The sequence below is a fragment of the Rhizobium sp. BK456 genome (genome assembly GCF_014194045.1).
GTDB lineage: Bacteria > Pseudomonadota > Alphaproteobacteria > Rhizobiales > Rhizobiaceae > Rhizobium > Rhizobium redzepovicii.
Window position 1 is genome coordinate 285,564 of sequence record NZ_JACIAO010000004.1, and the last position, 115,343, is coordinate 400,906.

At 61.5% G+C, this 115,343-nt stretch carries 94 protein-coding genes and 5 pseudogenes (2 of these 99 cut by a window edge); 49 read left to right on the plus strand and 50 right to left on the minus strand.

The genetic code is table 11. The annotated features are described in order from the left end of the window. The 4 genes in view from FHX03_RS14180 to FHX03_RS14195 are tightly spaced (at most 11 nt apart) and all read left to right on the plus strand, a layout consistent with a single transcriptional unit that may run on beyond the window. Nucleotides 1–34: the 3' end of a sugar ABC transporter ATP-binding protein gene (locus FHX03_RS14180; protein WP_183854175.1), read on the plus strand. It extends 1,481 nt beyond the left edge of the window; 34 of the gene's 1,515 nt are visible here — the last part of the coding sequence; its start codon lies off the left edge, out of view; it ends in the stop codon at nt 32–34. Then, a complete protein-coding gene (locus FHX03_RS14185) occupies nt 27–1,058 on the plus strand; it encodes an ABC transporter permease (RefSeq protein ID WP_097629435.1) in 1,032 nt (343 codons plus the stop codon). The genes FHX03_RS14180 and FHX03_RS14185 overlap by 8 nt, the downstream gene beginning before the upstream one ends. Continuing rightward, complete coding sequence (locus FHX03_RS14190; RefSeq protein WP_097629436.1) at nt 1,055–2,041, plus strand: ABC transporter permease; 987 nt, start codon at nt 1,055–1,057, stop codon at nt 2,039–2,041. The genes FHX03_RS14185 and FHX03_RS14190 overlap by 4 nt, the downstream gene beginning before the upstream one ends. An 11-nt stretch (nt 2,042–2,052) precedes the next feature. After that, on the plus strand, nt 2,053–2,901 hold the full coding sequence (locus tag FHX03_RS14195; protein WP_097629457.1) for a sugar phosphate isomerase/epimerase family protein: 849 nt from the start codon (nt 2,053–2,055) through the stop codon (nt 2,899–2,901). A gap of 113 nt (nt 2,902–3,014) precedes the next feature. Here FHX03_RS14195 and FHX03_RS14200 read toward each other — a convergent pair whose 3' ends face one another. Next, entirely contained in the window at nt 3,015–4,052 is a 1,038-nt protein-coding gene (locus tag FHX03_RS14200; protein WP_131710550.1) for a class I SAM-dependent methyltransferase, read from the minus strand. 231 nt (nt 4,053–4,283) lie between these two features. On the opposite strand from FHX03_RS14200, the gene FHX03_RS14205 reads away from it, so the two are divergent. The 3 genes from FHX03_RS14205 (at nt 4,284) to FHX03_RS14215 (ending at nt 7,516) form a co-directional block, all read left to right on the plus strand. After that, entirely contained in the window at nt 4,284–6,230 is a 1,947-nt protein-coding gene (locus tag FHX03_RS14205; protein ID WP_131710551.1) for a putative bifunctional diguanylate cyclase/phosphodiesterase, read from the plus strand. Nucleotides 6,231–6,575: 345 nt separating this feature from the next. Then, the gene (locus FHX03_RS14210; RefSeq protein WP_003591967.1) at nt 6,576–6,893 is read left to right on the plus strand and encodes a hypothetical protein; all 318 of its coding nucleotides are present in this window, start codon (nt 6,576–6,578) and stop codon (nt 6,891–6,893) included. Between the two features lie 29 nt (nt 6,894–6,922). Then, nucleotides 6,923–7,516: a general stress protein gene (locus FHX03_RS14215; RefSeq protein ID WP_131710553.1), complete on the plus strand. Its 594-nt coding sequence runs from the start codon at nt 6,923–6,925 to the stop codon at nt 7,514–7,516. 175 nt (nt 7,517–7,691) lie between these two features. Here the strand turns inward: FHX03_RS14215 and FHX03_RS14220 are convergent, their stop codons facing one another. From FHX03_RS14220 to FHX03_RS14235, 4 genes are read right to left on the minus strand one after another with little or no spacing between them, the layout of a single operon-like run. Beyond that, a complete protein-coding gene (locus FHX03_RS14220; protein ID WP_054185432.1) occupies nt 7,692–8,681 on the minus strand; it encodes a substrate-binding domain-containing protein in 990 nt (329 codons plus the stop codon). A 53-nt stretch (nt 8,682–8,734) separates the two neighbouring features. Beyond that, nucleotides 8,735–9,778, minus strand: a complete 1,044-nt coding sequence (locus tag FHX03_RS14225) for an ABC transporter permease (protein ID WP_054185452.1) — start codon at nt 9,776–9,778, stop codon at nt 8,735–8,737. Continuing rightward, nucleotides 9,778–11,295 (minus strand): sugar ABC transporter ATP-binding protein, encoded by a 1,518-nt coding sequence (locus tag FHX03_RS14230; RefSeq protein ID WP_183854177.1) that lies wholly within the window; start codon nt 11,293–11,295, stop codon nt 9,778–9,780. The genes FHX03_RS14225 and FHX03_RS14230 overlap by 1 nt, the downstream gene beginning before the upstream one ends. Beyond that, entirely contained in the window at nt 11,292–12,290 is a 999-nt protein-coding gene (locus FHX03_RS14235) for a LacI family DNA-binding transcriptional regulator (protein ID WP_097629442.1), read from the minus strand. The genes FHX03_RS14230 and FHX03_RS14235 overlap by 4 nt, the downstream gene beginning before the upstream one ends. Nucleotides 12,291–12,484: 194 nt before the next feature. On the opposite strand from FHX03_RS14235, the gene FHX03_RS14240 reads away from it, so the two are divergent. Further along, the gene (locus FHX03_RS14240; RefSeq protein WP_131710671.1) at nt 12,485–12,925 is read left to right on the plus strand and encodes an RbsD/FucU family protein; all 441 of its coding nucleotides are present in this window, start codon (nt 12,485–12,487) and stop codon (nt 12,923–12,925) included. 213 nt (nt 12,926–13,138) lie between these two features. Then, entirely contained in the window at nt 13,139–13,333 is a 195-nt protein-coding gene (locus tag FHX03_RS14245; RefSeq protein ID WP_183854179.1) for a molybdopterin-binding protein, read from the plus strand. A gap of 28 nt (nt 13,334–13,361) precedes the next feature. Here FHX03_RS14245 and FHX03_RS14250 read toward each other — a convergent pair whose 3' ends face one another. The 6 genes and pseudogenes from FHX03_RS14250 to FHX03_RS14270 form a co-directional block, all read right to left on the minus strand. Beyond that, nucleotides 13,362–13,853, minus strand: coding sequence for a GAF domain-containing protein (locus tag FHX03_RS14250; RefSeq protein WP_131710556.1), 492 nt, complete (start codon nt 13,851–13,853; stop codon nt 13,362–13,364). 37 nt (nt 13,854–13,890) lie between these two features. Continuing rightward, nucleotides 13,891–14,007 (minus strand): annotated as a pseudogene (locus FHX03_RS34440) (tRNA (N6-threonylcarbamoyladenosine(37)-N6)-methyltransferase TrmO); the annotation flags it as partial. Nucleotides 14,008–14,033: 26 nt separating this feature from the next. Further along, the gene (locus FHX03_RS14255) at nt 14,034–14,291 is read right to left on the minus strand and encodes a hypothetical protein (RefSeq protein ID WP_183854181.1); all 258 of its coding nucleotides are present in this window, start codon (nt 14,289–14,291) and stop codon (nt 14,034–14,036) included. A 206-nt stretch (nt 14,292–14,497) separates the two neighbouring features. Then, on the minus strand, nt 14,498–15,367 hold the full coding sequence (sigJ, locus tag FHX03_RS14260; protein WP_206099922.1) for an RNA polymerase sigma factor SigJ: 870 nt from the start codon (nt 15,365–15,367) through the stop codon (nt 14,498–14,500). Beyond that, the gene (locus FHX03_RS14265) at nt 15,364–15,885 is read right to left on the minus strand and encodes a hypothetical protein (RefSeq protein WP_131710557.1); all 522 of its coding nucleotides are present in this window, start codon (nt 15,883–15,885) and stop codon (nt 15,364–15,366) included. The genes sigJ and FHX03_RS14265 overlap by 4 nt, the downstream gene beginning before the upstream one ends. Continuing rightward, nucleotides 15,878–16,255 carry a hypothetical protein gene (locus FHX03_RS14270; protein ID WP_183854184.1) on the minus strand — a complete coding sequence of 126 codons (378 nt, stop codon included), beginning with the start codon at nt 16,253–16,255 and terminating at the stop codon, nt 15,878–15,880. Before FHX03_RS14270 ends, FHX03_RS14265 begins: the two co-directional genes overlap by 8 nt. 249 nt (nt 16,256–16,504) lie before the next feature. On the opposite strand from FHX03_RS14270, the gene FHX03_RS14275 reads away from it, so the two are divergent. The 3 genes from FHX03_RS14275 to FHX03_RS14285 are packed head-to-tail and all read left to right on the plus strand — an operon-like array spanning nt 16,505 to nt 30,459. Beyond that, entirely contained in the window at nt 16,505–22,147 is a 5,643-nt protein-coding gene (locus FHX03_RS14275; RefSeq protein ID WP_183854186.1) for a lysozyme inhibitor LprI family protein, read from the plus strand. Nucleotides 22,148–22,152: 5 nt separating this feature from the next. Next, the gene (locus tag FHX03_RS14280) at nt 22,153–28,119 is read left to right on the plus strand and encodes an alpha-2-macroglobulin (protein WP_183854188.1); all 5,967 of its coding nucleotides are present in this window, start codon (nt 22,153–22,155) and stop codon (nt 28,117–28,119) included. A 48-nt stretch (nt 28,120–28,167) separates the two neighbouring features. Continuing rightward, nucleotides 28,168–30,459, plus strand: coding sequence for a transglycosylase domain-containing protein (locus FHX03_RS14285; RefSeq protein WP_246699241.1), 2,292 nt, complete (start codon nt 28,168–28,170; stop codon nt 30,457–30,459). Nucleotides 30,460–30,493: 34 nt separating this feature from the next. On the opposite strand, the gene FHX03_RS14290 is transcribed toward FHX03_RS14285, so the two are convergent. Next, on the minus strand, nt 30,494–31,636 hold the full coding sequence (locus tag FHX03_RS14290; protein WP_097629451.1) for a helix-turn-helix transcriptional regulator: 1,143 nt from the start codon (nt 31,634–31,636) through the stop codon (nt 30,494–30,496). A 616-nt stretch (nt 31,637–32,252) separates the two neighbouring features. On the opposite strand from FHX03_RS14290, the gene FHX03_RS14295 reads away from it, so the two are divergent. The 3 genes from FHX03_RS14295 to FHX03_RS14305 all read left to right on the plus strand — a co-directional run bounded on the left by FHX03_RS14295 (nt 32,253) and on the right by FHX03_RS14305 (nt 35,970). Further along, nucleotides 32,253–32,453 carry a hypothetical protein gene (locus tag FHX03_RS14295; protein WP_003591985.1) on the plus strand — a complete coding sequence of 67 codons (201 nt, stop codon included), beginning with the start codon at nt 32,253–32,255 and terminating at the stop codon, nt 32,451–32,453. Nucleotides 32,454–32,761: 308 nt separating this feature from the next. Further along, the gene (locus FHX03_RS14300; protein ID WP_131710562.1) at nt 32,762–33,994 is read left to right on the plus strand and encodes an HlyD family secretion protein; all 1,233 of its coding nucleotides are present in this window, start codon (nt 32,762–32,764) and stop codon (nt 33,992–33,994) included. Further along, nucleotides 33,976–35,970: a glycosyltransferase gene (locus FHX03_RS14305; protein WP_183854190.1), complete on the plus strand. Its 1,995-nt coding sequence runs from the start codon at nt 33,976–33,978 to the stop codon at nt 35,968–35,970. Before FHX03_RS14300 ends, FHX03_RS14305 begins: the two co-directional genes overlap by 19 nt. A gap of 97 nt (nt 35,971–36,067) precedes the next feature. On the opposite strand, the gene FHX03_RS14310 is transcribed toward FHX03_RS14305, so the two are convergent. The 3 genes from FHX03_RS14310 to FHX03_RS14320 form a co-directional block, all read right to left on the minus strand. Continuing rightward, complete coding sequence (locus tag FHX03_RS14310) at nt 36,068–36,487, minus strand: type II toxin-antitoxin system VapC family toxin (protein WP_097629453.1); 420 nt, start codon at nt 36,485–36,487, stop codon at nt 36,068–36,070. Then, nucleotides 36,484–36,738 carry a FitA-like ribbon-helix-helix domain-containing protein gene (locus tag FHX03_RS14315; protein WP_003550301.1) on the minus strand — a complete coding sequence of 85 codons (255 nt, stop codon included), beginning with the start codon at nt 36,736–36,738 and terminating at the stop codon, nt 36,484–36,486. Before FHX03_RS14315 ends, FHX03_RS14310 begins: the two co-directional genes overlap by 4 nt. A 298-nt stretch (nt 36,739–37,036) precedes the next feature. Then, entirely contained in the window at nt 37,037–37,633 is a 597-nt protein-coding gene (locus FHX03_RS14320) for a TetR/AcrR family transcriptional regulator (RefSeq protein WP_131710565.1), read from the minus strand. A gap of 103 nt (nt 37,634–37,736) precedes the next feature. Between FHX03_RS14320 and FHX03_RS14325 the strand changes: the two genes are divergently transcribed. Then, nucleotides 37,737–38,810, plus strand: a complete 1,074-nt coding sequence (locus FHX03_RS14325; protein ID WP_183854192.1) for a saccharopine dehydrogenase family protein — start codon at nt 37,737–37,739, stop codon at nt 38,808–38,810. Nucleotides 38,811–38,905: 95 nt separating this feature from the next. On the opposite strand, the gene FHX03_RS14330 is transcribed toward FHX03_RS14325, so the two are convergent. From FHX03_RS14330 to FHX03_RS14365, 8 genes are all read right to left on the minus strand, one after another. Further along, on the minus strand, nt 38,906–39,949 hold the full coding sequence (locus FHX03_RS14330) for an ABC transporter ATP-binding protein (protein ID WP_183854194.1): 1,044 nt from the start codon (nt 39,947–39,949) through the stop codon (nt 38,906–38,908). Nucleotides 39,950–39,969: 20 nt separating this feature from the next. After that, nucleotides 39,970–41,688 carry a GH32 C-terminal domain-containing protein gene (locus tag FHX03_RS14335; protein WP_183854196.1) on the minus strand — a complete coding sequence of 573 codons (1,719 nt, stop codon included), beginning with the start codon at nt 41,686–41,688 and terminating at the stop codon, nt 39,970–39,972. A 4-nt stretch (nt 41,689–41,692) separates the two neighbouring features. Then, nucleotides 41,693–42,586: a carbohydrate ABC transporter permease gene (locus FHX03_RS14340; RefSeq protein WP_097624228.1), complete on the minus strand. Its 894-nt coding sequence runs from the start codon at nt 42,584–42,586 to the stop codon at nt 41,693–41,695. Further along, a complete protein-coding gene (locus FHX03_RS14345; protein WP_097624229.1) occupies nt 42,579–43,517 on the minus strand; it encodes a carbohydrate ABC transporter permease in 939 nt (312 codons plus the stop codon). Before FHX03_RS14345 ends, FHX03_RS14340 begins: the two co-directional genes overlap by 8 nt. 91 nt (nt 43,518–43,608) lie before the next feature. Further along, a complete protein-coding gene (locus FHX03_RS14350; protein ID WP_183854198.1) occupies nt 43,609–44,901 on the minus strand; it encodes an ABC transporter substrate-binding protein in 1,293 nt (430 codons plus the stop codon). Nucleotides 44,902–44,937: 36 nt separating this feature from the next. After that, nucleotides 44,938–45,942, minus strand: a complete 1,005-nt coding sequence (locus tag FHX03_RS14355) for a LacI family DNA-binding transcriptional regulator (RefSeq protein WP_131710571.1) — start codon at nt 45,940–45,942, stop codon at nt 44,938–44,940. Between the two features lie 144 nt (nt 45,943–46,086). Continuing rightward, nucleotides 46,087–46,407, minus strand: a complete 321-nt coding sequence (locus FHX03_RS14360) for a hypothetical protein (RefSeq protein WP_097624232.1) — start codon at nt 46,405–46,407, stop codon at nt 46,087–46,089. A 93-nt stretch (nt 46,408–46,500) separates the two neighbouring features. Next, on the minus strand, nt 46,501–47,205 hold the full coding sequence (locus FHX03_RS14365) for a transcriptional regulator NanR (RefSeq protein ID WP_097624233.1): 705 nt from the start codon (nt 47,203–47,205) through the stop codon (nt 46,501–46,503). 177 nt (nt 47,206–47,382) lie between these two features. Here FHX03_RS14365 and oiaX point away from each other — a divergent pair, with 177 nt between their 5' ends. The 19 genes and pseudogenes from oiaX (at nt 47,383) to FHX03_RS14460 (ending at nt 67,537) form a co-directional block, all read left to right on the plus strand. After that, complete coding sequence (gene oiaX / locus FHX03_RS14370; RefSeq protein ID WP_131710573.1) at nt 47,383–48,639, plus strand: 3-oxo-isoapionate-4-phosphate decarboxylase OiaX; 1,257 nt, start codon at nt 47,383–47,385, stop codon at nt 48,637–48,639. Between the two features lie 5 nt (nt 48,640–48,644). Beyond that, nucleotides 48,645–49,979, plus strand: coding sequence for a four-carbon acid sugar kinase family protein (locus FHX03_RS14375; RefSeq protein WP_183854407.1), 1,335 nt, complete (start codon nt 48,645–48,647; stop codon nt 49,977–49,979). Continuing rightward, the gene (locus tag FHX03_RS14380; protein WP_131710575.1) at nt 49,979–50,743 is read left to right on the plus strand and encodes a triose-phosphate isomerase; all 765 of its coding nucleotides are present in this window, start codon (nt 49,979–49,981) and stop codon (nt 50,741–50,743) included. The genes FHX03_RS14375 and FHX03_RS14380 overlap by 1 nt, the downstream gene beginning before the upstream one ends. Before the next feature lie 35 nt (nt 50,744–50,778). Further along, entirely contained in the window at nt 50,779–51,225 is a 447-nt protein-coding gene (locus FHX03_RS14385; RefSeq protein WP_003592019.1) for an RpiB/LacA/LacB family sugar-phosphate isomerase, read from the plus strand. A gap of 79 nt (nt 51,226–51,304) precedes the next feature. Then, entirely contained in the window at nt 51,305–52,132 is an 828-nt protein-coding gene (locus tag FHX03_RS14390) for a phosphogluconate dehydrogenase C-terminal domain-containing protein (RefSeq protein ID WP_131710576.1), read from the plus strand. A 95-nt stretch (nt 52,133–52,227) separates the two neighbouring features. Continuing rightward, on the plus strand, nt 52,228–53,169 hold the full coding sequence (locus FHX03_RS14395) for a D-ribose ABC transporter substrate-binding protein (RefSeq protein WP_097624237.1): 942 nt from the start codon (nt 52,228–52,230) through the stop codon (nt 53,167–53,169). Between the two features lie 73 nt (nt 53,170–53,242). Further along, nucleotides 53,243–53,887, plus strand: a complete 645-nt coding sequence (locus tag FHX03_RS14400) for a DUF2291 family protein (protein ID WP_183854200.1) — start codon at nt 53,243–53,245, stop codon at nt 53,885–53,887. Then, nucleotides 53,884–55,434 (plus strand): sugar ABC transporter ATP-binding protein, encoded by a 1,551-nt coding sequence (locus FHX03_RS14405; RefSeq protein WP_183854202.1) that lies wholly within the window; start codon nt 53,884–53,886, stop codon nt 55,432–55,434. Before FHX03_RS14400 ends, FHX03_RS14405 begins: the two co-directional genes overlap by 4 nt. Further along, complete coding sequence (locus FHX03_RS14410; protein ID WP_054185406.1) at nt 55,431–56,495, plus strand: ABC transporter permease; 1,065 nt, start codon at nt 55,431–55,433, stop codon at nt 56,493–56,495. Before FHX03_RS14405 ends, FHX03_RS14410 begins: the two co-directional genes overlap by 4 nt. Nucleotide 56,496: 1 nt before the next feature. After that, the gene (locus FHX03_RS14415; protein ID WP_097624240.1) at nt 56,497–57,531 is read left to right on the plus strand and encodes a Gfo/Idh/MocA family protein; all 1,035 of its coding nucleotides are present in this window, start codon (nt 56,497–56,499) and stop codon (nt 57,529–57,531) included. After that, nucleotides 57,528–59,372 carry a hypothetical protein gene (locus FHX03_RS14420; RefSeq protein ID WP_183854204.1) on the plus strand — a complete coding sequence of 615 codons (1,845 nt, stop codon included), beginning with the start codon at nt 57,528–57,530 and terminating at the stop codon, nt 59,370–59,372. The genes FHX03_RS14415 and FHX03_RS14420 overlap by 4 nt, the downstream gene beginning before the upstream one ends. A gap of 55 nt (nt 59,373–59,427) precedes the next feature. Further along, nucleotides 59,428–60,432 (plus strand): dihydroxyacetone kinase subunit DhaK, encoded by a 1,005-nt coding sequence (locus FHX03_RS14425; RefSeq protein WP_183854206.1) that lies wholly within the window; start codon nt 59,428–59,430, stop codon nt 60,430–60,432. Nucleotides 60,433–60,434: 2 nt separating this feature from the next. Beyond that, complete coding sequence (dhaL, locus tag FHX03_RS14430) at nt 60,435–61,082, plus strand: dihydroxyacetone kinase subunit DhaL (RefSeq protein ID WP_097624243.1); 648 nt, start codon at nt 60,435–60,437, stop codon at nt 61,080–61,082. A 70-nt stretch (nt 61,083–61,152) separates the two neighbouring features. Then, on the plus strand, nt 61,153–62,406 hold the full coding sequence (locus FHX03_RS14435; protein ID WP_183854208.1) for an ABC transporter substrate-binding protein: 1,254 nt from the start codon (nt 61,153–61,155) through the stop codon (nt 62,404–62,406). A gap of 90 nt (nt 62,407–62,496) precedes the next feature. Next, a complete protein-coding gene (locus tag FHX03_RS14440) occupies nt 62,497–63,396 on the plus strand; it encodes a carbohydrate ABC transporter permease (RefSeq protein WP_088686090.1) in 900 nt (299 codons plus the stop codon). A gap of 53 nt (nt 63,397–63,449) precedes the next feature. Further along, nucleotides 63,450–64,277 (plus strand): carbohydrate ABC transporter permease, encoded by an 828-nt coding sequence (locus FHX03_RS14445; RefSeq protein WP_210295932.1) that lies wholly within the window; start codon nt 63,450–63,452, stop codon nt 64,275–64,277. A gap of 30 nt (nt 64,278–64,307) precedes the next feature. Further along, nucleotides 64,308–65,828: a DUF5060 domain-containing protein gene (locus FHX03_RS14450; RefSeq protein WP_183854212.1), complete on the plus strand. Its 1,521-nt coding sequence runs from the start codon at nt 64,308–64,310 to the stop codon at nt 65,826–65,828. Nucleotides 65,829–65,842: 14 nt separating this feature from the next. Beyond that, nucleotides 65,843–66,913, plus strand: a complete 1,071-nt coding sequence (locus FHX03_RS14455; RefSeq protein WP_097624246.1) for an ABC transporter ATP-binding protein — start codon at nt 65,843–65,845, stop codon at nt 66,911–66,913. A gap of 137 nt (nt 66,914–67,050) precedes the next feature. Next, nucleotides 67,051–67,537 (plus strand): annotated as a pseudogene (locus FHX03_RS14460) (N-acetyltransferase family protein). 57 nt (nt 67,538–67,594) lie between these two features. Here the strand turns inward: FHX03_RS14460 and FHX03_RS35090 are convergent. Continuing rightward, nucleotides 67,595–67,921 (minus strand): RtcB family protein, encoded by a 327-nt coding sequence (locus FHX03_RS35090; RefSeq protein WP_409565142.1) that lies wholly within the window; start codon nt 67,919–67,921, stop codon nt 67,595–67,597. A 65-nt stretch (nt 67,922–67,986) separates the two neighbouring features. Continuing rightward, nucleotides 67,987–69,102: pseudogene (locus FHX03_RS14465) on the minus strand (RtcB family protein); the annotation flags it as partial. Nucleotides 69,103–69,395: 293 nt separating this feature from the next. On the opposite strand from FHX03_RS14465, the pseudogene FHX03_RS14470 reads away from it, so the two are divergent. Continuing rightward, a pseudogene (locus tag FHX03_RS14470) lies at nt 69,396–70,287 on the plus strand (protein-L-isoaspartate O-methyltransferase family protein). Between the two features lie 609 nt (nt 70,288–70,896). On the opposite strand, the gene FHX03_RS14475 reads toward FHX03_RS14470, so the two are convergent. Continuing rightward, a complete protein-coding gene (locus tag FHX03_RS14475) occupies nt 70,897–71,151 on the minus strand; it encodes a hypothetical protein (RefSeq protein WP_183781606.1) in 255 nt (84 codons plus the stop codon). A gap of 575 nt (nt 71,152–71,726) precedes the next feature. Here FHX03_RS14475 and FHX03_RS14480 point away from each other — a divergent pair. From FHX03_RS14480 to FHX03_RS14490, 3 genes are all read left to right on the plus strand, one after another. After that, entirely contained in the window at nt 71,727–72,092 is a 366-nt protein-coding gene (locus tag FHX03_RS14480) for a hypothetical protein (RefSeq protein ID WP_097624249.1), read from the plus strand. 791 nt (nt 72,093–72,883) lie between these two features. Then, the gene (locus FHX03_RS14485; protein ID WP_097624250.1) at nt 72,884–73,963 is read left to right on the plus strand and encodes a YihY/virulence factor BrkB family protein; all 1,080 of its coding nucleotides are present in this window, start codon (nt 72,884–72,886) and stop codon (nt 73,961–73,963) included. 86 nt (nt 73,964–74,049) lie between these two features. After that, nucleotides 74,050–75,333 (plus strand): cystathionine gamma-synthase family protein, encoded by a 1,284-nt coding sequence (locus FHX03_RS14490; RefSeq protein WP_097624251.1) that lies wholly within the window; start codon nt 74,050–74,052, stop codon nt 75,331–75,333. Between the two features lie 47 nt (nt 75,334–75,380). Here FHX03_RS14490 and FHX03_RS14495 read toward each other — a convergent pair whose 3' ends face one another. The 5 genes from FHX03_RS14495 to FHX03_RS14515 form a co-directional block, all read right to left on the minus strand. Continuing rightward, nucleotides 75,381–75,794, minus strand: a complete 414-nt coding sequence (locus tag FHX03_RS14495; protein WP_097624252.1) for a cupin domain-containing protein — start codon at nt 75,792–75,794, stop codon at nt 75,381–75,383. A gap of 63 nt (nt 75,795–75,857) precedes the next feature. Continuing rightward, nucleotides 75,858–76,622, minus strand: coding sequence for an SDR family oxidoreductase (locus tag FHX03_RS14500; protein WP_097624253.1), 765 nt, complete (start codon nt 76,620–76,622; stop codon nt 75,858–75,860). Nucleotides 76,623–77,120: 498 nt separating this feature from the next. Beyond that, nucleotides 77,121–78,314, minus strand: a complete 1,194-nt coding sequence (locus FHX03_RS14505; RefSeq protein ID WP_183854216.1) for a thiolase family protein — start codon at nt 78,312–78,314, stop codon at nt 77,121–77,123. Beyond that, entirely contained in the window at nt 78,292–79,815 is a 1,524-nt protein-coding gene (locus FHX03_RS14510; RefSeq protein WP_097624255.1) for a class I adenylate-forming enzyme family protein, read from the minus strand. Before FHX03_RS14510 ends, FHX03_RS14505 begins: the two co-directional genes overlap by 23 nt. Before the next feature lie 28 nt (nt 79,816–79,843). Next, nucleotides 79,844–80,254 (minus strand): acyl-CoA thioesterase, encoded by a 411-nt coding sequence (locus tag FHX03_RS14515; RefSeq protein ID WP_097624256.1) that lies wholly within the window; start codon nt 80,252–80,254, stop codon nt 79,844–79,846. 53 nt (nt 80,255–80,307) lie between these two features. Between FHX03_RS14515 and FHX03_RS14520 the strand changes: the two genes are divergently transcribed. Further along, on the plus strand, nt 80,308–81,276 hold the full coding sequence (locus FHX03_RS14520; RefSeq protein ID WP_183781597.1) for a zinc-dependent alcohol dehydrogenase family protein: 969 nt from the start codon (nt 80,308–80,310) through the stop codon (nt 81,274–81,276). A 212-nt stretch (nt 81,277–81,488) separates the two neighbouring features. Here the strand turns inward: FHX03_RS14520 and katG are convergent, their stop codons facing one another. Further along, on the minus strand, nt 81,489–83,675 hold the full coding sequence (gene katG / locus FHX03_RS14525; RefSeq protein ID WP_131710588.1) for a catalase/peroxidase HPI: 2,187 nt from the start codon (nt 83,673–83,675) through the stop codon (nt 81,489–81,491). A 139-nt stretch (nt 83,676–83,814) separates the two neighbouring features. Between katG and FHX03_RS14530 the strand changes: the two genes are divergently transcribed. Beyond that, complete coding sequence (locus FHX03_RS14530) at nt 83,815–84,729, plus strand: hydrogen peroxide-inducible genes activator (RefSeq protein ID WP_183781594.1); 915 nt, start codon at nt 83,815–83,817, stop codon at nt 84,727–84,729. A gap of 21 nt (nt 84,730–84,750) precedes the next feature. On the opposite strand, the gene panB is transcribed toward FHX03_RS14530, so the two are convergent. Together panB and panC are read right to left on the minus strand one after the other, a co-directional pair. Next, on the minus strand, nt 84,751–85,572 hold the full coding sequence (panB, locus tag FHX03_RS14535; RefSeq protein ID WP_097624260.1) for a 3-methyl-2-oxobutanoate hydroxymethyltransferase: 822 nt from the start codon (nt 85,570–85,572) through the stop codon (nt 84,751–84,753). After that, nucleotides 85,569–86,471, minus strand: a complete 903-nt coding sequence (panC, locus tag FHX03_RS14540) for a pantoate--beta-alanine ligase (protein ID WP_183854218.1) — start codon at nt 86,469–86,471, stop codon at nt 85,569–85,571. The genes panB and panC overlap by 4 nt, the downstream gene beginning before the upstream one ends. Nucleotides 86,472–86,704: 233 nt before the next feature. On the opposite strand from panC, the gene FHX03_RS14545 reads away from it, so the two are divergent. From FHX03_RS14545 to FHX03_RS14555, 3 genes are all read left to right on the plus strand, one after another. After that, nucleotides 86,705–87,184: a ProQ/FINO family protein gene (locus FHX03_RS14545; RefSeq protein ID WP_183781590.1), complete on the plus strand. Its 480-nt coding sequence runs from the start codon at nt 86,705–86,707 to the stop codon at nt 87,182–87,184. Between the two features lie 198 nt (nt 87,185–87,382). Next, on the plus strand, nt 87,383–88,369 hold the full coding sequence (locus FHX03_RS14550; protein ID WP_183854220.1) for a cytochrome-c peroxidase: 987 nt from the start codon (nt 87,383–87,385) through the stop codon (nt 88,367–88,369). A gap of 10 nt (nt 88,370–88,379) precedes the next feature. Beyond that, complete coding sequence (locus tag FHX03_RS14555; RefSeq protein ID WP_183854222.1) at nt 88,380–90,185, plus strand: methyl-accepting chemotaxis protein; 1,806 nt, start codon at nt 88,380–88,382, stop codon at nt 90,183–90,185. Here FHX03_RS14555 and repC read toward each other — a convergent pair. From repC to FHX03_RS14600, 9 genes are all read right to left on the minus strand, one after another. After that, a complete protein-coding gene (repC, locus tag FHX03_RS14560; protein ID WP_183781584.1) occupies nt 90,167–91,495 on the minus strand; it encodes a plasmid replication protein RepC in 1,329 nt (442 codons plus the stop codon). The genes FHX03_RS14555 and repC overlap by 19 nt on opposite strands. A 212-nt stretch (nt 91,496–91,707) precedes the next feature. Continuing rightward, entirely contained in the window at nt 91,708–92,682 is a 975-nt protein-coding gene (gene repB, locus FHX03_RS14565; protein ID WP_183854224.1) for a plasmid partitioning protein RepB, read from the minus strand. Nucleotides 92,683–92,751: 69 nt separating this feature from the next. Beyond that, complete coding sequence (repA, locus tag FHX03_RS14570; protein WP_183854225.1) at nt 92,752–93,960, minus strand: plasmid partitioning protein RepA; 1,209 nt, start codon at nt 93,958–93,960, stop codon at nt 92,752–92,754. Between the two features lie 241 nt (nt 93,961–94,201). After that, the gene (locus FHX03_RS14575; RefSeq protein ID WP_131710596.1) at nt 94,202–95,263 is read right to left on the minus strand and encodes an ABC transporter ATP-binding protein; all 1,062 of its coding nucleotides are present in this window, start codon (nt 95,261–95,263) and stop codon (nt 94,202–94,204) included. Nucleotides 95,264–95,285: 22 nt separating this feature from the next. Next, nucleotides 95,286–96,140 carry a sugar phosphate isomerase/epimerase family protein gene (locus tag FHX03_RS14580; RefSeq protein WP_097624269.1) on the minus strand — a complete coding sequence of 285 codons (855 nt, stop codon included), beginning with the start codon at nt 96,138–96,140 and terminating at the stop codon, nt 95,286–95,288. 47 nt (nt 96,141–96,187) lie between these two features. Further along, a complete protein-coding gene (locus FHX03_RS14585; RefSeq protein ID WP_183854228.1) occupies nt 96,188–97,426 on the minus strand; it encodes an ROK family transcriptional regulator in 1,239 nt (412 codons plus the stop codon). A 41-nt stretch (nt 97,427–97,467) separates the two neighbouring features. Further along, the gene (locus tag FHX03_RS14590; protein WP_054184376.1) at nt 97,468–98,310 is read right to left on the minus strand and encodes a carbohydrate ABC transporter permease; all 843 of its coding nucleotides are present in this window, start codon (nt 98,308–98,310) and stop codon (nt 97,468–97,470) included. Next, nucleotides 98,307–99,236 (minus strand): carbohydrate ABC transporter permease, encoded by a 930-nt coding sequence (locus tag FHX03_RS14595; RefSeq protein ID WP_012555709.1) that lies wholly within the window; start codon nt 99,234–99,236, stop codon nt 98,307–98,309. The genes FHX03_RS14590 and FHX03_RS14595 overlap by 4 nt, the downstream gene beginning before the upstream one ends. A 243-nt stretch (nt 99,237–99,479) precedes the next feature. After that, nucleotides 99,480–100,778: an ABC transporter substrate-binding protein gene (locus FHX03_RS14600; RefSeq protein ID WP_097624271.1), complete on the minus strand. Its 1,299-nt coding sequence runs from the start codon at nt 100,776–100,778 to the stop codon at nt 99,480–99,482. Between the two features lie 365 nt (nt 100,779–101,143). Here FHX03_RS14600 and FHX03_RS14605 point away from each other — a divergent pair, with 365 nt between their 5' ends. Then, nucleotides 101,144–102,190 (plus strand): Gfo/Idh/MocA family protein, encoded by a 1,047-nt coding sequence (locus FHX03_RS14605; protein ID WP_131710598.1) that lies wholly within the window; start codon nt 101,144–101,146, stop codon nt 102,188–102,190. A 3-nt stretch (nt 102,191–102,193) separates the two neighbouring features. Here FHX03_RS14605 and FHX03_RS14610 read toward each other — a convergent pair whose 3' ends face one another. Next, entirely contained in the window at nt 102,194–103,333 is a 1,140-nt protein-coding gene (locus tag FHX03_RS14610) for an ROK family transcriptional regulator (RefSeq protein ID WP_097624272.1), read from the minus strand. Between the two features lie 240 nt (nt 103,334–103,573). Here FHX03_RS14610 and FHX03_RS14615 point away from each other — a divergent pair, with 240 nt between their 5' ends. After that, nucleotides 103,574–104,113: an AAA family ATPase gene (locus FHX03_RS14615; protein WP_131710599.1), complete on the plus strand. Its 540-nt coding sequence runs from the start codon at nt 103,574–103,576 to the stop codon at nt 104,111–104,113. 80 nt (nt 104,114–104,193) lie between these two features. On the opposite strand, the gene FHX03_RS14620 is transcribed toward FHX03_RS14615, so the two are convergent. Next, on the minus strand, nt 104,194–104,379 hold the full coding sequence (locus FHX03_RS14620; protein ID WP_097624274.1) for a hypothetical protein: 186 nt from the start codon (nt 104,377–104,379) through the stop codon (nt 104,194–104,196). A 329-nt stretch (nt 104,380–104,708) separates the two neighbouring features. Here FHX03_RS14620 and FHX03_RS14625 point away from each other — a divergent pair, with 329 nt between their 5' ends. Beyond that, on the plus strand, nt 104,709–107,735 hold the full coding sequence (locus FHX03_RS14625; RefSeq protein WP_183854230.1) for an alpha-mannosidase: 3,027 nt from the start codon (nt 104,709–104,711) through the stop codon (nt 107,733–107,735). 90 nt (nt 107,736–107,825) lie between these two features. On the opposite strand, the gene FHX03_RS14630 is transcribed toward FHX03_RS14625, so the two are convergent. Then, entirely contained in the window at nt 107,826–108,767 is a 942-nt protein-coding gene (locus FHX03_RS14630; protein WP_183854409.1) for a LysR family transcriptional regulator, read from the minus strand. A 122-nt stretch (nt 108,768–108,889) separates the two neighbouring features. Between FHX03_RS14630 and FHX03_RS14635 the strand changes: the two are divergent. Beyond that, nucleotides 108,890–109,772, plus strand: a pseudogene (locus tag FHX03_RS14635) (alpha/beta hydrolase). On the opposite strand, the gene FHX03_RS14640 reads toward FHX03_RS14635, so the two are convergent. Then, a complete protein-coding gene (locus FHX03_RS14640) occupies nt 109,730–110,365 on the minus strand; it encodes a TetR/AcrR family transcriptional regulator (protein WP_183854231.1) in 636 nt (211 codons plus the stop codon). The pseudogene FHX03_RS14635 and the gene FHX03_RS14640 sit on opposite strands and share 43 nt — an antisense overlap. A gap of 147 nt (nt 110,366–110,512) precedes the next feature. On the opposite strand from FHX03_RS14640, the gene FHX03_RS14645 reads away from it, so the two are divergent. Beyond that, nucleotides 110,513–112,975 carry a beta-glucosidase gene (locus FHX03_RS14645; protein ID WP_183854233.1) on the plus strand — a complete coding sequence of 821 codons (2,463 nt, stop codon included), beginning with the start codon at nt 110,513–110,515 and terminating at the stop codon, nt 112,973–112,975. Nucleotides 112,976–113,007: 32 nt separating this feature from the next. Here the strand turns inward: FHX03_RS14645 and FHX03_RS14650 are convergent, their stop codons facing one another. The 3 genes from FHX03_RS14650 to FHX03_RS14660 form a co-directional block, all read right to left on the minus strand. Beyond that, nucleotides 113,008–113,544, minus strand: coding sequence for an OmpA family protein (locus FHX03_RS14650; protein WP_183854235.1), 537 nt, complete (start codon nt 113,542–113,544; stop codon nt 113,008–113,010). Nucleotides 113,545–113,557: 13 nt separating this feature from the next. Continuing rightward, nucleotides 113,558–114,232 (minus strand): L,D-transpeptidase, encoded by a 675-nt coding sequence (locus FHX03_RS14655; RefSeq protein ID WP_183854237.1) that lies wholly within the window; start codon nt 114,230–114,232, stop codon nt 113,558–113,560. A gap of 264 nt (nt 114,233–114,496) precedes the next feature. Next, nucleotides 114,497–115,343, minus strand: partial view of an ABC transporter ATP-binding protein gene (locus FHX03_RS14660; RefSeq protein ID WP_183854239.1) — the 3' portion only. It continues 158 nt past the right edge of the window; only the last 847 of its 1,005 coding nucleotides appear in the window; its start codon lies off the right edge, out of view; its stop codon occupies nt 114,497–114,499.

A 115,343-nucleotide genomic window follows, 5' to 3' on the forward strand; every position in this document is an offset into this window, starting at 1 on the left:
ACTGAAGGGCCTGGAGGCGGCCATCTATGCGTAAGCTGTTCCTGTCCTATACGACCGAATGCGTGCTCATCGCCGTCATCATCGCGATGAGCATCTTCCTGGCGTTTGCGACCGATCGTTTCTTCACACTCGGCAATGCCTTCGACCTGCTCAATATCAGCGCCGTCAACATCATCTTCGCCGTCGGCCTGCTCGTGGTGCTGATATCAGGCGGGATCGACATCTCCTTCGCCGTCGCCGCCTCGATCGTGCAATATCTCACCGTACTTGCGCTCGAGCGGATCGGCGGGGGTGGCTGGACCTGCGGCTTCCTGATCGCGGCAGGCATCGGCATCGTGCTCGGCCTGATCAACGCTTTCCTGATCCACCGTTTCCGCATCATCTCGATCGTCGCGACAATCGCGACCTTCAACGTCTATTTCGGCCTGCTGATGTTCTTCACCAAGGGTGTATCGCTCTACAATCTGCCCGATTGGCTGACCGCGCGCGTGGTCATTTACGAGCGGGAAATGGCCGACGGCAGCTGGGCGGAAATAACTCTGCCCGTTCTCGTCATGGCCGTCTGCACGCTCGCCACCTGGCTCTTCATTACCCGCACGACGACCGGCCGGCAGCTCTATGCCTTCGGCGACAATCCTGACGGCGCGCGCCGCTTCGGCATCAATATCGGCGCCATGCAGTTCATCGCCTTCGGCTGGCTTGGACTGATGGCGGGTATCGCCGGGCTCATGCAGGCGCATTACGCACAGGAGGTGGTGCCGAACGCACTTTATGGTCGCGAGCTCGATGTCCTGGCTGCCGTGGTGCTCGGCGGCGCGCGGCTGGGCGGCGGCAAGGGCTCCGTGCTCGGTTGCGTGCTGGGCGTGCTGCTCGTTTCGATCACCCAGAACGGCCTCAACCTGATGGGCGTCTCGCCCTTCGCCTTCAAGATGATCGTCGGGGCGATCATCCTCGTTGCGATCACGTTGTCGAGCGCCCGCATCGGCGCGCTGGCGCCAGTCTTTGGGGGCCGCATGTCGACCGACGGCCAACCTGCGGCAAGCGGAGAAAAGCGATGAACACCCTCGCAGCCCGCTTCAACGCCATCTTCGGGGCTGATATGGCCGGTCCGCTGGCCGCGCTGGCGATCGTGCTGATAGTCTTCGGTTTCGCCTCGCCACATTTCCTGACGGGCGCAACCTTCGGATCCGTCGCCTTTCAGCTTCCCGAGCTCGGCATCCTAACGCTTGCCATGCTGATGCCGATCCTCACCGGCGGCCTGAATCTGGCGATCACCTTCACTGCCAACATGGCGGGCCTGACGCTTGCCTGGACGCTGCAAGCCAATGGCGGGATCGATGCCGGCCCGATCGCCTTCCTGCTCGGCTCGCTGCTGGCACTTGTCGTCGGCGCGGCAAGCGGCTTGGTCATGGGCCTCGTCATCGCCTTTACCCGCGCCCATCCGATCCTCGTTTCGCTTTCGATGATGATCTTCCTGCGTGGCCTCGGCGAGTTCCTGACGCGCGGCGGCGATATTTCGGGTTTCCCAACCTTCATCGCTCCCATCGGCCACGGCAGCATTCTCGGCATTCCTATACCGTTGTTGATCCTGATCGCCTGCGTGATCGCCAGCCACATCCTGCTCGCGCGATCCAAGCTCGGTTTTTCCACCTATATGATCGGCTCCAATATCGAGTCCGCCCGCTATTCCGGCATCAATACCCGCAAGGTCCTGGTGATTGTCTACATGCTCTCCGGCGTGATGGCTGCCGTGGCCGGCATCATCATGCTTGCGCGCTTCAATTCGGTACGCGTCGGCCATGGAGAGTCCTATCTGCTGATCACCGTACTCGCCTGCTTCCTCGGCGGCATCAATCCGTTCGGCGGCTTCGGCCGCGTCCTGCCCGTCTTCGTGGCGCTCATCGTGCTGCAGCTTCTCTCTTCGGGGCTCAATTTGCTCGGCGCCAACCAGCATCTCACCACTGCCGTCTGGGGCATCCTGCTCATCGTCGTGATGGTGCTGCGATGGTTCTCGGCCAAGTTCATCGCAATCGCGAAATAGGAGATATGACCATGCAGGGTTTCGGCGTCCACACTAGCATGTGGACCATGAACTGGGATCGCGCAGGCGCCGAGAAGGCAATTGCCGGAGCGGTGCAGTATAAAATGGACTTCATCGAGATTGCGCTGCTCAATGCGCCGGCTGTCGATGCCAGACACACCCGGGAGCTGCTTGGGAAGAGCAAGCTGCGCGCGGTCTGCTCGCTCGGCCTGCCGGAGCATGCCTGGGCATCCGTCCGCCCCGATGCGGCGATTGAGCACCTGAAGATTGCGATCGAAAAGACCGCTGAGATGAGCGCCGAGGCGCTGTCCGGCGTCATCTTCGGCGGCATTGGCGAGCGGACCGGCATACCGCCGACGCAAGGCGAATACGACAATATTGCCAAGGTGCTCGACGCTGCCGCAAAGCACGCGAAGAAGTACGGCATCCAACTCGGCGTCGAGGCCGTGAATCGTTATGAGAACCACCTGATCAATTCGGCCCAGCAGGCCGTCGACATGGTGGAGCGTGTCGGCGCCGATAACATCTTCGTTCACCTCGACACCTACCACATGAACATCGAGGAGAAGGGCGCAGCAAACGGCATCCTGGTTGCCCGCGATCACCTGAAATATATCCATCTTTCCGAAAGCGACCGCGGCACGCCAGGCTATGGCAACATTCCCTGGGATGCGATCTACGCCGCGCTCGCCGCAATCGGCTTCAACGGCGGACTTGCCATGGAAAGCTTCATCAACATGCCGCCGGAAGTGGCCTATGGCCTGGCCGTCTGGCGCCCCGTTGCACGCGATATGGAAGAGGTCATGGGAAGGGGGCTGCCGTTCCTGCGCAACAAGGCGGAACAATACGGCCTGATCTGACCCGGTTAACGCTATTGCTCATTGTTGCGGCCGAGCCCAGCTTCTCGGCCACTCCTTTTCCGTGCGCCGGCGTTGTTTCCTGCAACGCCATTGCCTTTCGGCCAACCTACTGCTTACGGCTGTCTTTCAATTTCGCAGTAGACAACGCTCCGATTCGTGCCCGGCCAGACAGACACTTTCAGATCCGCCCCAGCCGCGCTTTCACTGGCGATCAAGCCCATTTCATGTTCCGAGCGCAACAGCAGCGCCCAGTTCATAAATGTCTCCATATAGCCGTCGACATCCGTGGCCGGGGAGAAGTTGGCGAACAGGAATGTGCCGCCAGGCTTAAGCATGCTGACACACTTCTTCGTCAGCTTTATAGCGACAGCGTCCGGGAGATAATCATAAAGACCGGCCGCATAAACAAAATCGAACATGCCCAGCGCATGCCTCCCAGCAAGCAGGGATTTGACCGACCCGTTGAGCGCCTCGACCGACGTGCCGGCGAAATCGCGGGCGACTGTTCCAACACTCATCGGGTCCTGATCCAAAGCGACCCAGCGTTTGATTGCGCCGGCGCCGAGCGCGTGCGACAAAGGCCCCTCACGAAGATGCCCCGACGCGATGGCCAGGACTTCGGTGGAACCGGGCCGCGCCGAAGCGATTTCGTCGACGCGCCGCGCCAGAATGTCTCGACGCTCTCTTACTGCGACGGATGACGAAGCATTTCGAGTGTAGGCGTAGATCGAACGTCCCAACGTGCTCGATGATGCGACATCGTCCTCGATCTCAGGCCTGCCGTAGATAAAGTCGAGAAGACGTGCGTCGCCGGAATAGCCGCGCGGCTTTTCAAACGACCAGCGGGTCAATGGATCCTGGTGCAGATAGTGAGCAACTGGATGAGATTGCGCGATCGGAACGATGACGTCCCACACCTCCGGATGAAAGCGGCGCCGTAATTGATGCAAGGCTTCGCTAAGCCGCTCGATGATCGCACGAGGCTCGACGCCGGATCTGAACTGACGGATCGACAGATCGAGGCTGACGGCAAGCTCGGCTTTCGCGACGATAACGTCGCTGGGATTTGTCGCAGCAAACCTCCTTGCTGCCCGCCGAATTTCACCCGGCGCAACAAGACTTTCACCGTCCAAGACAAGACTTCGTGCCATTTCGAGACTCCCTTGACATAGCGTTAAGCATAATCAACCTCGAAATGGGATGCGACTAGAATCTGCACGGGATAAGGGTAATTCTACTATTGCGGGTCGGAACCTGCGCCTCTACGAATGTTAAGTAATAAGACAAACCGGTTGCAGGTTGCCGAACGTAATTTTGGAGGGCGCCCGAAGCATGGCTTACTTTTTAACTTCTTTAGATTGTAGTCAGGCTGGTATCGTTGCATGAGCGCGGCTGACGCTCCTGTGCAGCGCGACGAATCAACCGACAGCTTTTCGTTCGCCGAGGCCCGCAAGTCTCTGGAAACTGAAAATGATGCTGTCCGGAGGCGAAGCTCACGGCACGGTCTTTGGATCGCAGTCGCCGTCTATGTGGCCTTCGCACTTCCCGACCGATGGCTTATCCCCGATGTTGCGCCTGCGACGATCGCCGCGCGATTCGTCGTCGCAACGATTGCGCTGCTGGCTTTCGAAGCCTTGCGACTGGCCAAAGCAAAAACCGTCTGGCTGGACATCACATGCGCCTCCGCACTGCTTGCCGGCTATTTGGGCTGGCTTTACCCGGCGATTGGCACCAGCGACGTCACCGCCATGTCGTACTACATGATATTTGGCGCCATCTTCATGATGGGCGCCAACCTGTTTTTCAGTTTCCCGTTTCGGCTTTCGGTGATCACTTCCAGCTTCGTGCTCGGCGCATTTTTCGTTACGATCGAGGCGTTTTTTCCTTCAAGCCAAACCTACAAGCTTGCCTTCGGGATGTTCTACATTTCGTGCTTCGTCTTCACGTCTTTCGTTAATTGGCGATTGAACGTGGAGCGTCGAAACGTGTTGCTGAATGCGGCGGAGGCCCGATATCAGCACTGGGAAGCGTCCGAGCGTGGACGATCACTGCTTGAGCTTTCAAACACCGACTACCTGACGGGCATAAGCAACCGGCGCGCCCTGGATCGGCGGCTCGACGAATGCTGGGCCGCCTGGAAAGACGAACGCCGCGACTTCGTCGTGTTGCTTATCGACGTCGATTTTTTCAAACGCTTCAATGATCGCTACGGGCATCAAGAAGGAGACCGATGCCTGACTGTCATCGCCAAAGTGCTGAAGGCCGTCGTAGAGTCGTCCGGTGGCATGATAGGCAGGTATGGTGGTGAAGAGTTTATCGTGGTCTTGCCGGTCGAAACTCCCAAGATCGCGATGAGCCTGGCCGAAAAGATCAGAATGGAAGTCGAGTTTCTTGCGATTGAGCACGACGGGCGACCGGATGACAGCCCAATCGTAACCGTCAGCATTGGCGTCGCCTTCACCCGCGACAAAGTTGGAGAGAAGGTCGAACGAATAGTGCGTGAGGCCGATCTTGCTCTCTACCATGCCAAAGCAAGCGGCCGAAACTGCATTCGCAGGTTTGATCCGCTGTTGCCTCGCCCGGACGATAATGCCGGTAAACTCGTCCCGCTGCTGACGGCCGCCATTGATCGCAAACTGGTCTCGCTCGTTTATCAACCGATCTTCGAGTTGACCAATGAGAAAGCAAGAGCTGTCGAGGCTTTGATGCGGCTTCGGATGCCGGACGGCACCGCGGTTTCGCCGAAAACATTCATTCCGGTTGCAGAGCGAACGGGTGCTATCCTCGAATTGGGCAAGTGGGCGATCGAGACGGCATGCCGTGACATTCTGATGACCGATCGCATGGCGACCGTCAGCGTCAACGTGTCGCCCATACAGCTGCGTTCCCCCGGCTTTGCTGCGAATGTCGCTGACATTCTTATTCGCTGCGGGGTCAGCGGATCGCGGCTGGCCTTGGAAGTCACCGAGGGCCTGGATATGGATATGCAGTCGGAGGTGCTTAAGTGCATTGCAGATCTGCGGACTCTCGGCGTCGAAATCTGGCTTGACGACTTCGGCTCCGGCTTCGCGGGCCTCTCCTGGCTGAGGGCGATCGAGTTTCAGACGGTGAAGGTCGATCGGACATTCCTGCACGACTGCTCCAACCCGCGCGGGTTGACGATGCTTCAGGACATGGTCGCTCTTATCCGCAATCGCGGGAATACGATCCTGGTGGAAGGCGTCGAAACGGCAGCACAATTGTCCCTGCTCAAGGATCTTCGCATCGACCGCGTCCAGGGCTATCATATGGGAATGCCGGTTAGCGCTGAACTTCTGAACGCGGCATAACCCGATCTCCAGGTTTCCAGAAGACCGTTCATCGCAGACGCGACGTTGTCCGCGATCTTTGGGTCCGAACCGGTCCAAGACGCTGAAGGACTTTCGTGCCCAACCCTGGGGACGTAAAGCCGGTGGGCAAAGGCGTGAGTGAACTCCGCGTCAACAATGGCCGCCGCTATCGGGTCCATTTTGTCTACGAAGCAGTAAGCGATCGCAGAAAAACTTTTGCGAGTTCAATAGCAAATCAGGCAAAGATTCGCATTCGTGCTTTAAGTTCTGGTACGTGGAACGATTAGGGTCGGATGGGGTTTCGTGATCACGGATCTGAGAGGTTCGCCACGAGAGGAAATTCCCATGAACAAGTTCATTCTAGCCGCAGCGCTTCTGGGCGCTTCGGCATTGTCAGCCATGGCCCAGACGGCACCCGCAACGACAAGTGACGGCAAGACTCCGGCCATTGCAACGCCTGGGTCGAACAATGCGACCGCCCCGGTCGAAGGTGCCAACAGCTTCACCGAAGGGCAGGCCAAGGACCGCATCGAAAAGGCCGGCTATACCGACGTCAAAGACCTCAAGAAGGATGACAAGGGCATCTGGATGGCATCGGGGATGAAGGACGGCAAGGCCGTCATGATCGCACTCGACTACCAGGGCAACATCGTCGCCAAGTGACCCCAACAAATCCTTCAGGAGAAATGACTATGAGAACCGTAACTGGACTTTTCGACGATTATACCGACGCAAGCTCCGCGGTCAGCGCGCTTGAATCCGCCGGTATCCCTTCCAGCGACATCAGCATCGTTTCCAACAATGCCGACAGTCGCCAAGGTGAACATTCGAATGCAGGTGAAGGCGCCGGTACAGGTGCCGGCATCGGTGCAGTCGTCGGCGGCGCCGGCGGCCTTCTCACAGGCCTCGGTCTGATGGCCATCCCGGGCGTCGGCCCTGTCGTCGCAGCCGGCTGGCTGGCCGCCACCGCCGCAGGCGCCGCCGCTGGGGCAGTCGCTGGCGGTGCGACAGGAGGCATTATCGGTGCGATGACGAGTTCCGGCGTCTCTGACGAGGACGCGAATGTATATGCCGAAGGCGTTCGCCGGGGTGGCTCGTTGGTCACAGCCAGGGTTCAAGACGCACTTGTCCCGGAGGCGGAAGCGATCCTCAAGCAATCCAACTGGGTCGACCCGGTCGAGCGCCGAGCCGCCTACACCAAAGAGGGATGGACCAGGTTCGATGACGCGCTCGACCCCTATAGTCCAGAACAGGTCGCAAAAGAACGCAGCCGTTATCGCCTCTAGTCGCTATGGATGCGCGCGCCAACCGATGGGCGCGCGTTTCATGCAATAGACCGGCGAAGTGCGACAGCGGCTTCCGATCTGGTTGCTGGCAAACGCCGCGGCGATGCAAGCGCGCAACGAAGCGATTTGGTCCCACCCGGCTGGGCAGACGCGCCCAGCCGGGGAGCCTGGGACTTTATTTGCCCATCATCTGCTTGGCGTTTTCGGGCGTGATGGCTGTAGTATCGACTGTTACTGTCGGCTCAACAGACGATGCGCAGTCCAGCAATATCGACTTTGCCATGTCGATCGCCTCCTTCGCGCCGGTAGGATAGGTAAAGGTCGCGGACCAATCGCCCTTTGCGACTGCTTCAATTCCCCCGGCAGGCCCAGGCAAGCCATCGGTGCCGATGATCTTCACGCTTTTGCCGGCACCTTTGGCGGCAAGCAGAGCACCCGCCGCCATCATGTCATTGCTGGCATAGACCATCTTGATATCCGGATGAGCCTGCAGCATGGCTGCGAACGCCGTTTGTGCTTTATCCGGCAGCCAGTCTGCCGCCTGTTCTGCGACGATCTGGATTTTCGAATTGGCCTTCACGCCGTCTTTGAAGCCGTTGAGCCGCTCGACTGCGGGCGTCGAACTCGGCAGGCCCTCCAGCACGGCGGCCTCGCCGCCATCTGGAAGAAGTGTCTTGCTGGTATATTCGCCGGCTGCCAGCGCAATCTTGTAATTATCGCCTCCGATGAAAGCTGTGTAATCCTTGCCTGCTTCACCGTTCGTCTTGCGATCGAGTTCGATGACCGGGATACCCGCGTCCATTGCCCGCTTGACGGCGGGCGTCAGCGGAGCCGCCTCGAAAGGCGAGATCAACAGAAGATCGACCTTTTGGGTAATGAAATTGTCGACCTGTGACGTCTGAGTGTTGACGTTGCCCGCCCCGTCGGCGATCTGCAGTGTGAACTGCGGGACCGCCTTGGCGGCGGCTTCCAGTTCATCGTTGACGTGCTGGCGGTAGGGCTCCGCGTTGTTTGCCTGCGAGAAGCCGACAACGAATTCGCCGTCTTTGGCGCAAGCCTTCACAAGCGGATCGGCAGCCTGGGCCACGCCGGCAATACAAAGGCACGAACCGGCGAGAAGTGCCATGCGCCCGGCATTCGAAAATCGAAGTGCATTCTGTGTCATTACTTTCTCCTCCACATTGGTTCCGGATCCACCTTCCGGGAGATGCCGCCACACTATCTGCCCAATCCTTCGCGGCGACGAACGAGGGATTGAAGGACTGCCGCCAGAACGATGATTGCCGCTGTGGCGAGCAACTGCATGGCTGGGGTGATATTGTTGAGCTGAAGAATATTGGCGAGGGCGCCAAGCATGATCGTGCCGGCGATCGTTCCGACCATGGAACCCGACCCGCCAAACAGGCTGGTTCCGCCAATGACGACAGCCGCGATGGCCGTCAATTCATAACCGGTGCCATCATTGGCGCTTCCGAAATTGAATTGCCCGGCATGGACGATGCCGGCCAGCGCGGATGCAAAACCGGTGATGGCGTAAACGGCGATCTTGATTGCCGAGACCGGAACACCGGAGATGCGAGCGGCGCGCTCGTTGCCGCCAACGGCATAGACGTAACGGCCGAACCTCGTCGTGTTCAGCACCAGCGTTGCGATACAGGCAAAGATCAGGAAGACGATCGTGGCCACAGGAACGACGTTGCCGAACAATCGACCGCCGAGAACCGCAAAGATGGGAGGCGCCAGCCCGGGGCCATCGCCATAGGAAATATTGATGTACTGATTGCCCGAAACTACGAGCGCCAGCCCGCGAGCTGCCTGTAAACCGGCAAGAGTGACGATAAATGCTTCAAGCCGAAACTTGCTTGAGATCGCTCCCTGGATCAAGCCGAAACAGGTGCCCATCAGCAGCACCGCCAGCACCGTTGTAATCAGCCCAAAGCCGCCCGAGACCATCAATGTTGCCGTGACGACGCTCGCAAGACCAAGGGTCGCCCCAACCGAGAGATCGATCCCGGCGGTTATGATCACGAAGGTCATCCCGATCGCGATGATGCCGGTCTCGGACACCGCACGGACGATGTTGGCAATATTGTCGGGTTGAATGAACAGGATGACCCCATGCCGACGCGGCGAGAAGATGATGCCGCCGGCAAAGACCAGCACAAGGCCGATCAGGCTTTGGAAGCGGACGATGACCGCAAGCGGATCGATGCGCTTTGCGGGTTGAATCGGAGAACTCGACGTAATTTGTTGTTCGGACATCATCCCTCCCTCCCGTTGGCGGCGGCCAGAACGTCGTGTTCGCTCACCCCGCCGGAAAATTCGGCAACGCTGCAGCCATTGCGCAGAACCACTATTCGATCGCATAGGCCGATCAGCTCGGGCATCTCGCTTGAAGCGACAAGGATGCCCAATCCATCCGAGGCAAATTTGCGCAAGCGAGCGTAAATCTCCCCCTTGGCTCCGACGTCCACACCGCGGGTCGGCTCGTCGAGAAGCAACAGGCTCGGATTGCCCAGCACTTCCTTAGCAAGCACGACCTTCTGCTGGTTGCCACCGGACAGGGCACCCACTGCGATCTCCGGATTCTTGGGACGGATGTCGAAATTCCCGAACGAGCTCTTGATCGCATCATCCTGTCGACGTGCAGACAACAAGCCGTTTGGGGAAATTCGGCGAATGATCGACATGACGAGATTCAGGCCAACGGACATGCGCAGCATCAGTCCGGCGCCGCGCCGGTCGTCGGTGACGAATGCGAGACCAGCCCTGCGGGCGGCGGCGATGGATCGAAGCCTTGCCGGTTTGCCGCCAATGGTAACCTCACCCTGCCACCTGCCCGGCACGCCTGTCCCGTAAAGAGCGCTCAGAAGCTCGGTTCGCCCTGCACCCATCACGCCGGCCAAGCCGACAATTTCACCGCGGTGAACATCGAGGTCGATCTTTGATGGCGCCTGCCACCCGGGTGACGCACGGTGCGGCCGGAAGGAGGCCTGACGCATCCTCAGCAACACGTCTCCGACGCGATCCGATCGAGGCGGGTAAAGTTCGTTCAACGGACGACCGACAAGAAGCTGCACCAGTTGGGCTTGCGGCGCGTTCGGCTCGGTAACGCCGGCGACCTTGCCGTCGCGCATCACTGTCACGCGATGGGCAATCTGCGGCACTTCCTCGAGGCGATGCGAAATATAGACGATACCGACGCCTGACGATGCGAGCCCGCGCATAATATCGAACAATCGATCGACTTCGCCGACCGTCAATGCCGCTGTCGGCTCATCCATGATCAGAGCGCGGGATGCATAGGACAGCGCCTTGACAATGGCGACGACCTGGCGCTGGCCGATAGACAGCTCGCCGACAAGCTGGGAGGGATCGATCGATCGGTCGATTGCCTCCAGTCTTTTGCGCGCTTCGCGCAGCATCGCCTTCCCGTCGAGCATGCCATGTGGATGGACAAGCTCACGCCCAAGAAAGAGATTGGCCGCGACGCTCAAACTCGAGACGAGATCCAATTCCTGGAAAATCGTTGCAATTCCTGCCGCTTGTGCATCCCGCGGGCTGTGAAATCGGGCGGGTTTGCCATCGATGAAGATCTCTCCCTGGTCCGGCGTGTGCACGCCGGACATCAGGTTCATCAACGTCGATTTGCCCGCACCATTCTCTCCAAGTAGGGCATGGATTTCACCCACTTTAAGATCGAAGTCCACGCCACGCAGCGCTTGAACGCCGCCGAAATGCTTGGTGATACCTTTCGCCGAAAGAACAACCTGGTTCATGCTGCTTCTCCACACGATTCACGCACCCGCAAAACCGGCGACAGTCGAACGGTCTCGCGCGGGCGGTGCTTGCTGCCGATCCGCGCAATCAGCAAGTCCGCCGCCTTCCTGCCGATCTCATCGCAAGGCTGGGCCATTAGCGTCAGGCGCGGTTCGAAGTAATCTGCCCATTCGAAATCATCGATTCCGAGCACTGAAATATCCGCCGGAACGCGTAGCCCCCGTTCCCGAATGGCTCTCATCGCGCCTATCATCGCAAGATTGTTTGAGGCAAGGATTGCTGTCGGTGGCTCCGTCAACTCCAGCAAGCGGTGTGTCGAAGCGGTGGCGTCAGCCGTGCTGCGGTTGCCATTGCTGATGAAGGCATGCGGGACCTCTATTCCCTTCTCCGCCATAGCCGCGCGGAAAGCCTCAGTGCGCTCGACGGTCGTTGAAAATCCCGGCTGGCCGAGGATGATCCCAACCCGTTGGTGATGGAGCGTGACGAGATGATCGACCAGCATGCGGATTGCCGCCGTGTTGTCGGTTCCGACCTGATCGAAACGATCATCGGAGAGCCTGTCGACGAGCACACAGGGAACATCGCATTCAAATAGATAGTCCAGCGACTTTTTAGGAGCGCCTGAAGCGGCAAGGATAATGCCGTCGACACGACGCTGATGCAGATGCCGGATGAGCTCCAGTTCCCGATCTGGATCGTCCTGTGTATCACATAGGAAGACGATCAAGCCTCGCTTGGAACACTCGGCTTCAATCGCGCAAATGATGTCGCTGAAGTAAGGGTTCGAAATGGCGGAAATGACCAGGCCGACCGTGCCCGTCGACGATAATTTGAGAGAGCGCGCAACCGCGTTCGGGATATATCCGATCTCGTCCACCGCCTCCATGACGAGCTTCGCCTTCTCGGGCGAAACGTAGCGCGTCTTGTTGAGAACATGGGAAACCGTGGAGACCGAAACTCCGGCCGCCTTTGCAACTTCGGAAATCGTCGTCATGAGCGCGCTCCGGCGTTTGCCGGCAGCACAACAACAAAGCGTCTCAAATTTTCCTCCCAGGCGGATTTCCAACCTTTAAACAGGCTCTCCAAGGATCCGCGAATTTGATCACGCTAACGCCATCGAAACGTTTGCGCAATCGTTTTTTTGCGGATACGATCCAACTGGTGATCATCTCTTGGGAGGGAAATGACATGCTGAAAGGCGTCCCGCAGTTCGTCACGGCCGACTTGTTGTGGGTTATGGCCTCCATGGGTCATGGCGACGAACTGGCCATCGTCGATCGAAACTTCTCAGGCTTTCGGGTGGCGACCCAAACCACAAGCGGAAAGCTTCTCATCTTGGAGGGGGTCGATGCACCGACTGCAGTTCGCGGGATCCTTAAAATGATGCCCTTGGACACATTCGGCGACACGCCGCTGATGCATATGGAGGCCGTCGACGCGCCAGGCGAGTTGCTCGAAGTGCACAGGGAGGTCATCGCCGTTTGCAGTGAGGCAGAAGTGCGTTCGATCGCCAGCCAACCTGTCGAGAGGTTCGCTTACTATCCGATCGCCATGCGATCGTTTGCGATCATTCAGACGGCTGAATCGCGCCCCTATGGAAACTTCATCTTGAGGAAGGGCGTGCTCTGAGGCCGGATGGTGAGGCATTCCTCGGGCGGCATGAAGGAACAGATCAGGCCTTAACGTAGACCCATGCTTTGGTTCGCGACGCCAACACCGTTTCGATACGCTTGTAGTCGGAGACTTCGTAGCATCGGTTGCCGCCAGTTCTTCGGCAGTGATCCGGAAAACCGTGCCTGCGATCGAATCCGCCGGATAGTTGGACGGCACGACGAGAACATTATGAAAATCAGCGCCCGCAATCGCCTGAAAGGCAAGATTATCGAGGTGACCAAAGGCGCGACGACCGCCCATGTCCGCATTGACATCGGCAATGGCGTCATCGTTAACGAAGCCGTGGACGAACTCGGTATCACCGTCGGTGGAAATGCCTATGCCGTCGTCAAGGCTTCCGACGTGATGGTCGCAGTCGACTGATCCGTTGGAGCGGTCATCTAAAATCGCTCTAGAGAACGCTCGCGGCGACATAGATTGCGGCGAGCGCCTCGAACCCGGCCTGATCCTCGGCATTGAAACGATGAGGCGTGGGGCTGTCGAGATCGAGCACGCCGACAATTCCGCCGTCCTTGACCAGCGGGATCACCAGCTCCGATCGGGAAGCGGCGTCACAGGCGATGTGTCCGGGAAATTCGTGGACATCCGGAACCAGCACGGAACGCGCTTCCGCAACCGCTGTACCGCAGACTCCCTTGCCGACGGCAATGCGCACACAAGCGACCCTGCCCTGGAACGGGCCGAGGACCAGCTCGTTTTCGGATCTCAGGAAATAGAAGCCCACCCAGTTCAGATCGGCAACGAGCTCGAAGACAAGCGCCGAGAGGTTTGCGGCATTGGCAACGGCGTCGCGTTCGCCTTTAAGCAGCCCCTGAAGTTGGCCTGCGAGTTCGCGATAGAAGGTGCGCTTGTCGCCCTGCCCTATGTTCCTCGTGGCGTACATCACAATTACCTCACTGGCTGTTCGGGAGCTTCGGCGGCTATCCCTTTTTGCAAACACGCGCCGTTTCGCTTCCAACCTGAAAGTCTCCGGGCTGCGGCGGCGCGATCGGCTTGAACATGGTGCGATCGGGCTTGATGTCGAGGAGCGGCGTTCCAATACAGACCAGATTGATCCGGCCCTCTAAAGTGCATTCCTGATCGGAAACATGTCTTCGCCATAATGGTGCAGCCTCGTGTGGTGGCGTCGGCATAACCACCGCACCCTTAAGGGCTCGTCGTATTGATCATGATGGGCATCGACCGCTTCGACCCCGCAGACCTGGCAGGTTTGCTTTTCCAACTCGCCTGCCTTGATTGCTCGCTGCACGGCGAGGTGAGCATCATATTTGCCTGGATTGGCACGGCGCCAATTCGCTTGGCGGGTATCGGTTTTCAGCATCGCTGCCTCCTTACCTGTATCACGACCACGCGTGCCTGGCTCCGGGGCGAAAATCCCGACACCTGCGAATCGACCTTGGCTGGCGCAAGATTATCACAATGATGATCTGTTCGGACTGTAGCCGGCTGGACGAGTTGAAGCATGGCCTACGATCAGCGCAGTTTCGCCAAAGGCATAAGCGCAGCCTTCACTGTGGCAACGCCGGCTCAGCTTCCCACCACATGGGCGAGCTTTTCCGGATTCCGCACGAGATAGACCGCCGCAACCCGCCCCTCGGTATCGAGGTCGATGGCCATCACCGTGTCAAGGCCGACCTCGGAACTGATCAGCATACCGGCGCCGCCATTCACCTGGGCGGGTCCGAAACGCCATCCGCCATCCGGCTGCTTGCGGGCGATGTGCATGAGGAAGTTTGCGACTTCCATGGGGCCATGAAGAACCCTGAGCGCCGCGATCACCTTGCCGCCGCCGTCCGAGATCAACTCGATATCCTCGGCCAGTGCGGCGGCAAGAGCGTCGACGGAATCGCTTTGCACAGCAGCGCTGATCGCCATCAACAGCCGCTCCACGTCGGCAGGTCGCGCCGCAAAGCGTGGCCGCCCCTCCTTCACTGCCTGCCGGGCCCGCGAGGCGAGCTTACGGACAGCGGCGGGCGAGCGGTCGAGCGTCTCGCCCACCGTGTCGAAATCCATGCCGAACAGGTCATGCAGGAAGAAGGCCGCGCGTTCGAGCGGCGACAATGTCTCGAGCGTGCGCATGACGGCGAAGGAAATGTCGAGCTCGCGATCGCTCGGGCTCTCCGTCTCGACCACCGGTTCCGGCAGCCAGGGCCCGATATAGGTCTCCCGCCGCGCCTTAAGCTGCCTCAGCCGATCAAGCGCGGCATTGGTGACGACGCGGGCAAGCCACGCCTCGCGGTCGCGGACACCTTCGCTGGCAAGGAGCTTGATGGAGGCTTCCTGTACGACGTCCTCAGCGTCGCTCACCGAACCGAGATAGCGATAGGCGAGCCGGACCAGCCGGCGGCGCAGCGCCTCCGGCATCGGCCCGACATCCCTCCCCATAGGCGCTCTCATGCGACCTCCCGAAACTCAGCCGGCAGCAAGTCGCAGCTCAGCGCCGCGCCGACGCCCCGCTTTAAGGTGGGGTAGAATTGGCCGGCGGCGACGGCTGAAGCAAGGCCCCAGAGGCCTTTTTCCCCGAAGCGGTACCGCGCCGTCTCAATCATGTCAGCAAGGTCGAACGAGTTCGCGAGAACGGCTGTCGCATAGTCGGCGGCAAGCCGCATGTCGGCATCCGCCGAACCCGGCCGGGCGATCGAGGCGAGCTGCTGTGCGCTGACGCCGGCTTCCTCCGCCATGCGAACCACCAGCATGGTGCAGGGCCCACATCCGGCCGTGCGCGCCGCGATGAATTTCGCAGCATAATAAGGTGCAGCCGGTACGCCGAAACGCTCCTGCGTGAAGGGTGTGAGCAAGGCGAGCTTGGCGAATCCGCCCGGGCTCAACTCGGCGAGATCTTCCATATAGCCGACATCATAATCATAGCGCGCGCCGAATTTGCGCGCGGCATTCCGAAAGAGCCGCCTAAACATGGGAGGTCCTCCGCTTGAACACGGCAAGCGGCATCAAGGCCGGCACGACGATCAGCGTGATATCCCGCATCGCATGGGCTGGACCGGTTCCATGCAGCCCCATTTCGGCGAGATGCAGCAGCGCATGGCCGAGCAGGAAGACGCTGGCAACAGCCACCAGAGGCCGTGCAATCGCCGCATACCAGCTCGCCATGCCCAGCGCGCAGCCGGCGCTCAGAAAGCCAAGGCCGATATCTCGAAGGAAATGGGAATTGAACGGGCCAGTCTCCGTGACACCGGGTATGACGCTATACCAGAGCGGTGGTGCAGCCAGCATCAGCACCCCGTTGAAAAGCTGGAGGACGGAAAGGGCAAGAAGCAGCGGTCGCATTGAAATCTCCTTTCGCTCACAAGGACGAAGGGAGTGGAAAAATGTGACATGTCCGACGCCGGAAATTAGCCCTGCGCTCCTGCCGCAAGAGCGAGTTTTTACGGGTCACTCCACATCCAAGTGCCGACTTATAAACCACGTCAAACATTGAGCGCGTTGCGGTTCTCGGCTTGCTGCAACCGGCTCTTGTCTTGATCGAGGATAGTTCATATTGACTAGTGTGCCGGCCACTCAAAAAACGAGTTATCCATGGCTTTCATCTCTCGCCTGCGTTTGCTTGTTGCCCTCAGTGGTTGTCTTTTCCCAGCGGCCTCCCATGCGCAATCCTTTGATTGCGGCAAAGCGCAGTCCGCCATTGAAAAGGCGATTTGTGCCTCCCCTGCCTTGATTGCCCAGGACACCGCCTTGGCAGCCTCCTATCGGCAGGCATTGGCGGATCTCAACGGCGACCCGACAAGGCTGAACGATCTACGCCAGCAGCAGCGCCGCTGGTTGGCGGACCGCAACAAATCCTGCGTAGACACCGATCCGGGCCGGCTGACGGCATGCCTGGCAACAAGCTATCAGACGCGCCTTGAGGCGCTTGTGGCAGCGGGCGCTTCTCCCAGCCGCAAGCCGCCAGAATCTGCCGTCGAGCTTGCACCATCAACAGCACCGACGACACAGCCGGCGGCGGCACAAGATACATCGGCGCCGGCGGCCGTCGCAGCGCCTCAACCCGCGCCCTTAAAAGCGCCGCCCCGGCTCGTGTCGCAGCCGCATTTGGCCCCGGATCAACTGCCTGCGGATCAGGATGGCAGCACCTTGCTGACCGTCGACACTTCAGGCCATATCACCATCCGCACGCAGAGCACTTCCGGTGTGGCGCTGCAGCTTGTCGACATGATCGCCGGCCCCGGCGACCGCATGGGCGCAGCCGGAGTCAGCGACGGCCGGATCGATGCCCTGCTCGACAAAGGCACCTACAAGGTCCGTGTGTTCGGTGCCAAGGGAGCCGCCGGCGACGTCAAGCTCACCGCGCAAGCCTATCAGGAGCTTGAACAGCCCGACGCCGCCTTGACCTCGCTCACCCCCATCCATGCCGATCTCAGCGATCTGCAGCAAAGATCCTATTGGATCGACATTCCCGATTCCGGGCGCGTCGATATCGAGGCGGTCGGACGCTCGCTGCAGGATCTGCGCTTGTGGCGGAACGGCACCGATATTGCCGATCTCTCGCCGAAAATGTCGATCTTCGAATTGAAGCCGGGCCTCCCCATGAGCCGGGCGACGCTGACGGGAACGGTCGAGGCCGGCCGCTATCTCGTGACGGCCTATGGCGGTCAGAAGCTTGTCTGGACTAGCGCGGACGCCGCAGAGCCATTCCATATTCGCACCGGCGCGCAGCTTTCGCTGGCCGGAGGGATAGCCGAAAATGTCATCGGACCCTTCGGCTCGATCCGTTTCGAGGCGCCGGCAGATCTCGATACCTTCCGTCTGGAGCTGCCGCAATCGGCGCCGGCGGTGCTCCGGGCCGGTCGGACTTCTCAAACGGCGACGGCTTTTCAGAGTGCCGTGATCGATAAGGCCAGCCGCGAACCGACAGCCACGCTTTCGCTTTCAACAGACGGCCAGCCGAGCATTGTCGAAGTCTCGGGCTATGAAGGCCAGCCTTTCCAGCTTCGGGGGCTTCGGTTCGGCACCGAGACCCAATTTAAAGGCTCAGTGGCCAATCTCATCAGTCTCGACATTGCCGGCGAAGGCGGCGATGAAATTCCGGCCACGGCCCTGCTGTTGCGCCAGGACCGTGGGGGCAAAGCCACGATCGTCGCGTCCGACCTGCCTCATCTCGGCCTGGGCCAGGCTTGGCGGCGGCGCTTCAATTTACGCGGGCCGACGTCGCTGCTGTTCGAGATGACGCAAGCTGGCCAGATCGCGGTCCGCACCTCAGGCGTTGCCCTGCATGCCGACATCAGCCCGGTTCTTGTCGGCAATGCTCCGCGCGTCGACGGCCGCAATCCTGATCGTTTCGATCTGGACGCCGGCTATTATCTGCTGCGCCTGCTGCCCGACAACAATGCTGTCGGCATCGTCGACCTCACCTTCGGCACGCCGGGCCTCGTCCCACCGGTCCAACCCGCAGCTCCCGCCCGCACCACCATTTCCTTTGGCATCCGGGAAGCCGAAAAGGCCACGCGCTACCAGATCATCACCAATGCCGCGCCCGGTCTGCTGACGGGACCTCGTGCCGTGGCCTTGCCCGCCGATCTGCAGTTGCGGCCACTGGCGCTCTGGCAGCCCGCCGATGCGGCGGCACAGCCGCAACCTCTGCCGGATCAGCCAATGTCCAATATGCCGGCGCCCGTGCCGCAGGCCAAAGGTGCTGCGAATGACGATGCGAACGCCCTGTCGCGGCCGGCATCACCCGCGGATCTGCAGATCGACGTCCACGTACCTCCAGGCGGGACCATCGCCGCCATCGACATGCACAATACATCGGTCGCATTTGCGACCAGCAACGAGCGCGTCGACACAAAAGGCCGGACCTTGACCCTGCGCTTCCCGGTTCCCTCCGCTGCCCGGTCGATCGTCGTCAGTTGGCAGCCTGATGCTGTCGCAGCGCGCCAGATTGCACCCCCGCCCCCCGCATCCCCATTGATTGCCGGCCAATCCCAGTTTCTCGATCTCGCCGAGAACGCGGAGAAATCCTACCGGCTCGAGGTGGCGGAAGGGGGGCTTTACCGCATCGAAACCCTTGGCCGTTTGCAGACATCGCTGCGCCTTGGCACGTCATTCCTGCCGGGGCTGGGGGAAGCGTCGGACAATGGCGATGGCCACAATGCGCTGCTGCAAACCTATCTGCGCGCCGGAACCTATCAGGTCGGCCTCTCCGTGCAGAATTCCTCCGGCCATCTTGGCGTCGCCGTTACGCCGGCCTCGCTTCCGACGGCGGCAACCCTGGTCGCCGATGGCACCAGCCGAGGCATTCTCTCCGGCGGGCGCGGCGCCGTCGTGCCGATCGAGATAACACGTGCGGGATCTTATCAGCTTGATCTCTACTCCCTCGGCGAAGACCTTACTGCTCGCCTCGAGGATGCCGAGGGATGGCCGCTCACAGTGCCGGGGCCACTTTCCAGTCTCAGTCAGGATTTCACGCCGGGGCATTACCGCCTCGTGATCCTGCCGCGCGACGTCGACACGCGGTTTGTCGCACGGCTAAGACCCGTCATCGACGCGCCGCAGCTGCAGGGCCACGGACCGCATCCGCTGGCCTTCAATCAGAGCCAGGCATTTCAGTGGCGCGAGCCTCAGGGCAAGGGCGACGCGCGTGTTGCCGACGGCTGGACGTTTGATCTCTTGGCCGATGCGGATATCAGCATCGATCTGACCGAAGGCATGATCGGCACGCTGTTTCGTGACGACAAGGAGCAGATCGCCCGATTTGTCGCCGCGCCCCAATTCACCGGCAAATTGAAGGCCGGGCACTATCGCATCGACCTCACGAGCCTCGCCCATGATGACCGGCTGGATTACCAGGTTACCCTGAACACCAGGGATCTGCAGCCGGGCGAGGCGCGCTTCGTCAACCTGCCGGCCGAGCTTTCCTTCAATGTCGAGACGGACCGTGTCGTCAGCCTCGGCACTTTCGGCCGCACCGAAATCAAGGGCGTGCTGAAGGACGAACATGGCGCCGTCCTCGAACGCCTGACGGGGCGCAGCGATGATTGGAACATCGCGCTGTCCACCCGCCTGCCGGCCGGATCCTATACACTGGCGCTTGATCAGGCGGCAGCATCCGGCACGGCCGGCAGCCAAGCGGATGATAATCCCGACGATCAAGAAGGCGACGGCGATGATCAGGGGGAAGGCGACGACCAGGCCGATCTCGGGGATATCGAGGTTCAGTTCGCCCTGCCGCAGGAGCAAGCGCAGCCGGCGCTTGCAGAGAGCGGCAGTGCTTCCGTCAACGGCGCCTCCGTCTTTATTTTCCCTCTGCCGGGTCCCTTGCCGGCCAATGTAAAGGATCGGCTCACGCTGGTCGCGGCGCAGTCCACCAGCGACCTGGTTCTCTCCGTCGAAAAACGAGATGCCGATGGCGGCTGGAAGCCGCAAACCCTTGCCCGTGGCCGCACACCCTTTATCGCTTGGCCCGCTTCCGAGGGGGATGCACAGTGGCGCGCATCGGTCTGGACCCTCGACGGTGGGGCAGCACCCATCAAGATCGCCGCGCGCAGCATCGTCGGCGATATGCGGGAGCCCGGCGATATCGCCTTGGAGCCCGTGGCCATCGATGGCCTCGATCTCTCTCTCAACGTTGCTCTCGCGCATGCACCGTCGGCCGGCCTCATGGACCTCGGCGCCAGCGCCGATCTGCTTGCGGGCGCAAGTGCCGATCGTCCGCTCACGGCCGCCGCATCGGGACTTTTTGCTCCGCAATCGGATCGTTTATGGCTGGTCTCCCGTGGCGCCGGCCATGTGCGGGTGAGCCCCGCGCAACCCGATGCAGAGATCGCGCTGACGCTTTCGCCGGGAGATCAGGCGGTTATTCCAGCCATCCCTGCCTTGCCGGGTAAGGTTCGATTGTGGCGTGCGGATTCGGCCTTCGGCCAGCCGGGCCTCACGGCCGCACGCGGCATGGGTGCCGGCCTCAACAGCGCGGTCGCCCTCTCCGATAACCAGGATCTGCACATCTGGAACGCCGCAAGCGATGAAAGCCTGCAGATGCGGCTGAGGCCGATCGATGCGGCCGAACTCGAGGCGGTGCAGCTGAACGGCCCCTTGACGACGACCGTTCCAGCCTTCAGCGCGCAGCCGGTAAAGCTGGCGACTGGGGTGAAACGGCTGACGCTCGACCTGGCGCCCGGGATCGCCGTCGTCTCCGCCACCTCAGCCTCTCAGCTGTTGAACGTCTGGTCGGCCGCAGCTCCCCTGTCGCGCAGCATCGTGACGTCGACTGAGGAGATCTGGCTCGTCAATCTGACGGGTGATGCCGGCTCGGCGCGCGTCAGCCTGTCACCGGGACAAGCAATTGCGCTCGGCAACGATCAGATCAAGCGCCGGTTTTTCGGGACGGTCGGATCGGAAGAAATCGCGGTTGATGCCATGAAGGGAGATGTCCTGAACGTTTCCGGCGGCGCGGCGACGTTTATCGGGGCCGACGGTCGGGTCTTGCGCGGGGACAGTATTTCCGTCTCCGGACCCGGTCAGCTGATCGTCGATCACGGCGCCGGCCTCGTGGCGCTGTGGCTGGAACGTGGCGGCCAGTCGCCCTGGCCGAAGCCCGAACCAAAATCGATGACGCTGCCGCAGAGCGTAAAGCTCGAGGGTGAAGCCATGGCTTTCCGTCTTAACCCGGCCCAGCCGATGGTGCTCGACGTCAGCACCGACGCACCTGTCATTGTCGGCCTGGAGCAGGATGGTCACCGCGACATGCAACTCTTTCCGACGGGAGCGGAGTTCCACCGCTATCTTGCAGCAGGTGAGGCGGTCCTGACACTCTATTCCACGCATGAAGGCCCCTTGTCGGGCAGCCTGGACATGACGGCGACACCGGTCGTGCCGGTCAATGACGGCATCGGAGCCCCGGTCGTGCTTGCACCGGGCGCGACCGCCCTGTTCGGCTTCGAGGTTAGGAATAGCGGCAATATCGGCGTCGGCCTGCGTTCCGATCCTGACCTTGCCATCGGCCGGCTACTGGATGCCAAGGGCCAGGCGCTCGGCGAAGGCGTCAATCAGCTCAAGCAACTTGCGGCAGGCTATTACCTCCTGGAAGCACGCGCACCGGCCAACGCGCCGACACTCATCGTCAGGCCTTCGGTGGTTGGATTGTCGCCACCGCCGGCGGGCCCGCCGCCCGAAATTATCAATGATTATCTGCAGCGTGCCGGTCTGAAGCCCATGGGATCGAAGTGAAACCAATGAAAAAGATCGCATTTCTCATTGCCCTCGCCCTTGCGTCTTCAACGCTGATCTCAAGCGGTCACGCGCAGCAAGGCGCTCCCTCGCCGGCACTGGATGTTCTGCAGCGCGCCGACGGCGTCAAAATCGTGCCGGAGAGGTTTTTGCGCGCCTATGATCCCGTGACGATTTTCTTTGCCACGGATACCGGCCCCGCAACCGGCGGCGCGGAAGATTCGCCCGAGCGTTTCGTGACGATGGAACCGGCTGTTTCAGGTGCCTGGCAGTGGCTCGGCCCGCGCGCTCTGCAATTCAGGCCCGCCGACAAGTGGCAGCCCCTTGCCCGCGTCAAGGTCAAGATGCTGGATCATGACAAGGGCGCCGGCGGTGAGACGGAACTGATACCGCTGCTGCCGGTGCCGGTATCGACGGCTCCGGCTGCAACCGATGATCCCGTCAGCGAGCTTGACCAGATCACCTTGACCTTTGCCGAACCCGTCGATGTCGCGGCGCTGAGCCGGCTGCTGTCGATCGAGCTGCGTCCGGCGCCCGGCATTGGCGACGAAGGCGGTCTGATGTTGGGGGCGCAAGATTTCGATATCCAGCCGCTTGAACGCAACAGCCGCGGCGATCAGCAATCCTACGTGGTGAAGTTGCATCAGAGCGTACCCGATGGCCGCGTCGCCATCCTGCGGCTAAAGCTTGCCGACACGCCGGATTTCAGCGATCAGACCTTTGAATTGCGCGTGCGCACCGCCGTGCCCTTCACCATGACCAGTTCCGATTGCGGGCGGGGCTTCGACGCCACCACGAGCGATGGCATCATGCGCTGCACCTCCAACGCGACCGTCAGCGATTACAGCGCCGCGGTCGATGATGACGGCAACGCCGCCGACAATGCCGATGCAGCGCCGGCCACTCGCCAGGGTCGCGGCATGATCTTCCGGTTTTCGAGCAATCCGGTGGTTGGGGAACAGTTCTCGGTCCGGGACGCCTTGCGCATTTCTCCGCCGGTGGACGATCTGACGGCGGAAGCAAGCGATGGGCGTCTCTATGTCAATGGCCGCTTTCTCACCGACAAGGTCTACACGCTCGATGTCGCTGCCGGCGCCTTGACGGATGACCGCGGCAGACCGCTGGCTGACGGCTTCGGCCAGAAATTCGCCTTCGCGCCGGAACAGTCTTCGCTCATCTGGGATGCGTCGCAGGGTGTGGTCGAGCGTTTTGGCCCACAACTCGTGCCGTTGCGCGGGCGCGGTTATGACAGGGCCGATGTGCGCATCCACGCGATCGATCCGCTGTCGCGCGATTTTTGGCCTTTCCCGCAATCCGGCCTCGATACGGATGATGACGAAGCACCGCCTCTGCCCGGCAAGGAGCCGCAGAAATGGGCCGACAACGACGAGATTTCAGCCGATGCGATCCAGGCGCGCGTCAAGGCCCTGGGTTCGCCCGCCATATCCCAGTTCGTCGACCTGCCGATTCACAAGGGCGGCGTCGACACCAAATTCGGCCTGGACCTGAAATCGCTTTTTGCCCGGATTGCCGGTGCCGACCAGCCCGGCAGCTATCTCGTCGGCCTGCGCGCGGTGGACAGCCAAACCCGGCATTGGCTTCGCGTACAGGTCACCGACCTGACCTTGAGCGCGGTGGAGGAGCCGGACCGGGTCCGCTTTGCCGTCACCTCGCTTGCCAGCGGCAAGCCGATGGATGGGGCGCAGATTCGCCTCGACGGTTTGCGCGACGGCAAATTCGTCACGCTTGCGGCAGGAACGACAGACGCGCAGGGCTTCATTTCCTGGGAGCTGCAGAAGCGCGCCGACGCGAAGATCCGGCGCGTCATCGTGACGAAGGGGCTGGATACTCTGGTCGTCGATCCCGATCATGCCCCGGCCCAATATGCTGAAGACAACTGGACCAAACCCTCCGCCGCCTGGCTGGATTGGACCACCAATCCCGCGGAAAGCCGCACCGAGCAGAGCCGCACCCTCTGCCACGTCTTCACCGAGCGGCCGATCTATCGCCCGGAGGAGCCGGTGCATATCAAGGGATATGTCCGAAGCTACCTCGGAGGCCACCTGACGCTGCCGGCGCAAGGCGGCCAGATCGTCATCACCGGCCCCGATCAGCAGGAGTGGCGCGTACCGGTGCGGCTGGACGCGTTCGGCGGCTTTTATCACAAATTCGACTCGGAGACGCCGGCGACCGGCGATTACGAAGTTCACTTCGAGCCGGGCGACACCGCGCAGGCTACGGACCAGACTCAACCGGCGCAGACCTCCGGTGAGGACGAGAACGCCGACGGTCCGAGCGACGGCAATACCGATGAGGCGCAGCCAGGCGACAGCCAGGCCGATACTGCCGAGACCGCCGAGAGCGACGGCAGTCAAAGCAGCGCGGCCGACAACAGGGTCCAATGCGGCAGCATCTCCTTCAAGAAGGAGGCTTATCGCCTGCCGACTTTCGAAGTGGTCCTCAACAATCCGCAGACCGTGCCTCTCGATTCCTCCTTCAACGTGGACCTGGTCGCGCGCTATTTCGCCGGCGGCCTGCTGGCGGATCGTCCCATTCGCTGGCGCGCCGTGCAGTATCCCTACAATTGGACGCCGCCTGGCAACGAAGGCTTCCTTTTTTCGACGGATTCCCGGTACTCCGGCGGCAACGAGTTCAAATCCTCGCCCGCGCTGGAACGAGACGGCAGCACCGACGCCGGCGGCGCCTCGCGCATCAGCTTCGACACGACGATCGAGCCGACGGCGCAACCCCGCCGCTACATGGTCGAGGCGACCGTTACCGGCGACGACGATCTGCAGGTGCGCAGCATTACTACCGTCTATGCCGTCCCGCCTTTCGTGCTTGGCCTGAAGGTGCCGCGCTACGTGCCGACGCCCGGCGCCATCGAGCCTGAGATCCTGGCTGTCGACGGCAATGGCGATCCCGTCGCCGGGCTGGAGATGACGGCGCGGCTGATCCATCGCAACTGGACGTCGACGCTGCAGGCGAGCGACTTCAGCCAGGGTTCGGCGAAGTACGTCACGCAGGTCATGGATGAGACCGTTCTGGAGCGCAAGATTACCAGCACCAGCGATATCCAGACCCTGGCGCTCGAGGCAAAGGATGCGGGCGTCTACGTCATTCAACTCGAGGCCAGCGACCGGATCGGCCGCCGACAGCAGGTGAGCGTCGACTTCTTCGTCGGCGGCACCACGCCGGTCACCTGGGCACAGCCGCCCGCCCGCACCGCGGTCGTGACCACGGACAAGGACAGCTACATCCCCGGAGAAACCGCCAATCTGCTGATCCAATCGCCCTTCCAGACAGCCCGTGCGCTGGCCGTCGTCGAAGAGCCCGAGGGAACGTTCCGTTATGATTGGGTCGATATCGCCGATGGATACGGCCATTATGCGGTGCCGGTCCGCAAGGAGTATACGCCTGAAATTCCCGTGCACTTCCTCATCATGCGCGGCCGGCTGGAGACCAGCATCCCCTCGCCGAACGCGCCCTTCGACCAGGGCAAGCCTGTCACGATCGCCGCGACGAAGACGGTGACGGTAAAACCGGTGAAGAACACCGTCGCCGTTGCCTTGGATTACCCGAAGAAGGCCCGCCCCGGCGATGAAGTGGAGGTCACGCTGCATCTCGCCGACGATACCGGTCAGCCGATCGCGGGCGAGGCCACCTTCTGGATGATCGACCAGGCCGTGCTGTCGCTCGCAACGGAACAGCCGCTGGATCCGCTGCCGAATTTTATCGTCAAGGGCCAATCCACCATGGCGCTGCGCGACACCCGCAACATGGCCTTCGGCAACATTCCTCTGGACGAGGTGCCGGGCGGCGACGAGCGGGAGGAATGGGGCACGGACAACAATATCTCCGTCCGCAAGAATTTCACGCCGGTGCCGATCTATCTTCCCGACGTGAAGGTCGGCCCGGATGGCATTGCCAAGATCAAGGTGAAGCTGCCGGACTCGCTGACCGTCTTCAAGCTGCGCGCCAAGGCCGTCAGCGGTCCCGACCGCTTCGGCTACGGCACCGGCGAAATGCTGATCCGGCAGGAAATCGTCGCTCAACCCGCCCTACCCCGCTTCCTGCGCTATGGAGATCAGTTCGAGGCCGGCATCATTGCCCGCGTCGTCGAGGGCGGTGGCGGCGCCGGCGTTGCATCCATTGCTTCCGACGGATTGATGTTGGGCGGCAGCAAGGATCTTTCCTTTGCCTGGGAAGAGAACAAGCCGGCTCATATCGGCATTCTCGCCGAGGTGCCCGAGCCAAAGCCCGGCAAGGACGACGTGCGGCTGCGTTTCGGGGTCGAGCGCCTGGCCGACCACGCCAGCGACGCCGTGGAAATCACGCTGCCGTTGAAACCAGACCGCATCCCGACCAAACATTACCAGATCGTCGAAATCCCGGCGGGCGGCTCGAAAACGCTGCCCGCAACTGAGGGAGATGTGCGCCCCGGATCGTTCCAGCGTGCGATGACGCTGACCTCCGATCCGACATTGGTGAAGCTCGTTGCCGGCCTTAACACTTTGGTGGAATCTCCCTACGGCTCCACCGAGCAGCGGATATCGCTGGCCTCCTCCGGCGTCGCGTTCAAGAGTTTCGCTCCCATCCTGGCAGCGGCGAAGTTTGAAAAGCGCATAGACGGCGATGTGCACAACACCGTGCTGGCAATCGGCCAGGCGGTCGATGCCGACGGCCTTGTCGGCTTCTGGCCGCATAGCAAGGGCAATGTCTCGCTGACGGCCTGGGCCTATTCTTTCCTGGTCGCGGCCGACAAAGCGGGCGAACCCACCGACAAGGCTTTGACGGATCGTCTTGCGAGCGTGCTGAAACTGTCGCTACGCTCGGATTATCCGCATCTGCTCAGTGGTGACGAGGTTCGCGAACGGGTCGAGGCTCTGACGGCGCTGGCTGAAGGCGGCGGGCTCGACCCCGCCTATATGGCCGAACTCGCCCGTTCGGCTGCCTTGATGCCGAATGTCAGCGTTGCCAGAATGACGGCGGCAGCAGCTGGTGCGCCCGATGCCGACCAACGTCTTGTCGGTGGTCTCGCCGACACGATGTGGTCGCGCGTGCGCATCCTCTCTCGCAATGGCCAGCTGGTTTATGACGGCCAGGCTGAGGATGGAGGCAGCCCGATCATCCTGCCTTCGGAAGCCCGCAGCCTTGCCGAAATGGTGCGCGCGGCGGCTCTGACCTCTGAAACGGATCCGCGTTATCCCGCCTTGACAAACGCCTTGCTGCAGCTCGGCGACAGCGATGGCTGGGGCTCGACCAATGCGACGTCGGCTGCGATCCGTGCGCTTGCGGCCGCCTGGCAGAAGCCGACGACGCCCTTGCCGCTGACGCTGACCCAGAGCGGCAATGTTCAAAATCTGGCGCTCGACGCCAATGACCCTGTTTTGCGACAGGTCACTCTGGATCCGAGCGCCGTTACCATCCAAAATACGGGAACGGCGCCCGCCCTCGCGCTAGTGGAGACCTCCTATCTCTCTGCTGAAGCCGGCTATAGCGCGCAAGCTGAGAGCCGGGGGTTTGCCCTGACCCGCACGCTCTACCGCGTCCCCGCCGGCAATGCGCCGCTGGAGAGGCTGATCCCCGATGCCAAAGGTGCGATCCAGCTCAAGGTGGGCGATGTGTCAGAGGAAAGGGTCGAACTAGTCGTGTCCGAAGATCGGACCCATGTGGCGCTTACCCTGCCGCTGGCCGCGGGGCTGGATCCTCTCAACCCCAACATCGCCACCGCCCCGGCCGAGGCTACACCGGCAATCGCGCCGAGCCTGCCGACCGATTGGGTGTCCTACGGGGACGATCAGGTGTTTTGCGCGTCCGAGAGGCTTCCGAAGGGCAACTACACCTTCGCCTACCGGACGCGCGCCTTGATCCCCGGTTCGTATACACAGCCGCAGGCCTTCGCCGAAACCATGTACCAGAAGGGCGTGCAGGGAACGAGCGCTGCCGTGCAAATCGTCGTGGCCAAGTAGTCCACGCAGCCAGGGAAGATATCAGGCGAGGAGCCAGCCAGCCGAGCAATGACACTCTTGGGACGCCGCCGATCGAAGCTCGTTCTTTTCTCCTCGCTGGTTCTTGCAGCGGGCGCCTTGGTCTATGCCTATCTCATCCATCAGCGTGCGCAGCTGATCGCGCCGGCACCGACGCCGATCCTCTATGATCGCAGCGGCGCTTTCCTCGCGCAGATCGGCCATGCCGACGGCGCCGGCGGGCGCATCGATTATGGCTATTGGCCGCTGGAGCAATTGCCGGATCGCGTTGTGAAGGCAACGCTTGCCCTCGAAGACAGGCGGTTCTACGACCATATCGGCGTCGATCCCTATGCCATCGGCCGCGCGGCCTGGCAAAATTTCGGTGCCGTCAAGCGCCGCTCGGGCGCCTCGACCATTGCGATGCAAGTGGCGCGGATGCAGCAGCCGGAATCGCGCACCTTCGTGCACAAGATGCTCGAGGCCGGCACCGGCGTCTTGCTGACCCTGCGTTACGGGCGCGACGCCACACTGGCGCAATATTTGCGGCTGGCGCCTTACGGCAATGGCAGCCACGGCATCGCCCATGCGGCGCGCCTCTATTTCGACAAGCCGGTGGCGGATTTGTCCTGGGCCGAGATCGCGCTGCTGTCAGCCATCCCGCAATCGCCGACCCGGATGAACCCGCTGCGGCCGGAGGGCTTGCGCCGGGCCGTTCAGCGCGGTCATCACATCCTCGACGCGCTGGCAAAACAGAAGATCATTCAAGCTGACGAGGCGGAGATCGCCCACCGCCAGCTCGATGACATGCGGATGCCCGCCCTGCCCCGCCGCCCGGACGCCCTGCACCTGATATTGCGCTATCACGATCTCATCGAGAACGGCGAGATAGCGCCTGCCTCCGCGGTTGCGCCGCTGATCCACACGACGATCGACCTTGGCCTGCAGGCCGACGTGACCGCTCTCGCGCGAGACTATCTCGATGGCTGGCGCTCTGCGGGCGCGCAGCAAGTCGGGGTCATGGTGGTGTCGCGGCAAACCGGCGAGGTTCTCGCCCAGGTCGGTTCGAGCAATTATTACGGCAGGCATGCCGGCGCCTTCGACTATACGCGGACGCAGCGTTCGCCGGGCTCGACACTCAAACCTTTCATTTATGCGCTGGGGTTCGAGCGCGGCGTGCTGGAGCCGACCGACATGCTGCTCGATCTGCCGGAAGGCGCCTCAGGCATCGGCGACGCGGACCGCGAATTCCTCGGGCCCATGTTGCCCCGCCAGGCGCTGGCGAATTCGCGCAATGTGCCCGCGACCAATCTGCTGCGTAGCATCGGTCTTGAGACGACGTTCCGCTTCTTGCGCGATCTCGGTCTGCACGACCTCGAAACCCCGGCCGACTATTTCGGTCTGTCGATGGCGATCGGCTCATTGCCTACACGCCTGGACAGGCTGATGCGGGCCTATGGGGCGCTCGCCAACGACGGCCAATTGCAGGATCTGCGCTGGGCGCGCGAACAGCCGCAGCCGCAGCCCGTGCGGGTCATTTCGCTCGATACGGCCCGGTTGATTACATCATTCCTGTCTGATCCGCAGGCGCGGCTGCCAAGCTTCCACCGCTACGGGACGCTGGAATATCCATTCCCGGTCGCCATCAAGACCGGCACCTCGCAAGGTTACCGGGATGCCTGGGCCGTGGCCTATTCGGAAAAGGTCATCGTCGGCGTCTGGATCGGGAGGGGCGATGACGGCACCATGAGCCGGATGACCGGCGCCGGCACTGCCGCCCGCCTTGTGCACGCCGTTATCGACCGGGTCCACGGCAACAAGCCTGGAGACATCGCCGATGCGCGTTTTCCGACGCCGCCGGACCGCAAACCGATGGAGGTATGCGTCGTCAACGGGCAGACGAATGACAATAGCTGCAGCCAGACGCTGGTGGAATGGCTGAAGCCCGATGAGATGCCGAAGGCGGCTGCGCTATCGCTTCGTTCGGACGCCAGCCTCAACCCTTTGCCGATCAGTGCAACAGCGGGGCGGAGCCAGAGCTATTCGCTCGCCAGTACCGAAGCGTCCGATCCCAAGATCCATCTTGCCATCTCGACGCCGGCGCGCAATAGCCAGATCTGGCGCAATCCGGAACAGCCGGCTTCATTAGACCGGCTGCCTCTGAAGGCCGATGTCCACCCGCATGTGCCGCAAATCGTCTGGTATGTCGACGGCCAGCCCTTCGCCGTCACCGACCCCGACCGACCCGTCTTTTGGCCGATCCAGAGCGGTGAGCACCGCTTCCAAATCCGCCTGCCCTACCGCGACGAAACCTCCGCGATGGTACCGGTCTATGTGCAATGACAGCTTTCGACAGCGGAAAGCCTAGCCCACCGCATCAACGTGCGAGCGTTAGCCAATCGCCGATCGTTGTCCCAGAACGCCGCATGAAACGTGTCGCCGGGATGGCCGGGCGCTCCGTTGCTATGGTCTTTCTGACTTCACGCGGGCTGAGCCCGAATTCATGGCTGAACGCGCGCGTAAAATTAGCTGCAACGTCGAAGCCGGCGGCCTCGGCAATCTCCGAGATCGGCCTGTTGTCGGACGGGTTGGTTAGATCCGCATAGGCCTGTAGCAATCGACGTTTGCGAATGTAGTTGAAGACGCCCCCGCTCGTTTCGAACAATTGGTAGAGCCGCGTCCGCGAGATGCCCAACGCTCGGCACATGACGTCAGGCGTCAAGCTGTCTGAATGAAGATTGAGGTGAATATAACGATGCGCCCGCTCCATCAGCCCCGTATTGGTCTGTTCCTGACCGCGGTCCAAACTTGCGGACGATGCAGCGCATGCAACGACCATATCGCCGATCGTCCTGATGATCCGCGGCGCCTCCTCCACCGTCAAATTGCTGAGGTTCGCTTCCAGGCCGTCGATATAGCTGACGAGCAATTCGGCGAGGCTACCGGAGAGGGCGATGTTGTGGGCGTTCTGCAGAAGAGGCGCATCACGGGTCAGTAGTTCATAGGGCAGGAAGACGAGCACGGCGGCTGAATCGGTCATCCGCCCGCGGTACGGGTAACCAAGAGACCTGAAAAATATCTCGCCCGGGCCGGTCTCCGTGACATGGCGATTTGCCTCGGTCCAGGCCCGGCCGCTGCGAAGTACGCCGACATTCCAGTGATCGATTGGGCTCGACCGCAGCATGGCCTGATCGCGAATATAGCTGCATGCCTGCACGCGCTGCTGGACGATGAGGATATCGCCGAGATGCCAGCCGGTCTGTTCCGCGAGAAAACCGTCGTCCTCAGATTGTCCGTTCTGCAGGTGAACATCCACAAGCGGCGCCATATGTGATCGCCAGGACTGGAATTGTTCTTTCGGCGGCAGGTCTCGCGTCGAAAACCGCAACGGCACCAATGCAGGCGGAACGTCCACCCGATGTTCTTTCTGCGGGGACGGTTCGCGCGGCCAGCGCCGCCGCTCCAGGTGGGCCGGCCATTCCTTCCCAGCAGCGGGGTCATCCCCAGACTCCGTAACCATCGAATTTCTCCAGCGCATAAGCCGGCTGAAACGTCCGCGCAGCCCATCCGACAAACCGAATCGACTGAAGTCCTACGTGCATAAGCTACTTATCATATTCCTATACGAGCAGAAATGGACGGACCGATAATTTTCGGGATGCGGCGATAACGACAATTGCGTCCTGTTCCGGTATTTAAATGAGCACGGGCTAGTTCCGAAGGACGGTTGGAAAGCCCAAATACTCACTTGCCAGTGCAATGCAGTTTCAAAGCACTCTCAACGTGATCGACACTAAATCACAACAAAATATGCAAGCAGAGGAGGATAGGTCGTGAACTATCGGGGCAATATTCGTGCGCGCTTTGCGCGAGCAATGGCTTACGACAGCAATTCCTATTCGCATAACTGTCAGGCGCCAGGACTCCTATCGCCAATCGTGCGGGTTTCCTCTGCTCACCTTCTTGCGAGACGCTCCTGAGGCCGGACATCGGCAAATAAGGAGGCGAAGGGGTTGCGCGCAGGCTGAGGCCGTCTGTGTCGATGCGTAATAAGGCCGAGGCTTGCACGCAACCCTTACCCTATCCACCCATTGGCGAATTTTGTGACGCTGCCCATTGGCAGAATGGAGGCTAAGATGACGACCGCATGTGATGAGAAACAAATCGAATTGAAGCCGATTTCGAGCTGCAGACGAGAGGTCGAAGTCGCAATGGTGGAAATGCTCGTCAGTTTGCAGAAACATGGATGGTCGGCTGCGGAATTGGCATTGGAGCTCGCAGATGCCTCCGAAGATCTCGTCATGCTGATCGCGACCAAAAAGCTTCGACCGAATTAGAAAAACGATCGCGTGGAATTATTCTGTTTTTGTCTTGATGAGGTGGCAGCATTGTCAGGCGCGGCGCAGTGATTTTTAATCACGTCAGTCGCCGCGCCTGAGATCGCTTGACCATTCCCTGCGCCAATCGACACGATGCCAGGCCTATGCCGGCGGCATTTGGTCCAGAGCCGAACTGTTTCTGCTGCAGGCTTGCGACCATCACTTGTCTAAAAATTTCAATGCGCTAAATTATGCAAGAATGGGTTGCATCCGGACCAGCTCGATTGGGACGGATGGCTGCAGAAGCGATACCTTCGGATGCCAACATGATCTGGAATCATCGCATCACACGCATCGTTGTCGGCCTGCTGCTGCTGACACTCGTGACCGTCGTTTCATTGCCGACGATTACCGGCTTTACGAGCCTTGATGGCACGGTCAATGCGCGGTTTGCTGTCGTTAATGCCCCAATCGACGGCACGATTGCGGAAGAACCCCTCAAGGTCGGCAGCCCGGTCAAAGCGGGACAAACCCTCGCAGAAATTAGAAATACGCGCGTCAATCGTGCAATCCTCGCCTCGCTCGAGGCAGATCGCAACACGGCGCTCGACCGCGTCGCGGCACTTAAAAAGGAACGCGAGGAGCTCTCCGCGCTTCGCGAGGAATTGTCTGGCAGATTGGAAGTCTACAAGCAGACCACCATTGCCAATCTCGAACGCGAGGTCGAAATCCTGCGGAAGAAAGTCGAGGTGTCGCAAGCTCAGGATCTGGTCGCCCAGGTCGATCTAAGCCGCCGGATGCAGCTCGAGTCAAAAGGCATTCTGACGCAGAAGCTGGTTGAGGCTGCGCGTGCGGCCGGTGCTGCGACCGGCGGCGAGGTCGAAATCAGCAATCTGACTGTCGATCAATTGCAACAAAGGCTCAATGCGGTCCGCCAGGGTATCTTTGTCTTCGGCGACGGACAGAATGACGTGCCTTATTCGCGACAGCGTGAAGACGAGGTTGTCGTTCGCATCAACGACTTGAACTCGCGCATTGCGGAAAACGAGACGCGAGCGACCGAAGTTCAAAAGCAGCTGGTTAAAGAGGCGAACCGCGTCAGCAGCCTTGAATCCGCAACCGCAATAGCGCCGTTCGACGGCGTTGTCTGGACCAGGAGTATCGTCAACGGTTCCAACGTCGTGCTGAACGACGAGTTGATGCGCCTCCTCGACTGTCGAGAGCTGTTTGTGGATATCCTTGTTCCCGAGGTCAACTATGACGAGATCTACCCGGAACTTGTTGCGCAGGTGCGCTTGTTCGGCCGCAGCGATGTCTTCAAGGGTACTGTCATTTCTGTCAGAGGCAGCTCGGCTTCGGTCGAGACCGATTCCTTTGCCGCCAGTTTGCCGCCGTCGACACAACGCAACGCCCGCATTCGGGTTCGCCTCGATCCATCCTTCATGAACGATGACTTTGCGAACTCCTGCCAGGTAGGGCGCACAGTGCAGGTACGGTTTTCCAAACACGGCATCGACGTGTCCAACTGGGTCAAAAGCCTGTGGTTCAGTATCTTCTAGCGCTGGTTCCGACCTTTCTCGTTATGGCCTTCTTTTTCCTGGGGCCGTTCAATTGGTCACGCCGTCACACCTGGACACGGGTGGTGACCTGCGCGTTTGTCGGTGCATTCGCATTGCGATACATGTTCTGGCGCTTGACGGAGACAGTGCTTCCCTATCCCGACGGCGGTCCGAGTTTCTACTGGGTCTGGATCCTCTTCATCGTCGAGATTCTGGCCTGCGTCGAAGTCATCCTCTTTCTGGTATTGATGAGCCGCTACGTCGACCGCAGCGCGGAAGCGGACAGGCTGGCACGCGTTTTCTTTGCGCGGGAGCAGCGTGAGCTGCCGACTGTCGATGTTTTCATTCCGACCTATAACGAGCCGCTCGACGTCCTCGAGCGAACCATCATCGGCGCCCGCTCGCTGGATTATCCTGCCGACAAATTGAATGTGTATGTGCTTGACGATCAACGCCGGGATTGGCTGAAGGCCTATTGCGAAGAAAAGAACGTCATCCACGTCACGCGCGGTGACAACAGCCATGCCAAAGCAGGCAACATGAACAACGGGCTGAAGGTCAGCTCGGGCGAGTTTATTGCGATCTTCGACGCCGATTTTGTGCCCTATCGGCATTTCCTTCGCCGGACGCTGCCCTTCTTTTCAGATGACAGCATCGGCATCGTCCAAACACCGCAACACTTCTTCAATGTCGATCCGGTGCAATCAAACCTTGGTCTGGAGAATATCTGGCCGGACGAGCAGCGCTTGTTCTTCGACGAGATCGCGCCCAGCCGAGACGCCTGGGATGTCAGTTTCTGCTGCGGGTCATGCTCGATTGCCCGCCGCGAGGCCGTCGACGCAATAGGCGGATTTCCGACGGAGTCGATCACCGAAGACCTGCTGACAACGCTTTCGATGCTCAACAAAGGCTACAAGACGCGCTATCTGAACGAGCGGCTATCGATGGGGCTGGCCGCCGAAAACCTGACCGGTTATTTCGTGCAGCGCGAACGGTGGTGTCAGGGGGGTATTCAAACCCTTTACCTCTATAATGGCCCGCTGCGCGGTCCGGGATTGACGCTCTTTCAACGGATCATGTTCCTGCCGGCGTCATGGCTGGTGCAGTATCTAGTCCGCTTCACGATATTGCTGGTCCCGATCGTCTATCTCTGGTTCGGCCTGCTCCCGCTCTATTTCACCGATATAGCCGATTATGTCTCTCATCAGGTGCCGCTGCTGGCGGCCTATTTTCTGCTGATGCTGTGGATCACGCCGACGCGCTATCTGCCTGTGATATCAAGCGCCGTCGGGACCTTTTCGACATTCCGCATGTTGCCGACCGTGGTCTCCAGCCTGGTGAGACCATTTGGCAAGCCGTTCAGGGTGACGCCAAAGGGCAGCGGCAACGAGGCGAACCAGTTTGACCGCTACAGCTTCGCCTGGATCGCAATCATGATCACGGTCACCGTCCTTGGACTTCTGGTCAACGTCGTACCGGAAACGTCGCATGTACAAGGCCAGTTTTCACCGGTCGCGGCGTGGTGGTCAGGCATCAATATCGTCGTCCTGCTCATCGCGTCGCTGATCTGCTTTGAGAAACCCCGGCGTTTGTTTCATGCGTTCAAGCTCGATGAACCCGCTGTCGTCGACGACGTCCCCGGCCAAATCGTCAGTCTGGCACTGGACAAAGCGGTCGTTGCGGTCCCCAGCATGGCCCGATTTCAATCCAAATCGGTCATGCTGAAACTCCCCGGCTTCGCCCCGTTCAAAGCGGAGCTCGGACAGGTCACTCAACGACGAAGCAGCATAAGTCGCGGCGGCGACAAGCAAGCCTATTACCTGCACCTGTATTTCGAACTCAGCGGCGCTGCGCGTGACAGCATGATTGTCAAACTCTATACCGGTCAATATTCCCGCGACATTCGCGACATCGACAAGGTTGCCGTCTCCCTTAATCTGTTGCTGCGGTCATTCGGGCGAACGCGCACTTTGTAGCCGGGCTCATGCGAGAGTTCGCCGCATCTCTGACGACGTTGGCCTCGCTTGACCGCCTTGTGGAGTCGAACCGAGGGCACCTAAAATTACATGATATTTATGGAATCCAGGGGTTGATCACTTTCAACCCAGCGGCCTCAAAAGGGCTTGTGTCGCGAGTTGCGACGGCAAGGCCGTTCGCTACTGCAGTGGCTGCAATATATCCATCCGCCTTGCTGATCGCCTTCCCGGCTACTCGAGCGCGCGCCATCAGTTCCGAGTAGAATTGACTGGCGGCAAAATCGAAAGGCAGGATGCGTTCGGCAAAATGCGGAAGCACTTCGTCCTCCAGGCGATCGCGAAGGATAGTTTGCCGTTTGCCTGAGGGCATAGCGGCGATCCCGAAACGAAGTTCGGCAATTGTTATTGCGGAAAGGAAGAGAGTCTCGATGGTTTGGGCGTCCAACCAAGCGACCACTGCTCCATCAGGAACCGGTTTCCATGGCTCCGATATCACGTTGGTGTCCAACAAGATCATTCGAAAGTCATGGGTTCAGCGGGCGCCTTATCGCGATTTTGCTGCAGGGCTTCAACGTCGCTATTGGAAAGCTCAGCGTCACGACCAATGGCCGCGAGTAAAGAGCCGAGCTTCACGCGTTCAGATGGGCGAACGGCGGCCTCGATAATGTCCCGGATTTCGGCCTCTGTGCTTCGGCCATGGTGAGCCGCTCGCACCCGCAGTGCGCGATGTGTTTCATCAGAAAGATTGCGAATGGTGACAGCCGGCATTGATATCAATCTAGCTAAAACGATGGCATTGATATCAATATATGCGCCCTGACGCCAGGTTTCAAGGAAATTGATGCGCGGACGAAATCGTATCTGCATAGTTCCCTCGCCTTGAAGGGATCCGAACCGGCGGCCTGTTGTTACGAAAGCCTTGTGTGCGCAAGAGCGCCGACAAGAGATATTGCGGTACAAATTTCGGCTGAACAGCAATCGACGAATGTCGGGAACTCTCGATCCCGATGCGTGGCCCGTTCCTCTTGATCCATTTCCCAACGCCGAGAAATCTGCCTCCAGGGAGTCAGCCGCGGCTGGCGGCGATCAGGGCGTGCGCCGCATCACGAAGCAAACCGGTGGCCTCGCCGGGCTCGAACACCTGCATGCTGACAAAGGCGCCGTTGATCAGCACCGCGAGTTGCCCGGCAAGCCGGTCGGGTGCCGCGACCGCCAGTCTCCCGGCGATGGTCCTCAGGCGCCGCCGCATCTCCCGCATGTGGGCTTCGGCGACTTTGCGCGCGGGGTGACCGGTCTCCGGAAACTCGGCCGCCGTGTTGATCTGCGGGCAGCCCCGGTAATTGTCCCGGCCGACCCGTTCGCCGATCCACTCGAAATGGGCGTCGAGTTCAGCCCCGGCGTCATCCGCGTGCTGTTCGGTTACCTGGTCCCAGGTGTTCCAGAAGTCCAGGTCCTCGCGTTTCAGGAAGGCCGCGATCAAATCGTCCTTCGTGCCGAAATGGCGGTAAAGGCTGGTTTTGGCGACACCGGATTTTTCAACCACCAGATCGACGCCGACGGCACGCACGCCGCGGCGGTAGAAGAGTTCCGATGCCATCTCGAGAATTCTGTCCCGCACGTCGTTCACGGCTGGGGCGGGTGCGTTCACTGTGCTTTTCGTCATTCGCGTATCTCCAATTCAGTCACCTTAGCAGAAAGTTGATTGACGCGCTACAGACCTGTATGTTTTATTAAGTACAGACAGGTCTGTAGCGATGGAGAGAGCAATGACCACGACCCAACAAGCCGACATCACCATAACACCATCCGAGGCCGTGACGGTCCTTGGCGCGAATGGCCATACCGGCCGTTTTGTCGTCGCCGAACTGTTGCGGCGCGGGCTCAAGCCGATCGCGATCGGACGGAGCGCCGAACGATTGGCGGAGGCGGGCTTTGCGGAACGCGGCGTCGAATGCCGCGAAGCAGCGATAGAGGATGACGCGGCGCTCGACCGGGCGCTTGCGGGAGCGGCGGCGGTCATCAACTGCGCCGGCCCGTTCATGGACACGGCCGACGCAGCCGTGCGTGCCGCGTTGCGGGCCGGCATCCATTATCTCGACGTCACGGCCGAACAGCCGAGCGTTCAGGCGACGTTCGACCGGCATGAGGCTGCGGCCCGGAAAGCCGGCGTAGTCGTCATCCCGGCGATGGGATTTTACGGCGGACTGGCCGACCTACTGGTGGCAGCCCTGATGGACGAATGGCAGCACGCCGACACCGTTGAAATCCGGGTTGCGCTCGACAGCTGGCTGCCCACGAAAGGCACGCGCGTGACAGGCGAGAAGAACAGGGCGCAGCGCCTGGCGGTCAGCGGTGGCCAGCTTGGCCCCGTGCACCAGCCGCCGGCGGAGAAGGTGGCCGTCTTGCCGGCCCCGTTCGGCCGCCAGACATTCGTCGAGCTTCCATTTTCGGAGGTACCGCTGATCGCTCGCCACATCAGGACCAACGAGCTGCATACCTTTCTCAGCACGACAGCCCTGCGCGATGTTCGCGACCCCTCGACGCCCTCGCCCCAGGCCATCGACGAAACCGGGCGTTCGGCGCAGCGCTTCGCCGTCGAGGTGATCGTCACGCAAGGCGAGCTGTGCCGCCGGAGTCTCGCCCAGGGACAGGACATCTATGCCGTCACGGCGCCGATCATTTGCGAAGCGGTCCAGCGTATCCTGTCCGGGGAGATCCGCGAGACCGGCGCAAAGCCGCCGGCTGCCATTTTCCATGCCGCGAGTTTCCTGAGCGCGCTCGGCTCCGATCTGTCGGTTGAGGCATTAGAAACCTCAGATGTTCAGAAGGTCCATCCATAAATGGCATGACCAAAGCAGTCCCTCGCAAAAACTGGGCATTTTGCGAGGGGACTCTACGACACTCACAATCGGCGTGCCGGTCAAAACGCCCCATCTTAATTCAGGCGATTGCCGCCTGTTCCAAACAAATGCACCTTCGACAGGTCAGGGGCGATCGAGATTTGTTGTCCCGGCTCAAAGTCGACCCGTTCGCGCAGAAGCAGCGTGATATCGGCATTTCCGAGCCTGGCGTTGATGAGAGTTTCCGATCCGGTCGGCTCGACGACGACGATGGTGGCCCGCACCCCGTCCTCGCGGATCGACAGATGCTCGGGGCGGATGCCATAGGTGACGGCGTCCGCCGGTTGCCGGCCGGGCGGCAGAGGCAGGCTGGTTCTGTCCAAAACGAACCTGCCGCCGCTGACCTTGCCTTCGAACAGGTTCATGGCGGGCGAGCCGATGAAAGAGGCGACGAAGGTGTTTGCCGGCCGGTCGAAGAGTTCGAGCGGCTTGCCGATCTGCTCCACGCGGCCGCTGCGCATCACGACGATTTTGTCGGCCATGGTCATGGCTTCGACCTGATCATGGGTGACATAGACGGTGGTGGTCTTCAGCCGCTGGTGAAGCTCCTTGATTTCCGCCCGCATCGTCACACGCAGCTTGGCGTCGAGGTTCGAGAGCGGCTCGTCGAAGAGAAACACCTGCGGGTGACGAACGATCGCCCGGCCCATGGCGACGCGCTGGCGCTGGCCGCCCGACAGCTGTTTGGGCAATCTGTCGAGGAGAGGCCCAAGCGCCAGAATGTCGGCCGCCTCCTTCACCTGCTTTTCGATCGTCGATTTGTTCCGCCCCTGAAGCTTCAGAGCGAAGCCCATATTCTCCGCGACGGTCATGTGCGGATAGAGCGCGTAACTCTGGAACACCATGGCGATATCCCGCTCTTTCGGCGCCACGTCGTTCACGATCCGGCCGCCGATGCGGATTTCGCCGTCGCTGATCTCCTCCAGCCCTGCGAGCATTCTGAGCAGGGTAGACTTGCCGCAGCCCGAGGGGCCGACGAGCGTGACGAATTCGCCGTCCTCAATATCGACGGAGACGCCGTGGATCACCGGAACGGCACCATAATGCTTGCGGGCTTCGTCTATTGTAACCGATGCCATGTCGTTTCATGCTCCAGCGATTAAAGACTGAGCTGCCAGATTTCGGCGGCGAACACATTGCCCTCGGGCGCGGTCAGACGCACCGAGCTTACGCCCTTGAAGCCGGGCAACCGCTTGGTTCCCGTCCAGCGGCCATCGTCGGCAAAGACCTCGAGCGAGCCCGCATCGAGGAAGATCCGGATGGTCGACGGGCGTGCGCCGGCGGCGATATAGCGCGGTGATGCCTTGGCATTCGTCACTGAAAAGGGAATGCTCAGCCCATCCTCGTTCAACTGAACCGCAACGGTTGCTTCGGAATGATCGAATTCCAAACGGAAGGCGTTGCCGGCTTCCTTCAAGGTGAGCAGGATTTCGACGGAGCCGTTGGCGAGAGCGACGGTTTGGCCTTCCAGAAGGCCTCCGACATCCAGTCGGTGCCGCCGCAGGCTTTCCACAGCGGCGACCGGCGGCGTAATCAGCGCCCCGCTCTGCAATGCCAGCCGGCGCGGCAGGGTCATCGCCGTCGGCATGTCGATCTCTCTTGATACATCTGTCCAGTTCGCAAGCCATGCGATGCCGATCGGGCCGGCATGGTCGACGAAGGCCTGGAACGCGTAGGCATCGGTGCCGAAATCCAGTTCCTGTTCAAATTCCATGGAGAACTTTTGGCCGTCGAAACGGCCGACGCTCGCAAGCGTGATGTTGCGCCGGCCCGTTGCCGGGTCGCGGCTGGTCAGCAGACCGAAGATCATGGCCCAGCGCGTCATCGGGTCGTTGGCGGGACCGTCGAGCGGCACCATGCAGGGGCACTCCGCCGCCGTCATCCCGAAGCGGTTCTCGCGGTGAAGCATGCCGAGGAAGGTCCATCCCGTCGCCGCAGCCGGATCATCCGTTTCGTAGAGCAGGATGACGCCGCCCTCGCGGTCCCGTGTGCCCACCAACATCTTCCATTTGCCGTCGGGCCCCGAAAAGACGTAAGGATCGCGGAAGTCGGTTGTCAGGCCGAGCCCGGCGGGACGTGCTGGCAGGATCAGGTTCGCCGGCTCGACATTGACAAGATCGCGGCTGGTGGCGGTGAACTGAACCTGTTCCTCCGGTTGCCGATCCTTCATGTGCTCGGTGAAGAAAATGCGAAGGCCGGCTTCATCGCCGGGAAGAGCGATCGCGGAGCCGGAAAATGCCCCGCCCCGCCCGTCGGCCTGCTGAGCGAGTTCATCGGAAGGGAAAAGAAAGATCGGGAGATGCTTCCAGTGAAGATAGTCCTCAGAAACCGCATGACCCCAATGCATGTTGTTCCATCGAGGGCTATGCGGATAATGCTGGTAGAACAGGTGCAGCTTGCCGCCGAACCTTCCGAATCCGTTTGGATCGTTCATCCAACCAGACAGCGGACGGAAGTGATAGCTGCCCGGGACCTCAGGTGTGGCGGCGCATTGTCGGACATGCAGCAGCCGGATGCCTTCTTCCAGGACGCGGGGTGGGAGAAAAGCATAGAGGACCGATATTTCGGTTGTAACCGGATTGTAGGAGAAAGCCGCCTCTCCGCCTCTTTCCAGCGTCAGCCGCCGAAACTCGAATTCATGCGGATTTGATGTTTCGACAGCACCGGCCGGGTCCCCGTCGACATATGCCGTCAGCCTGCCCGTGGCGCCGGCATGCGGCGCCCTGATCCAGGCGTGGATCGTGGCCCCCTCGGGCAGGACGGCGCTGATCGTCTCCGGCCCCACTTGATCGGACGGAGAAATCGCTTGGCTTGTCATCAATTCAACCTTTCACGGCGGAGCCAATAAAGGAGCTCACGAACCAGCGCTGGAACGCGAGGTAGAGCCCAAGGATCGGGATCATCATCAAAACGGAGGCAGCCATCGCACGATCCCAGTAGATGCTGTCCTGTCCGAAGAAGGTCGCGATGGCCACCGCGATCGGCCGGGCATAGTCGGTCTGCGTCACCAGGATCGGCCAGAGATACTGGTTCCAGGTCTCGATCCCCATGAGGATCGACACGGTGGCGAGTGCCGGCAGGCTGAGCGGCAGGAAGATGGAGCGATACGCCCGGAAAAAGGACGCGCCGTCGATCTCGGCGGCCTCCAGCAATTCCTTCGGCAGTTGCGCGAAGAACTGGTAGAACAGGAAGATATAAAGGGGGCTGGCGACCCAGGGAACGATCTGTACCGCGAAGGTGTCGGTCATTCCCGCCCGGGAAACCATGATCACGAGCGGCATGATGATGCTTTCCTGCGGGATCACATAGAGCGCGATCACGATCGACAGGATGACGGCGCGGCCCTTGAACGATCCCCAGGCCAGGACAAAGGCGGCCATCGAATTCACGATCAGGCCGGAACAGACCGTCGTGACCAGGATGATCAGCGAGTTGATGAGGTAGCGTCCGAAGGCGAGTTCACCCGAGAGGTGGCCGACCTCGGCATAGTTGGAAAGCGTCGGGTTCGAAACCCAGAAGGCGCGGAAGCTGCCCATATCGGCCAGAATCTGGAACCGGTCATCCTTGAGGCTTGCCACGACCAGGAGCAGCAATGGAGACACGATCACCAATGCGATGATGAAAATGCATGTCGTCTGGATGATGCGAAGAACCGTTGCGGGGGAACGGGGCCGCGCCGTGCGGGCCTGCGGGATCGAGAGTGCGATATCAGACATCGAAGCGCCTCAGGAGCTGGCGCTGGATCAGCGCGATGATGAGAACGATCACGAACAAGATGACCGAAACGGCAGAGGCGTAGCCCATCTTCTGCTCTTCGAAGCCGGAACGGACCATGTAGTGCACCACCGTTTCGGTGCTGCTCTTTGGACCGCCCTGCGTGAGGATGGCCACCTGGGTATACAGCTTGAACGCCTGGATGGTCGTGATCACCAGCACGAAGACATGGGTCGGCCGCAGGCCGGGCATGGTCACATGCCAGAAGCGCCGGAAAGCGTTCGCACCGTCGATCTTGGCGGCATCGTAGAGTTCGTCCGGAATTCCCTGAAGGCCGGCGAGGTAGACGATCATCTGGAAGCCGTAGGCCTGCCAGGCTGAGAGCAGGACGAGCGAGAACATCGCCCATTGCGGATCGCCGAGCCAATCGATCGGCTGGATCGCTCCGCCGGAGAGAAAGCCCAGGATCTGGTTGAACGGTCCCGTGGGATACTGGAACAGCGTGCCCCAGATGACGCAGACCACGACCATCGAGGTGATCGCCGGCAGGAAGAACATGCCGCGCAGCAGATTGCGGAACGGCAGCTTCTGATGCAGGAGCAGCGCCGTCGCGAAGGCGAGGCCGCACTGCGCCGGAATGATCCAGAAGGTGAAGCGCGAGACGTTCCAAAGGGCGGTCCAGAAAAGATCGTCCTGGAAGATACGGATGAAATTGTTGAACCAGACGAAGCGGACGGGCGTCGGCCGCGGAACCAGAGGCTGGTTGGTCATTGCCGTCCAGAAGGACAGGAGGAACGGCAGGATGAGAAAGAAGGTCAACAGGATCACCGCCGGCGCGAGCATGGCCGCTTCCTGCATCAGCCGTCCCCTGTCATGCCGGCGCGCCGGAGCCTTTCGGACGGATGTCGACGATATCGATTGTTGCATCACCATGTAGCTCCTCCTCTCCAACCCTTAATCCCGGTCCACCCTGCGATGCCTGCCGGAGACAACGCAGGGCTTCGACCTGTCGGCGGCGATGCTCTTATTGCCCGTCGCCGAACGGCGGATACCCGTCATTGTCCTCGATATCCTCGTCGATCTTCTTGGCGGCTGACGTCAGCGCCCCCTTGGGATCGCCGCCGTTGAACGCCTCATCGACGGCCTGCATGAAGGCCGAGGTGATTGTCGGATAGGCAGGATGCGGCGGGCGCGAGACGGCCGTCTTGGACGCCTGTTCGAAGGCGATCGCCATCGGGCCACCATTTGCATAGAGCGGAGATTCGGCCGCAAAACTCTTCAGGCCGGGATAACCCGACTGGCTTGCGACGTAGGCCCGATACTCCTTGTCCTTCAGCAGGAAGCTGGTGAACTTGGCGGCGATATCGGGATGTTTCGACGTCTTGGTGATCGCCCAGATCCAGGTGCCATTGGGGCTCGCACCCTTGGCGCCGAACTTCGGAAGCGGCAGGACGACGATGTTGTCCTTCATGGTCGCGGCGGCCTCGGCATAAACCCAGTGTCCGCCGAGCGCCAGCGCTGCCGGATTGCCTTCGGCGAAGAACTGGTTGGTTCCGGCCGATTGCGGCACGACCCAGCCGTTCTTGACCCACTTCTGCATCATGGCGAGAGCATCGACGCAGGCATCGCTGTCCAGCGTTCCCTCGGATTTCCAGGCCTTGCGGTCGATGAGATCGCAGCCGGCCGATTGCAGGATCGGACCATAGGCATAGGTGATCCATTCGGTCTTGATGCCGTAGCCGCGGAAAGTGTCGATCGGCCACTTCACCCCGTCGAGCTTAGACAGCTTCTCGAGATAGGTTTCGAACTCCTCCCTGGTCCAGGCATCGTCGACGGATTTCGGAATGCGGGCGCCGATTGCTTCCAGATATTTCTTGTTGCCGTAAAGAACCACCGACGAGTCGGTGAGGCCGATTGCATAGAGGTCCTTGTCGATCGGGTATGTGCCCTGGGCGACGTTGGACTCCGTCATGTCGTCGAGGAGGTCCTTGTCGATCAGCGGCTTGATCGGCTGAAGATAACCCGACCAGACGTAGTTGGCGAGGAACGGCGCATCGAGTTCCATGACGTCGGGCAGTTGCTTGGCCATGACGGCGGCGCTGAACTTCTCGTTATAGGCATCGTGCGGCGCATAGATGAACTGTATGTCGACATCGGGATTGGCGGCCTCGAACCGTTCGGCGACTTTGCCGTAGGCGGCGACAAAACCGGGATCGCCCTGATGCATGACCTGGATTGCGGTTTTCTCGGCTGCCTGCGCCCATGATGCTGATAGCACCGAGGACAGGACCAGAGACCAAAGTAATCGTTTACCCATTTGAATTCCTCCTCAATTGAATGGGACTTTCTCAATTTATACGGATGCCCGCTCCACCAGTTGGAACGGCAGTTTCTGCACTCCGACCGGAGCCCGGTCTTCGGCAAGCAGGATTTGTGCGGCCTGGCGGCCCATGGCGCGATGGGGCAGCGCCATGGTGGTCAGCGGCGGGTCGAGACGCGAGGCGATCTCGACCTGATTGTCGAAACTCGCAACGGCGACGTCATCGGGGATGCTTGCGCCTGTCCGGCGTAGCGCCGCATAGGCCTCCATCGCCACGCGGTCATTGCCGCATAGGATGGCATCGGGACGCCGTGGGCCGTTCATCAGCGCATGGACATGCGTGCCCACGAGGCTGTGCGCCCGGTCATTGTAGATCGCCTTGCTGACGGCAGGCAGGACGATGGCGCCGGCTCCGTCGATGCCGGCATGATCGAGCGCCTGCCGGAAACCGAGTTCGCGGAGGTCGCCAGCAAGCAGCCCCGGCAGATTGATGAAGGCAATGTTGCGCCGGCCGGCGTCGATCAGGTAGTTGGTAATCTCCAGCGCCGCCCCTGCTTCATCGGGCACCAGCGAGGTCACGCGGTCGTTGGCATCGCGGCAGTTGATCATGACGCCGACCGCATCGGCAAATTCGGGCGGCAGGTCGACGCTCTTGTGATACATGGCGGCATAGGCAATCGCCCGCGGGCGAAACCGCCGCATCTCGTCGAGGATCGACGCCACGCTGCGATGGCCGCCGAGTGTCATGGCGAAAACGGCCATGTCAGCGGCGCGCACAGCGCCGTCGAGCCCCCTGATAATCTCCGTCGCGAAAGGCGACGTGATCAAGTCGTCCGCGACCAGGCCGACGAGCGGCATCCACCCCTGCCGCATGCTGCGTGCGGCGAAGTTGGTGACATAGCCGAGCTCCTCGGCGATCTCCTTGATCCGCTGCCGGGTATCCTCCGACATGCGCGCCGAGCCGCCATGCAAGGCGCCTGACACGGTCTTGACGGAAACGCCTGCACGGGCAGCTATGTCGTTGAGTGAAGTGGTCACGGGCGATGCTTTGGGTTATCGATTACCCAACTTGATACCAATCGCCTGTCGATGAGTCAAGGCTGGCTCGGGGATGCCGCCGATAAGGGCTGTGAGATGAGGCAAAAACCCCGCCGAAGCGGGGTTTTTGCCTGGGGAAGCCGATCAGTTGTTATGGGCTGCGCAGGCTTCGTCCATCGGCGTGGCATTGCTGGTGCCGCCCTGGGTCTGGAGTTTGGCCGAGTTGTTGACCGGGTTCGGGCACTTGGTCTTGTCCATTTTCATCGTGCCGCTGGTCGTGGAATTGGTCGTGGTGGAATCGGTCGCCATCGGCTTTTTGGTCTTCATGTCGCTGGCCGCGCCGCCACCCTGATCGGCCTGGTTCTTGTCAATCGTGGCGCCGGCCGGCGCTGGGTTGGACTGCGCGAAGGCCGATGTGGCCATGCCGATTGCGAAAAGCGAAGCTGCTACGAGTTTCATACGCATTTTCATATCCTCCTTGGGATTTTTGCCTGACGGGCCTATCCAAAACCTCGCCGGCACATCATTGTTCCCAAGCAGTCGCTAAACAAAAGCTCCCTACTTCGCGTAAAGCGCTCGCGAGCGTTCGAGGTGTTTGAGCAGCGCGGTTTCCGAGCCGTCGATGTCGTTGGCTTCCAGGCGGTCGACGATTTCGTCGTGTTCGGCGAGCGTGAACTTTTCCTTGCCGGTCCAGATCAGCATCTCGGTATGATATTCCTTCAGCCAGGCAAGCATGGCTTCGCTGACGGCAACATAGATCGGATTGCCGGAGATCTGGGCGATGCGGGTGTGGAATTCCATGTCGGCGTCAATGAACGCTTCGGCGCGCCCGAGCGACATGCGCTGACGCTCGATGATATCCCTGAGATCGGCGATGTCGGTTGCCGAGGCGCGCTGGGCGGCCTCGCGGGCCATGCCGCGCTCGAAGAAGATGCGGGCGCTCTTCAGATGTTCGAGCGAATCCGCCGATTGCGACAGCATGATCTTGGCGGTGAGATCGACCTGGCGGAAGATCGACTTTGCCGTCAGCCTGAGCACCTTGGCTCGTTCGCCGTGTGAAATGCTGACGAGGCCCTTGTTGGCGAGCGACTGCATGGCTTCGCGGATTGCCGGGCGGCCGACGCCGAAGCGCTCCATCAGCACCCGTTCGGAGGGCATTTCATCGCCGGGCTGGAGCTCACCTGATGTGATCAATCGCTCAAGTCGATCAAACACTTCGTCGGATAGTTTGCGGCGGACGATCTGTTCGAGGGGCTGGGTCATGAGATCTCGCTGGCTCAAATGTCTCCTCCTAACAGTTTTCGGATCAAGGACAAAGCGCGCAACGAAAATTTGCGCGGCCGAAGATTCCGCTTTGCATCGATTGGAATACTCATTATACCAGATCACAAGTTGACGCCATGACAATCTGTGTTGGCCGAGAGGAGCAGCCGTCCATTCATGATGATTACCCTGACCTACCGCATCGAAACGCCCGGCAGCGTCGAGGCGATGGCGGAGAAGATCGCCAGCGACCAGTCGACCGGGACCTTCGTGCCGGTTCCGGGCGAGACCGAGGAGCTGAAGGCGCGTGTCGCCGCCCGGGTGTTGGCGATCCGCCTGCTCGAGGATGGGCGTCATCCGACCTGGCCGGAGGCGGCTCCCGGCACGCGGCTGCACCGCGCCGATGTCGACATCGGCTTTCCGCTTGAGGCGATCGGCACCGATCTCTCCGCTCTGATGACCATCGCGATCGGCGGCGTCTATTCGATCAAGGGCATGACCGGCATCCGCATCGTCGACATGAAGCTGCCCGAGGCTTTCAAGAGCGCCCATCCCGGGCCGCAATTCGGCATACCGGGAAGCCGCCGCCTCACCGGCGTCGAAGGCCGGCCGATTATCGGCACGATCGTCAAGCCGGCACTTGGGCTGAGACCGCACGAGACGGCCGAGCTCGTCGGCGAGTTGATCGCATCGGGCGTCGACTTCATCAAGGACGACGAGAAACTGATGAGCCCGGCCTATTCGCCGCTCAAGGACCGCGTCGCGGCGATCATGCCGCGCATTCTCGATCATGAGCAGAAGACCGGCAAGAAGGTGATGTATGCCTTCGGCATCTCGCATGCCGACCCCGACGAGATGATGCGCAACCACGACATCGTCGCTGCGGCCGGCGGCAATTGTGCTGTCGTCAACATCAACTCGATCGGTTTCGGCGGCATGAGCTTTCTGCGCAAGCGCTCCAGCCTGGTGCTGCACGCGCATCGAAACGGCTGGGACGTGCTGACGCGCGATCCGGGCGCCGGCATGGACTTCAAGGTCTACCAGCAGTTCTGGCGGCTCTTGGGCGTCGACCAGTTCCAGATCAACGGCATCAGGGTGAAATATTGGGAGCCCGATGACAGCTTCGTCTCGTCTTTCAAGGCCATCAGCGCGCCGCTGTTCGACGCCGCCGACCGGCCGCTTCCGGTCGCAGGTTCCGGCCAGTGGGGCGGACAGGCGCCGGAGACCTATCAGCGCACCGGCCGCACCGTCGACCTCCTCTATCTCTGCGGCGGCGGCATCGTCAGTCATCCCGGCGGCCCGGCCGCCGGCGTTCGCGCCGTGCAGCAGGCCTGGCAGGCGGCGGTCGCCGACATTCCGCTGGAGGTCTACGCGAGAGATTATCCGGAGCTTGCCGCCTCGATTGCGAAATTCAGCGATGGCAAAGGCGCGTGAGCGATATGGACGGACGTCTCGTCAGCTATTACGGCGATGATTTTACCGGCTCGACCGACGTCATGGAGGCGCTTGCCTCGAACGGTGTCGAGACCGTGCTCTTCCTCGACCTTCCCTCGCCGGAATTCTTCGCCCGCTTCAAACACTGCCGCGCGATCGGCTTGGCGGGAACGAGCCGCAGCGAAACGCCGGCGTGGATGGAGGAACACCTTGCGCCGGCCTTCGACTGGCTGAGTTCGCTCGGTGCTTCGATCTGCCATTACAAGGTCTGCTCGACCTTCGATTCCAGCCCGGGGGTCGGCAATATCGGCAAGGCGATCGAAATCGGCCGCAGGCGTTTCGGACAGTCCATCGTGGCGGTTATCGTGGGCGCGCCGCAATTGAAGCGCTATACGGCCTTCGGCAATCTCTTCGCCGCCTATCAGGGCCGCGTCTTCCGCATCGACCGCCACCCTGTCATGAGCCGCCATCCCGTCACGCCGATGGACGAGGCGGATCTTGCGCTCCATCTGTCGAAGCAGACCTCCCTCCCCGTCCTGCTTGCCGATCTCGTCGCGATCACCGCGGCGGACGCCGACCAACGGATCGACGCGCTGACATCGAATGGCGAAGGGATACTGCTCCTCGATGTCGACTCCGCAGCAACACAGGCGGCCGCCGGCCGGCAGATGCTGCGGGTCACAGGCCGTTCGGGAGGTTTCGTCGCCGGCTCCTCTGGTGTCGAATATGCCCTGCTCAGCGCCTGGCGGCAGGCCGGCCTGATCGGTGAGATCGGCGCCGAATTTGCCGATATCGGCCCGGTCGATCGCCTCGCCGTCGTCTCCGGCAGCGTCTCGCCGACCACCGAGCGCCAGATTCGCACGGCTGCCGAGAACGGTTTCGAGAGCATTGCGCTCGACCCGCTCGCGCTGGTTTCCAATGGCGAAGCCGCCGTGGAAGCGGCCGTGCAGGCGGGTGTCAGCAAGCTGAAAGACGGCAAGAGCGTCATCCTCTATACGGCGCTCGGCCCATCCGCGGACCGCGGCGCCGATATCGACCGGCTGCCGGGCGCCCGCCACCGGCTCGGCAGTACCCTCGGCACGATCCTGCGACGGCTGATCGAAGCGGAAGGGCTGTCGCGCGCCGTCGTTGCCGGCGGCGACACGTCGAGCCATGCGCTCCGGCAATTGAAGATCGACGCGCTGACGACGCTTCTGCCGCTGCCCCAGACGCCGGGTTCGCCGCTATGCCTCGCCCATGGCGATTACCCGCCGACCAATGGTCTGCATATCGCGCTGAAAGGCGGCCAGGTCGGAACGGACGGCTATTTCGCGCAGATCCGTCTGGGAAGGAAGAACTGATGGTCGTCTGGGTCGGCACCAGCTTCAAGATGAACAAGACGGTGGAGGACGCTCTGGCTTTCGCGCACCGCCTCGCAGCGACGGACGCGGAACGCGATACCCGCGTGCAGCGCTTCGTCATTCCCGCCTTTACCGCGGTGCGCGAGGTCAAGCGGCTGCTGGCCGAGACCTCGGTGAAGGTCGGCGCCCAGAACATGCACTGGGAGGATGCCGGCGCCTGGACCGGCGAGATTTCTCCTCTGATGCTGAAGGACTGCCAGCTCGACATCGTCGAGCTCGGCCATTCCGAGCGCCGCGAGCATTTCGGCGAGACCGACGAAACCGTCGGCCTCAAGGTTTCCGCCGCGATCCGCCATGGCTTGACGCCGCTGATCTGCATCGGCGAGACCCTGCAGGAGCGCCAGGAGGGCCGGGCCGATGCGGTTTTGCGGCGCCAGGTCGAGGCGGCGCTGCGCGGCGTCGACACGGAGGCCGACAAGGCTCCGATCCTGCTTGCCTATGAGCCTGTCTGGGCGATCGGCGCCAAGGGCATACCGGCGACCGCCGACTACGCGTCGGAGCGGCACGGCAAGATCGCCGAGGTGGCGAAATCCATTCTTGGCCGTGCGGTGCCGATTCTCTACGGCGGCAGCGTCAATCCGGAAAATTGTGAGGAACTGATCACCGAGGCGCATATCGACGGCCTGTTTATCGGCCGCTCCGCCTGGGGCGTCGACGGTTACCTCGACATTCTTCGTCGCGTCAGCGCGGCGATCGAAAGGTGATTTTCCATGCCTGAGGGCGATGAAAGGAAACTGCTATGAAGATTGCAATTGGCGCCGACAGCGCCGGCAAACCGCTCCTCGATGTCATTGCCGCCCATCTCGCCGGCAAGGCGGATCTCGAAGTTCACGATCTCAGCCAGTCCGGCTTCTACGCCGATCTCTCCCAGCGCCTGGCGCAGACGATCGTCGACGGCGAACATCAGCGCGGCATCCTGTTCTGCGGCACCGGCATCGGTGTGTGCATTTCCGCAAACAAGGTGCCTGGTATTCGCGCCGCACTCACCCACGACACCTATTCGGCGGAACGCGCGGCGAAATCGAACAACGCCCAGATCATCACGATGGGCGCGCGCGTGATCGGCCCGGAACTGGCGAAGTCGATCGTAGACGTCTGGCTCGCTTCCGAATTCGATCCCGATGGCCCGTCGGCCGGCAACGTCGAGGCGATCGACCGGCTCGACGCCGAAAAACATGGGTCTTAAACGACCAAAGTAATGATATGGTGATTGACTCATCATACCAGTGTATGATCCTATCCAGAACTGAAAAGGTGAGGAAAACATGACCAAGATTGCTCTCTTCGGCGCCGGCGGCAAAATGGGATACCGGCTTGCCAAAAATCTCAAAGGCTCGCGCTTTGAAGTGCACCATGTCGAGGTGAGCGACGCTGGCAAGGCGCGTTTGAAGAACGATCTCGGCCTCGATTGCGTGCCGGTCGATGCCGCGCTCGACGGCGCTGATGTGGTCATCCTCGCCGTGCCGGATACGGCGATCGGCAAGGTCGCGGCCGGCATCGTCGACAAGCTCACATCAGGCACGATGGTGGTGGCGCTGGATGCCGCCGCCCCATTCGCCGGCCATCTGCCGAAGCGCGACGACCTCACCTATTTCGTCACTCATCCCTGCCATCCGCCGATCTTCAACGACGAGACGGATATGCAGGCCAAGAAGGACCATTTCGGCGGTCTGTTTGCCAAACAGCATATCGTCTCGGCGCTGATGCAGGGGCCTGACAGCGCCTATACGCTCGGTGAGGAAATCGCCAAGCTCATCTGGGCGCCGGTCATGCGCTCGCACAGGGTTACGGTCGATCAGCTCGCCATGCTCGAACCCGGCCTTTCCGAAACGGTCTGCGCTTCGCTGCTCGTCGTCATGCGCCAGGCGATGGACGAATGCGTGGCGCGCGGCGTGCCGGCGGAGGCCGCCCGCGACTTTCTGCTCGGCCATATGAACGTGCTCGGCGCCGTCATCTTCAAGGAGGTCGACGGCGTGTTCTCGGATGCCTGCAACAAGGCAATCGAGTTCGGCATTCCGGCGCTGATGCGCGACGACTGGAAGAAAGTCTTCGAACCGCAGGAGATCGCCGAAAGCATCCGGCGCATCACCTGAACCGGCCCGGGGAGGCATGCCCTCCCCCTTAACCGCTCCGGGGAGACGGAGTAACCGCTCCGGAGACGGGGCTTCATTCACAACGGGAGGAAAAAATGAAACTGACGCGCAGACTGACACTTGCAGCCTTTGCCAGCGCGATGGCGCTCGGAACGGCCATGCCGGCCTTTGCGGCCGATCTCATCGCCATCATCACGCCGGCGCATGACAACCCCTTCTTCAAGGCCGAAGCCGTCGGCGCCGAAGCCAAGGCGAAGGAACTCGGCTACGAGACCCTCGTCATGACCCATGACGACGACGCCAACAAGCAGTCGGAAATGATCGATACGGCGATCGGGCGGGGCGCCAAGGCGATCATCCTCGACAATGCGGGCGCCGACGCTTCCGTCGCCGCCGTCAAGAAGGCCAAGGATGCCGGCATCCCCTCCTTCCTGATCGACCGCGAAATCAACGCGACCGGCGTCGCGGTCGCCCAGATCGTCTCGAACAACTACCAGGGTGCGCAGCTGGGCGCGCAGGAATTCGTCAAGTTGATGGGCGAGAAGGGCAATTACGTCGAGCTGGTAGGCAAGGAGTCCGACACCAATGCCGGCATCCGCTCGCAGGGCTATCACGACGTCATCGACGATTATCCGGAGCTGAAGTCCGTCGCCAAGCAGTCGGCTAACTGGAGCCAGACGGAAGCCTATTCGAAGATGGAAACCATCCTCCAGGCCAATCCCGATATCAAGGGCGTCATCTCAGGCAACGACACCATGGCCATGGGTGCGATCGCAGCCCTTCAGGCCGCCGGCCGCAAGGACGTGATCGTCGTCGGCTTTGACGGTTCCAATGACGTGCGCGACTCGATCAAGTCGGGCGGCATCAAAGCGACCGTGCTGCAGCCGGCCTATGCGCAGGCCCAGTTGGCGGTGGAACAGGCCGACGCCTACATCAAAAACAAGACGACGCCGAAGGAAGAGAAGCAGTTGATGGATTGCGTTCTCATCAACGCCGACAATTCGGGCAAGCTCGAGACCTTCGCCCTGACGAATTGATCAGCACCAATTGCGGAGGGTGCAGCGTTGCGCCCTCCGCAATGCATTTTGCAAGACGTCGAGGTTTACCCGCATGTTGAGAATGAAGGGCGCCCTGTTTGCCGCCGTCGTGGCGGCGGCCTTGCCCGGTTGCAAGATCATCAAGACGCCGACTGCGGAGGAGAAGGCGGCTGAAGCGGCCAAGACCGCTTTCGACCCGAATGCCAAGGTCGAGGCGATCTGGCAGCCTGAGGTCGTGCCCTATTTCGAAAAGCGCGCCGGCGAGCTGAAGGACGTCATGCAACTTGCCACCTCCAATCCGGATGCTGCCGGCGAGAAATACGGCAATCCGCGCAAGCAGAGCAGTTCGCCCTGGACCTATGCGGTGAAGATCACCGGCACGGTCGTCGCAGCCGATACGGCCTCGCGCGCGGCAACGCTCGATGTCGACGCCGATGGCGACGGCAAGGCCGATGCCAAGGTGCAGATCGGGCCGGCGCTGCGCGGCACCGCACTGCGCGATACGCTGGAATTTGTCAATTTCAACGAGTTCAAGAACCAGATCGAATGGGCGCAGTTCGGCAAGGCGTTCAACGAGAAGGCCAATACCGCTTTTCTCTCCGCCGTTCCGCGCGATGGTCTGACCGGCAAGACGGTGACGGTGATCGGCGCCTTTCCGTTGCCGAAAAGCGGGGAGCTTCCGTTCGTCACACCCTCGGAACTGAAGGTCGGCTCATGACGGCGGCAGAGGCACGAGAGGACGACATCATCCTGCGCCTCGACGACGTGTCGAAGGTCTATTCCGGCATCGTCGCCGTTAAGCGCGCCAATCTGGAGCTGCGCTGCGGCGCAGTGAACGTTCTGGTCGGCGAGAACGGCGCCGGCAAATCGACGCTGATGAAGATCATCGCCGGCGTCGAGCGCCCAACGCTCGGCCGCATCATCCTGGACGGCAAACCTGTCTCCTTCGACAGTCCGGCCGACGCGCAGGCCAACGGCATCGGCATGATCTTCCAGGAGCTCAATCTCTTCGCCAACATGTCGGTCGCCGAAAACATTTTCGCGAGGCGCGAGATCACTCGCGGCCTGCTCGGCATCGATCACAAGGCGCAGGTCGAGAAAGCCAATGAATTTCTGCGGCGCCTCGATGCCGGCATCGAGGCCGATACGATGGTCGAGGATCTGCCGATCGGCCAGCAGCAGCTCGTCGAGATCGCCAAGGCGATGTCGCTTAATGCTCGCATCCTGATCATGGACGAGCCGACCTCCGCGCTGTCGGCGGCCGAAGTCGAGATCCTGTTCAAGGTGATCGCCGAGCTGAAGGCGCAGGGTGTGGCCATCGTCTATATCTCGCACCGGCTGGAAGAGCTGATGCGGATCGGCGACTACATCACGGTGCTGCGCGACGGCCAGATCACCGGGCATGCCATGGTCCGCGACATCGATACACGCTGGATAGTGCGCTCGATGATTGGCTCGGATGCCAAGGATTTTGCGAAATCCGTTACCCATTCCATCGGCAGCGAGATGTTCCGCGCCGAAAATATCAGCCTTCCCAGACCGACCGGCGGGCTTGCCGTCAACGATGTTTCCCTGTCGGTCAAGGCAGGCGAAATCCTCGGCATTTACGGCCTGATGGGTGCCGGGCGCAGCGAATTCTTCGAATGCGTGATCGGGCGCCATATGCATTCGAGTGGCAAGATCTTCATCGACGGCAAGGAAGTGCGGGCACGCGACACGACGCGGCGCATCCGCCGCGGCCTTGCGCTCATCCCGGAAGACCGGCAGCGGGAAGGACTGGTGCAGGTGCTTTCCATTGCCTCCAATCTGACGCTCGCAAGCCTTTCGCGTTTCACCCGGCTTTTCCATATCGACAGCGGCGCGGAGAAAAACGCCATTCAGGAGGCGATCCGCGATCTCTCGATCAAGGCGCCCAACCCGGATTTCGAGGTCACCTCCATGTCCGGCGGCAACCAGCAGAAGGTCGTCATCGGTAAGGCGCTGATGACCAATCCGAAGGTGCTGCTGATGGACGAGCCGAGCCGCGGCATCGATGTCGGCGCCAAGGCCGACGTCTTCCGCACCATGCGGCGGCTGGCGGCAAACGGGCTCGCCATTCTGTTTTCGACCTCCGACCTCGAAGAGGTCATGGCGCTATCCGATCGCATCGCGGTCTTGAGCAACGGCCAGTTGGTCGCTGTCTTCGACCGGGACGAGGCGACTGAGGAAGCGATCATCGCGGCTTCGGCCAAGGGACACGGACATCAAGGGAAACTCGCGTCATGATGGCGGCTACGTCTACCACTCTTGCGCCGAAAGGCGCCAACGGCTCCGCGCTTCTGACGCTGATGAAGCTCAGAACCTTCATCGCGCTTTTCGCCGTCATCATCTTCTTTGCGATCTTCGCGCCGAACTTCACCTCGACGGCGAACATGATCCTGATGTCGAAACATGTGGCGCTGAACGCCTTCCTGGCGATGGGCATGACCTTCGTCATCATCACTGGTGGTATCGACCTCTCCGTCGGTTCGATCGTCGGCCTGTGCGGCATGGTTGCCGGCGGGCTGATCCTCTACGGCATCGAACTGCCGATCGGCTACACCATCTATTTCAACCTCTTCGAGATCGTGCTGATCACGCTGTCGATCGGCCTTATCATCGGCCTCATCAACGGTCTGTTGATCACGAAGCTGAACGTCGCGCCGTTCATCGCCACGCTCGGCACGCTGTATGTCGCTCGTGGCCTGGCGCTGCTGTCGTCCGATGGCCAGACCTTTCCCAACCTCGTCGGCCGGCCGGAATATGCCACGACCGGCTTCGACTTCTTCGGCGCTGGCCGCATCCTCGGCCTGCCGGTGTCGATCTGGATCCTGATTGTGCTGGCGCTGGCGGCCGCTTATGTCGCCCGCTCGACGCCGATCGGACGCCACATCTTCGCCGTCGGCGGCAATGAACGGGCGGCGCGCATGTCCGGCATCCGCGTCGATGTCGTGAAGATCTTCGTCTACATGTTCTCCGGCCTTTGCGCAGCAATCGTCGGCGTCGTCATCTCCTCGGAACTGATGGCCGCCCATCCGGCCACCGGCGAAAGCTTCGAGCTCAATGCGATCGCGGCAGCCGTTCTCGGCGGCACCTCGATGTCGGGCGGCCGCGGCACGATCGGCGGCACGATCATCGGCGCCTTCGTCATCGGCATTCTCTCCGACGGGCTTGTCATGATGGGCGTCTCCTCCTTCTGGCAGATGGTCATCAAGGGCCTCGTCATCATCATCGCCGTGGTCGTCGACCAGGCGCAGCGCCGCCTGCAGCAGCGCGTCACCCTCATGCAGATGGCAAAGGCAGGTTGACATGACCGAATTGAGAGGTGCGTTGATCGGCTGCGGCTTCTTTGCGATCAACCAGATGCATGCCTGGAACGATGTCGAGGGCGCCAGGATCGTCGCGATCTGCGACCGCGACCCGGAGCGGCTTGACATCGTCGGCGGCCAGTTCGGCATCGAGCGTCGCTACAGCGATGCCGAGGCCTTGTTTGCCGATGGCGGCTTCGATTTCGTCGATATCGCCACCACCGTCCAGAGCCATCGCGCGCTGGTGGAAATGGCGGCTCGGAATAAGGTGCCGGCCATCTGCCAGAAGCCCTTCGCCAAGACGCTATCGGATGCGAAGGCGATGGTCGAGGCCTGTCGCGAGGCCGGCGTCGCCCTGATGGTGCACGAGAATTTTCGCTGGCAGACGCCGATCCAGGCGCTGCGCACCGCGCTCGATACCGGCGCCATCGGCACGCCCTTCTGGGGCCGCTTTTCCTTCCGCTCGGGCTACGACGTCTTCTCCGGCCAGCCCTATCTCGCCGAAGGCGAGCGCTTCATTATCGAAGATCTCGGCATCCATACGCTCGATATCGCCCGCTATATCCTCGGCGACGTCAGCTCGCTCACGGCCCGCACCAGGCGGGTCAATCCAAACATCAAGGGCGAGGATGTCGCGACCATTTTGCTCGATCACGAGAACGGCGCCACCTCGGTCGTCGACGTCAGCTACGCCACCAAGCTTTCCAAAGAGCCGTTCCCGGAGACCCTGATCGAGCTCGACGGCGCCGAAGGCACGATCCGCCTGAGGCAGGAGTATGGCCTCGAAATCACCAACGCCAAGGGCACTACGATAACGGATGTTTCGCCGAAGCTGCTGTCCTGGGCCTCGCGGCCCTGGCACAATATCCAGGAGAGCGTCTATGCGATCCAGCAGCATTGGGTCGATCAGCTCAAGCGCGGCGCGGAGCATTCGACCTCGGGCGCCGACAATCTGAAGACCTTCGCCCTCGTCGAAGCCGCCTATGACAGTGCTTCCAGGGGGCAGACGATCGATGTCGGGGCGATGCTGCGATGACGGCCGATGCCTTCCAGCTTTGCGGCACCCATGCTGTGGAAACGCCGCTGGTTCGCCTGACGGCCGGAAAGCTGACGGCCGATCTCGCCGATGGCAACCTTCGCTCCATCCGCTACCAGGGGATCGAGGTGCTGCGGGCGATTTCCTACCTCGTCCGCGACCGGGACTGGGGCACCTACAGTCCTGACATCGCCGATCTCAGGATCGAGCAGGGTGACGACCATTTCGGCATCGCTTATCGGGCGCGTTGCGAGGGGTCGGATGGAACGAAGCTCGTCATCGACGTCCGCATCCGGGGATATCCGGACCGGCTCGATTTCGAGGCCGAAGCCACGAGCGACACCGGCTTTGAGACCAATCGCTGCGGCTTCTGCATCCTGCATCCGATCGTCGGCGTGGCCGGCTCATCGGCAACGGTTGAACATGTCGACGGCCGGATCGTCCAGACACGATTTCCCGATATCATCGAGCCCTGGCAGCCGTTCAAGGATATACGCGCCATTTCCCATGAGGTCATGCCTGAGGTGACGGCGGAATGCCGGATGGAAGGCGACACCTTCGAAATGGAGGATCAGAGGAACTGGTCCGATGCCTCCTACAAGACCTATGTCAGGCCGCTTGCCCTGCCCTGGCCCTACAAAATTCCCGCCAACCAACCGGTTCGGCAGAAGACGTCGCTCACGATCAGGGACACCAGCCGCTCCGCAGCGCTTTCAGCCGCGACGTCGAGCGGTGTCATAAAGCTCGAACTCGGAACACGGGCCGGCACCATGCCCGATATCGGCGTGGTCGTTACGCCGGAGCAGGCCGATGCAACGCTCTCGGCCCGCTCTCTCCTATCGGAGATCGCGCCTCGCGAGCTTCTCTTCCATTTCGATCCGGACGCCGGACATGGCGCCGAAGCGCTGCAGAAATTTGCCGCGATCACCGCCGCTCATCGCGGCCGCACGACCCTGGAGATCGCGCTTGCCTGCAAGGTGTCGCCAGCAAGCGAGGCGGCCGAGATTGCCCGCCAGATGCGGAGCGCGGACTTCCGGCCGGATACAATCCTGATCTCACCTTCCGTCGATCGGCAGTCGACGCCGCCCGGCAGCAAATGGCCGGACTGCCCTCCCCTCGAAGAGATCTATGCCGCGGCCCGCGCTGCCTTCCCGGGCATTCGCATCGGCGGCGGCATGCTGAGCTATTTCACCGAGCTCAACCGCAAACGCGTGCCGGCTGGCGAGATCGACTTCGTCAGCCATTGCACCAACCCGATCGTGCATGCGGCCGACGATCTCAGCGTCATGCAGACATTGGAAGCGCTGCCCTTCATCACGCGATCCGTCCGCGCAATCTACGGCGACAAGCCCTATCGCATCGGCCCGTCGACGATCCCCATGCGACAGAACCCTTATGGCAGCCGGACCATGGAGAATCCGGCCGGCGGGCGCATTCCGATGGCCAATCGCGACCCGCGTCATAACGGGCGTTTCGCCGAGGCCTTTGCGCTCGGCTACGCGATCCGGGTGCTGGATGCCGGTCTCGAAGGCCTGACGCTTTCGGCACTGACCGGCCCGTTCGGCCTGATTGCCGGCCCTGATGAACCGACCGAACGAGGCGGGCGGCGGCCGCTCTTCAATACCGTGCAGACTTTGTCGGCACTCGCCGGCGCGTCCTGGCAGGAATGCGTTTCGTCTTCGCCCTCCCAGGTGTTGTCTTTCGTGGCGCGGGATGCTGGCGGCGCCAAGATCTACGTGGTCAATCTGACCGGCGAAGAGCGACGGGTCGACGGCGACGCATTGGGCAAAGAGGTGCGGCTCGCACCATTCGCCACTGCGGTCTTGCCACTCGCGGATTGACGTCCCGCGCGCCAGCCGCATCTATGCAGTCGGAGCTCGTTCTGGGAGGATCGGCGTGAAGACGAAAAAGCTTATCAATGCAGGCGCAGATGCCGTCGATGAAATGCTGCAAGGCGTGCTCGCGGTCCATCCCCGGCATCTCTATGCGGTGGAGGATATGCCGCGTGCGATCATTGCCAGAAACGGGCCACGCAAGGGCAAGGTCGCGCTGGTGATCGGCGGTGGATCCGGGCACGAACCGACATTTCTCGGTTATGTCGGCAAGGGGCTGGCGGATGCCGCGGCGATCGGCAATGTCTTCGCCTCGCCGCCGCCCGATCCGATCATCGCCTGCGCCAAAGCTGTCGACGGCGGCGCCGGCGTGCTCTTCATGTACGGCAATTACGCCGGCGACGTGATGAATTTCGACATGGCGGCGGAAATGCTGGCGCTCGACGAGATCGAGGTGCGCACCGTGCTGACCACCGACGATGTCGCCTCCGCCCCTGCCGATCAGAGGGAGAAGCGGCGCGGCGTTGCCGGCAACGTCTTCATCTTTAAGGCCGCCGGTGCTGCCTGCGATCTTCTCTATTCCTTCGACGAGGTCGAGCGCGTCGCGCGCCACGCCAATGCGCGCACCTATACGATGGGCGTGGCGCTTGCGCCCTGCTCGCTGCCGCAGACTTTGAAGCCGAACTTCCTGATCGGCGAGGAGGAGATGGAGATCGGCATGGGCATTCACGGCGAACCCGGTGTTGCCCGCGAGCCGTTGAAGACGGCCGACGCGGTGACCGACGAACTGATGGACAATATTTTCCGTGAGAGGAAGGCCGAGCGGGGCGATCGTGTCGCCGTGCTCGTCAACTCGCTAGGATCGACGCCGATGATGGAGCTCTACATCATGATGCGGCGGGTCAAGGCGCGGCTCGATCAAGCTGGGCTTGTCATTCATACGTCGCTCGTCGGCAATTATTGCACCTCGCTCGAAATGGCCGGCGCGTCGATCACCGTCATGCATCTCGACGACGAGCTGCAGCGGCTGATCGATCATCCCTGCGATTGCGCCATGTTTGCGAGGTGACCATGGCAATTGCGACGAAAGACCTGCAGCACCTCTTTGCCTTAATCGCTGAGGACATCGGGGCGCAGCGCGATCATCTCTGCGAGCTGGATGGCGCCATCGGCGACGGAGATCATGGCCTTGCCATGGATGCCGGCTGTGAGGCCGCGACCAAAGCCGTCGGTGCACTCGACCCCGCGCAGACTGCGCCGACGGCCGTCTTCAACGCGGCGGCAAAGGCATTTTTGAATGCGGTCGGTGCGTCATCGGGCCCGCTCTATGCGACGGCTTTCATGCGGGCCGGAGCCGCCGTCAAGGACAGACCGGAGCTGAGCGACGAGGAGTTCGTGCGCGTTTTCGCGGCGATGGCGCAGGGCATTCAGGAACGCGGAAAGGCCGAGCCCGGCGAAAAGACTATGGTCGATGCCTGGAAGCCAGCGGCCGATGCGGCGCTCAAGGCCAGGGCGTCGGGAGCGGCCCTTGCTGAATGCTTCGACATAGCGGAGCGGGCAGCGCGCCAAGGCTGCGAAGCGACCCGGGATATGACGGCGGCCAGGGGGCGGGCATCACGGCTCGGGGATCGGGTGATCGGCCATATCGACCCCGGCGCGGCATCGGCCGCTATCATCATAGCCTCCATCGCAAAATTCACACAGCATCGTGATGGTTAGCTCATCATACCAGTTGACATGTAAATGATCATCTGCGACAAGGGGCCGGCTTATCAAGAGGAGGACGGTAATGCTGACCCTATCCGCGAAATTGAAGACTGCGAGCATCGTCGCGATCGCCATGGCGTCTTTCGCCGCGACGCCAGTTCTTGCCGAAGACATCACGCTCTGGACGCTCAACTTCGACAACAACGCCGCCAACGGCGCGCTGAAGAAGGTCGCGACGGATTTCGAAGCGGCGAACCCGGGAACGCATGTCGAGATCGTTCAGCGCGCCGTCGACGAGCACAAGACGGCGCTGCGCGTCGCAGCCGGCTCAGACAAGGGCCCAGACATTTATTTCAGCTGGGCGGGCCTTGGCCTCGGCGGCGAATATGTGAAGGCCGGCCTCTCCCTGCCGCTCGACAAATATTACACCGAATATAAATGGACCGACGAACTGCTGCCCTCGGCTGCGGCTTTTGCCGACCTCTATCCCGGCGGCAAGCACGGTGTTCCCTTCACCTTCAAGGGCGAGGCCGTCTATTACAACAAGAAGCTTTTCGAACAGGCCGGCATCAAGGAAGAGCCGAAGACCTATGAGGAACTTCTGGCCGCGGCCGACAAGCTGAAAGCCGCCGGCATCCCCGCCTTCACCTTCGGCGGCACGGTCAACTGGCACGTCATGCGCCTGATGGATGTCATCCTCGAGACCAAGTGCGGCGCCGAAAAGCACGACGCGTTGAAGGCGATGACGCTGGATTGGACCAAGGAGCCTTGCGCGACGGACGCTTTCGCGGAATTCGCCAAGTGGACGAAGGACTATACGCTGCAGCCCTTCATGGGCATCGACAACAAGCAGTCCTACAGCCTCTTCACCGCAGGCCGCGCGGCGATGATGCTCGAAGGCGACTGGCTGGTCAGCCAGCTCAACGGCTCGGGCGCCAATCTCGACGATTACGGCATCTTCCCCTTCCCGACCAATACCGAGCGTCTCTATGGTTTCGCCGAGTACAATTACATCAGCACCAAGAGCAAGAATCCCGACACAGCCGCGAAATTCCTCGACTATTTCCTGTCGACCAAGGTGCAGCAGGATCTGCTCGGCCAGCTGAGCTCGACCTCTGTCAATAAGAATGTCCAATACGCCAACCAGAAGCCGCTTGAGGCGGAATGGCTGGGGATCTTCCAGAAATACGGCAAGGTCTACATGAACGGCGACCAGGCCTTCCCGCTCGATGTGACGACGGAATATTTCCGCGTCATCAACGACGTCGCCTCCGGCAACACAGAGCCGGCCGAGGCGGCCAAGCAGCTGCAAACCTTCATCGCAAGCAGAACCTGATTCCTCCCAAGCGCCGGTCGATCGACCTCCGCGTTGATCGGCTGGCACATTCTTTCGTGAGCTGCGCAAGCGCCCCGCCAGGAGGAAAGCATGTCACTTCGACAATCGACACATGACCCGCGTATGCAAGCCGCAATCCTGCTGGTGCCGGCGCTGGCGATCTATGCGGTCTTCGCGCTCTACCCGATGCTCAATGTCGTCATCCTGAGCTTCCAGAAGTGGAACGGGCTGGATGCCAACCGGCAGTTCGTGGGCATGGCCAATTATTCGGCGATCTTCACCCGCGATCCTGTCTTCTGGGTTGCCTTCCGCAACACGGTGATCTGGACCCTGATGAGCCTGATCTTCCCGCCGCTGGTCGGGCTGTTGCTGGCGCTCAGTCTCAACCAGAAGATCTTCGGCCGCAACGGGCTGCGGGCGATCTTCTACCTGCCCGTCATCATCGCCCCGATCGCCGTCGCAACCATGTGGAAGTGGATGTACGATCCCTTCTTCGGCCTGTTCGCCCAGCTGCTGACCTCCTGGGGCATGCAGGGCTGGATCAAGGACTGGCTGGGAAACAAGGATATCGCGCTTTACTCCGTCTTCGTCGCCTATCTCTGGCAGACGGTCGGCTTCTCCATGGTGCTGTTCCTGGCCGGCCTGCAGAATGTCTCGCAGACGCTGGTCGAGGCCGCGCGGATCGATGGCGCCGGCCGCTGGGCGGTGTTCAAACATGTAACGCTGCCGGCATTGCGCCCGACGATCACCATTGTTCTCGTTCTCTCCGTCATCTCGTCGCTGAAGGCCTTCGATATCGTCTACGGCCTGACCGGCGGCGGGCCTGCACAGTCCACCCAGATGCTGGCGCTCTGGGCCTTCACCCAGGCCATGCAGATCTTCGATTTCGGTCGGGGTGCGGCGATCTCCGTCGTGCTGCTGTTGATCACCATGGCCGTCGTCATTCCCTATTTGAGATGGACCCAGAAGCACGAGGAGGTCGAATCGTGACAGCAGTGCCGAGCGAAACCGCCGCCGTGCATCTCGACGTCCAGCCATCGTCGATGAAGCGTGATCCCATCCTGATCGGCCTCTGGATCACGCTTGTCATCGTCGCCCTCGTCTGGGTCGCGCCGTTTGTGTTCATCGTCTTCACCTCGCTGAAGACGCCGGCGGCGGTGACGAGCACCGGCGCCTTCATGCCGCCGACCGAGCTCGCCTATGACAATTACAGCGCTGCCTGGAGCCGCGGCAATTTCGCCAACTCCTTCTTCAACAGCGTCATCATCACGGTCATCAAGGTGCCGCTCGGCCTGTTTCTGTCGGCGATGGCCGCCTATGCGCTTGCCAAGATCAAGCTGAAGATCAGCAAGGCGCTGCTGCTCATCGTCGTCTTCGGCACGATGATCCCCTTCCAGGTGATGCTGGCGCCGCTCTTCACCCTGGTCAATTCCTTCGGTCTGATCGACACCTATCCCGGCGTCATCCTTCCTTATATCGCCTTCGGCGTTCCCTATCAGGTCTTCATCCTGCATGGCTTCTTCAAGGGCATTCCCAAGGAGTTGTCGGAAGCCGCGCTGATCGACGGCGCAACCCACTTCACTATCTTCCGGCGGATCTTCCTGCCGGTCTGCCTGCCCGTGCTTGCCGCGCTGCTCATCCTCGATTTCGTTTCTACCTGGAACGAATTCGCCATGGCGCTGGTGCTGCTGCAGGACCAGCACATGTGGACGCTGCCGCTCGGTCTGATGTCGTTCCAGGGGCAGTTCTCCAGCAATTACGGCCAGCTTAACGCCGCGATCGTCATGACCGTCCTGCCGGCGACGATTGTCTATCTCATGTTCCAGCGCTACTTCGTCTCCGGCCTCACCTCCGGCGCCGTCAAGGGCTGATCGCGAAATCTTTCTACGAGGAGAGACAGAATGTCCGATGCAACAGTCGAAAAATGGGGTGTGTTCGAGGCCGCCTTCGAGGGGCCAGCGGCCGGAAATCCCTATCTCGACGTGGCATTCGATGCCGTGTTCACCCAGAAGAGCCGCGACGTGCGCGTGCCGGGCTTCTATGACGGCAACGGCACCTACCGCATCCGTTTCATGCCCGACAGCGAGGGTGAGTGGTCGTTCAAGACGCGCTCCAAGACCGCGGCGCTTGACGGCAGGACCGGCGTTTTGACCGCGGTGGCACCTTCGGCCGGCAATCACGGCCCGGTGCGCGTGCGCAACAAATTCCACTTCGCGTATGCCGACGGCACGCCGTTCCTCTCCTTCGGAACGACCTGCTACGCCTGGACGCATCAGCCGCTCGACATGCAGAAGCAGACGTTGGAGACGCTGAAGACCGCGCGTTTCAACAAGATGCGTATGGGCGTATTCCCGAAGGACTATCCCTATAATGTCAACGAGCCGCTGCATGCCTGCTTCGAAAGCGGCGCGGAAGGCAGGCAGGATTTCGACCGGCCCAACCCCGCGGCCTTCCAGCATTTCGAAAAACAGGTCTCGGCTCTCTGCGAGCTCGGCATCGAAGCCGATATCATCATCTTCCATCCCTATGACCGCTGGGGTTATGCCGACATGTCGGCGGCGCAGGATTTCCGCTATGTCGAATATCTGGCCGCCCGTCTTTCTGCCTACCGGAACGTCTGGTGGTCGCTCGCCAACGAATATGACTTCCTCATCGACACCAAGCCCATGGCGCAGTGGGATCGCTACTTCCACATTCTGGAGGAAAACGATCCCTACCAGCACCTGCGCTCCATTCATAATGGCGACGTGACCGCGAATTTCGATCATCGCAAGCCGTGGGTCACCCACACCTGCATTCAGAACCCCGACGTCAAGCGGACCCAGGAATGGCGCGATGCCTATGGCAAGCCTGTCGTCAATGACGAGCCGGAATATGAGGGCGACATCCTGCAGTCCTGGGGCAATCTTCATGCGGGAGAACTCGTGCATCGCTTCTGGATCACCATGGCGCGCGGCGGCTATGCCGGCCATGGCGAGACCTATTCCCATCCCGAAGATCTGATCTGGTGGGCCAAGGGCGGCGAACTGCGGGGCGAGGCCTGGAAGCGCATCGGCTTCCTTCGCGATCTCCTGGAAGCCGACGTCAAACATGGACTTGAGCCGCTCGGCATCATCGGCGAATGGCCTTGGTCGCGCGTGTCGGGCGCGCGTGACGGCGACGGCGATTTCCGGCTGATCTATTTCGGCGAGCATCAGCCGGTCGTCTGGTCCACCGGCCTGCCGGTAGATGGCGACGATTACGATGTCGATATCATCGACACCTGGGAGATGACGATCACGCCGGCCGAGAAGGTGGCGGCACCCGTTCCGCATCCGACCCGTCATGGCTCGGTCGTGCGCGGCGGCAAGCCGGACGCCTCCTTCGGCGTCAAAATCCCGCGCAAGCCGTTCCAGGCGCTGCGCGTGCGCAGGAAGCGATAGAGGATAGGTCCTACATGTCTGGCTTGAGCATCAGAAACGTCAAGAAATCCTTCGGCCCGGTCGATATCATCCACGGTGTCGACGTCGAGATCGCCGATGGCGAATTCACCATTCTCGTGGGCCCATCCGGTTGCGGCAAGTCGACCTTGCTGCGGATGATCGCCGGGCTCGAGGATATCACCGGCGGCCAGATCAGCATCGACGGCCGGGTGGTGAACAATCTGCAGCCGAAGGATCGCGATATCGCGATGGTCTTCCAGAACTACGCGCTGTACCCGCAGATGACCGTCTCCCAGAATATGGGCTTCGCGCTGGAACTTGCCGGCGCCAAGCGGCCGGAGATCGAGAAGAAGGTCGGCGAGGCCGCCGCCATTCTCGGCCTGCAGCCGCTTCTCCACCGCAAGCCGGCCCAGCTTTCCGGCGGGCAGCGCCAGCGCGTCGCCATGGGCCGCGCCATCGTTCGCGATCCCAAAGTCTTCCTCTTCGATGAGCCGCTTTCCAATCTCGATGCGAAACTGCGGGTGAAGATGCGCGCCGAGATCAAGGCGCTGCACCAGCGGCTGAAGACCACCATCGTCTACGTCACTCATGACCAGATCGAAGCCATGACCATGGCCGACAAGATCGTCGTGCTGCATGGCGGCCGCGTCGAGCAGATCGGCAGTCCGCTCGAACTCTACGACAGGCCGCGCAACATCTTCGTCGCCGGTTTCCTCGGCTCCCCCGCAATGAACTTTCTCGAAGGGACGATCGATGAGGCGGGAAAGCCGGCATTGGCGCTCTCCAGCGGGTCGCGCGTGGCGCTCTCGCGGGCGCCGGCCAATTCCGCCAACCGGCCGCTGACGCTCGGCATCCGCCCCGAAGACATCGCCTTCGGCGGCGAGAACGGGGTCGATGCCGTGGTCAAGGTGGTCGAACCGACGGGATCGGAAACCCATGTCGCCGTGGAAGTCGATGGCCGCGAGCTGACATGGGTGGTGCGCGAACGTGTCGAACTCGCCCCGGAACAGCCGGTGAAGCTTTCCTTCGAGACCTCCAAGGTTCATTTCTTCGACCGGCAGACGCAGCAGCGTTTGAACGCCTGAAGACAGTTTACGCGCAATCGGGGCTGCGAAAATCGCTGTCGGATGGGCTGGATGATGCGTCATTTCGGCAGACAAATGGTGACTTTTCATCTCAAAATCTCGCCGATAGGTTGTCGGGATAACGAGGTAGCCAAGACATGCACATCCGAAAAGCCGTCTCCTCCGACGCCGAGGAACTGAGCGCTCTCCTGAACGAGATTATCCGGGCCGGCGGAACGACAGCGCTCGAGACCCCGCTTTCGGCTGCCGAATTCGCCGACTGGTTCATCGATGGCGAGTTTCCGCTTGCCTGCCATGTAGCCGAGCACAATCAGTCGCTGGTCGGTTTTCAATCGCTGAGCTTATACGGCGATCCACCGAAAGGCGTCGCCGACATTGCAACCTTTGCCCGTCGGCAGCGCGCTTTTTCCCGCGACCCTTGCGGCAGCGGAAGCGTTCGGACTCGAATTCATCAATGCGACCATCCGCGCCGACAATATCAGCGGCCTTGGCTATTACGCCAAGATGGGCTTTGAGACCTATGACAGGGTGGCCCAGGTTCCCCTTCAGGACGGGATGCCCGTCGACAGGATCACGAAGCGGTACAGCGTAAACGCCATGGGTGGCACGACGCCGCGCGCCTGATTGGTTGGCGACGCGGCCTGCTTAAGGCCTGAAAGTCTCTGGCCATTGCCATGTGCATCATCCCTTTACCGTGATTAGTGGTCTGATCCTCGCAATTTTTTTTATCATGTCCGCTTCGACCATCGGCGCCACAACGCTGTCGATTGGTTTGTATGCCGCCGGCGCTTCTTCCTTGAGGCGAGCCTGGATCTCGGCCACAACGTCCTGCCGGCCCCGCAAAGTCGGGCTTCGGGGGTCAACGGGACCGACTACACGCAGTCCCCCGTCGATATTCGTTTTCGAGCGCGCTTCCTGCCTCGACAGCTTGCGTCCCGCTCCATGAGCGGCCGACTCCAGAAAGCTGCTCGAGCCGCATCCAGCAAGTAGCCATGCGCCGTCGCCCATTGAGCCGGGAAGGATGACCGGTTCGCCGAGCCATTCATATGGACTGAGGCCATGACACCGACGCCCCTAGCTGGGCACGCACCCTTTCTATGGCGTACGATATTTCCGTTTTGCCAAACAGTGTTGTGTGGGGCGTCATAGACGAGACGATGGTCGACTTCTCGTCCCAAAGCGCGCGCTACGGCCTCCACCGCCGCCAGTTCGATAAAGAAGCGGTTGGCGAAGGCGGCATTCACCGCATTCGCATGGCCATCCAAGTATCGTCTGTAGAGGTGCGGCTGCATCTCCATAGAGAGCACCCGCCAATCCTCGCCAGATCTTGAAGCAATCCTCGCTCTCTCTTTTGTTGCCGTGCCCACTCGCTGTCCAAAGTCGAGAGAGCCGGAGTGGACGACAAGGACGACTGAGCCGGACTTCAGTCCGGCGGCTCGGGCAAATGCGCCATCCGCAACGTGATCGACATAACCGAGTTCCACGAAGTGGTTCCCACCACCGATCGTGCCGAGGATAGCATCGCGGCGGTGGTCGTCATCGATCTGCGCATAGTCTGCGAAGTCAGGATCGATGTCTTCACATGAGAAAACCCCGTTGTCCGAATGTCGCTCGAGATCGACCCATGCCCGCGAAAGGTCAAGTTTGGACAGCAGGCCAGTACTCGCCCGTTGTAGGTTATCAAGGAGCCCAGGTAGACCCTCGCGCAGAATTGCGTGCCGGTCCGATCCCGTTAGGGCGATATCACGCCCACCTTGAAAGAAGAGATGACGAAGATGATGGTCGAGAAGTGGTGTCGATAATTGATCGGCCGTAACGTCTTCGAGGACCACCATGCGCATCCCGCATCCGATGTCCGAGCCGATCATGTGCGGGAGAACCGCACCTTCAAGGTCCGCAACGACACCGACGGGGACGGGTTTGCCGGGATGAAAGTCGGGGGTCGTGACGACGGCACGAAGCGATGCCCTCTTTTGAGTCAACGCCTCCGGCGATGGCAGAGCCCTTGCAAGGTCCGCAAGTGAATGTAAAAAACTCGGCTCCGGTTCGTCGTGTGCAACGACCGACCTGATGACATGCCCAGCAATGTTGCTGGTGCGGCAGATGGATGATGGCGCGTTCATGTTGTTCTCCGTGAGTTGCCTGGGTTCAGCAGCCGCGGCAATACGGAGTGTCCGGGCATATGGCATGGCCCGATGAAAAACTCAATCCTTTTCAACGTTGGCACCAGGGGGACGTGGCGGGTGACAGACATACCAGGCCATCCAACGCGCCCGGCTCAGCTGCGATCAATGGAGTTTTGTAAAGCGGCTAGAGTAAGCCTCTGACGTAAAAGCGTAGTTTTCCACAAAGGAAGAAAACCGACAATTAACTTCCGTCATGGCTGCCCGGGGTCTTGAGAAGGCTGTCGGCCGTCGATCGTGAGATCTTAAGACGCAGACGTAAAACGGAACAGATCTCAAACACAAGCCGGAGATGAGCCATGCCCATTGCGATGTTCACGGCCGACGAACTTGCGGTGGTCCGTCGGGCCTACGCCCATCAGGTGGCGGCAGCCGCCGGAACGACGAACCCGCGGATCGAGGCCGCCTTTGCTGTAGTGCCGCGCGAAAAATTCCTCGGTGCGCCGCCATGGCAGGTCGCCAATCTGGGTGGCGGATATCGCCCGCTGCTTTCCTCCGATTTGGTTCTGGCCTATCAGGATGCGTTGTTCGCCTTGCAACCTGACAAGGGGACAACAATGGCAGCCCTTCGCTGCATGCGCGGCTGCTGGACGAACTGGACGTCCAGATCGGCGATCGCATCGCCCATATCGGAGCCGGCACCGGTTATTATAGCGCTATTCTGGCGGAGTTGGTGGGTGCTGCGGGTCATGTCCATGCCGTCGAGATGGATCGAGATCTGGCTGGTCACGCTCAAACAGCGCTCGCCGATCGGCCCAATGTCAGCGTCATCGCTGCCGACGGAAATCAATGGCCGCGGCAAGAGATGGATGCGGTCTACGTCAATTTCGCCGTCGGACGTCCGGCGGCGCCCTGGATCGAAAGGCTGCGGCCCGGTGGACGCCTGGTGTTGCCGCTTGGCGTGCCGCGCCAGGGGCGGCCGTCGAGTGGCGGCCGTCATGCATCGCATGGCGCAGCACTTCGAATCGAGCGCGGCGCCAGTGGACTTGCGGCGCGCTGGATCAGTACAGCCTATTTCGTCTGTGCCGATGGTGGATTGACGATCGACGACAGCGAGATCGAGGCGCTGACGGTTGCCTTCAAGCGGGGGGCATCGAGTTCATCAAAAGCCTGCTCTGGAAGACCGAGCCGCGGATCGGACGCTGCTGGTATATCGGCGATCAATGGGCGCTCTGCTACGACGATCCCTGAAAGATTCCGGCAGTGGGCAAATGTGCGGACATCCTCGTCGGCGACGACGGCGGTTTGGCGAGATAACGAAAGCCCGGCGCGGGAGAGGGCGCCGGGCTTCGATAGTGACTGACAGCCCGGGAGGAGGGATGCTGTCCGTCGAACCGAAGCGGCTCGGAGGGGTGAGCGCTCGGTCCAACACGAGGTAGTGCTGCAAAGCGGCAAATTCAAGCTTGACGGTTGGGCGGCATGGCGAGTGACGTCGGACGAAGGTCGGAAATGATTGCGGCGTCCGATGGGTGCTCGCGGGGTCTGCATTGCGTTGTCCGCGGACAACTTGCGCTGTCGCTCTGGAGTTGGCCTCTGTTGTCCGCGGACAACGGCAATTAATTCCGGGTTCTCGCGGCCACCTTTGCATGTCGGATCCTCGCTTGCTTCTAGCGCTGTGCGGCATCTTCTATCATTCTGGAGCGCGCCGGCCGAAGGCCGGAGTCTCGAATGGTATACTCCAGCGCTGCCCTTTGCATTTTCATCTGAGCGTCGGTGCGCCCGCCTCGTCCTTAGAGGCCTGCGGGGCGCCTTAGGATAAGGCTTCTCTGGCGTGGCGGTGCGGTATCATTTAAGGGGGCGTCATCCTGAGTTCGCCGGGTCGGGTGGCGGCGCGGCATCCTCTGAGGGTCCATATCCTGAGGTGCGTAGGCCGAAGGTCGGAGCCTCGAAGGGCGTGCTCCAGCGCTGCTCCTTTCTTTGCTCCATTTGCAGCGCGCCCGCCTTGTCCTTCGAGGTCCCTTCGGGGCGCATCGGGATGAGGCTCCCTTGGGTATCGGCGCTTGCCGCCCGGAAGATCATCGGTGCACCAACGAAGGCAACCGAGGCGGAAGCCATTCGATGCACCCCTTCGACGGGCCTGATCCTGAAGCGCGGAAGCCGAAGGCTGGAGCCTCGAAGGGCACGCCGCAACGCTGCTCCTTGCAATTCACCAGGAGCCGGCGCCCCCGCATCGCCCTTGGAGGCCCCTTCGGGACGCCTCGGGATGAGGTCCCCGGGGATATCGGCACTTGCTACTCGGAGGGTCATCGGCGGCCAACGACGCCAACCGAGGCGAAAGCCGCGTGGCGCCCCCCCACGGTCCTCGTCCTTGAGATGCGGAAGGCGAAGGCCTTATCGTCGAAGGACACGCTCCCGCGTTACTTCCAGCATTCATCTGAGCGCCGCGGACAACGGATGTTGCGGGCAGCCGTTCAGGTATGCGATTTCGGGTTTCGAGTCGCGCCAACTATCCCGTTGGCCTCAAGATGAGCCTATGCCTTGATGGTGGGGTATTTGACGGTTACCATATGAGTCTGGAGGCCTATCCAAACCTGCTGCCGGGTTGAAGGGCGTGTGAGACCTCTCGACGACCGTGTTCCCCAAGGTCGAAGTGTAATCGGCAGACTTCGACCAGAGCACTGGATCGTCCTATGTTAAACCCATCCATCAGGTTCTCGCCTTCGAACGTCGTCGCCTTAAAGCACGCTCTGCGTGGCCAATATCCTTACATCAAATCGTCGCACTGCGATGAGGCAATCGCCGCGTCATTCGGCTTCAACTCCTATGCTGCCATGCGCCCTGCGTTGCATCAGCTTAGCGCTTACGCCCGGCTGATAGTCGTTACCGACCATTTGCTGCTTCTGCTCCGGCTGGAGAAACTTGGTTATCGAAACATCGCTCCGGAATCGTTGCGTCGCCTCATCTGGACCATAAACTTCCCCGATGAGCGATATGACAACGATGTCGGCGAGATTGTCCGGGCGCGCAGGAGGCCCGCGGCCGCCAATGCCGAATAGCTCATGGCTGCGTGTCTAAAGCTCGATCGGATCGGCCTAAGCGCCGGCGCCGTTCTTTGTGGGGATCAGGAGAAGCCCTCGCGTGGACTGGGCAGGGCGCACCTGTCTCGTCCTTCGAGGCCCTGCGGGGAACTTCAGGGTGAGGCTTCTGGGGGGGGCGGTGGGCGCGGCATCCTCCAACGGACCTCACCCTGGAGGCACGGAAGCCGAAGGCTGGAGCCTCGAAGGGCGCGTTCCAGCGTTGCTCCTTGTATTCGTTCGGCGTCGGCGCGCTTCCGCCTCGTGCTTCCAGGCTCCTGCGGGGCGCCTTCGGATGTGGCTTCTCGGGGGGGCGGCATTTTCGACCCTAGGGGCGATGTTTGCCGTGAGCAACGCGAGCGGCTGTTGCCGGTTATGTTCGGCGGCGCTATTGATGAGGGGAGGCATCGTTTATCGCGTTTGATATCCAACGTTCGAGCTGATGGCGGTGGACGGAATTCGGGTCCAAGCCGCGCTTTCCAAGATGCGTGGCGGCGAATTTCCCGTTCCAGGGGCCCCTAAATCGCGGCGACGGCGGCCGGGTGCAGATATAGTCTAAACCGCAGTGATGAAACTAAACTCCTGTTTCATTTCCGTATCGAATAACTTATTGAGTAAAATCAGTATATTATGATAATGGGTTTCTGCCCTAAACGGCCCTTGTTGCCGCGGCCTCCCCTCCCCTGCGCTTCGAATCTCCACAAGAAAGCAACGGCTTGCATCCTTTTGCGGCACGCGGCGTTATCCACGCAGCAAATCAGAGGATTAGGGTAATGGCAGATGCGCTCCCGCTCAAGAGGTTGTCCATCGCCGCTGCGATGATGGCAGCGGCGATCGGGGCGTTTGTGTTGTTGCAGGCAAAGCAGGGTGGTGCGCCGGCTCCGTCGGCGGAGCCCGGCCGCGCGGTGGACGATCATGGCCGCAGCGCCGCCACGCCCGAGGCTATTCCGCTCAGCGGTCTTCGCGATGTGTTCTGGCGGGTTTACCGTGAAGTCCTGAACGACCGGGTGACACTCATTGCCGCGGGTGTGACCTTCTATCTGCTGCTGGCGCTGTTTCCCGCCATGGCGGCTCTGGTGTCTCTTTACGGGCTGGTCGCCGATCCGGTCACCATATCGGAGCATCTACGCGAACTGGCCGGTCTGTTGCCGCCGGGGGCCTTCGACCTTCTGGCCGATCAGATCAAGGAGCTCGTCAGCAAGCGCGACAGTGCGCTCGGCATCACCTTTTTCGTCGGTCTCGGCATTGCGCTGTGGAGCACGCATAGCGGCACGCTGGCGATCTTCGATGCGATGAATGTGGCCTATGAGGAGAATGAAAAGCGCGGTCTTATCCGTCTGAACCTCGTCGGCCTCTGCTTCACCTTGAGCGCAATGCTTCTGACGGTGGTCATGGTGGTGCTTGTCGGCGTCATGCCGGTCGTGCTTTCCTATCTCTGGCTCGATCAGTTCAAGGAGCACATGGCGCTTCTCCTGCGGTGGCCGCTGCTTCTGCTTGTTGTGGCGGTGGCGGTGACCTCGGTCTACCGCTTCGGCCCCAGCCGGGAGCCTGCCAAGCTTCGGTGGATGACGTGGGGGGCGGCTCTGACGACGGTTGCCTGGGCGGCGATGTCGCTCGGCTTCTCCTTCTATCTCGATCATTTCGCCAATTATAACGCGACCTACGGCACGCTCGGTGCGCTGATCGGCTTCCTCATCTGGATCTGGCTTTCCGTCGTCATTCTCGTCATCGGCGCAGAACTCAACGCCGAACTGGAGCATCAGACCGCGAGAGACACGACGACGGGCCCGCCGCTGCCGATGGGCGCGCGCGGCGCCTATGTTGCAGACACTTTGGGCGAGGCCATCAACTGATCGTTGAGGAGCATCATCGATGACTGCGCCTCAGACGCGGTTTTGATGTAATTTGTTCTTGGGCAATCCCGACAGAGGAGACGATCATGACGGCCCCGCATCCTTCCAAAACCCATATCGGCAATCATGCACTGCATCCCGAAACGCAGATGCTGAACTACGGCTACGATCCCGAACTCTCGGAAGGGGCGGTCAAGCCGCCGGTATTCCTCACCTCCACCTTCGTCTTCAATTCGGCCGAGGATGGCCGCGACTTCTTCGATTACGTCTCGGGCCGCCGCGAGCCGCCGGCGGGCAAAGGCGCCGGTCTCGTCTATTCGCGCTTCAACCATCCCAATAGCGAGATCGTCGAGGACAGGCTTGCCGTCTACGAGCGGACGGAAAGCGGCGCGCTGTTTTCCTCCGGCATGTCGGCGATCGCCACGACCTTGTTCGCCTTCGTCCGGCCGGGCGATGCAATCCTGCATTCGCAGCCGCTTTATGGCGGCACGGAAACCCTGCTGGCAAAGACCTTCCTCAATTTCGGCGTCGCCGCGGTCGGCTTTGCCGATGGCGTCAGCGAGGGATCGGTGCAGAAGGCGGCTGAGGAGGCGATGGCCAAGGGCCGCGTTTCCGTCATCCTGATCGAAACGCCGGCCAATCCGACCAACAGCCTGGTCGATGTCGCGATGATCCGGCGCGTCGCCGACGCGATCGGCGCAAAGCAGGGGCATGTGCCGATCATCGTCTGCGACAACACCCTGCTCGGCCCGGTTTTCCAGCGGCCGATCGAACACGGCGCCGATATCTCGCTCTATTCGCTGACCAAATATGTCGGCGGCCATTCCGACCTGATCGCCGGCGCCGTTCTCGGCCGCAAGGCAGTCATCAAGCAGGTCAAGGCGTTGCGCGGCGCGATCGGCACCCAGCTCGATCCGCATTCCTGCTGGATGCTCGGCCGCTCGCTGGAAACGCTGCAGCTGCGCATGGAGCGGGCAAACAGCAATGCGCGCGCCGTCGCCGATTTTCTGCGCGATCACCCGAAGGTCGAGAAGGTTCACTACCTGCCTTACCACAATCCGGATTCACCGGCTGGCCGGACCTTCGCCGCGCAATGCACCGGCGCCGGTTCCACCTTTTCCTTCGACATTCGCGGCGGCCAGCCGGCCTCCTTCAAATTCCTGAACGCGCTGCAGGTGTTCAAGCTTGCGGTCAGTCTCGGGGGAACGGAATCGCTGGCGAGCCACCCGGCGACCATGACGCATTCCGGCGTGCCGGCCGATGTCCGCCAGCGCATCGGCGTGCTGGAATCGACCATCCGCCTGTCGATCGGCATCGAACATCCGGACGATCTGATCGCCGACCTGGAGATGGCGCTGCAATCTGCTTGACCGAGAGCAAGGAACGATGCCCGGCGGGGCCGGGCATCGAGGGCAGCTTACTTGTCGTCGGTCGTCAGTTCCGTCTCGTCCGAGTTCACCACGAAGACCGCAAGCAGTTTCGCGGGCGCGGTCTTGCTGCCGTTGGCGCTGACGCTGTGGTGATCGCCGGGGAATTCGGGAAAGCTTTCGCCGGCCTTGTAAATCTTCACCGGGCCGTCATTGACCTGGCTTTTTATCGAGCCCTCCAGAACGGTGGCATAGATGAAGGCGGATTTCGGGTGGGTGTGGCCTGGCGATGTGCCGCCGGGCCTATATTCGACGAGCACGGCCTTGATGCTCTTGCCGGGAACGTTGGGAAGCGCGTGGTCGTAGACGAGGGTTACCTTCGCCTTGTCGCCTGCGGCATGCGCGGCGGTGCCGGTGACAATGGCAACGGCGAATGCCCCTGCCGAGATCATTTTTCCTAACATGTCTGGTCTCCTTGCGTTGATGGAAACGGTTGCGGCAAGGGCCGCGAAGAGCGGCCCCGGCCGTCAGGCGCTCTTCTTCTGCTGTGGCTGCCGGCTGAGCCAATCGTCGAAGCGAATGCGGCCGAGCCGCGCCTTGGCGCCGGTTACCAGCGAATTATCCTCGAGCTCGACGCCGAAGTAACGGGCGTGAGGATCGGTAATCACCTGGCGCGGATCGTTCGTCGCTTTCAGCAGGCGCGTCACGATATCGGTGAGGCGAATTTTCTCCGGTCCGCCGATCTCGATCGTGCCGTTGACGGGCGCGCCCAGCGCCACCTCGGCCATGACGTCGGCGACATCGTCCGATGCGATCGGCTGCACATAGGCCGGCGACAGATGAACCATCTGGCCTGATGTGCCCGACTGGGCGATACCGGCCATGAATTCGTGGAATTGTGTGGAATGGACGATGGTGTAGGGGATGCCGGAAGCCTTGATCAGCTGTTCCTGGGCCATCTTGGCGCGCATATAGCCGCTGCCCTGCAGCCGCTCCATGCCGACGATGGACAGGGCGATATGATGCTTCACGCCGGCGGCGGCTGCTGCCTTCAGCAGATTGCGGCCCGATGTCTGGAAGAATTCCAGGACGGCCTTGTCCTCGAAGGAGGGCGAGTTGGCAAGATCGAGCACCACCTCGGCGCCGGCCAGCGCTTCCGCGAGCCCCTTGCCGGTGATCGTGTCGACGCCCGAATTCGGCGATGCCGCCAGCACCTCGTGCCCCTTGCTGCGCAATCTTTCCACGGTCTTCGAGCCGATAAGCCCGGTGCCGCCGATAATGACGATCTTCATGGGTAGTCTCCTTGTCCTAGCGAGGATTTCCTCTGTTGACCTGAGATGGCTGCCGAAATCGCCGCCTCGGCGAGGCAGGCGACTTCATCGGTATGGGGACGCCACGCGAAATTTCCGGCGCGGCCGGCCGCAGCCGATGGACGGGAGAATGCGCCGGATCGTCAGGCCGAACCATTCTCCCTCGGTCGCTGTCGTCCTATGCCAAGGCAGTAGGGCGGCTCGCCCTAGGATCGGGCCGTTCGGCCGGGATGGAAGGAGACCTGCGTCGTCAGGTGTTGCAAGGGACGGAGGTGGGGCGGCTGGATGGTTCCGGCGGAGTTTGGCGAGAAGCCAACCCCACTCTCCGTCATCCCAGGCCTTGCGCCGAGGACCCATGCCACGGCTGCCGGTGGATGCGGTGTGGATGCTCGGCTCAAGGCCGAGCAGGACGGAGGGTGGGGCTAACGTCGCCCATCCCTCTCTCCGTCTTTTACTGCCAGCCGATGCAGGCGGTCCTTCTCAGGAAAGCGCGACAGACTCGAACAGTGCCGTCAGTCCGATGCCGCCGCCGATGCCGATCATGGCGAGGCCGGTGGCGCCGGGAACGCCGGCGCGGACCAACTGACTGTACAGTCTCGTAACCAGGATCGCGCCGGATGCGCCGAAGGGGTGGCCCAAAGCAATGGCGCCGCCCTCCCTGTTGACCGTGTCGGCAGGGATGTCGAGCTGATCCAGCGATGCCAGAACCTGGGCGGCGAAGGCCTCGTTGAATTCGATGGCATCGATGCTGGCGAGCGAGAGCCCGGGCTGACGCCGCAGCAGCTTTTTGGTCGAGGCGACGGGGCCGATGCCGAGCAGATTGGGATCGACGCCGGCCGCAGCACTGTCGATGAGGGCGAGGCCCTTGCCGATGCCGAGGCTTTTGGCCATTCCACGGCTCATGACCAGCACCAGGCAGGCGCCGTCATTCAGCGGGCAGGCATTGCCTGCTGTCACCGAACCGTCGCGGAGAAAGACCGGCCGGAGATTTGCGAGCGCCTCAAGCGATGTGGAGGGGCGCAGGCATTCGTCGCGTTCCACCAGTCCGTGGGTGGTGGAGATGTCGACGATCTCCGGCTGAAAGAGGCCTGCCTCGGCGGCCGCGACAGCGAGCCAGTGGCTGCGGAGCGCGAATTCGTCCTGCCTCTGGCGTGCGATTGCGAATTGGCGGGCGACGTTTTCAGCGGCAATGCCCATCTCGGGGTCGCCGACCGTTTCGGGGGAAAAGCGGGCGCGGCCATAAAAGCGCGGCAGCGCCCCATTGGCTTTCGGCCGTTCGACGCGCCACGGCGCGGTGCTGACGCTCTCAACGCCGCCGGCGAGAAAACAGGCGCCGGCTTTCGCCTGGATCAGGCGGGCGGCCATGATGATCGCTTCCAGGCCCGAGCCGCATTGCCGGTCGACGGCGACACCGGGAACGGACAACGGCAGGCCGGCGGTGAGGGCGGCCAGCCGGCCGATATTGCCGCCGCCGCCGGCGGCATTGCCGACCAGCATGTCGTCTATATCGTCCGGCGCGATGCCGGTTTCGGCAACGATCCGGCGGATGATCGCCGCAAGCAGGTCTTCGGCGGCGACCGTCGCAAGCGAACCGAAGGCCCGGCCGATCGGCGTGCGGTAGGCGGCAACCACGACCGGCTGCCAATCCTCGTCAGGCTGATAGGCGTAGGACAAGGCCGTCTCCCGAAATGACCGCTGCTTCCACCTGGCCCCTGGAAATCTTCCCGCTGCTCGTCATCGGCCAGGAGGCGATATGGTAGAATTGCCTGGGGATCTTGAACCTGGCAAGCTTGCTGGCGCAATCCTCGGCCAGCATTTTCGCATCGATCGCCTCGCCGGAGACGACGGCGACGATCCGTTGGCCGTAATAGTCATCCGGCAGGCCGAAGACGACGGCTTCTTCGACGCCGGGGCAGGTTTTCAGCGCGCTCTCGACTTCGGCGGGATAGACGTTGTTGCCGCCTGAAATCATCATGCCGCCTGCCCGGCCGATCACCCGCAGCATGCCATTGGCGTCGATTTCACCGAGATCGCCGACGGTGGCGCCAACCGGTGTGACCCGGAACGCCTGACCGTCGTCGCCCCAGAGATAGCCGTCGGCGATCAGGTCGCTCCTGACGAAGATGGTGCCCGGCACATCGGTGCCGACGTCGTTTTCATCAGGGTCGCGAATGGAAATCTCGACGCCGGGATAGGCCTGGCCCACGCGGTCGATCGGAAAATCGACCGCGCCGCCGACAAGGGTGGAGACGGTCATGAAACCAATCTCGGATGCGCCGTAATATTCGCGGATGCGCGCCTTCGGGAAAAGGCGACGCATGGCTTCGACGCCGTTCACGTCCAGTTTCGCGCCGGCAGTCAGAACGTCGCGCAGGGAGGTCAGAGGCTGTTCGCCAGCCCAGGCTCTCGCAATGCCCGCTATATGGGTGGGCACGGCGACCAGCCGTTCGATCGCTTCGGCAGAGAGAATGCGCGCAACGGCAGCGGCATCCCATTTCCTCACTGAATGGAAGGTGCCGCCGGCATCCAAGGCTTCGACCATGGCGTAAAGCGCGAGGCCATGCGCCAAGGCGCCGGGGCACATTGTGGACGGCGCGCCTTCGAGTTCGAAAACCATGCGGCCACGATCGAGGCTCCGGCGCCACTGCTCGCGCGAGCGATAATAGGCTTTCGGCTCGGCGGTGGTGCCCGAAGTAAAGCCGATCAGGAAAATCCCCTCGGCCTCTCCAGGCAGCTCGCCTTCCGTCGCGGCGAGATCGAAGGGCTCGGCTCCGGCGGTGATGACTGAGATACCGAGCCTGCGGCCGATCTCGGCGCTTGGGCCGCTATCGTCGTCGACGACAAGCACGTCAGGCGCCAGCCGCTCGATGATGCGCTCGATTCTCTCAGGCGGCATCATCGGGTCGATCACCGCGCAGGTATGCGGCGAGGCGGTGGCGGCGATGAAATATTCGGCGAAGCCGATGTGGTTGCCGAGGCTGAGGGCCGCAAGTCTCTCCACGCCGGGCAGATCGAGCGTGCGACGGGGCGAGCGCGGCACTTCCTGGAGAAAGCGGTAAATCGCGTTGGCGCGTAAATGGAGTTCGCCGTAGCTCAGGGAGCGGCCGTCGATCGCCAGGGCCGGCTGATCCGGCCTTTCCGTTGCATGTCGAAGAAGCTCTGCATGGATCGGCATGGACACCCGCTGGTTTGAAGATCGGCCGTCAGCCCAAAGCTGCCCTGGTGGCGTCGGGGATCGGCGTCGGGCGGCTGTCGGAGAGGCCGACGCAGACCCAGACGAATCCGGCCGAGGCGCAATGGGCGCCATCGCGCTGGCGAAAAAGTTCGATCGCGAAAGAGAGGCTCGTGCGCCCGATTTTCTCGACCGTCACCTTGGCTTCGACGACGTCGTCGACGTCGATGGGATTGTGAAAAGTGATCTCGGCCTTCTTCACGTGATAGGCAACGCCCGAGGAGGTGTGGCGGAAGTGGCTGAGAATTTCCCGGTGCCGCAGGAACTCGACGACCGCATCCTCGCAATAATCGAGGTAAACCGAGTTATGGACATGACCATAGATGTCGATGTCTCGCATCGAGACCCGGAAGGATGCTAAAGGCCTGTCGTCAACACTCATGCGATCACCGAAAATTGGTGGGCTGTTCTAACCGCTGTTGTCCGGGGGATGCAATGCAATATCAGGCGGTCGTGCGAAAATTCGGACCGGCTCAGGATGTCGTCGGGATCGAGCGGGCCGCATTGCCGGTGCTACGCCGCGATCAGGTCCGGGTGCGGCTCTTGGCGCGGTCGATCAATCCCTCCGATATCATCACCATTTCAGGCGCCTATGCCGGACGCACGACCCTGCCCTTCATCCCCGGCTTTGAAGCCTTCGGGGTGGTCGACGCCTGCGGTGAGGACGTTTACGGGCTTGCGCCCGGCACCCGCGTGCTGCCGGTGCGCAGCGCCGGGGGATGGCAGGAATTCAAGGATATCGATCCCAACTGGTGCCTTCGTGTTCCGGATGGGCTATCCGATTTCGAAGCGGCGACGAGCTACGTCAACCCGATGACGGCCTGGCTGATGCTGCACAAGAAGATCCGGCTGAAACCGGGCACGCGCATCGCCGTCAACGCCGCCGCCTCTTCGATCGGATCGATCCTGATCGGTCTGGCGAATGCCGTCGGCGTCGAGCCGGTGGCGATCGTCCGCAGCGAGGAATCGCGCGCGCGACTCAGCGGCAGGCTCGAGACCGTCATCGTCGACAGCGCGGACGGCGATCTGGCCGCCGGGCTTGCCGGTCGGCATGGGCTGGACGCCGTGCTCGACTGCGTCGGCGGCCCGCGCGCCTCAATCCTCGCTGCTGCGCTCAAACCTGGCGGACACTTCGTCCATTACGGCCTGCTCTCGGGCCAAAGCATCCCGAATTCCTTCTGGGCTGCCCATCCCGATATCATCTTTTCCTTTTTCCATCTCCGGGAATGGGTTCATTCCGAAGACATGGGCGAGGTCCAGCGCGCCTATTCCGAAGTGGCGGCGCAGATCGTTGCGAAGGTGATCGCGACCGAGGTGCGGGAAGTCTTTCCTCTTGAAAATATCGGCGATGCGCTGCAATGCGCGCTTCCCTTCCGGGCGGGCGGCAAGGTGCTGCTCGCCTGACGGGCGGGTGTCGGTCTCTTCGGCCTTTGGCCTGCGCGCTCAAGATCAGGAGCGATGGAGGATGGCGCTTTGCGCTATCTCACTGCCGAGGATGCGTTCATCGCCGGAAAGTTCCGCACGGTGGCGAGGGGACTTGGGCGCTGTTTCCATTTGAAGCTATTCAAAAAAACGCCCGGGCGCGGTCGAAACGGCGCCCGGGCGAATGCTTCCGATCAGACGAGGTCGAAGCGGTCGGCGTTCATGACCTTGTTCCAGGCGGCGACGAAGTCCTTGACGAACTTCTCCTTGGCGTCGGCCTGGCCGTAGACTTCGGCAAAGGCGCGAAGCTGCGAGTGCGAGCCGAAGATCAGGTCGACGCGGGTGCCGGTCCACTTGGCGGCACCCGTCTTGCGGTCACGGCCTTCATAGACGCCTTCTTGGCCGGCGGCAGGAACCCACTGGGTACCCATGTCGAGCAGGTTGACGAAGAAGTCGTTCGTCAGCGTTTCCGGACGCGAGGTGAAGACGCCATGTTCCGGCTGGCCGACCTTCAGGACGCGCAGGCCGCCGACGAGAACGGTCATTTCGGGGCCGGTCAGCGTCAGCAGCTGGGCGCGATCGACGAGCGCTTCCTCAGGTTTCATGAACTGCAGGCGCTTGCCGTTCACATAGTTACGGAAGCCATCGATCCGCGGCTCGAGCGCTGCGAAGGAATGCGCATCGGTCTGCGCCTCGGAGGCGTCCGTGCGGCCAGGCGTAAACGGCACGCTGACGGACTGACCGCCGGCCGTTGCCGCCTTTTCGACGCCGGCTGCACCGGCAAGGACGATCAGGTCGGCGAGCGAGATCTTCTTACCGCCGGTCTGAGCGGCGTTGAAGTCCGTCCGGATGCCTTCGAGAACACCAAGCACCTTGGCGAGCTGGGCCGGCTGGTTTGCTTCCCAGTCCTTCTGCGGGGCGAGGCGGATGCGCGCGCCGTTGGCGCCGCCGCGCTTGTCGGAGCCGCGGAAGGTCGAGGCGGAAGCCCAGGCGGTGGAGACCAGTTCCTGCACGCCAAGGCCGGTTGCCAGTACCTTTGCCTTCAACTCGGCGATGTCCTTGTCGTCGACGAGCGGATGATCGACGGCCGGGATTACGTCTTGCCAGATCAGATCTTCCGCCGGAACTTCCGGGCCGAGATAGCGCACCTTCGGTCCCATGTCGCGGTGGGTCAGCTTGAACCAGGCGCGGGCGAAAGCGTCGGCGAACTCAGCCGGATTTTCGAGGAACCGGCGCGAGATCTTCTCGTAGACCGGATCGAAACGCAGCGCCAGGTCGCTGGTCAGCATGGTCGGCAGATGCTTCTTGCCGGCCTCGTAAGCATCCGGAATCGAGGCTTCGGCGTTCTTGGCCTGCCACTGCTTCGCGCCGGCCGGGCTCGTCGTCAGCTCCCACTCGAAGGCGAAGAGGTTTTCGAAGAAGTAGTTGCTCCACTTGGTCGGCGTCTGCGACCAGGTGACTTCGAGGCCAGCGGTGATGGCATCCTTGCCGACGCCGGAGCCGAACGAGCTCTTCCAGCCCAGGCCCTGATCCTCGATCGCGCCGCCTTCCGGCTCGGCGCCGATCAGGGACGGGTCGCCGGCGCCGTGCGTCTTGCCGAAGGTGTGGCCGCCGGCGATCAGCGCCACGGTCTCTTCGTCGTTCATCGCCATGCGGGCAAAGGTTTCGCGGATGTCGCGCGCCGAAGCGATCGGATCGGGATTGCCGCCCGGGCCTTCCGGATTGACGTAGATGAGGCCCATCTGCACGGCCCCGAGCGGTTCTGCCAGCTGGCGTTCACCGCTGTAGCGCTCGTCGCCGAGCCAGGTGCCCTCGGGACCCCAGTAGAGCTCTTCCGGCTCCCAGACATCGGCGCGGCCGCCGGCGAAGCCGAAGGTCTTGAAGCCCATGGATTCCAGGGCGACATTGCCGGTGAGGATCAGCAGATCGGCCCAGGAGATGCGGTTGCCGTATTTCTGCTTGATCGGCCACAGCAGGCGGCGGGCCTTGTCGAGGTTGGCATTGTCAGGCCAGCTGTTGAGCGGCGCAAAACGCTGCTGGCCCTGGCCGGCGCCGCCGCGCCCGTCGGTGATACGGTAGGTGCCGGCGCTATGCCAGGCCATGCGGATGAAGAGGCCGCCGTAGTGACCGAAGTCGGCCGGCCACCAATCCTGCGAATCGGTCATCAGCGCGTGAAGATCCTGCTTCAGCGCCTGGAGATCGAGCTTTTTGAATTCCTCGGCATAGTCGAAGGCCTGGCCGAGCGGGTCGGCGCGGCCGGAGTTGTGGTGAAGCATCTGCACGTTCAGCTGGTTTGGCCACCAGTCGCGGTTCGACCGGCCGGCTGGAGCCTTGTGATGTGCAACAGGACATTTGCCTGTGCTGTCCGTGGGGTTGTCCATGATTGTCTCCTTCATTGCTTGATCTGTCTGCCATTCAAACGTTGCCGAGTGGGCGCCCCCGCTCTCCTTGCTGTCTTCATATCGGAAGCATATGATAATTTTAAGTTGGATTTACTGATTGCTGCGATAAGCTGAGCTTATGAAGAACCTGACCCTGAAACAGCTGCGTTATTTTGAAGCCCTGGCAAGGGATGGCCGCTTCCGGCGCGCTGCCGACGCCTGCGCCATCTCCCAGCCGGCACTCTCAATGCAGATCAAAGAACTTGAGCAGGAGTTGGGCAGCGAGCTTTTCGAGCGCAGCGCGCGTGAAGTAAAGCTGACGGCCTTCGGCCAGACCTTCGCTCTCAAGGTCCGCGAGATCCTGCGCGGCGTGGACGAACTGGGGGAGCTGGCGCGCGCCTCTCGCCACTCCATCCTGTCGCGGCTGCGCATCGGCATCATACCGACCATTGCGCCTTATCTGCTGCCGATTATCATAAACGATCTGAACGAAACTTTCGCCGGAATTCAGATCGAAGTGCGCGAGACGCAGACGGCAAAGCTTGTTCAGGAGCTTACCCAAGGCCAGCTGGATACGGCAATCGTTGCCTTGCCCGTGTCGGAACCGTCGCTGATCGAACTCGAACTCTTCAAGGAGGAATTCGTGCTGGTGCGGCGGCCCGAAGACGAGGGCAAGCCGGTGCCTGAACGCGAGGCGCTGCGCGAAATGCGGTTGCTGCTGCTCGAGGAGGGCCATTGCTTCCGCGATCAGGCCTTGTCGTTTTGCAAGATCGGTTCGGCCCGCCCGCGCGAAGTGATGGAAGGCAGCTCGCTCTCCACCCTGGTCCAAATGGTCAGCGCCGGCATCGGCATCACCTTGATCCCGGAGATGGCCGTTCCCGTGGAAACGCGCTCGGCGCAGGTTTCGATCTCCCGCTTCCAGTCTCCGCAGCCATCGCGAACGATCGGCATGGTCTGGCGCAATTCGACCCCGATGGCCAAACAGCTGCTGCAGGTCTCCGAGGCCGTTCGCCGATCAGCCGATATCATGCGCGAACGACAGCTCGCGCGGTGATGGACCTGATGATGTCCCTGCTCAGGACCGGCGCTTGAACGTATGCTCCGCGGCCGGAAACTTTCGCGACCGGACTTCGTCGGCATAGGCGGAGACGGCCGCTGCGATCCTCTTGCCGAGTTCGTCGTAGCGTTTGACGAAACGCGGCGTGAAATCGTTGAACAGCCCCAGAATATCGTCGGATACCAGAACCTGGCCGTCGCAGGCGGAGGATGCGCCGATGCCAATGGTCGGTATGTGGATGGCTGACGTGACCTCCCGGGCGAGCGGTTCTACAGTGCCTTCGACGACGACGGCAAAGGCACCCGAGCCGCCAATGGCATGCGCGTCGCGCCGGATCTTCGAAGTCTCGTGTTCGGAATGGCCGACGGAGCGATAGCCTCCCGCGGTTTGGACCTGCTGCGGCATCAGGCCGATATGCCCCATGACCGGGATGCCCCGCTTCGTCAGAAAGGCAATGGTCTCGGCCATCTCTTCGCCGCCTTCCAGCTTGACGGCATCGCAGCCGGTTTCCTGCAGGATGCGGACGGCATTGCGGAAGGCCACTTCCTTCGATTCCTGATAACTGCCGAACGGCATGTCGACGACGACGCAAGCCTTGTTAACGCCGCGCATCACGGCCTTGCCGTGGGCAATCATCATGTCGAGCGTGACGCCGAGGGTGGTCTCCATGCCGTAGAGCACCATGCCGAGCGAATCCCCGACCAGCAGCAGGTCGCAATGCTCATCGAGCAGGCGCGCCATCGGCGTCGTATAGGCGGTGAGGCAGACGATCGGCTTGCCGCCCTTCATGGCTGAGATGCGGGTCGGCGTCAGACGCTTTTGAGATCCGATGGCGCTCATTTCGTCACTCCCTTTCCCGGCTTGCCCTTCCCGCCGATAACCCCGGCAACCCGGTTGTTGCGGACCACTCGATTGTCAAGAAGCCGCGTCGAGCCGAACCGAACGAAAAGCGCCACGACGACAGGCTCTTCGATCGTGCTGACCGGCTCAAGCGTCGAGGCGTCTCTGACGGCGACGACTTCGGGTTTTGCCAGAGGCTCGCGACCGAGAAATTTCGTGAGCTTTGCTTCCAACTCCCTGGCATCCGTGAGGCCGTCGGCAATCAGGCGCTCGGCCTCGTCGAGGGTCTGCGGGACGATTGCCGCGGCACGACGCTCCTCAGGACTGAGATAGACATTGCGCGACGACAATGCGAGGCCGTCGGCATCCCTGACGGTCGGCACCGATATCACCCGCACCGGCACCGCCAGATCATCCACCATGCGCTTGATGATGACGACCTGCTGGTAATCCTTCTCCCCGAAATAGGCGGTTTGCGGCTGCACGATATTGAAGAGCTTGGAGACGACGGTGGCGACGCCGGCGAAATGCCCTGGCCTGACCGCGCCTTCGAGTTCCCGCCCTAGCTCGGGGACGTCGACCACGGTTTTCATCGGGCGCGCATACATGTCCGCGACGCCGGGAGCGAACAGGAAATTGACGCCGGCCTGCTTGAGCATGGCCGAATCGCGCTCCAGATCGCGTGGATATTTGCTGAGATCTTCGGCCGGACCGAACTGCAGCGGATTGACGAAGATCGAGACGACGACGAGATCGTTCTCGGCCCGTGCGCGCGATACGAGCTCCATATGACCGGCATGGAGATAGCCCATCGTCGGCACCAGACCGACGGTGCGTCCCTGGCGCTTCAGCGCATCGAGCGTGTGGCGCAGCTCGTCTATGCTCGAGAAAACCCGCATATATCCTCCCCGCGGCCGGTCACTCATCTTGGGCGCGGATAAGAAGTGTAATCGATGCTGGAGGTCAATGGATATTCCGCGATAAAAACGATTAGATGCAATGGCAGGCCGATAAGGCCGGCCTATATCCGCCCGGAAATGGCAGCTTGCAGCGGGGCTGGCAATATGCGAGCCGCAACGCTATTGCCCCCGTCCGTCAAGATACCATTACAGTCGGTCGCTATGGAGGATACATGGAACCTTGGAAGATCAGCCGCGGGCCGATTGCGGCAACCGAGCTCGACGTCGAGAAGGCAAACGCGATCAACACGCTGTTGATCCGGCCGGTCGGCGTGCTTCCGGCGAAGCCCGGAGATCCGATCCTCCCCTTTGCCGTCGGCCTCTTCAACGAATTGCGCCCGCTCCTGAAGGCCGACGCGGGCGTGACGACGCTGAGACGCGCGACCGCCGCCTATGTCCATTGCCGGCGCTACTATTTCGCCAGCGCCCAGCCTGATTCCATGCGCCATGGCGTGGACGGCGAGCCCGTCGAAGCGCTGTCTTCGGAAGACCGGCTGGTCGCGCAAAAACGCTTCCTCAGCCTCAAGCAGAATAACCGCAAGGCCGAGGCGCCGGAGCAGCCTGCACCGGTTCCCCCTCCCCTGTTGAGCAAGAACGAACAGATTCGCGCAGCCCTTCTCAATAGGAAAAGTTCGTCAGCCAGAGCGGGGTGAGGCTAAAACGCGTCGTCTTTCATCTGCAATGGAGGAATAGTAACCTGCTATTGTATTTCGCAGGGATAAATATCTGCGATACAACTTCAGCCAGCAAAACCTTCACGTCGGCCTCAAGTATATTTTGCTTTAGATACCATTAATGCAATTGCGCTAATTTTAGCATCAGTCAGAAACTTCTCCGGACTTGCTAGAACGATGCGTCTCCTGATTGCAGCTTCCCTCTTCGCATTGGCCCCAATCCAACCCGGCGCGGCTGCCGATCTTTCCGCCTATAAACGGCCGCTGACCGTGCCTTTCGAAGGGGTGACGGCCTATTCCCCTCAACTGGCGACGCTCGGCAAGATGCTGTTCTTCGATCCCAGGCTATCCGGCAATAAGAATATGACCTGCGCCAGCTGTCACAACCCGTCCTTCGGCTTCGAGACGCCTGTGAAGACGCCGATCGGCGCGGCTAATACCGCGCTCGGGCGCCAGGCGCCGACGGTTCTGAACGTTGCCTGGGTCTCGCCTTTCTTCTGGGACGGTCGCGCGCCGAACCTGGAGCAGCAGGCGGCGGGCCCGATCACCGCTGCCGCCGAAATGAATGGCAAGCTCGACGATGCCGTGAGTGAAATGCATGACATACCCGACTACAAGAAGTGGTTCGGCGAGGTCTTCCCGGACAAGGGCATCAGCAAGGAGACGCTGCTGACGGCCATCGCCACCTATGAGCGGACGGTGGTTTCCAACTGGTCGCCCTTCGACCGCTGGGTTGATGGCGACGAGAAGGCGGTCTCCGACAGCGCCAAGCGGGGCTTCGAGTTGTTCACCGGCACAGCCGGCTGTTCCGCCTGCCATTCCGGCTGGAATTTCACCGACAACAAGTTCCATGACATCGGCCTGCCGAGCGACGATATCGGCCGCTACAAGATCGATCCGAGCAGCCCCGGCAATAAATATGCCTTCAAGACGCCCGGCCTGCGCAATACGCTCTACCGTGGTCCCTATATGCATGACGGCAGCCTGAAGAGCATGGACGAGGTGATCACCCACTATGAAAGCGGCGGCGTCAGCCGTCCGTCACTCGATCCGGCGATGTCGCCCTTCCTGCTGACGGAAAAGGAGAGCAAGGATCTGGTCGCCTTTCTGGGAACTTTGACCGCGGAAAAGCAAGACATCCCCTTGCCGACGCTGCCGAACTGAGGTGCAGGCAATGAAACTCTCCATACGCATGCAGATTCTCGTGCCCATGGTGGCAACGATCGTCGTCGGCTTCGGCAGCGCATTCCTGATCGGCTACCAATCGGTCACCGGCCAGACCCGGGTCGCCGCGGTGGTGGAGGAGGCGGTGAACGCCAAGCTGGCCTCCGCCCATATCGAACAGCAGTTCAGGCAAGCGACATCGGTCGTCGACCGGGTTCTGTCGATGACCAATTTCGTCTCGGCGGCCGAGGTCAAGACGGAATTCGACGAAAGCAACGGCGCGCTGACGCAATCGCTCGACGAGCTCGGCGGTATCGATCTTGCAGCGTCCTTGACCGAGGGCGCGCGCTCGCTGCGCCAGGCGCATGATGTCTGGGAAAAAGACGTCAAGGTCAGCCTCGGCCTGCAGCCGGCGGATGAAGTGCCGACTACCGAAAAGCTGGCGCGCTCACAGCAGGCGATCCTGACCGGCATTGCCGCCGTCAACGCCATCGTCGACAAGATCGCCACCGAGAGTGTCGCCGAAGCGGGCAGTGCGCTCGAGACGAAAATCGAAATCGAACTGGCATTGGCGGGCCTCGCCGCCATTATCGGCCTCGGCATTCTGATTGCGATCGCCCGGCATGTGTCGCGCCCGATCCAGCGCATTACCCACTCCATGCAGGCGCTCGCGAGTGGCGAAACCGACAAGGCAATCCCCTATGCCGGGCGCCGTGACGAGATCGGCCTGATGGCCGGGTCGGTGGAAGTCTTCCGTCAGAATGCCATCGCCCGCACCCGGCTCGAAAGCGAGGCCGAGGAGAACCGGCGACTGGCTGAAGCAAACCGGCTGGTCGACCAGGAGCAGGCCGAACGGAGCGCGGCCGAGCGGCTGACGGTCGCCACATCGGGGCTGGCAGCCGGGCTGAAGCGGCTCGCGGCGGGCGATCTCGCCTTCAAGCTTTCGGAGCGGTTCGCGCCGGAATTCGAACCGCTGAGACATGATTTTAACGCTTCCGTCGAGCAGCTCGGCGGGACGCTGCTCTCCGTCTCCGAAAGTGTGTCGATCATCAATTCCGGCACCCGCGAGATCAGCAACGGCTCCAACGAACTCTCCGGCCGCACCGAACGGCAGGCGGCCACGCTGGAACAGACCGCTGCGGCGCTGAACGCCGTCACAGCCAAGGTCACCGAAGCCTTCGAGATTGCCAAAGAGGCCCGAGGGGTCGCCGAAGACGCCAATCGCAGCGCCCTCGCATCGGGCAAAGTGGTGGCCCAGACGGTGGATGCCATGGGCCAGATCGAGGAATCGTCCAGGCAGATCAACAATATCATCGCCGTCATCGACCAGATCGCCTTCCAGACCAACCTGCTGGCGCTCAATGCCGGCGTCGAGGCTGCCCGCGCCGGCGAGGCCGGCAAGGGTTTTGCCGTCGTCGCCCAGGAGGTGCGCGAACTGGCACAGCGTTCGGCCCAAGCCGCCAAGGAGATCAAGGAACTGATCGGTCGGGCATCCGCCAAGGTCGCCGGCGGCGTCGAGCTGGTCAACCAGACCGGCGCAGCACTTGGCGACATCGGGCGCTTCATCGTCGATATCAACCAGCGCATGGAAGCGCTGGCGGGCTCGGCGCGCGAACAGGCCACCAGCCTGTCGGAAGTCAATTCCGCCATGCATCAACTCGACCAGGTGACCCAGCAGAACGCCGCGATGGTGGAGGAAACCACCGCCGCCAGCGTCACGCTCGCTGGCGAGGCGGAGCGCCTGCGCGACCTGGTCACCCAGTTCGAACTGGGCGGGACCGAGCCCGGCGCACGACCCTATCGCGACGCTGCCTGAACAAGATCTGTTCCTATCTCTGGCCCATGCGACGGCCCGTCTGAAAACCGCTCCTTTGCCCGCAACAGCGCCATCAACATCGGGCCGAGCGTGAACTCGCTCCGTTCGGCGCGCTGGGCGAGATCCCTGAGGTAGCCGCCGGCGGAGTTGATGTGCCCTCCCCTCTGGAGAATGCAGGCCATGACGGTGGCGGCGCTCTCCGGCCCCATCACCGAGGCTGCTTCCTCATAGGCCGAAGGGCTGACGCCCAGCATCGAGCGCACGACGGCCGCCGCCATCATCAGATCCCGCCAGCTGGCGATCGTGCCGCCCGGCCCGTAGTCGATGATATCAGGGCAGGCCTGGAGGACCATGCCAAGCGGGAAGGATTTCAATTTCCCGGCATGCGTCCGGACAATGGCCCGCCATCCCTCCCCATCCTCGCCGGCCATTCCCGGTTCGCGCCTTTCCAGCCCTGGCCTCGGTTCGCAACGCCGGTTCGCCTCCTGCCCGGTTTCCAAGCCCGGTTCAGATTCAGATGGGGATTCGGGATTCGAATTCTGTATGTGGTGCTCAATCTGGGATTCATTGGTGCTCGCTATCTGAATTTTATCTTGCAATTCCAATGTGTTGATAATGCCTAGGCGGATCGTCTCAAGCTCATCGAGGATTGGCCCGAAGTATTCGAGCTTTGCCGCTCTCGGAATGCGCTGCAACAGCGCCTGGAACGTCGAAGCGATGCGCTCCCAGTCGCCGGGAACCGCTTCCTCAATGGCCGCGGAAATGAGCTTGGCGATGTCGCGACGGCAGATGGTCAGCCGCTCCTTCATCCTCCGCAGCATCTGCCGGTCGGCGGCAATGCGTGCGGCGATCGTTTCGATCTCGGTGGCGCGGGCAAGGAGCGGCGCCAGGCTGAAGCCGTAGGCCTCGCCGATGTCGCCTTCCCTGTTGCGCCTGATATAGCGCTTGCCGTTGGGGCTGTCTTTGCGGGAGATGAGGCCGGCCTCGACAAGCACGGCGAGGTGCCGGCGCAACGTGGCGGCGGCCATGCCGCGTGCTCTCAGCGAAAGCTGCATGTTCGAGGGAAAGACCACGAGCCCGCGTTCGCTGGAGAGTTCGTCCTGCGGATAAAAACTCAGCAGCGCATCGAGCACTGTCAGCGCCCGGTCGGTTACGTCGAGCCCTGCCCGGGCTTCGCAGACAGATCGGAACAGTTTCCATTTGTTGCGCGTCGTCCCGGCCGCGATCGCTTCGCCGCGCCGCTGTTTCAGCAGCATGGCAAGCGACATCGGCCGCCGCCCGAAGGGCGTCGTTACAGATTCACTCTCCATTTCCTTCACCTCGCATCAGGCAAAAGAAATCCGCTCACCGAAACGATGCGAGGATAAGAGCGCTGGAGCGTCTTTTACGCGTCTGAAAAGACACGCGCAGCGCTGCAGGACTCTTGACTGGGATTCGTGAAAATGCGATTCTCTGTCTTGCTTAAGGATAGGAGAAGGGCTTCCACGACTCAGGTCGTTTGGGGGCCTTTTTCTTTTGCGGTTTAGTCTCCTTGTTTGCTCTCCTCGGCGAGGAATTGCTCATAGAGCGCATCCAGCCTGCTGGAGAGAAATTCCCCGAAGCGGCCGGCATTCCTCGCTTTCATCGAGAGCGAGAACGCCTTGCCGTCATTCTTCATTTCCGCCTGGACCGCCTTGTCTCGCGGCTGCCATTTCACCTTCCTTGCCGCTGCCGTCTTCTTCACCGGTCGCGCGCTTTTGTTGAGCGCCGCATAGAGCGTTTCGAAACGTTTGTCGGAAGGCAACTGGTGAAAGCTGTCGTCCTGCAGGACCTGCGCGACGCTTGCTGCATTGGCCGATTTGCCGGCGAGCAGCGACAACTCCACCCAGCGTTCGCGGCCGATGCCAGGTGCGGGGCCGATCGCCTGGACGACCTCCGGCGAGATGCGATCCATCACCGATATCATTTTCGAGATCGACGCCGCATTGGCGGCAAGGGCTGTCGAAATGACCTCCCTGTCGTATCCCAGTTCTTCCAGCCGCCCGGCGAAGAGCGCCCGTTCGATGAAGGTAAGATCGGCGCGGGCCGAATTCTCCTGCCCCTGGGCGATGACATGGGTGCGGTCGTCGATCGCTTTGACAACGGCCCTGACATTACGGCCGAGCTCGCGGGCGGCACGCAGCCGCCGGTGGCCGAAGACCACTTGATAGTGTCCGTCGATCTTGGCGTGGGGGCGCACCAGAATGGGCGTGTCCTGCCCGCGCGCACGGATCGCTTCGACCAGCGCGCGGAATTCCTCGTCATCCTCGGACAGGCGATCCTTGACGAAGGAGACCTCGACGACATCGGGGTCGAGATCGACGACCGCCTCGCCCTCCAGGAATTTTTCCGCCTGCTTGGCGAGTTCGTCCAGCGAGCGGACGAGCGACCGGCCCGCCCCGCGCATCGGATAGTTCGGCGCGCCTGCATTCTCGTCAGCCATGTCGGCCAGCCCCTCCAGCAGATTCTTTCGTGCCATCACGTCCTCCGATTGCGGTCAATCAATTGATTCGGTTCAAGGAAACCGTGAATTTGTCAGCCGACAAATTCACCGCCCCCATGCCCGATGAATAAGCTCGGCGATCTCGACGTTGACGGCATCCATCGCCTCCAGCGCCCGGTCGTAGGTTCCCCGGTTCATCGACGACCGTTCGACCTCATACAGCGTCTGCTTGGTAATCCCGGCATCCGAGATCGCCGTCGACTTGACCATTTGCTGCTTCAGCATGAATTCGTGGAACATCGTCGACATGAAGCCGACCATCTGTGCCTGCGGCGCATCGGTCGGCTCGTAGCGGGTGATGAGATAGCGGTACCAGGAGAGGTTCACTTCGGCTCCGGCCGCTCGGATCGGCTTCAGGATGCCGCCGAGCATCAGCAGGAACTGGCCCATCGACATGACGTCGAGCATCTGCGGATGGATGGTGATCAAAACGCTGGTCGCCGCCGTAAGCGCCGTCAGCGTGAGGTAGCCGAGCTGCGGCGGGCAATCGAGAACGACGACATCATAGCGGTCATCGACCTCGGCGAGCGCCCGCGAAATGCGGGTGAAGAAGGTCTTGCCGTCATTGCTCGACTTATCGGCCATCGCCAGCGGCGTGTCGTATTCGTATTCCTGCAGGTCGAGATTGGCCGGCACGATATCGAGGCCGGGAAAGTTCGTCTTATGGATGATGTCAGAGAGCGGCTTCTTCTCGCCGTCGTAGCGGATCGCTTCATAAAGGGACGAGGCCTGGTCGAACTCCGGCTGGAAACCGTGCAGCGAGGACAGCGATGCCTGCGGATCGAGATCGACGGCAAGCACGCGGTGGCCGGTCAGCGCCAGATGCTGGGCAAGATGGGCCGCCGTCGTCGTCTTGCCCGAGCCGCCCTTGAAATTGACGACCGCGATGACCTGCAGCTTCTCGTGGCCGCGGCGCTGGGGGACATACATGCGGCTCTCGGACCGGCCGTGGGCATCGAGATAGCGCCTCAGCTCAAGCATCTGCTCGGCGCTATACGAGCGCCGACCGGAAGGCGAGGTCTGCGGGCAGGGCCCTTTGCCTTCGAGATGCAGCTTCTTCAGCGTGCTTTGCGAGGCACCGACATAATTGGCGACCTCCGCCAGGGAGAAGTTGCGCAGCGTCTTCTTCGCATTCGGCGGAAAGCGCTGCACACTGAGCAGATGCAGCTTCTTTGAAATCACGTCGCCCTGTTCGAGGATCTGATCCTCGAAATGCAACGGCGCCTTGTTCAAGGCGGTCAAATTAGCGTTCATCGGCAGCAATCTTTCGGATAACGATTTTCGGGATCAAAGGCCCTTCTAACCGTTATTATCCGCGATTCTCCGATGCCGGCCAAGAATTTTAAGGTTAACGCATATTAACCTTTTCAGCGGTGGTTCAAGCACTTGGCGGATGCTGCTCGGATGTCGGAGCAGGAAGAAATTTCACGGCCGGGGCGCGGAAAACGCGCTCCCGGCCGCCGCCCGGCCGAAGGGGAGGGGGCAATCGGCCGGCTCAGTTCAGCGGGGTTTCACCAGAGGTGATCCGCTGTTCGTCCGCCCCGAACAGGTGGATGGTATCGTGGATGGGCGCGATCCTCAGCACGTCGCCGGGGGCGGCCCTGATCCGTTCCCGAAAGACGCAGGTGAGCGTCTGTGTGCCCAACCGAACGATAACAAGCGTTTCCGAACCCGTCGGCTCCACCACGACAGTCGTTACCTCGATGCCGTCGGGGTCGAGCCTGATATGCTCGGGCCGGATGCCATAGGTCACGGCATCGCTCGGGCGGCGCTCGCTCGGCAGCAGCAGGCCGTCGGCGGTTTTGAAGCCGCCTTCTCCCATGCTGCCCTGGATGAAATTCATCGCCGGCGAGCCGATGAAACCGGCGACGAAAAGATTGTTCGGCCGATCGTAGAGTTCCAGCGGCGAGCCCGACTGCTCGATCAGCCCGTCCTTCATGACGACGATCTTGTCGGCCATGGTCATGGCTTCGATCTGGTCGTGGGTGACGTAGATGGTGGTCGTCTGCAGCCGCTGATGCAGTTCCTTGATCTCCGAGCGCATCTGCACCCGAAGTTTGGCGTCGAGGTTCGACAGCGGCTCGTCGAACAGGAAGACCGCCGGGTCGCGTACGATCGCCCGGCCCATGGCGACGCGCTGCCTCTGGCCGCCGGACAATTGCTTTGGATATCTTTCGAGAAGATTTTCGAGGCCGAGTATCTTGGCGGCATTACCGACCCGCTGGTCGATCTCCGTCCTCGGCATGCGTTTCAGCCGCAGGGAAAAGCCCATATTCTTGGCGACCGTCATATGCGGATAGAGCGCGTAGTTCTGGAACACCATGGCGATGTCGCGATCCTTGGGCGCAAGCTCGTTGACGATATGCTTGCCGATCTGGATCTTGCCCGAGGTGATGCCTTCGAGGCCGGCAATCATCCGCAAAAGGGTGGATTTTCCGCAGCCGGATGGGCCGACCAGAACGACGAACTCGCCGTCGCCGATGTCGACCGATACGCCTTTGATGGCTTTGAACGCGCCGTAATCCTTGCGTGCATTGTTGACCGAAACATGGGCCATGACAGTCCTCCCGAATTCGCCGTCAAAGTCCGCTCAGGACCGTTTTGAGATAAGTGAGGCCGAGACGCTCGCCCTCCTTGCGCGCAGCAAGATCCTTGCCGGGCCAGCCATAGGCGGCGTCCTCGTGCTCGATCGACAGCGTGCCGTCAAAGCCATGCCCGCGCGTCTGGCTGAGGAAACGCGGCCAGTCGAGAAGGCCTTGACCCGGCAGCTTGTATTGCCACCAGCCCTTGCCGTGATAGCCGACAGCTTGCAGCACCTCATGATCGATCGCCGTATCCTTGGCGTGCAGGATGGCGATGCGGTCTTTCACCGCCTCCATCGCCTGATAGGGATCGACGCCGATCCGGATGAGGTGTGAGGGATCGAATTCCAGGCCGAAGCGGCGATCTTCGATCCTGCGGAAAAGCTCCTGCCATCCTCTCGGCGTTGTACCGATGAAATGGTCCTTCGGTCCCGGCCAATTCTCGATCGCGAAGGTGAGGCCGGAGGACTGCGTCTTTCCGATCAACTCGTTTGCGAAATCGGCGAAGTCGTCATAATTGGCCTCCTCGCTGGCGCTGTCGTCGCGGCCGGGGAAGATCACGAAGATCGGGACGCCGGCATCGCCGATCGCCTCGGCAAAATCGGCGGTCCTTGCCCGAAGCTCCCGGCGTTTTTCGCGGTCGGCATCGAGCTGATTGCCGAAATAGGTGATCGAAGAGACGAAGAGATTGCGGCTGCGGGCAAGCGTGACGGCTGCCTCCACCCGATCCGGCGTTTTGATATGGCCGCCGACATCGATTTCGATCGCGTCGAACCCCGCCGATGCGGCGAAATCCAACACTTCTTCAAGCGGGCGATCATTGAATGTCGAAGTGTAAAAGCCGATCTTCATCAAAATCCTCCCATCTTCACCAAATTCCCGGCGCCTTGCCGGCCGTTTCAACTGTTCAGGCGATCCATGTTTTTCAGCGGCGAACGCGCGCGTTGAGCCACATCCGCCGATGCGAGCATCAGGGCCGCCGCCATCGGCATGGCTGCCGCCCCCATTGCGGAGGCATCCTCGCCGAGCGAGGCGCGATGGAGCGAGGGCAGGCTCGTGTCCTCGGCGTCGAGATGTTCGTGCACATAGCGCAGCAACTCGTCGACGATGCGGATCGGCAGCCGGCCGCCGACGAGGACGGCGTCGGGATCGACGATCAAGCCGATATGCTTGACCGCGACGGCCAGATGCGCGCTCATTTCCTTCAGCCACTGCGAAACCAGGCGCCTGCCATGCGCATCGAGCGTCAGCAGATCGTGCGGAACACTCACCTCGACGTCGTGGCGGGCAAGAAAATCATAAAGTGAAAACAGCGAGAATATTTCGCCGAGAAGCTGGACCTTGTGGGCTTTCTCGTCCCGGCCGTCGGCAATGGGAAGCCAGCCGATTTCGCCGCTGAGGCCCATGGCGCCGCGGTGACCGTTGCCGTCGAGCACGAGGCCGCCGCCCGGGCAGGCATTGATGGCGATGTAGAAGAAGCTGCTGCTCTCGGCGCCGAGGCCGTAATCGAGCTCGGCAAGGGCTGCGGCATTGGCTTCGTTTTCGATGAAGACAGGATGCTGCGTCAGATTTTCGAGTGCTGCACGCACATCGAACGCCGTCCACTCCTGATAGGCCTCGGGCTTACCGAGCAGCGAAATCTCCCCGAGCCAATCCGGCATCGCCAGGCCGATGCCGGCGAGCCGCGCATCGTCGATCAGCCGGCTGCGTTGGAAATGCGAAATCGCATCTGATGTCAGCTGCAGGAATTCCGCCGGCAGGATGAAACGCTTCTCATGATGCACGCGGGCGCGGACATTGCCGACGGCATCGACCGCCAAGATCGTCAGATGGTCGCGGTCGATGTTGATGCCGATCGCAAAACAGGCATCCGGATTGATCTCGAGTTCGATCGCCGGCTGACCCCGCAGCCCATGCCGGCGGCGGGCTTCCATGATCAGACCCTCGTCCAACAGCCGGTCGACGATGCGGGCGATCGCCGGTTTGGTGAACCCGGTGCGCCTCGCGATTTCGGCGCGTGAAATCGGCGCCTGGCGGTGAATGCAGCGCAGGACGACCGCCCTGTTGTGCTCACCGGCATCCTCGACATTGGCGCCGGTCAGATCGGGGGACGGCCTGGCGCCGAGTATCTGGTTCATAGAGTCGAATCCTTCATCAATCATCGAGACTGAACCGATGCTCATCCCTTCACCGCGCCGCTGGTCATCGCGCCGAGGATCAGCCTCTGGAGCGACAGGAAGGCCACGATCGCCGGAACGACCGAGATCAGGCAGGCGGCGGCAAGCAGCTGGATGGACGAGTCGGTCTGCATGCCGCGGAAGTTAAAGATTCCGACGCCGATCGGCATCAGGTCATTTTTGGTGAGCAGCAGGAAAGGCACCAGGAATTGCGACCAGCCGGCAATTACCGTGATGATGAAGACCGAGGCGATACCCGGCGCCGACAAGGGCAGGATGATGCGCCAGAACACCGAAAACCGGTTGCAGCCGTCGATCATGGCGGCTTCGTCGAGGCTGCGCGGAATGCCGTCGACCGTGCTCTTCAACAGCCAGGTCGCCAGCGGAACGCCGAGCGCGATATAGACCATGACGACGGCAAAATGGGTGTCCAGCATGCCGAGCCGGTTCATGTAGCGGTAGAGCGGCACCATGATGACAAGCGGCGAGATCATCTGGAAGAGCAGCAGTCCCATCATCGACAGGCCCTTGCCGCGGAACTGAAAGCGGGAAAAGGCGTAAGCGGCGGGCAGCGCCACGATCAGCACGCCGATCCCGCTCAAGGCCGCAAGCTTGAGGCCGTTCCAGAGATAGATTGGAAAATAGCTGTTGTTCAGCACGGTGATGAAATTGTCGATGGTTGGGTTCTGAGGAATATAGCGCGCCGCGCCGCGATAGATCTCGCGCTTGTCACGCATCGCCATCGACAGGAGATAGGTGAGGGGGCCGGCGAAGAAGACGAACATCACCAGCATGAAGAGATAGCTCAAGGCATCGCCGAGCCGCGTTCCCGTCCGCCCGCTCATTGCTCTTCCTCCTTCGGCAGGAACGAGGCATAGACGAAGGCAAGGCCGAGGCTGATGATCAGCATGAGCACGGAGAGCACGCTGCCGCCGGAGAGATCGTAGTTTCTGAAAACGATGTTGAAGACGTAGAGCGAGATCACTTCGGTCGCGCGGCCAGGGCCGCCGCCCGTCAATGTGATGATCGCGTCGAAGGTATTCACCGTCTGGATGGTGATCAGGATCATGTTGACGAGGATGGCGGCGCGCAGCTGCGGCAGGGTGACGAAGAAGAACTGCTGCGAGGCCGTTGCGCCATCGACTTCGGCGGCTTCATAGAGCGAGGGATCGATCGCCTTCAGCGCCGCATACATCACCACCATCGAAAAGGCCGTGCCGCGCCAGATGTTGGAAATCAGCGTCGACCAGGGCGCCATGGCGGGATCGGAAAGCCAGGCGACGGTTGGCATATGCATCAATCTCAGAATGCTGTTCAGCGCGCCGTAAGGCGCTTCGGAAAATAGCATCTGCCAGATGATGCCGCCGGCAATGCCCGGCACGACCCAGGCGATGAGCGCCGTCGTTCTGAGGATGGTGGTGCCGAACAGGCCGCGCTTTTCGCCGCGGATGACGGTGACGGCGACCGCAAGGCCGAGGATCTGCTGGCCGATGACACTGCCGCCGACGAAGATCAGCGTCGCCCATAAAATGTCGGGCAGCTGCGGCGAACTCAGCGCATTGACGATCGAGCCCAGCGTGTAGTCCTGAGTGTCGCCGATCAGCGTCGCATTGGTGAAGGAAAGCCGGAAAACGTCGATGACGGGGTAGAGGTAGAATATGCCGATGACGACGATCACCGGCATGATCCAGGGCAGGGGCGCCCCGGCGAAACGGCGCATGAACGTTCTGCTTTGAGGCGGGCTGTCGACCTCGATGGCAATAGGGCTCATTGGCTTCCCTGTCCGGGTTTGGCAATGTCGACGGGGCCTGCGGACAGGCGCCGTCGTTGTCTGAAGCGTTGAAGAGTGCTGCTGCCCCTCACCCTAACCCTCTCCCCGCTTGCGGGGAGAGGGGACGCGCCGGACGAGGCGCTTGTGAGGGACGGAGAGGTTGCGGCTTGTCCCCTTATCCCCATCACAACGGGGAGAAGGTGGCGGCAGCCGGATGAGGGGCTGGCCACGGACGCCACCGCATCACAGCCGCTTGTAGGCCTCCATCGCCGCGCTGAATGCGGCATCCAGGGCTTCCTCCGGCTTTTTGGTGCCCGAGAGCACGTCACCCATCATGATCTGGATCTGGTTTGATATTTCCGGATAGATCGGCACGCCGGGGCGCGCCTGTCCGTCGACCAGAGCCTTGGCGAAGGTCTTGTTGGCTTCGGTCGAGAAGACTTCATACTTGTCGAACAGCGATTTGCGGGTCGGCAGCTGCTGCTGCAGTGCGTTTGCCGGCCCCATATAGACCTCGCGTGCGAGGTTGGCGCACATCTCGACCTTGTCCTTGTCCTTGCTGAACGAGGCGATCGTCCAGCCGCCGGTGCCTGTCGAGCGCTGATCGGCCGTCGGGCCGGGGATCGGCGAGAAGGTCCAGTTTTTGAACTCGGCTTCGTCGAGCGTGGACTTCAGCTGGGCATATTGCCAATTGCCGCCGATGAAGAGGGCTGTGGTCGCCGCCGCCGCAGCAGCATTCATGTCGTCGTAGTTGGCGATCGTGCTGACGCGCTTGGGGGCCGCGCCGGAATCGACGAGATCCTTGAAATAGTTCAGCGCCTTCAGGAATTTCTCCTTGTTCTCGCCTTCGCCGAAGACCGGCTTGCCGGTATCGTCGACGAGTTTGCCGCCGAGCGCCCAATAGTTCGCCAGCCAGTCGAAGGTCGTGCCTTCCCAGCGCCCGCCGTTGAACAGGACACCTTCCATACCCTCCTTGGTGGAGGCGAGGGCGGCTGTCTTCAGATCGTCCCAGGTCGCAGGCGCCTCGGCGACGATCGATTTGTTGCGATAGAGCACGCGCAAATCCGTATCCCACCACCATGCCCGCACCGTCTGGTCTTTGTCGGTGATGCCGCTGCGGATGAAGGGGAAGAGGTCGTCCACTTCTTCCTTCGAGAAGTAAGGCGTGAAGTCAGCCAGCACATGATTGACCATGAACTGCGAGAGGACGAAGGAGTCGACGGCGGCGCAATCGGGCGCATTGCCGGCCTTGGCCTGCTCCAGCATCTTGGCCTGTTCGGTGCCGATGTCTGAGGACATGAACTGCATCTGCAGTTTCCAATCGGGATGCTTCTTGATGAAGTCGACGAAGAGCTTCTGGTAGCCTTCGGCGATGGCGGGATCGGAATTGTTCGGGCTGTCGTTGGTCAGGCGGACGACGAGGGATTTTGGCGCATCGGCAAGGCCGATCCGGTCCTTGGTTGCAAGTTCCTGGGCAAATGAAACGGATGCTGAAAATAATATTGTGCTCAGCGCAAATGCGCTGACGGTGGCGCTCTTCATGATGGGTCTCCTCCCCATTTTGAACGAATACAGCCTGGCGGTCAGTTGACCTCTCCTCATTTCCGTGCTGCATTAATTAGATTAAGTTACTTTGATTTGATGTCAAGCCACAGCTTGGGGGGCCAGAGCCGGGAGGTTGAGATGCTGGCGACAATCAACAGCAGCTAGCGCAGAATTCCGGAAAATCGAGATCGATTTTTCGAAAAGGATCTGCGCCATCGCCGTGACGGAGCGCCCTTTCGGACGCGTGGCGCAGCCACCGCAATTTTCCTGAAGAAGCATGAGGCGATCGCGGACGGCCGCGATGGCAAGTGCGGTTTTTGCCCGGCTGCGCGGTAGCCGGAAGCGAACTCATGGAGGACAAGATGCGTTTACTCATTCTCGGCACCGGCGGCATGGCCAACCAGCATGCAGCGAGATTCAAGGCGATCGAAGGCGTCAGCGTCGTGGGCGGCGTCGATGTCGTTCCGGAAAGGCTTGCCGCCTTCTGCAGCGAACATGGCATCGCCAACCATTTCACCTCGCTGGAAGAGGCCCTTGCCTGGGGCGAATTCGACGCGGTTGCCAATGTCACGCCCGACAGCATCCACCACCCGACGACGCTTCAGGCGATCGCTGCCGGCAAACACGTCTTCTGTGAAAAGCCGCTCGCCACCGATGCGGTCAAGGCGATGGAGATGACCGAGGCGATCGAACGCTCGGGCAAGGTCGGCATGGTCAATTTCACCTATCGCAATTCGCCCGCCCTGCAGAAAGGCCGGCAGATGGTGCTCGCCGGTGAAATTGGTGCGGTGCGCCATGTCGAGGCGTCGCACCTGCAGAGCTGGCTGGTCGGCCGCCACTGGGGCGACTGGAAGAGCGAAAGCAAATGGCTGTGGCGGCTGAGCAAAAAACATGGATCGAACGGCGCGCTCGGCGACATCGGCATCCACATTGTCGATTTCGCCTCCTATGGTTCCGGGCTCGACGTCGCCCATGTCTTTGCGCGGCTGAAGACCTTCGACAAGGCACCTGATCATAAGATTGGCGAATATGACCTCGATGCCAATGACAGCTTCACGATGAACGTCGATTTCACCAATGGCGCGATCGGCACCATCCAGGCGACGCGCACGGCCGCTGGCCAGATGGATCAGCTGCGCCTCAGGGTCTATGGCGAAACCGGCTCGATCGAGATGATCTACGACACTGGACAATCGACGCTGCGCGCCTGTCTTGGCGAAGACGTGCACACCGCGACCTGGCGTGACGTGTCTTTCGATCCCGTCGAAACCAACTACCAGCGTTTCGTCCAGGCCGTACGGGCCGGCAAGACGCAGGAACCGTCCTTCCGCCGCGCCGCCAATATCCAAAAGGTCCTGGACAAGGCGCTGGCTTCCGATCTCAGCCATGCCGATGAAGCGCTGACCTGAGCATCAGGCCGAAGCCGGCGGCAGCAGCAACGTGTTGAGGAAGGGCAAGAGGGCGGCACCGAGTGCCACGCCGCCGCCGCTGAAGCTCGCCGGTTTCATCGGCGAAATCCAGGGCGTCAGCAGCGGTCTCGTCGAGGTGTCGCGTCGCTCGATGGAAAGCTGATGGATCAGTGCTTCGATCATGCCTTGCGGCAGATCGCCGCCGATCATGACGACGCTCGGGGCAAGAAAGCCGGCCATGGCGATGATCGGATCGAGCAGGTGGCCGGCGGCTTCGCGTATCCATTGTGACAGCAAGGGGCAGGAGAACTCCTCGCCCTTGAGCAGGCGGGCGAAGTCCTCGTCGCCGATGCGTGAGCGCAGGGAATGGAACCCGACGACGGTGTTGAGCTGGACATTGTCTGGCCCGGTCAGCATTTCGCCGATGCTGCCCGCCCGGCCATGCACGCCGGAATAGGGAACGCCGCGAACGAGAAAACCGGCCTGCACGTCGTCGTCGATGATGATCATCGCCAGACAGCCCTCCGGCATGGCGCTGCCGATGGTGCGCTCGGCAAGCAGGCTTGCCGTGCATTCGTTCTCGACATAGGGCCTCGCGACCGTCGACATCGCGGCGATCGCGTCGCTTTCCTCCTCCGTCCAGTCTTTGGCGGCGATGCCGAGGCCGATGACCGGCAAGGCCGCGTGGCGATCGACCATATCCCTGGCGACGGCATGCACCGCGCCGACCCTGTGCGCAGGATCCACGTCGAAATAGACCCGGTCGTGCACCTGGCCGCTGAGATCGATGAGGACGATTTCGCCGCGCGTCTGGCGAAGCTTGACCCCGACCGAGAAGGCGCCCTCCGGCCGCAGCGCGAATTCCGTTGCAGTTGCGCCGCCGCCAAGCCCGTTGCGGCGGTTTGATGTGACCAGTTTTTCTTCCGCCAGCCGCCGCAGAATATTGGTAATGCCGGGGCCGGTCAGCCCGCTATGTCGGCCAAGCTCGGTGCGCGTCAGCGGCCCATGCCGGCGGATCGCTTCCAGGATGACGCGAATATTCCGGTCGGCGATTTCGCCCGACCTCAAACCCACCGCTTTGGCGCGCGGAACGCCCATCTCCTGGGTGTGAAGCCGACGCGGCCCTGACCGAAGATACCGCATGACCGCCTTTCCTAGAGCAACATCTCGGTGTGTATCACGCTTGCTGCGGTTCGTAACGGTTTTCCAACAGCCGGGTCACCAACTAATTCCGTCGCTTCAGGGGATTGGGTCGGTGACGGGCGGCGGTGTCTAGGGCGCGCTGCCGGGCGACATGCATTAGGCAGGCCTGCTCATTGTGTGTTGACAGTCACACTGACTGCAGCCAGTGGAAGCTACCTCAAAATTTCCGACCGGTGTCCCATGCTGCCTTTGCACGCCCTTGGCGAACGCATCGTCGTCCTTGGCCCTTCTAATACGGGCAAGTCAACCTTGGCGGTCGCCCTTTCGAACAAGCTCGGTTTCCAAAGCGTGCATCTCGACCAGCTGCATCATTTGCCCAATACCGATTGGCAGACACGCCCGGAAGCAGAATTTGCCAAACTTCACGACGCGGCAATTCTTGAAGAGCGGTGGATTATGGAAGGTAATTACTCGCGGCTGATGCCGCAGCGTTTGAAACGTGCGACAGGCGCTATTCTGATCACCTCAAATCATTGGCTGCGGTTTGCCCGTTATCTCAAGCGCACGCTGATCAACCGTTCCGATCGTGCCGGACATCTCGAAGGCGCAAGAGACAGCATCAAATGGGAGATGGTTCGCTGGATTCTGCTGAAGACGCGACATAACGACGTCAAATATGCGAAAGCGCTTCTGGATTCCGGCTTGCCAACCATAGAATGCCGCACGGCGGATGCGCTCAACGCACTCTACCGCGTTTGGGATTTGCCTATCCGCCGCTAGGCAACTTCAACCCGGAAGCACGACAATGTGCCAAGGCGATTCCAAGCGGAAGAGCATTGCCCCTCGAGCCGCCGTTGCATCTAATAGCTGCAAGGGCGATCGTTGCCGAAGCCGTCGCGGCAGGCGGGTCTCAGTCCGTAGTCGACGCTACTATATCCAACCGAGCCGGTTTGCACCGAGTCGGTCGAACTCGTCGTGCAGGACGACGACACGGCAACCGCGGCGACGGCTGCCATTGCAGCCAGCAATTTGCGAATTTGGAGCATCCCCCAACCTCCCATCGCTGGCCTGTGGGGCCAGCATTTTTGATGTGATTGCCAGTCAGATAGGTCGATACCGTGTTCGGTAAACTGCTGCCGCCGATCAAGATTGCGTTATTCCTTGGACGTCTTGCGGCCGGTCGGATGCTGAAATAGCGGGTTCGCTTCACAATGACCGCGTCCACACTTGACGGCAAATCAAAGTTACTTAATCTAAGGTCCAGCAGGACCCGCTGGGAGGAGGGCCGGCAATTTGCGATCTTTGTCGCATAATCTTCACCTCCCCAAAGCCATGATTCCGGATCGTTCGCCGCTGATTTCTGACAGGATAAACCATGCCTCTAACCATTGCCCAACGCCTCGACCGCCTGAAAGTCCGTATCGCCGAGCTGGCGCATTGGCGGGATCGGCAGAGTAGCCCGATCGACGGCTGGACATTCGAGGGTGAGCCGATCGGCCATCAGCAGGATTGGCCGCATCGCCAGGGTGTCGTGCATTTTGCCGTAAGCGCCGAGGCGCCGGAAAGCTGGCCGCTCGAAGATATCCGTCTGCAGCTCGATCTCGGCGGCGAGAGTCTGATCACGCTGAGCTATCCTGATGGCGAGGCGGAAACGTTCGGTCTCGACCCCTATCATCAGGAATTCCCGGTGAAAGGCCGCCGTTTCTCGATTGCGACGGAAAGCGTCGCGCGCTTTCCGTTCGGCGAGCCGAACCGGGCGCCGCGGCTGAACAAGGCCCGGTTCATCTGGCTCGACGGCCCGGCTCATCGCCTGCATCTTCTGTTGAAGCAGGTTTCCGAGGCGATCGATGTGCTCGGCGAGCATGAAGTCGTGCCGCATCTGATGGATGCCGCCGAACAGGCCCTGCGCAGCCTCGACTGGCCGTCGGATACGTCGGCTTATATCTCCCGCACCGCCGATGCCGTGATGCAGCAGAAGATCTGGGAGCTGCCGGAGCTTGCGGTAAATCCGGCAGGTCTGAGCGATGAGCAGAGCGCCTCGGCAGCCTCTGCCTTCGAAGCGCTGACGGCGCGGTTGAAGGACCTGCAGAAGCGCTTTCCGCCAAATGGCGAGCTGCTGCTGACCGGTCATGCGCATATCGATCTCGCCTGGCTCTGGCCCTATCGCGAGACGCGGCGGAAGATGCGGCGCACCTTCAACACGGCACTGTCGCTGATGGAGCGTTCGGCCGATTTCCGATTCAACCAGTCGACCGCCCACTACTATGCGCAGATGGAAGAGGAAGACCCGGAGCTTCTCGAACGCATCAAGGAGAAGGTCGCGGAAGGTAAATGGGAAACAGTCGGCGGCATGTGGGTCGAGCCTGATACCAATATGCCCACCGGCGAAAGCCTTGTCCGCCAGGTGCTCTACGGCCAGCGCTATTTCGAAAAGACCTTCGGCACGCGCCATACGGTGTGCTGGCTGCCGGATTGCTTCGGTTTCTCCGGCGCGCTGCCGCAGATCCTGAGACAGGGCGGCATCGACAGCTTCTTCACCATCAAGGTCAATTGGAGCGAGACCAACCATATCCCTTCCGATCTCTTCTGGTGGAAGGGCCTCGACGGCAGCCAGGTGCTGACTCACACTTTCGACAATCCGATGCAGGGATATAACGGCTTCGTGCAGGCCGATTGCTATCTGCCGACGTGGAAGAATTTCCGCGGCAAGGCGCAACACGATACCTCGCTTCTGGCTGTCGGCTATGGCGATGGCGGCGGCGGCGTGACGCCTGAAATGGTGGAGCGCGAAGTGCAATTGCGTGGTTTCCCGGCCATCCCGCAGGCGCGTTGGGGCACCGTCAAAAGCTTCTATGAAAAGGCGCATCGCACCGCGGGCGAAAAGAACCTTCCGGTCTGGGACGGCGAAATCTATCTCGAACTGCACCGCGCGACGCTGACGAGCCAAAGCGGCGTCAAACGCAAACACCGCCAGGCAGAACGGGCGCTGATCACCGCCGAAACGCTCGCTTCACTTGCCCATATGCTGGGGGGCGAAAAGCCGAAAAGTCTCGAAGCGGATTGGCGCGTGGTGCTGAAGAACGAATTCCACGACATCCTGCCGGGATCGAGCATCCGCGAGGTTTATCAGGATGCGGAGCAGGAACTGGGTGGCGTCATCGACCACGCCAAGTCCGAGCAGGCAAAGGCCTTGCAGGCGCTGTCGGCCCATCTGCCGAAGGGCGGGCTCGGCAATGCGCTCGTCGTCGTCAATCCGTCGCTTGCGCCACGGCCGGTGAGCGCCACGCTTGCCGACGGCACGGTCATCTCGGCCGGCGATATCGTCGCTCCTCTATCCGTCGCGGTCTTCGATCGGCAGGTGCTTCGGCCGGTCGGCCGGCTGACGGCCAGCCCGGATCGCCTCGAAAACGACTATCTCGCTGTGACCATCGGCAAGGACGGGGCGGTTGCGAGCCTCATCCACAAGGCGAGCGGCCGCGAAGCGGTCGATGGTTCGGCCAACCAGCTCTGGGTCTATCCGGCCGACAAGCCGCGCAATTGGGACGCCTGGGATATCGACGCCGATTATGCCGAAAAGGCCATCCGTCTCGAGGCGCCGGAAAGCATTTCGCTTGTCGAAAGCGGCCCGCACCGCGCGGCAATCCGCGTCGTTCATCGCTACCGGAATTCCAGCGTCACCCAGACCTATGTGCTCAGTGCCAATGCGAAGCGGCTCGATATCGAAACGACGATCGACTGGCATGACCGCCGCACCCTGCTGCGCACCCTGAACCCGGTCGATGTCCGGTCGCGGAAGGCAACGTTCGAATGCGCCTTCGGCGTCGTCGAGCGGGCGACGCACACCAACACCTCCTGGCAACAGGCAATGTTCGAGGCAGTCGCCCATCGCTTCGTCGATATCAGCGAGCCGGGTTTCGGTGTCGCCCTGCTTAACAATGCCAAATACGGCCATAGCGCACGCGGCAATGTGATCGGCATGAGCCTGGTGCGCGGGCCGATCTATCCGGATCCGCTGGCCGATGAAGGCGAGCAGAGCTTCACCTATGCGCTGATGCCGCACGAGGGCGCCTGGCATGACGGTGGTGTGCTCGACGAGGCGATCGATCTCAACCAGCCGCTTGTCGCAGTTGAAGCCAGCGGCCTCTCCGCCGGCACTTTTGCGCCGCTAGCGGTCACCGGAATCCCCGTCGCGTTCTCAGGCCTGAAGCCGGCAGAAGAGGGCGACGGTCTCATCCTGCGCCTCTACGAACCGGCCGGCCGGCGCGGCACGCTCGCCCTCGACCCGCCTTCAGGATGGACGGCATCGCAGCCGCTGAACATTCTCGAAGAGCCGATGGAGCGGAAGGGAGCTGCCGACATCATGCCGTTCGAAATCCGGACCTGGAAGCTGCAAAATGGCTGACGCCTGACCGCCATGCGTGCCGGGAATTAAATGGCCGATGGCAAACGCACCATGATTTGAAGAACTGGCGGGCGCTCCTGAAAGCAGCTGCTATCCCCTAGAATTGGATGAGACGCCAGCCGCATCCGGCGGTCGAAAAGCGTCGGGTCGGGCGGCAAAGTTCGCAACTACAAAATCCACGAAAGCGCGGACTTTTGGTGAAAGCTGACGATTGGACGGCCAGACGAGCGAGAGCGAACCGTACGGCACCATGAAGGAAGTCAGGACGGGGACCAAACTTCCGGCCCGCATATGGGACTCTGCGACGTAGACGGGCAGATGCGCAAGGCCCAAGCCGTCCCGTGCTGCCCGCAGACCTGCATCCGTGTTGTTGAACGTAAGGGTCCTTGGGAAAATTACCCGATCGTATGGTGAGCGGAATGCCCACGGCGCAAGCCGGCCGCTGGATGGGTATTTGAAGTGAATGCAGGCATGTTGGGAGAGGTCATCCGGCGTCTGCGGTCGTCCATGGCGCTTGAAATAATCGGGACTTCCGCAAACGACGAAATGCTGGTCGCCGAGATGGCGGGCAATCAATCGTGCATCGGCAAGCTCACCGCTGCGCACGACGACATCCAGGCCCTCTGCGACCAGGTCGATGACCTTGTCTTCGAAATCGATGTCCAGTTCGATCTCCGGAAACTGCTCGGCAAAAAAGGGCAGGATCGGCATGAGAAGGTGATGCCCGACGATATGCGGCACGCTGACGCGCAGGCGCCCCCTTGGACGTTCCCGGCTTCGTGAGATCGTGGCCTCCGCGTCATGCATGTCGTCGATGATGCGTTTGTAGCGCTCGTAGAGCAGGGTTCCTTGCTCGGTCAGGCTGATGCTGCGCGTCGTGCGGTTGAAGAGCCGCACGCCCAATCGGCTTTCGAGCCGCGCGACCGCTTTCCCAATCGCGGAGGGTGAAACGCCGGCGACGCGCGCGGCTCCGACATAGCTCTGCTGTTCGGCAGCATAGACAAGGGCGAAAACGCTCGCGAGGCTTTCCATTTGGCACCCATTAGAGAGATTTTGTCCTTTATGTACGCCCGTGAGCTGCCATTGATCAATATTGCGCAGGAAATATCCTTTGTCGCCAAGCGGTATCAGCCCCGCACCAGAGGAGTGGAAGCATGCAGGACTATGCAAAAGAATTGCCTGAGCACGTCAGCAAATACATTGGAGAGAACGAGCTGTTTCTGGAGATATTTCGGGGGAACAACAGTTCGTCGCAGCGCGCACGACCGCCTTTGCTTTTCGTTCACGGCGCCTTCACCGGCAGCTGGATGTGGAGCAAGCACCTTCCTCACTTCATATCGGCCGGATGGAATTCTTACTGCATCAATTTGCGCGGCCACTACAAAAGCAGATCGGTCGATTTGACCAAGGTCGAATTTGAGGACTACCTGGACGACATCCGCCAGGCGATCTCCGAAATCGCTGAGGAATGCGCAGCTCCACCTGTTGTGATCGGCTTCAGCATGGGAGGGATACTGAGCCAGAAACTGGCGGAAAGCGTCGGGATTGCCGGGCTGGTGCTGATCGATTCCAGCATTTGCAGGCAAGTGCATGACGAGGTGCCCTATCGTCATCTTGCACCCAGAATGCCGGGTCTGGGTGCCGGCGCCGGCGCGCGACGAGCAAAGCAGCGCCGATGAAACGCTCGACGATATCACGTTCCAGCGGAAGTACCTGTCGATGGAATCGGCGAAGGCATTCGCCGCATTTTCCTTTCATTTCGGGGCGGAGGGGATTTCCGTCGATGGCGGGAAAATCACCTGTCCCAGCCTGGTCATCTCAGCCGTCAAGGATGAAGAGGATGATCGCCGAGGCCGGGCGACGGCGCGGCATATTGGCGGCGAGTATCTGGGGCTTCAGGGGACGACACATACGGGTCTGCTGGTCGGGCAAAGATACTATGAGGCCGTAAGCTGGATGATGGTTTGGCTGGCGCGCTTTGCAGATAGCTCCAGTCAGCCTTCCAAGCTGAGGCTTGTCAGCAGCCGGCCGACATAGGCTTCCAAGCCGCCGACCATGTCGAAGCGGTCGGGATCGCGCAGCCAGAGCATCTGCAGGCCGTCCATCACCGCGATCAGTTCGGCGGCCATTGCCCTGCTGTCGATCCTGGCGTCAATCGCGCCGTCGGCAATCGCCCGTTCGAAGGTCGCGGCGATGTCGTTGTGCATCTGGGTGGCGCGCGCGAGAAACCATGCCTTGGCGGGGTGGTCCTTCATAAGGCTCTCGGCATTCAGGATGGCGAAGGCCCTGACGACCTCGATCATGTCGGCGTTGCGGCGGAAGATGGCGACCATGCCCTTGAGCAGGCCGCTGAGATCGGAGCGATAATGCTCGATGAAATCAGCACTTTCGAGATCGCGTTGTGCGAGGATTGCCAGCAGCAGATCGACCTTTGTGGGAAAGTGGTGCAGCAAGCCGGGCAGCGACAGGCCGACATCCCGGGCGATATCGCCGGTCGCGGCATTCTGATAGCCGTCCTCGGCAAAGCGCCGCATCGCCGCCGTCAGGATTTCCGCGCGGCGTGTCTCTCCCTTGCGGGATCGGCGCCGTCGTTTTTCCTCTCCGGTCTGCTGTTCCGACAATTCTGCCATCGTCTCTTGTCTGCCTCTTGGAGCGGCGATCAGCCGGTCCTCGGCCGATTTCTCCCATGCTCTCCATCCTTACATCAGGCTTGCGCGATTGACATCTTAAAAATACCGAGTAATCGGTAGGTTTAAGAATTTCCTTGGGAGGTTTGCATGATCGATTCCATTCTCGACCAGATGACGCTCGAGGAGCAGGTCTCCCTGTTATCCGGCGCCGATTTTTGGACGACCGTTCCGGTCGAGCGCCTCGGCGTGCCGAAGATCAAGGTGACGGACGGGCCGAACGGCGCGCGCGGCGCCGGCTCGCTGGTCGCAGGCGTCAAGGCGACGTGCTTTCCCGTCGGCATCGCGCTTGGCGCCAGCTGGAATCCCGAACTCGTCTCGCAGATGGGCGCAGCCCTTGCGCGCCAGGCAAAGAGCAAGGGTGCCGCGGTGTTGCTCGCGCCCACGGTGAATATCCATCGTTCCGGCCTCAACGGCCGCAATTTCGAATGTTATGCCGAAGATCCGATGCTGACCGCCGAATTGGCCGTCGCCTATATCGCCGGCGTGCAGGGCGAGGGGATCGCGGCGACGATCAAGCATTTCGCCGGCAACGAATCCGAGATCGAGCGGCAGACCATGTCTTCCGATATCGATGAGCGGTCGCTGCGCGAAATTTACCTGCCGCCCTTCGAACAGGCCGTGCGCCGCGCCGGCGTGATGGCGGTCATGTCCTCCTATAACCGCCTCAACGGCACCTATACGAGCGAGCATCACTGGCTGCTGACGAAGGTGCTGCGCCAGGAGTGGGATTTCCAAGGTATCGTCATGTCCGACTGGTTCGGCTCGCATTCGACCGCCGAGACGATCATTGCCGGTCTCGATCTCGAAATGCCGGGTCCGGCGCGCGACCGCGGCGAGAAATTGGTTGCCGCCGTGCGCGAGGGCAAGGTCGAAGCCGAAAACGTGCGGGCGGCGGCGCGGCGCGTGCTGCTTCTGCTCGAGCGGGTCGGCGCTTTCAAGAGCAAGCCAGATCTGACGGAGCGAGCAATCGACCTGCCCGAGGATCGGGCGCTCATCCGGCGCCTCGGCGCCGAGGGCGCAGTTCTCCTCAAGAACGACGGCATCCTGCCGCTTGCCAAGACCTCGCTCGACCGCATCGCCGTGATCGGCCCCAATGCGGCAAGCGCACGCGTCATGGGCGGCGGCAGCGCACAGATCGCGGCGCATTATACGGTCAGCCCGCTCGAAGGTATTCGCGCCGCCCTTTCCAATGCCAACAGCATCAGCCACGCGGTCGGCTGCCGCCACAATCGCCTGATAGACGTGTTCAAGGGCAAGATCACCGTCGAATATTTCAAGGGCCGCGGCTGCAAGGGCGAGCCGCTGCATGTCGAGATCGTCGACAAGGGCGAATTCTTCTGGTTCGAGCTGCCGTCGGGCGAACTCGACCCTGCCGATTTCTCGACCCGGATGACCATGCAATTCGTGCCGGAGGAAAGTGGCGATCATGTCTTCGGCATGACCAATGCCGGCCTGGCGCGGCTCTTCGTCGATGGTGCACTGATGGTCGACGGCCATGAGGGCTGGACGCGCGGCGAAAACTATTTCGGCACAGCCAATGACGAGCAGCGCGGCAGCGTGGCGCTCGAAGCCGGCCGGGCCTATGCTGTCACCGTCGAATATGAGCCGTCCATCGCGAGCGGGGAGGGCATCAATCTTATCGCCGTCCGTTTCGGTGTGGAAAAACCGCTCGGCGAGGCCGATATCGAGGCAGCCGTCGAGACGGCCCGCAATGCCGATTTGGCGCTTCTCTTCGTCGGCCGCGACGGCGAATGGGATACGGAAGGTCTTGATCTGCCCGATATGCGGCTTCCGGGCCGGCAGGAGGAACTGATCGAGCGGGTGGCCGCCGCCAATGCCAACACCGTCGTCGTGCTGCAGACCGGCGGCCCGGTGGAAATGCCCTGGCTCGGCAAGGTCCGCGCCGTGCTGCAGATCTGGTATCCGGGGCAGGAGTTGGGCAATGCCGTCGCCGACGTGTTGTTCGGCGATGTCGAGCCCGGCGGGCGCCTGCCGCAGACCTTCCCGAAGGCGCTAATCGACAATTCCGCCATTACAGGCGATCCCGCCGTCTATCCCGGCAAGGATGGGCATGTGCGTTATGCCGAAGGCGTTTTCGTCGGCTACCGTCATCACGATACACATGCCGTCGAGCCGCTCTTCCCCTTCGGTTTCGGCCTTGGCTATACCCGCTTCAGCTGGGGTGCACCGCGGCTGTCGGCCGCCGAAATGGGCGCCGAAGGCGTGACCGTCAGTCTCGACCTGATCAATACCGGCGACCGGGCGGGATCCGAACTGGTGCAGCTCTATGTGCGTTCGCCGAAGACCAAGGTGAAGCGGCCGGACAAGGAGCTGCGCGCCTTCGCAAAACTTTCGCTGCAGCCTGGCGAGACTGGCACGGCGTTGCTGAAGATCCTGCCGCGCGATCTCGCCTATTTCGACGTCGAGGCTGGCGCCTTCCGCGCCGAACCCGGTGACTATCAGCTGATCGTGGCGGCGAATGCTGCGGATATCAGGTTCGTCGTCGAGCTGTCGTCCCCATCCAGCTACGTGCTGCTGCCGTCTCACTGACGGCGGGCGACGAGGCCGCTGCTGACCTGCAATCAGACCGCGTCGGGCTGGCTGCGGAGATTGGTGACAACGCGTCGGTTCTGTACCTTGCAGGAGCGCTCCGTGCAGTCGCGGACTTCGCGATCGTTGCCGTAGCCCTTGGCCCACATGCGCTTCGGATCGACGCCCTTCGAGGCAAGATAGGCCATCGCCGCGTCGGCGCGCTTCTGCGACAGCGTCTCCATCTTCGAAGCGGAACCGGAATCGTCGGCAAATCCCTGCAGCTTGAGCAGCCAGGTCGGGTTCCTGTTGAGCCAGGCGGCCTGGTTGTCCAAGGTTGCCATAGCGACGGAATCGAGCACGGCCGAGTCCTGCTTGAAGTAGATCCGCCGGCCGACAGTGAGGATAAAATCCTCTTCGCTGCCGGCTGCGACGTTTTCGAAACCGGGCGCCGGATCGTTGGTCTGGCCGGTCATCGGCGCTGCAGTGGGTTCTTCCAGGGAGGCGATCTTCGTGGTGGAGCAGGCGGCAAGTGCGAGGAGCATGGCCGCGGCGAGAAGGCGGCTCGTATATCCGGTCGTAGCAGACATCAGGTGATATTCCTTATTCGACCGGGGTTGTTTGGCTGACCTGCGTGGTGCTTTCGGCCTGGTCGGCAATATGCGGCAGAACTTGGACGGCCGTGCCGATCGGGCAACGCTGGTAAAGGTCGATGGCGTCTTCGTTGAACATGCGGATACAGCCGCTGGAGGCATCCTTGCCGATGCTCCAGGGCTCGAGCGTGCCATGGAAGCGATAGCCGGTGTCGACGCCATCGCGATGCAGATACATGGCGCGGGGGCCGAGCGGGTTCTTCGGTGAACCACCTGCGACGAATTCGGGCAGTTCGGGATGGCGCTTGCGCATCTCCGGCGGCGGCGTCCAGCGCGGCCAAAGCGACTTGGCGTCGATCGTGGCGCGGCCGAACCATTTAAAACCCTCGCGGCCGACGCCGACTCCGTAGCGAATGGCGGTTTTGTTCTCCATGATCACGTAGAGAAAATGGTGCCTTGTATCGACGACGACGGTGCCGATCGGCTCGCTGCTGAAATATTTGACGACCTGACGGTGCCATTTCTTGTCGATCTTGGCGAAGTTGGTCCCTCGGAACGTCACGCCATTGTCGACGATGGTGCCATCAAAATAGGACGAGGCTGCGGCGAATGCCGGTCTGCCGACCGCACCGGCGCCAAGTAACGCCAAACCACCAAGCAAAATTTCCCTGCGGGTCCCCGGCATCGGCAATATCCCCCTTAAAGCCAAGCAGCGGAGTATCAGTAAATCAGATTTTTCATTTGCGACAACAGAAAATTGTTCTCCTTCTTAAAGACCCGGATCGAGTTGCGGTCTTCTGGATATATTTGCTTCAACGGTTACTTGGGAGGAGAACGCTACACCCTGCAAACTCGCGACCACTTGAACGGATGGATCCTTGTCAGCAGTCCTGATGCCATGCGGTCGACCACGCGCGCGGCTCCAGGAGCGAGTCCCGTTGGTTGGGGGTTATGCATCGTTGAGATGGCAAGCCGACAGGTGCCGCGGTGCAATTTCCTTTTTCACCGGCACTTCCAGACGGCAGCGATCCATCGCAAACGGGCATCTCGGATGGAAGTGACAGCCTTCCGGCGGGTTTATCGGGCTGGGGAGTTCGCCATCGACGGGCTTGAACTGTCGCTTGCCGGGTTCGATGCGCGGCACCTCGGCCAAGAGCGCTTTCGTGTAAGGATGATTGGGCCGCCTGAAAACCTCCTCGACGGGCGCCTCTTCGACGATGCGGCCGAGATACATGATCGCAACCCGGTCGGAAATATGTTCCACAACGCCGAGATCATGACTGACGAACAAATAGGTCAGGTCAAGCTTGTCACGAAGTTCCATGAACAGGTTGATGACCTGAGCCTGGATGGAAACGTCGAGCGCTGCAACGCTTTCGTCACAGACGAGGAATTTCGGCTGCACGGCGAGCGCGCGCGCAATATTGACGCGCTGCCGCTGGCCACCGGAAAACTGGTGCGGGTATCGCTTTTTCATGGCCGGGTCGAAACCGGCCAGCATCAAATATCTGTCGACATAGGCGTCGCGCTCCGCCGAGCGGGCAAGCCCATGCGTTCGAGGCGCCTCCCAGATAAGCTCCTCGACGGTCATGCGCGGATTGAGAGCCGCCATCGGGTTCTGGAAAATCATCTGGCTGGCGAGACCGAACTGATGCTGCTCGCCTTTCGACATGGCGCTTCGATCCATCCCCTTCCAGAGAATGTGACCCTGGCTCGGCGAGGTGATCCCTCCAATGGTGCGGCCGAGCGTCGACTTCCCGCAGCCGCTTTCACCGACAAGGCCGACAACCTCTCCG

Bases quoted from the DNA above. Each gene is read 5' to 3' on its own strand.
- FHX03_RS14250 (WP_131710556.1), bottom strand. From the start codon at position 13,853: ATGTACGCCACGAGGAACATAGGGCAGGGCGACAAGCGCACCTTCTAT.
- FHX03_RS14325 (WP_183854192.1), top strand. From the start codon at position 37,737: ATGACCACGACCCAACAAGCCGACATCACCATAACACCATCCGAGGCC.
- panB (WP_097624260.1), bottom strand. From the start codon at position 85,572: ATGAGCGCCATCGGATCTCAAAAGCGTCTGACGCCGACCCGCATCTCA.
- FHX03_RS14520 (WP_183781597.1), top strand. From the start codon at position 80,308: ATGCAATATCAGGCGGTCGTGCGAAAATTCGGACCGGCTCAGGATGTC.
- FHX03_RS14555 (WP_183854222.1), top strand. From the start codon at position 88,380: ATGAAACTCTCCATACGCATGCAGATTCTCGTGCCCATGGTGGCAACG.
- FHX03_RS14190 (WP_097629436.1), top strand. From the start codon at position 1,055: ATGAACACCCTCGCAGCCCGCTTCAACGCCATCTTCGGGGCTGATATG.
- FHX03_RS14195 (WP_097629457.1), top strand. From the start codon at position 2,053: ATGCAGGGTTTCGGCGTCCACACTAGCATGTGGACCATGAACTGGGAT.
- oiaX (WP_131710573.1), top strand. From the start codon at position 47,383: ATGATGATTACCCTGACCTACCGCATCGAAACGCCCGGCAGCGTCGAG.
- FHX03_RS14315 (WP_003550301.1), bottom strand. From the start codon at position 36,738: ATGCCGGCTGTCACCATTCGCAATCTTTCTGATGAAACACATCGCGCA.
- FHX03_RS14515 (WP_097624256.1), bottom strand. From the start codon at position 80,254: ATGAGTGTTGACGACAGGCCTTTAGCATCCTTCCGGGTCTCGATGCGA.
- FHX03_RS14405 (WP_183854202.1), top strand. From the start codon at position 53,884: ATGACGGCGGCAGAGGCACGAGAGGACGACATCATCCTGCGCCTCGAC.
- FHX03_RS14575 (WP_131710596.1), bottom strand. From the start codon at position 95,263: ATGGCCCATGTTTCGGTCAACAATGCACGCAAGGATTACGGCGCGTTC.
- FHX03_RS14345 (WP_097624229.1), bottom strand. From the start codon at position 43,517: ATGGTGATGCAACAATCGATATCGTCGACATCCGTCCGAAAGGCTCCG.
- FHX03_RS14615 (WP_131710599.1), top strand. From the start codon at position 103,574: ATGCTGCCTTTGCACGCCCTTGGCGAACGCATCGTCGTCCTTGGCCCT.
- FHX03_RS14475 (WP_183781606.1), bottom strand. From the start codon at position 71,151: ATGGCTTCCGCCTCGGTTGCCTTCGTTGGTGCACCGATGATCTTCCGG.
- FHX03_RS14495 (WP_097624252.1), bottom strand. From the start codon at position 75,794: ATGTTAGGAAAAATGATCTCGGCAGGGGCATTCGCCGTTGCCATTGTC.
- FHX03_RS14610 (WP_097624272.1), bottom strand. From the start codon at position 103,333: ATGCGGTATCTTCGGTCAGGGCCGCGTCGGCTTCACACCCAGGAGATG.
- FHX03_RS14210 (WP_003591967.1), top strand. From the start codon at position 6,576: ATGAACAAGTTCATTCTAGCCGCAGCGCTTCTGGGCGCTTCGGCATTG.
- FHX03_RS14285 (WP_246699241.1), top strand. From the start codon at position 28,168: ATGACACTCTTGGGACGCCGCCGATCGAAGCTCGTTCTTTTCTCCTCG.
- FHX03_RS14310 (WP_097629453.1), bottom strand. From the start codon at position 36,487: ATGATCTTGTTGGACACCAACGTGATATCGGAGCCATGGAAACCGGTT.
- FHX03_RS14410 (WP_054185406.1), top strand. From the start codon at position 55,431: ATGATGGCGGCTACGTCTACCACTCTTGCGCCGAAAGGCGCCAACGGC.
- FHX03_RS14230 (WP_183854177.1), bottom strand. From the start codon at position 11,295: ATGAACCAGGTTGTTCTTTCGGCGAAAGGTATCACCAAGCATTTCGGC.
- FHX03_RS14375 (WP_183854407.1), top strand. From the start codon at position 48,645: ATGGACGGACGTCTCGTCAGCTATTACGGCGATGATTTTACCGGCTCG.
- FHX03_RS14275 (WP_183854186.1), top strand. From the start codon at position 16,505: ATGGCTTTCATCTCTCGCCTGCGTTTGCTTGTTGCCCTCAGTGGTTGT.
- FHX03_RS14295 (WP_003591985.1), top strand. From the start codon at position 32,253: ATGACGACCGCATGTGATGAGAAACAAATCGAATTGAAGCCGATTTCG.
- FHX03_RS14455 (WP_097624246.1), top strand. From the start codon at position 65,843: ATGTCTGGCTTGAGCATCAGAAACGTCAAGAAATCCTTCGGCCCGGTC.
- FHX03_RS14205 (WP_131710551.1), top strand. From the start codon at position 4,284: ATGAGCGCGGCTGACGCTCCTGTGCAGCGCGACGAATCAACCGACAGC.
- FHX03_RS14585 (WP_183854228.1), bottom strand. From the start codon at position 97,426: ATGAACCAGATACTCGGCGCCAGGCCGTCCCCCGATCTGACCGGCGCC.
- FHX03_RS14605 (WP_131710598.1), top strand. From the start codon at position 101,144: ATGCGTTTACTCATTCTCGGCACCGGCGGCATGGCCAACCAGCATGCA.
- repA (WP_183854225.1), bottom strand. From the start codon at position 93,960: ATGAACGCTAATTTGACCGCCTTGAACAAGGCGCCGTTGCATTTCGAG.
- FHX03_RS14300 (WP_131710562.1), top strand. From the start codon at position 32,762: ATGATCTGGAATCATCGCATCACACGCATCGTTGTCGGCCTGCTGCTG.
- repB (WP_183854224.1), bottom strand. From the start codon at position 92,682: ATGGCACGAAAGAATCTGCTGGAGGGGCTGGCCGACATGGCTGACGAG.
- FHX03_RS14220 (WP_054185432.1), bottom strand. From the start codon at position 8,681: ATGACACAGAATGCACTTCGATTTTCGAATGCCGGGCGCATGGCACTT.
- FHX03_RS14630 (WP_183854409.1), bottom strand. From the start codon at position 108,767: ATGGAAAGCCTCGCGAGCGTTTTCGCCCTTGTCTATGCTGCCGAACAG.
- FHX03_RS14265 (WP_131710557.1), bottom strand. From the start codon at position 15,885: ATGTTTAGGCGGCTCTTTCGGAATGCCGCGCGCAAATTCGGCGCGCGC.
- FHX03_RS14640 (WP_183854231.1), bottom strand. From the start codon at position 110,365: ATGGCAGAATTGTCGGAACAGCAGACCGGAGAGGAAAAACGACGGCGC.
- FHX03_RS14415 (WP_097624240.1), top strand. From the start codon at position 56,497: ATGACCGAATTGAGAGGTGCGTTGATCGGCTGCGGCTTCTTTGCGATC.
- FHX03_RS14500 (WP_097624253.1), bottom strand. From the start codon at position 76,622: ATGAAGATCGTCATTATCGGCGGCACCGGGCTTATCGGCTCGAAGACC.
- FHX03_RS14440 (WP_088686090.1), top strand. From the start codon at position 62,497: ATGTCACTTCGACAATCGACACATGACCCGCGTATGCAAGCCGCAATC.
- sigJ (WP_206099922.1), bottom strand. From the start codon at position 15,367: ATGAGAGCGCCTATGGGGAGGGATGTCGGGCCGATGCCGGAGGCGCTG.
- FHX03_RS14435 (WP_183854208.1), top strand. From the start codon at position 61,153: ATGCTGACCCTATCCGCGAAATTGAAGACTGCGAGCATCGTCGCGATC.
- FHX03_RS14255 (WP_183854181.1), bottom strand. From the start codon at position 14,291: ATGCTGAAAACCGATACCCGCCAAGCGAATTGGCGCCGTGCCAATCCA.
- repC (WP_183781584.1), bottom strand. From the start codon at position 91,495: ATGGAGAGTGAATCTGTAACGACGCCCTTCGGGCGGCGGCCGATGTCG.
- FHX03_RS14360 (WP_097624232.1), bottom strand. From the start codon at position 46,407: ATGCGTATGAAACTCGTAGCAGCTTCGCTTTTCGCAATCGGCATGGCC.
- FHX03_RS14485 (WP_097624250.1), top strand. From the start codon at position 72,884: ATGGCAGATGCGCTCCCGCTCAAGAGGTTGTCCATCGCCGCTGCGATG.
- FHX03_RS14480 (WP_097624249.1), top strand. From the start codon at position 71,727: ATGTTAAACCCATCCATCAGGTTCTCGCCTTCGAACGTCGTCGCCTTA.
- FHX03_RS14200 (WP_131710550.1), bottom strand. From the start codon at position 4,052: ATGGCACGAAGTCTTGTCTTGGACGGTGAAAGTCTTGTTGCGCCGGGT.
- FHX03_RS14620 (WP_097624274.1), bottom strand. From the start codon at position 104,379: ATGCTCCAAATTCGCAAATTGCTGGCTGCAATGGCAGCCGTCGCCGCG.
- FHX03_RS14320 (WP_131710565.1), bottom strand. From the start codon at position 37,633: ATGACGAAAAGCACAGTGAACGCACCCGCCCCAGCCGTGAACGACGTG.
- FHX03_RS14280 (WP_183854188.1), top strand. From the start codon at position 22,153: ATGAAAAAGATCGCATTTCTCATTGCCCTCGCCCTTGCGTCTTCAACG.
- FHX03_RS14530 (WP_183781594.1), top strand. From the start codon at position 83,815: ATGAAGAACCTGACCCTGAAACAGCTGCGTTATTTTGAAGCCCTGGCA.
- FHX03_RS14240 (WP_131710671.1), top strand. From the start codon at position 12,485: ATGCTGAAAGGCGTCCCGCAGTTCGTCACGGCCGACTTGTTGTGGGTT.
- FHX03_RS14580 (WP_097624269.1), bottom strand. From the start codon at position 96,140: ATGAAGATCGGCTTTTACACTTCGACATTCAATGATCGCCCGCTTGAA.
- FHX03_RS14270 (WP_183854184.1), bottom strand. From the start codon at position 16,255: ATGCGACCGCTGCTTCTTGCCCTTTCCGTCCTCCAGCTTTTCAACGGG.
- FHX03_RS14340 (WP_097624228.1), bottom strand. From the start codon at position 42,586: ATGTCTGATATCGCACTCTCGATCCCGCAGGCCCGCACGGCGCGGCCC.
- FHX03_RS14420 (WP_183854204.1), top strand. From the start codon at position 57,528: ATGACGGCCGATGCCTTCCAGCTTTGCGGCACCCATGCTGTGGAAACG.
- FHX03_RS14390 (WP_131710576.1), top strand. From the start codon at position 51,305: ATGACCAAGATTGCTCTCTTCGGCGCCGGCGGCAAAATGGGATACCGG.
- FHX03_RS14335 (WP_183854196.1), bottom strand. From the start codon at position 41,688: ATGACAAGCCAAGCGATTTCTCCGTCCGATCAAGTGGGGCCGGAGACG.
- katG (WP_131710588.1), bottom strand. From the start codon at position 83,675: ATGGACAACCCCACGGACAGCACAGGCAAATGTCCTGTTGCACATCAC.
- FHX03_RS14595 (WP_012555709.1), bottom strand. From the start codon at position 99,236: ATGAGCCCTATTGCCATCGAGGTCGACAGCCCGCCTCAAAGCAGAACG.
- FHX03_RS14245 (WP_183854179.1), top strand. From the start codon at position 13,139: ATGAAAATCAGCGCCCGCAATCGCCTGAAAGGCAAGATTATCGAGGTG.
- FHX03_RS14385 (WP_003592019.1), top strand. From the start codon at position 50,779: ATGAAGATTGCAATTGGCGCCGACAGCGCCGGCAAACCGCTCCTCGAT.
- FHX03_RS14185 (WP_097629435.1), top strand. From the start codon at position 27: ATGCGTAAGCTGTTCCTGTCCTATACGACCGAATGCGTGCTCATCGCC.
- panC (WP_183854218.1), bottom strand. From the start codon at position 86,471: ATGCGGGTTTTCTCGAGCATAGACGAGCTGCGCCACACGCTCGATGCG.
- FHX03_RS14600 (WP_097624271.1), bottom strand. From the start codon at position 100,778: ATGAAGAGCGCCACCGTCAGCGCATTTGCGCTGAGCACAATATTATTT.
- FHX03_RS14235 (WP_097629442.1), bottom strand. From the start codon at position 12,290: ATGACGACGATTTCCGAAGTTGCAAAGGCGGCCGGAGTTTCGGTCTCC.
- FHX03_RS14545 (WP_183781590.1), top strand. From the start codon at position 86,705: ATGGAACCTTGGAAGATCAGCCGCGGGCCGATTGCGGCAACCGAGCTC.
- FHX03_RS14215 (WP_131710553.1), top strand. From the start codon at position 6,923: ATGAGAACCGTAACTGGACTTTTCGACGATTATACCGACGCAAGCTCC.
- FHX03_RS14365 (WP_097624233.1), bottom strand. From the start codon at position 47,205: ATGACCCAGCCCCTCGAACAGATCGTCCGCCGCAAACTATCCGACGAA.
- FHX03_RS14450 (WP_183854212.1), top strand. From the start codon at position 64,308: ATGTCCGATGCAACAGTCGAAAAATGGGGTGTGTTCGAGGCCGCCTTC.
- FHX03_RS14510 (WP_097624255.1), bottom strand. From the start codon at position 79,815: ATGCCGATCCATGCAGAGCTTCTTCGACATGCAACGGAAAGGCCGGAT.
- FHX03_RS14445 (WP_210295932.1), top strand. From the start codon at position 63,450: ATGAAGCGTGATCCCATCCTGATCGGCCTCTGGATCACGCTTGTCATC.
- FHX03_RS14380 (WP_131710575.1), top strand. From the start codon at position 49,979: ATGGTCGTCTGGGTCGGCACCAGCTTCAAGATGAACAAGACGGTGGAG.
- FHX03_RS14350 (WP_183854198.1), bottom strand. From the start codon at position 44,901: ATGGGTAAACGATTACTTTGGTCTCTGGTCCTGTCCTCGGTGCTATCA.
- FHX03_RS14550 (WP_183854220.1), top strand. From the start codon at position 87,383: ATGCGTCTCCTGATTGCAGCTTCCCTCTTCGCATTGGCCCCAATCCAA.
- FHX03_RS14290 (WP_097629451.1), bottom strand. From the start codon at position 31,636: ATGGTTACGGAGTCTGGGGATGACCCCGCTGCTGGGAAGGAATGGCCG.
- FHX03_RS14330 (WP_183854194.1), bottom strand. From the start codon at position 39,949: ATGGCATCGGTTACAATAGACGAAGCCCGCAAGCATTATGGTGCCGTT.
- FHX03_RS14590 (WP_054184376.1), bottom strand. From the start codon at position 98,310: ATGAGCGGGCGGACGGGAACGCGGCTCGGCGATGCCTTGAGCTATCTC.
- FHX03_RS35090 (WP_409565142.1), bottom strand. From the start codon at position 67,921: ATGGGCGACGGCGCATGGCTACTTGCTGGATGCGGCTCGAGCAGCTTT.
- dhaL (WP_097624243.1), top strand. From the start codon at position 60,435: ATGGCAATTGCGACGAAAGACCTGCAGCACCTCTTTGCCTTAATCGCT.
- FHX03_RS14490 (WP_097624251.1), top strand. From the start codon at position 74,050: ATGACGGCCCCGCATCCTTCCAAAACCCATATCGGCAATCATGCACTG.
- FHX03_RS14225 (WP_054185452.1), bottom strand. From the start codon at position 9,778: ATGTCCGAACAACAAATTACGTCGAGTTCTCCGATTCAACCCGCAAAG.
- FHX03_RS14625 (WP_183854230.1), top strand. From the start codon at position 104,709: ATGCCTCTAACCATTGCCCAACGCCTCGACCGCCTGAAAGTCCGTATC.
- FHX03_RS14645 (WP_183854233.1), top strand. From the start codon at position 110,513: ATGATCGATTCCATTCTCGACCAGATGACGCTCGAGGAGCAGGTCTCC.
- FHX03_RS14400 (WP_183854200.1), top strand. From the start codon at position 53,243: ATGTTGAGAATGAAGGGCGCCCTGTTTGCCGCCGTCGTGGCGGCGGCC.
- FHX03_RS14655 (WP_183854237.1), bottom strand. From the start codon at position 114,232: ATGCCGGGGACCCGCAGGGAAATTTTGCTTGGTGGTTTGGCGTTACTT.
- FHX03_RS14650 (WP_183854235.1), bottom strand. From the start codon at position 113,544: ATGTCTGCTACGACCGGATATACGAGCCGCCTTCTCGCCGCGGCCATG.
- FHX03_RS14395 (WP_097624237.1), top strand. From the start codon at position 52,228: ATGAAACTGACGCGCAGACTGACACTTGCAGCCTTTGCCAGCGCGATG.